General features: G+C 39.4%; 106 protein-coding genes and 3 pseudogenes (1 of these 109 only partly in view). 32 read left to right on the top strand and 77 right to left on the bottom strand.

The window, feature by feature from the left end:
* The 4 genes in view from AC503W_RS16065 to AC503W_RS16080 are tightly spaced (at most 10 nt apart) and all read left to right on the top strand, a layout consistent with a single transcriptional unit that may run on beyond the window.
* A protein-coding gene (locus AC503W_RS16065; RefSeq protein ID WP_494914905.1) for a FadR/GntR family transcriptional regulator crosses the window boundary here: on the top strand, positions 1-343 show its end. The gene continues 359 nt to the left of window position 1, outside the view; only the last 343 of its 702 coding nucleotides appear in the window; the start codon falls outside the window, past its left edge; its stop codon occupies positions 341-343.
* Positions 330-1001 carry a FadR/GntR family transcriptional regulator gene (locus AC503W_RS16070; RefSeq protein ID WP_402873557.1) on the top strand — a complete coding sequence of 224 codons (672 nt, stop codon included), beginning with the start codon at positions 330-332 and terminating at the stop codon, positions 999-1001. Before AC503W_RS16065 ends, AC503W_RS16070 begins: the two co-directional genes overlap by 14 nt.
* A 10-nt stretch (positions 1002-1011) precedes the next feature.
* Positions 1012-1896 carry an ROK family protein gene (locus AC503W_RS16075; RefSeq protein WP_494914907.1) on the top strand — a complete coding sequence of 295 codons (885 nt, stop codon included), beginning with the start codon at positions 1012-1014 and terminating at the stop codon, positions 1894-1896.
* Positions 1890-2570 (top strand): N-acetylmannosamine-6-phosphate 2-epimerase, encoded by a 681-nt coding sequence (locus AC503W_RS16080; RefSeq protein ID WP_494914909.1) that lies wholly within the window; start codon positions 1890-1892, stop codon positions 2568-2570. The genes AC503W_RS16075 and AC503W_RS16080 overlap by 7 nt, the downstream gene beginning before the upstream one ends.
* Before the next feature lie 110 nt (positions 2571-2680).
* Here the strand turns inward: AC503W_RS16080 and AC503W_RS16085 are convergent, their stop codons facing one another.
* The 8 genes from AC503W_RS16085 to AC503W_RS16120 all read right to left on the bottom strand — a co-directional run bounded on the left by AC503W_RS16085 (position 2681) and on the right by AC503W_RS16120 (position 9748).
* Positions 2681-3508, bottom strand: coding sequence for a DUF1835 domain-containing protein (locus AC503W_RS16085; RefSeq protein WP_494914911.1), 828 nt, complete (start codon positions 3506-3508; stop codon positions 2681-2683).
* A gap of 15 nt (positions 3509-3523) precedes the next feature.
* Positions 3524-4348, bottom strand: coding sequence for a class I SAM-dependent DNA methyltransferase (locus AC503W_RS16090; RefSeq protein ID WP_494914913.1), 825 nt, complete (start codon positions 4346-4348; stop codon positions 3524-3526).
* A 71-nt stretch (positions 4349-4419) separates the two neighbouring features.
* Positions 4420-4665: a hypothetical protein gene (locus AC503W_RS16095; RefSeq protein ID WP_494917378.1), complete on the bottom strand. Its 246-nt coding sequence runs from the start codon at positions 4663-4665 to the stop codon at positions 4420-4422.
* Positions 4666-4814: 149 nt separating this feature from the next.
* Positions 4815-4994, bottom strand: coding sequence for a DUF4083 family protein (locus AC503W_RS16100; RefSeq protein WP_494914914.1), 180 nt, complete (start codon positions 4992-4994; stop codon positions 4815-4817).
* Positions 4995-5160: 166 nt separating this feature from the next.
* The gene (locus tag AC503W_RS16105; RefSeq protein ID WP_494914916.1) at positions 5161-6021 is read right to left on the bottom strand and encodes an HAD family hydrolase; all 861 of its coding nucleotides are present in this window, start codon (positions 6019-6021) and stop codon (positions 5161-5163) included.
* 100 nt (positions 6022-6121) lie between these two features.
* The gene (ulaA, locus tag AC503W_RS16110) at positions 6122-7390 is read right to left on the bottom strand and encodes a PTS ascorbate transporter subunit IIC (RefSeq protein ID WP_427687436.1); all 1269 of its coding nucleotides are present in this window, start codon (positions 7388-7390) and stop codon (positions 6122-6124) included.
* Between the two features lie 28 nt (positions 7391-7418).
* On the bottom strand, positions 7419-7685 hold the full coding sequence (locus AC503W_RS16115; RefSeq protein ID WP_402957611.1) for a PTS sugar transporter subunit IIB: 267 nt from the start codon (positions 7683-7685) through the stop codon (positions 7419-7421).
* Positions 7682-9748 carry a BglG family transcription antiterminator gene (locus tag AC503W_RS16120; protein ID WP_427687438.1) on the bottom strand — a complete coding sequence of 689 codons (2067 nt, stop codon included), beginning with the start codon at positions 9746-9748 and terminating at the stop codon, positions 7682-7684. The genes AC503W_RS16115 and AC503W_RS16120 overlap by 4 nt, the downstream gene beginning before the upstream one ends.
* A 309-nt stretch (positions 9749-10057) precedes the next feature.
* Between AC503W_RS16120 and AC503W_RS16125 the strand changes: the two genes are divergently transcribed.
* From AC503W_RS16125 to AC503W_RS16135, 3 genes are all read left to right on the top strand, one after another.
* Positions 10058-10372 carry an ArsR/SmtB family transcription factor gene (locus AC503W_RS16125; protein WP_427687440.1) on the top strand — a complete coding sequence of 105 codons (315 nt, stop codon included), beginning with the start codon at positions 10058-10060 and terminating at the stop codon, positions 10370-10372.
* Between the two features lie 78 nt (positions 10373-10450).
* Positions 10451-10879 carry a DMT family transporter gene (locus tag AC503W_RS16130; RefSeq protein WP_427687442.1) on the top strand — a complete coding sequence of 143 codons (429 nt, stop codon included), beginning with the start codon at positions 10451-10453 and terminating at the stop codon, positions 10877-10879.
* Positions 10880-10892: 13 nt separating this feature from the next.
* A complete protein-coding gene (locus AC503W_RS16135; RefSeq protein WP_427687444.1) occupies positions 10893-11363 on the top strand; it encodes a DMT family transporter in 471 nt (156 codons plus the stop codon).
* A gap of 178 nt (positions 11364-11541) precedes the next feature.
* Here the strand turns inward: AC503W_RS16135 and AC503W_RS16140 are convergent, their stop codons facing one another.
* The 13 genes from AC503W_RS16140 to AC503W_RS16200 form a co-directional block, all read right to left on the bottom strand.
* A complete protein-coding gene (locus AC503W_RS16140; RefSeq protein WP_427687847.1) occupies positions 11542-11907 on the bottom strand; it encodes a DUF4181 domain-containing protein in 366 nt (121 codons plus the stop codon).
* Between the two features lie 108 nt (positions 11908-12015).
* Complete coding sequence (locus tag AC503W_RS16145) at positions 12016-12513, bottom strand: GNAT family N-acetyltransferase (RefSeq protein ID WP_427687446.1); 498 nt, start codon at positions 12511-12513, stop codon at positions 12016-12018.
* 446 nt (positions 12514-12959) lie between these two features.
* Positions 12960-13124, bottom strand: a complete 165-nt coding sequence (locus AC503W_RS16150; RefSeq protein WP_427687447.1) for a hypothetical protein — start codon at positions 13122-13124, stop codon at positions 12960-12962.
* 227 nt (positions 13125-13351) lie between these two features.
* A complete protein-coding gene (locus tag AC503W_RS16155) occupies positions 13352-14326 on the bottom strand; it encodes a C39 family peptidase (protein WP_494914919.1) in 975 nt (324 codons plus the stop codon).
* A gap of 153 nt (positions 14327-14479) precedes the next feature.
* Positions 14480-16912, bottom strand: a complete 2433-nt coding sequence (locus AC503W_RS16160) for a heavy metal translocating P-type ATPase (RefSeq protein WP_494914921.1) — start codon at positions 16910-16912, stop codon at positions 14480-14482.
* A gap of 97 nt (positions 16913-17009) precedes the next feature.
* A complete protein-coding gene (gene copZ, locus AC503W_RS16165) occupies positions 17010-17216 on the bottom strand; it encodes a copper chaperone CopZ (RefSeq protein WP_494914922.1) in 207 nt (68 codons plus the stop codon).
* A 12-nt stretch (positions 17217-17228) separates the two neighbouring features.
* Complete coding sequence (locus AC503W_RS16170; RefSeq protein ID WP_402873505.1) at positions 17229-17561, bottom strand: metal-sensitive transcriptional regulator; 333 nt, start codon at positions 17559-17561, stop codon at positions 17229-17231.
* 139 nt (positions 17562-17700) lie between these two features.
* Entirely contained in the window at positions 17701-18930 is a 1230-nt protein-coding gene (locus AC503W_RS16175) for an MFS transporter (RefSeq protein ID WP_494914924.1), read from the bottom strand.
* A 248-nt stretch (positions 18931-19178) separates the two neighbouring features.
* Entirely contained in the window at positions 19179-19604 is a 426-nt protein-coding gene (locus AC503W_RS16180; RefSeq protein ID WP_494914926.1) for a GNAT family N-acetyltransferase, read from the bottom strand.
* Between the two features lie 198 nt (positions 19605-19802).
* Positions 19803-21614, bottom strand: coding sequence for a group II intron reverse transcriptase/maturase (ltrA, locus tag AC503W_RS16185; protein ID WP_427687459.1), 1812 nt, complete (start codon positions 21612-21614; stop codon positions 19803-19805).
* Positions 21615-22437: 823 nt separating this feature from the next.
* Complete coding sequence (locus AC503W_RS16190; protein WP_494914928.1) at positions 22438-22941, bottom strand: hypothetical protein; 504 nt, start codon at positions 22939-22941, stop codon at positions 22438-22440.
* A 62-nt stretch (positions 22942-23003) separates the two neighbouring features.
* On the bottom strand, positions 23004-23183 hold the full coding sequence (locus AC503W_RS16195) for a hypothetical protein (RefSeq protein WP_494914930.1): 180 nt from the start codon (positions 23181-23183) through the stop codon (positions 23004-23006).
* A 191-nt stretch (positions 23184-23374) separates the two neighbouring features.
* Positions 23375-24616: an MFS transporter gene (locus tag AC503W_RS16200; RefSeq protein WP_494914931.1), complete on the bottom strand. Its 1242-nt coding sequence runs from the start codon at positions 24614-24616 to the stop codon at positions 23375-23377.
* Between the two features lie 411 nt (positions 24617-25027).
* On the opposite strand from AC503W_RS16200, the gene AC503W_RS16205 reads away from it, so the two are divergent.
* From AC503W_RS16205 to nagE, 3 genes are read left to right on the top strand one after another with little or no spacing between them, the layout of a single operon-like run.
* Complete coding sequence (locus AC503W_RS16205) at positions 25028-25525, top strand: PTS sugar transporter subunit IIA (RefSeq protein WP_494914933.1); 498 nt, start codon at positions 25028-25030, stop codon at positions 25523-25525.
* A gap of 38 nt (positions 25526-25563) precedes the next feature.
* Positions 25564-26403, top strand: coding sequence for a PRD domain-containing protein (locus AC503W_RS16210; protein WP_494914935.1), 840 nt, complete (start codon positions 25564-25566; stop codon positions 26401-26403).
* A gap of 55 nt (positions 26404-26458) precedes the next feature.
* Positions 26459-27907, top strand: a complete 1449-nt coding sequence (nagE, locus tag AC503W_RS16215; protein ID WP_494914937.1) for an N-acetylglucosamine-specific PTS transporter subunit IIBC — start codon at positions 26459-26461, stop codon at positions 27905-27907.
* 82 nt (positions 27908-27989) lie between these two features.
* Here nagE and AC503W_RS16220 read toward each other — a convergent pair.
* Positions 27990-28560 (bottom strand): annotated as a pseudogene (locus AC503W_RS16220) (cysteine hydrolase family protein).
* A gap of 229 nt (positions 28561-28789) precedes the next feature.
* Here AC503W_RS16220 and AC503W_RS16225 point away from each other — a divergent pair.
* Entirely contained in the window at positions 28790-30181 is a 1392-nt protein-coding gene (locus tag AC503W_RS16225; RefSeq protein ID WP_494914938.1) for a M28 family peptidase, read from the top strand.
* A gap of 373 nt (positions 30182-30554) precedes the next feature.
* On the opposite strand, the gene AC503W_RS16230 is transcribed toward AC503W_RS16225, so the two are convergent.
* From AC503W_RS16230 to AC503W_RS16250, 5 genes are all read right to left on the bottom strand, one after another.
* Positions 30555-31631, bottom strand: a complete 1077-nt coding sequence (locus AC503W_RS16230) for an alcohol dehydrogenase catalytic domain-containing protein (protein ID WP_402986947.1) — start codon at positions 31629-31631, stop codon at positions 30555-30557.
* 81 nt (positions 31632-31712) lie between these two features.
* Positions 31713-32699 (bottom strand): ABC transporter permease, encoded by a 987-nt coding sequence (locus AC503W_RS16235; RefSeq protein WP_427687472.1) that lies wholly within the window; start codon positions 32697-32699, stop codon positions 31713-31715.
* Entirely contained in the window at positions 32696-34192 is a 1497-nt protein-coding gene (locus AC503W_RS16240) for a sugar ABC transporter ATP-binding protein (RefSeq protein ID WP_402986950.1), read from the bottom strand. The genes AC503W_RS16235 and AC503W_RS16240 overlap by 4 nt, the downstream gene beginning before the upstream one ends.
* A 74-nt stretch (positions 34193-34266) precedes the next feature.
* On the bottom strand, positions 34267-35211 hold the full coding sequence (locus tag AC503W_RS16245) for an ABC transporter substrate-binding protein (protein WP_494914944.1): 945 nt from the start codon (positions 35209-35211) through the stop codon (positions 34267-34269).
* Positions 35212-35610: 399 nt separating this feature from the next.
* Positions 35611-36201, bottom strand: coding sequence for an ANTAR domain-containing response regulator (locus AC503W_RS16250; RefSeq protein WP_402986954.1), 591 nt, complete (start codon positions 36199-36201; stop codon positions 35611-35613).
* Positions 36202-36539: 338 nt separating this feature from the next.
* Between AC503W_RS16250 and AC503W_RS16255 the strand changes: the two genes are divergently transcribed.
* Entirely contained in the window at positions 36540-38390 is a 1851-nt protein-coding gene (locus tag AC503W_RS16255) for a histidine kinase dimerization/phosphoacceptor domain -containing protein (RefSeq protein WP_427687476.1), read from the top strand.
* A 322-nt stretch (positions 38391-38712) separates the two neighbouring features.
* On the opposite strand, the gene AC503W_RS16260 is transcribed toward AC503W_RS16255, so the two are convergent.
* From AC503W_RS16260 to AC503W_RS16280, 5 genes are all read right to left on the bottom strand, one after another.
* On the bottom strand, positions 38713-38964 hold the full coding sequence (locus AC503W_RS16260) for a hypothetical protein (protein WP_402957540.1): 252 nt from the start codon (positions 38962-38964) through the stop codon (positions 38713-38715).
* Between the two features lie 159 nt (positions 38965-39123).
* On the bottom strand, positions 39124-39630 hold the full coding sequence (locus tag AC503W_RS16265) for an SMI1/KNR4 family protein (protein ID WP_494914947.1): 507 nt from the start codon (positions 39628-39630) through the stop codon (positions 39124-39126).
* Between the two features lie 113 nt (positions 39631-39743).
* Complete coding sequence (locus AC503W_RS16270) at positions 39744-40583, bottom strand: tyrosine-type recombinase/integrase (RefSeq protein WP_494914948.1); 840 nt, start codon at positions 40581-40583, stop codon at positions 39744-39746.
* 102 nt (positions 40584-40685) lie between these two features.
* A complete protein-coding gene (locus AC503W_RS16275; protein WP_494914950.1) occupies positions 40686-41291 on the bottom strand; it encodes a hypothetical protein in 606 nt (201 codons plus the stop codon).
* A gap of 562 nt (positions 41292-41853) precedes the next feature.
* Positions 41854-42795 carry an aldo/keto reductase gene (locus AC503W_RS16280; protein WP_494917380.1) on the bottom strand — a complete coding sequence of 314 codons (942 nt, stop codon included), beginning with the start codon at positions 42793-42795 and terminating at the stop codon, positions 41854-41856.
* Positions 42796-42986: 191 nt separating this feature from the next.
* On the opposite strand from AC503W_RS16280, the gene AC503W_RS16285 reads away from it, so the two are divergent.
* The 4 genes and pseudogenes from AC503W_RS16285 to AC503W_RS16300 form a co-directional block, all read left to right on the top strand.
* Complete coding sequence (locus AC503W_RS16285; protein ID WP_494914952.1) at positions 42987-43205, top strand: TetR/AcrR family transcriptional regulator; 219 nt, start codon at positions 42987-42989, stop codon at positions 43203-43205.
* A 375-nt stretch (positions 43206-43580) separates the two neighbouring features.
* Positions 43581-44591, top strand: a complete 1011-nt coding sequence (locus AC503W_RS16290) for an AraC family transcriptional regulator (RefSeq protein ID WP_494914954.1) — start codon at positions 43581-43583, stop codon at positions 44589-44591.
* Between the two features lie 51 nt (positions 44592-44642).
* Positions 44643-45437 (top strand): SDR family NAD(P)-dependent oxidoreductase, encoded by a 795-nt coding sequence (locus AC503W_RS16295; protein WP_494917382.1) that lies wholly within the window; start codon positions 44643-44645, stop codon positions 45435-45437.
* A gap of 101 nt (positions 45438-45538) precedes the next feature.
* Positions 45539-45780: pseudogene (locus AC503W_RS16300) on the top strand (transposase-like zinc-binding domain-containing protein); the annotation flags it as partial.
* Positions 45781-45901: 121 nt separating this feature from the next.
* On the opposite strand, the gene AC503W_RS16305 reads toward AC503W_RS16300, so the two are convergent.
* The 6 genes from AC503W_RS16305 to AC503W_RS16330 form a co-directional block, all read right to left on the bottom strand.
* Positions 45902-46552, bottom strand: coding sequence for a class I SAM-dependent methyltransferase (locus AC503W_RS16305; protein ID WP_494917384.1), 651 nt, complete (start codon positions 46550-46552; stop codon positions 45902-45904).
* Positions 46553-46793: 241 nt separating this feature from the next.
* Positions 46794-47285, bottom strand: a complete 492-nt coding sequence (locus AC503W_RS16310; RefSeq protein ID WP_494914956.1) for a DUF2975 domain-containing protein — start codon at positions 47283-47285, stop codon at positions 46794-46796.
* 161 nt (positions 47286-47446) lie between these two features.
* The gene (locus tag AC503W_RS16315) at positions 47447-47905 is read right to left on the bottom strand and encodes a GNAT family N-acetyltransferase (protein ID WP_494914958.1); all 459 of its coding nucleotides are present in this window, start codon (positions 47903-47905) and stop codon (positions 47447-47449) included.
* 271 nt (positions 47906-48176) lie between these two features.
* The gene (gucD, locus tag AC503W_RS16320; RefSeq protein WP_494914960.1) at positions 48177-49643 is read right to left on the bottom strand and encodes an alpha-ketoglutaric semialdehyde dehydrogenase GucD; all 1467 of its coding nucleotides are present in this window, start codon (positions 49641-49643) and stop codon (positions 48177-48179) included.
* Between the two features lie 116 nt (positions 49644-49759).
* Entirely contained in the window at positions 49760-50653 is an 894-nt protein-coding gene (locus AC503W_RS16325; protein WP_494914962.1) for a fumarylacetoacetate hydrolase family protein, read from the bottom strand.
* A gap of 73 nt (positions 50654-50726) precedes the next feature.
* Positions 50727-51494 (bottom strand): IclR family transcriptional regulator, encoded by a 768-nt coding sequence (locus AC503W_RS16330; protein ID WP_402986983.1) that lies wholly within the window; start codon positions 51492-51494, stop codon positions 50727-50729.
* 479 nt (positions 51495-51973) lie between these two features.
* On the opposite strand from AC503W_RS16330, the gene AC503W_RS16335 reads away from it, so the two are divergent.
* Positions 51974-53962, top strand: coding sequence for a YjhG/YagF family D-xylonate dehydratase (locus tag AC503W_RS16335; RefSeq protein WP_494914964.1), 1989 nt, complete (start codon positions 51974-51976; stop codon positions 53960-53962).
* 188 nt (positions 53963-54150) lie between these two features.
* Positions 54151-55593, top strand: a complete 1443-nt coding sequence (locus tag AC503W_RS16340) for a GntP family permease (protein ID WP_494914966.1) — start codon at positions 54151-54153, stop codon at positions 55591-55593.
* 97 nt (positions 55594-55690) lie between these two features.
* Here the strand turns inward: AC503W_RS16340 and AC503W_RS16345 are convergent, their stop codons facing one another.
* The 6 genes from AC503W_RS16345 to AC503W_RS16370 all read right to left on the bottom strand — a co-directional run bounded on the left by AC503W_RS16345 (position 55691) and on the right by AC503W_RS16370 (position 64323).
* A complete protein-coding gene (locus AC503W_RS16345) occupies positions 55691-56206 on the bottom strand; it encodes a cupin domain-containing protein (RefSeq protein WP_494914967.1) in 516 nt (171 codons plus the stop codon).
* Between the two features lie 85 nt (positions 56207-56291).
* Complete coding sequence (locus AC503W_RS16350; RefSeq protein ID WP_494914969.1) at positions 56292-57149, bottom strand: DUF6843 domain-containing protein; 858 nt, start codon at positions 57147-57149, stop codon at positions 56292-56294.
* Positions 57150-57286: 137 nt separating this feature from the next.
* Positions 57287-59740 carry a DUF2357 domain-containing protein gene (locus tag AC503W_RS16355; protein WP_494914971.1) on the bottom strand — a complete coding sequence of 818 codons (2454 nt, stop codon included), beginning with the start codon at positions 59738-59740 and terminating at the stop codon, positions 57287-57289.
* Positions 59712-61436 (bottom strand): McrB family protein, encoded by a 1725-nt coding sequence (locus AC503W_RS16360; protein WP_427590805.1) that lies wholly within the window; start codon positions 61434-61436, stop codon positions 59712-59714. Before AC503W_RS16360 ends, AC503W_RS16355 begins: the two co-directional genes overlap by 29 nt.
* A gap of 150 nt (positions 61437-61586) precedes the next feature.
* A complete protein-coding gene (locus tag AC503W_RS16365; RefSeq protein WP_494914973.1) occupies positions 61587-64004 on the bottom strand; it encodes a DEAD/DEAH box helicase family protein in 2418 nt (805 codons plus the stop codon).
* The gene (locus AC503W_RS16370; RefSeq protein ID WP_494914977.1) at positions 63997-64323 is read right to left on the bottom strand and encodes a pyrophosphohydrolase domain-containing protein; all 327 of its coding nucleotides are present in this window, start codon (positions 64321-64323) and stop codon (positions 63997-63999) included. The genes AC503W_RS16365 and AC503W_RS16370 overlap by 8 nt, the downstream gene beginning before the upstream one ends.
* 125 nt (positions 64324-64448) lie before the next feature.
* Here AC503W_RS16370 and AC503W_RS16375 point away from each other — a divergent pair, with 125 nt between their 5' ends.
* On the top strand, positions 64449-64862 hold the full coding sequence (locus AC503W_RS16375) for a (deoxy)nucleoside triphosphate pyrophosphohydrolase (RefSeq protein ID WP_494914980.1): 414 nt from the start codon (positions 64449-64451) through the stop codon (positions 64860-64862).
* A gap of 117 nt (positions 64863-64979) precedes the next feature.
* Here the strand turns inward: AC503W_RS16375 and AC503W_RS16380 are convergent, their stop codons facing one another.
* From AC503W_RS16380 to AC503W_RS16400, 5 genes are all read right to left on the bottom strand, one after another.
* Entirely contained in the window at positions 64980-66338 is a 1359-nt protein-coding gene (locus AC503W_RS16380) for an IS1182 family transposase (protein WP_494914984.1), read from the bottom strand.
* A gap of 133 nt (positions 66339-66471) precedes the next feature.
* Positions 66472-69780, bottom strand: coding sequence for a helicase-related protein (locus tag AC503W_RS16385; protein WP_494914986.1), 3309 nt, complete (start codon positions 69778-69780; stop codon positions 66472-66474).
* On the bottom strand, positions 69777-71555 hold the full coding sequence (locus AC503W_RS16390; RefSeq protein WP_494914990.1) for a phospholipase D family protein: 1779 nt from the start codon (positions 71553-71555) through the stop codon (positions 69777-69779). The genes AC503W_RS16385 and AC503W_RS16390 overlap by 4 nt, the downstream gene beginning before the upstream one ends.
* Positions 71548-72747, bottom strand: coding sequence for a DUF6361 family protein (locus tag AC503W_RS16395; protein ID WP_494914993.1), 1200 nt, complete (start codon positions 72745-72747; stop codon positions 71548-71550). Before AC503W_RS16395 ends, AC503W_RS16390 begins: the two co-directional genes overlap by 8 nt.
* 289 nt (positions 72748-73036) lie before the next feature.
* Positions 73037-75847 carry a DEAD/DEAH box helicase gene (locus tag AC503W_RS16400; protein ID WP_494914995.1) on the bottom strand — a complete coding sequence of 937 codons (2811 nt, stop codon included), beginning with the start codon at positions 75845-75847 and terminating at the stop codon, positions 73037-73039.
* Positions 75848-76166: 319 nt separating this feature from the next.
* Between AC503W_RS16400 and AC503W_RS16405 the strand changes: the two genes are divergently transcribed.
* Positions 76167-77006, top strand: coding sequence for a ComEC/Rec2 family competence protein (locus AC503W_RS16405; protein ID WP_494914997.1), 840 nt, complete (start codon positions 76167-76169; stop codon positions 77004-77006).
* Positions 77007-77225, top strand: coding sequence for a DUF3006 domain-containing protein (locus AC503W_RS16410; protein WP_494914999.1), 219 nt, complete (start codon positions 77007-77009; stop codon positions 77223-77225).
* A gap of 123 nt (positions 77226-77348) precedes the next feature.
* Here the strand turns inward: AC503W_RS16410 and AC503W_RS16415 are convergent, their stop codons facing one another.
* The 3 genes from AC503W_RS16415 to AC503W_RS16425 form a co-directional block, all read right to left on the bottom strand.
* Complete coding sequence (locus AC503W_RS16415) at positions 77349-77618, bottom strand: excalibur calcium-binding domain-containing protein (protein WP_494915000.1); 270 nt, start codon at positions 77616-77618, stop codon at positions 77349-77351.
* 133 nt (positions 77619-77751) lie between these two features.
* Positions 77752-78417 (bottom strand): hypothetical protein, encoded by a 666-nt coding sequence (locus AC503W_RS16420; protein WP_494915001.1) that lies wholly within the window; start codon positions 78415-78417, stop codon positions 77752-77754.
* 279 nt (positions 78418-78696) lie between these two features.
* The gene (locus tag AC503W_RS16425; RefSeq protein WP_494915003.1) at positions 78697-79254 is read right to left on the bottom strand and encodes a competence protein ComK; all 558 of its coding nucleotides are present in this window, start codon (positions 79252-79254) and stop codon (positions 78697-78699) included.
* A gap of 383 nt (positions 79255-79637) precedes the next feature.
* Between AC503W_RS16425 and AC503W_RS16430 the strand changes: the two genes are divergently transcribed.
* Genes AC503W_RS16430 through AC503W_RS16440 form a run of 3 tightly spaced genes read left to right on the top strand, consistent with a single transcriptional unit; the run spans position 79638 to position 81659 of the window.
* Positions 79638-80012 (top strand): GntR family transcriptional regulator, encoded by a 375-nt coding sequence (locus tag AC503W_RS16430; RefSeq protein WP_494915005.1) that lies wholly within the window; start codon positions 79638-79640, stop codon positions 80010-80012.
* On the top strand, positions 80009-80887 hold the full coding sequence (locus AC503W_RS16435) for an ATP-binding cassette domain-containing protein (protein ID WP_494915007.1): 879 nt from the start codon (positions 80009-80011) through the stop codon (positions 80885-80887). Before AC503W_RS16430 ends, AC503W_RS16435 begins: the two co-directional genes overlap by 4 nt.
* A gap of 1 nt (position 80888) precedes the next feature.
* Complete coding sequence (locus tag AC503W_RS16440; protein ID WP_494915008.1) at positions 80889-81659, top strand: hypothetical protein; 771 nt, start codon at positions 80889-80891, stop codon at positions 81657-81659.
* A gap of 93 nt (positions 81660-81752) precedes the next feature.
* On the opposite strand, the gene AC503W_RS16445 is transcribed toward AC503W_RS16440, so the two are convergent.
* The 5 genes from AC503W_RS16445 to AC503W_RS16465 form a co-directional block, all read right to left on the bottom strand.
* Entirely contained in the window at positions 81753-82226 is a 474-nt protein-coding gene (locus AC503W_RS16445) for an SMI1/KNR4 family protein (RefSeq protein WP_494917385.1), read from the bottom strand.
* A 304-nt stretch (positions 82227-82530) separates the two neighbouring features.
* On the bottom strand, positions 82531-85272 hold the full coding sequence (locus AC503W_RS16450; protein WP_494915010.1) for an AbiH family protein: 2742 nt from the start codon (positions 85270-85272) through the stop codon (positions 82531-82533).
* Positions 85273-88446, bottom strand: coding sequence for a type I restriction endonuclease subunit R (locus AC503W_RS16455; RefSeq protein WP_494915011.1), 3174 nt, complete (start codon positions 88444-88446; stop codon positions 85273-85275).
* 14 nt (positions 88447-88460) lie between these two features.
* Positions 88461-89663 (bottom strand): restriction endonuclease subunit S, encoded by a 1203-nt coding sequence (locus AC503W_RS16460; protein ID WP_494915013.1) that lies wholly within the window; start codon positions 89661-89663, stop codon positions 88461-88463.
* On the bottom strand, positions 89653-91245 hold the full coding sequence (locus AC503W_RS16465) for a type I restriction-modification system subunit M (RefSeq protein WP_494915014.1): 1593 nt from the start codon (positions 91243-91245) through the stop codon (positions 89653-89655). Before AC503W_RS16465 ends, AC503W_RS16460 begins: the two co-directional genes overlap by 11 nt.
* A gap of 300 nt (positions 91246-91545) precedes the next feature.
* Between AC503W_RS16465 and AC503W_RS16470 the strand changes: the two genes are divergently transcribed.
* The 4 genes from AC503W_RS16470 to AC503W_RS16485 all read left to right on the top strand — a co-directional run bounded on the left by AC503W_RS16470 (position 91546) and on the right by AC503W_RS16485 (position 93852).
* The gene (locus AC503W_RS16470; RefSeq protein ID WP_494917387.1) at positions 91546-91632 is read left to right on the top strand and encodes a hypothetical protein; all 87 of its coding nucleotides are present in this window, start codon (positions 91546-91548) and stop codon (positions 91630-91632) included.
* A 26-nt stretch (positions 91633-91658) separates the two neighbouring features.
* A complete protein-coding gene (locus tag AC503W_RS16475; protein WP_494915015.1) occupies positions 91659-91772 on the top strand; it encodes a hypothetical protein in 114 nt (37 codons plus the stop codon).
* A gap of 511 nt (positions 91773-92283) precedes the next feature.
* Positions 92284-92829, top strand: coding sequence for a GNAT family N-acetyltransferase (locus AC503W_RS16480; protein ID WP_494915016.1), 546 nt, complete (start codon positions 92284-92286; stop codon positions 92827-92829).
* Positions 92830-93219: 390 nt separating this feature from the next.
* A complete protein-coding gene (locus AC503W_RS16485; protein WP_494915018.1) occupies positions 93220-93852 on the top strand; it encodes a type 1 glutamine amidotransferase family protein in 633 nt (210 codons plus the stop codon).
* 176 nt (positions 93853-94028) lie between these two features.
* Here the strand turns inward: AC503W_RS16485 and AC503W_RS16490 are convergent, their stop codons facing one another.
* From AC503W_RS16490 to AC503W_RS16520, 7 genes are all read right to left on the bottom strand, one after another.
* A complete protein-coding gene (locus AC503W_RS16490; RefSeq protein WP_494915020.1) occupies positions 94029-95690 on the bottom strand; it encodes an amidohydrolase in 1662 nt (553 codons plus the stop codon).
* 155 nt (positions 95691-95845) lie between these two features.
* Positions 95846-96961, bottom strand: coding sequence for a muconate cycloisomerase family protein (locus AC503W_RS16495; RefSeq protein ID WP_494915021.1), 1116 nt, complete (start codon positions 96959-96961; stop codon positions 95846-95848).
* A 21-nt stretch (positions 96962-96982) separates the two neighbouring features.
* On the bottom strand, positions 96983-97624 hold the full coding sequence (locus AC503W_RS16500) for a 3-oxoacid CoA-transferase subunit B (RefSeq protein ID WP_403080214.1): 642 nt from the start codon (positions 97622-97624) through the stop codon (positions 96983-96985).
* On the bottom strand, positions 97621-98307 hold the full coding sequence (locus AC503W_RS16505; protein ID WP_403122544.1) for a CoA transferase subunit A: 687 nt from the start codon (positions 98305-98307) through the stop codon (positions 97621-97623). The genes AC503W_RS16500 and AC503W_RS16505 overlap by 4 nt, the downstream gene beginning before the upstream one ends.
* Entirely contained in the window at positions 98304-99035 is a 732-nt protein-coding gene (locus tag AC503W_RS16510) for a carboxymuconolactone decarboxylase family protein (RefSeq protein WP_494915024.1), read from the bottom strand. The genes AC503W_RS16505 and AC503W_RS16510 overlap by 4 nt, the downstream gene beginning before the upstream one ends.
* Before the next feature lie 76 nt (positions 99036-99111).
* Entirely contained in the window at positions 99112-99975 is an 864-nt protein-coding gene (locus AC503W_RS16515; RefSeq protein WP_494915026.1) for an alpha/beta fold hydrolase, read from the bottom strand.
* 110 nt (positions 99976-100085) lie between these two features.
* A complete protein-coding gene (locus AC503W_RS16520; RefSeq protein ID WP_494915028.1) occupies positions 100086-100859 on the bottom strand; it encodes a dioxygenase family protein in 774 nt (257 codons plus the stop codon).
* Positions 100860-101041: 182 nt separating this feature from the next.
* Between AC503W_RS16520 and AC503W_RS16525 the strand changes: the two genes are divergently transcribed.
* Entirely contained in the window at positions 101042-101842 is an 801-nt protein-coding gene (locus tag AC503W_RS16525) for an IclR family transcriptional regulator domain-containing protein (RefSeq protein ID WP_407407782.1), read from the top strand.
* A gap of 147 nt (positions 101843-101989) precedes the next feature.
* On the opposite strand, the gene AC503W_RS16530 is transcribed toward AC503W_RS16525, so the two are convergent.
* Together AC503W_RS16530 and AC503W_RS16535 are read right to left on the bottom strand one after the other, a co-directional pair.
* Complete coding sequence (locus AC503W_RS16530; RefSeq protein WP_494915031.1) at positions 101990-102748, bottom strand: uracil-DNA glycosylase family protein; 759 nt, start codon at positions 102746-102748, stop codon at positions 101990-101992.
* A gap of 52 nt (positions 102749-102800) precedes the next feature.
* Positions 102801-103553, bottom strand: coding sequence for a hypothetical protein (locus AC503W_RS16535; RefSeq protein ID WP_494915032.1), 753 nt, complete (start codon positions 103551-103553; stop codon positions 102801-102803).
* Positions 103554-103830: 277 nt separating this feature from the next.
* Here AC503W_RS16535 and AC503W_RS16540 point away from each other — a divergent pair, with 277 nt between their 5' ends.
* Positions 103831-104004, top strand: a complete 174-nt coding sequence (locus AC503W_RS16540) for a hypothetical protein (protein WP_407407787.1) — start codon at positions 103831-103833, stop codon at positions 104002-104004.
* Between the two features lie 130 nt (positions 104005-104134).
* Here AC503W_RS16540 and AC503W_RS16545 read toward each other — a convergent pair whose 3' ends face one another.
* From AC503W_RS16545 to AC503W_RS16565, 5 genes are all read right to left on the bottom strand, one after another.
* Entirely contained in the window at positions 104135-105052 is a 918-nt protein-coding gene (locus AC503W_RS16545; protein WP_494915034.1) for a class I SAM-dependent methyltransferase, read from the bottom strand.
* A 170-nt stretch (positions 105053-105222) separates the two neighbouring features.
* Entirely contained in the window at positions 105223-106674 is a 1452-nt protein-coding gene (locus AC503W_RS16550; protein WP_403080207.1) for a carbon starvation CstA family protein, read from the bottom strand.
* Between the two features lie 205 nt (positions 106675-106879).
* On the bottom strand, positions 106880-107611 hold the full coding sequence (locus AC503W_RS16555; RefSeq protein WP_427687554.1) for a LytR/AlgR family response regulator transcription factor: 732 nt from the start codon (positions 107609-107611) through the stop codon (positions 106880-106882).
* A gap of 21 nt (positions 107612-107632) precedes the next feature.
* A complete protein-coding gene (locus AC503W_RS16560; protein WP_494917389.1) occupies positions 107633-109360 on the bottom strand; it encodes a LytS/YhcK type 5TM receptor domain-containing protein in 1728 nt (575 codons plus the stop codon).
* Between the two features lie 182 nt (positions 109361-109542).
* The gene (locus AC503W_RS16565; protein WP_494915037.1) at positions 109543-110040 is read right to left on the bottom strand and encodes a hypothetical protein; all 498 of its coding nucleotides are present in this window, start codon (positions 110038-110040) and stop codon (positions 109543-109545) included.
* A 626-nt stretch (positions 110041-110666) separates the two neighbouring features.
* On the opposite strand from AC503W_RS16565, the gene AC503W_RS16570 reads away from it, so the two are divergent.
* Entirely contained in the window at positions 110667-110966 is a 300-nt protein-coding gene (locus AC503W_RS16570) for a hypothetical protein (RefSeq protein ID WP_483878327.1), read from the top strand.
* 169 nt (positions 110967-111135) lie between these two features.
* Positions 111136-111330, top strand: a pseudogene (gsiB, locus tag AC503W_RS16575) (glucose starvation-inducible protein GsiB); the annotation flags it as partial.
* Between the two features lie 163 nt (positions 111331-111493).
* Here gsiB and AC503W_RS16580 read toward each other — a convergent pair.
* The 6 genes from AC503W_RS16580 to AC503W_RS16605 all read right to left on the bottom strand — a co-directional run bounded on the left by AC503W_RS16580 (position 111494) and on the right by AC503W_RS16605 (position 114507).
* Positions 111494-111826 carry a DUF5658 family protein gene (locus AC503W_RS16580; RefSeq protein WP_494915039.1) on the bottom strand — a complete coding sequence of 111 codons (333 nt, stop codon included), beginning with the start codon at positions 111824-111826 and terminating at the stop codon, positions 111494-111496.
* A 133-nt stretch (positions 111827-111959) separates the two neighbouring features.
* Positions 111960-112301: an immunity protein CdiI family protein gene (locus AC503W_RS16585; protein ID WP_494915041.1), complete on the bottom strand. Its 342-nt coding sequence runs from the start codon at positions 112299-112301 to the stop codon at positions 111960-111962.
* A gap of 410 nt (positions 112302-112711) precedes the next feature.
* Positions 112712-113131 (bottom strand): hypothetical protein, encoded by a 420-nt coding sequence (locus AC503W_RS16590; protein WP_494915043.1) that lies wholly within the window; start codon positions 113129-113131, stop codon positions 112712-112714.
* A gap of 124 nt (positions 113132-113255) precedes the next feature.
* A complete protein-coding gene (locus tag AC503W_RS16595) occupies positions 113256-113984 on the bottom strand; it encodes an MOSC domain-containing protein (RefSeq protein ID WP_494915045.1) in 729 nt (242 codons plus the stop codon).
* A 211-nt stretch (positions 113985-114195) separates the two neighbouring features.
* A complete protein-coding gene (locus AC503W_RS16600; protein ID WP_494915047.1) occupies positions 114196-114348 on the bottom strand; it encodes an FbpB family small basic protein in 153 nt (50 codons plus the stop codon).
* 3 nt (positions 114349-114351) lie between these two features.
* The gene (locus tag AC503W_RS16605) at positions 114352-114507 is read right to left on the bottom strand and encodes a Fur-regulated basic protein FbpA (protein WP_402873264.1); all 156 of its coding nucleotides are present in this window, start codon (positions 114505-114507) and stop codon (positions 114352-114354) included.
* Positions 114508-115343: the final 836 nt, after the last annotated feature.

Consider the following 115343-nt stretch of genomic DNA (forward strand, 5'->3'; position numbering starts at 1 on the left):
TATTGATCACCTCATCAGCATAAATGAATCGTATTATCAGACGATCATCCAAAAACAAGACACGAAACAATTCGACCGTTTATTTCATCAAGCCTTAATTAAATCAACGGAAAATGAGACCTATTTCAAGTTCAGTGAAGTGATCAGTGAGTACTTTTCCCTGGTTAGAATGGATTTCATCGAGAAAGAGGACACACTGATTGATTCATACAAACAGCATGCAGACATCATCGATGCGATCAAGAATAAAGATTTGCCTGTGGCTCAAAAAGTCCTAAAGGAACATTTCCAACCCATTTTTCGTTTTATTACTACTTTGGAGGAAGCAAATGGAACCCATTAAAATGGAAGAAAAAAAGCCACTTAAGAAAACGGTCATTCAAGAAATTAAAAACTATATCATTTCGCAAAACTTAAAAGCGGGCGATCAACTCCCAACGGAGCGCAAGTTCACGGAAATGTTTGGCGTAAGCAGGTCCGTAGTGAGGGAAGCGTTGAGCTACCTTGAAAATACGGATGTCATACGCATCAGACAGGGCCAGGGCGCTTTTCTCAATGAATCCAATATAGAAAACCTTTTGGATAACTTCTTCTTTTTATGGCAAATAAACAGCGGAAATATCCGGGATATATTGGGTTTGAGAATTCTATTTGAATCAAGTGCCATTGATGAAATTGTAAAAAATCAGAGTATGGATGATTTGGACATGTTGAAGGAAGTGGTCGAAGAAAGCGAAAAGGCAACGACCCAAGAAGAATTCAAAGAAGCGGATACCCTATTTCATAAGCAGCTTCTGCAAGCCACCAATAATGATTTATTTATACAAATGACGAACATGATCACCAGTTATTTTTTCCAAGTGCAACATATCCATCTCTCGCTTGAAGAATTCAAAGGCCTCATCCAGGAACACAGGAATATTGTCGAAGCGCTACTGATGGGGAATGCCGATGAGGCAAAAACACTTCTCATTCAACACATTAAACAAACGAAAGTGTAGGAGGATATCCATGGCTGATTATTTATCGATTGATATCGGCGGTACGTTTATTAAATATGCCCTCTTGGACGATCAGAAACATTTGCATGGGCATCAACAAGTGAAAACAAAAGAAAATATCGACCAGGCTATACTGAAACAGGTGGAGTCCATCATTTCCGCTGTTTCCAATGAGACGGCCATTAACGGCGTGGGCATCAGCACTGCCGGAATCGTCGACCGGGAAAAAGGGGAAATCATCTTTGCGGGGCCCACTATCCGGGACTATAAAGGTACTGCATTCAAAGCCCATTTATCCCGTCTATTTCCTTACCCCATTTCTGTAGAAAATGATGTGAATGCCGCTTTGATCGGCGAGCTTTGGCAAGGCGCTGCCCAAGGGGAAAACGATGTGTTTTGCATTACCTTAGGTACGGGGATCGGCGGGGCCTATTATCATGACGGAATCATGGATGGAACCCATCATCAGGCAAACTCCGTCGGCTATCTATTATACGATCCAGAAACAAAAACGAATTATGAAATGAGAGCATCCACAACCGCTTTAAATAGAATGATTGAAAAAGAGTTTGGTAAAGGTGTCTCCGCGAAGGAAGTCTTTGAGAAAGCAAGACTCGGTGAAGAGCCATACATAGCCTTGATTGAGGCATGGAGTAAGGAAGTGGCTAGGGGATTGGCGCAAATTATCCTGGTAGTCGATCCGAAGTGTATCCTGATAGGAGGCGGCATTTCCCGCCAAGGCGACTTTTTACTGAACCATATCCAAAAGCAGCTCACCACTTATCTTCCTACTGATTTTTTGAAGACAGAAATAAAAATTGCTCAATTATATAATGATGCCTCCCTATTCGGGGCGGTCCATCCATTTTTCAAAGGGGGAAATATAGAATGTTAAACGAAGTTAAAGGTGGATTAATCGTATCTTGTCAAGCCCTACCAAATGAGCCTCTACATAGCTCATTCATCATGTCGAAAATGGCGTTGGCCGCTAAACAAGGCGGTGCAAAAGGAATCCGGGCAAACTCCGAAGTGGATATCATCGCGATAAAAAAAGAAGTGGACCTGCCCGTCATCGGCATCGTCAAACGCGACTATGAGGATAGCTCCGTATTCATTACCGCCACTTTCAAGGAAATCGATGAGCTACTGGATAGTAGCTGCGAGATGATTGCCATGGATGCCACCCATCGGACAAGACCGGAGAATCTTCTTTTAAGCGATCTGGTCCACTATGTAAGAGAAAAGAATCCTAGCATTCAACTCATGGCGGATATCGCTACTTTAGAGGATGCCATACAATCGGAAAAACTCGGATTCGATTGTATTTCCACTACATTACATGGCTACACGGAAGAAACAAGTGGAGAGAAACTCTATCATGATGACTTTGCATTCTTGAAACAGGTTCTCCAGCATGTGAACATCCCCGTTATTGCGGAAGGAAATGTCATGACACCCGACATGTATAAAAGGTGCATGGAATTGGGCGCCCATGCAAGTGTCGTCGGAGGGGCCATCACACGTCCAAAAGACATCACACAGCTTTTTGTTAATCAAGTTCAAGGATGATTGACTTTACCTGTTTGAAGTGGACATCGCACATTCAACCCATTGGTGCATAAAGGGTTGGGTGTGCGATGATCACTATTCAGCATCTTCTATTACGAAAGACATATCATTTATCTTGCCCTAGTGTTCAATCGAACTTGATAGGAACGCATCTCACTTAGGTGACCGATAGATTCAAAAATGCCTTTCTTTATCAACATACGTAAACGGTAATCAATCCATGTATCGTTGATGTCATGCTCACTCCATCCTAAAACATGTCCAATCAAGCGAGCAGCGTTGTAAAAATTATCGATACCGTATTCGGATTGCATGTCACTAGCATACCGGATAATTTCTTGATCATCCCTGGATTCGTCATCCTCGATAATCCTTCCTCTAATCCATGTACGAACAATGGATTGTCCCTCCATTAATTGAAGCGCTTCTGCCTGTAAAAGAGCGAGCTGATCTTCAGGAAGTGGATCCAGTAAATTCAGCTTTAGCATTCGCTTCATCTGCGAAGGGCTAACCTCACCAGAATGGCGAATATCATATTGTGTATGTTCATCTTCATGGAAATAAAGCATGGGAAAGTATGTATTGCACACGGAAATCGAACATCTTTTGCCTGACAATAGATGGCTTACCAAGCGTAACCCAAATTGTTCCGCCGCATTTTCACACGTCCAAACAATCACTTGCTCGCCTTCTTTAACCTGTCGAACACATGCAAGTGCATCATGAAACAAAGCCACATACTGTTCGCTCATCTTCTTATCAAACCGATAGGCTTCCTGTAGCCATTTTATCCTATCTGAAAAACCTTTCTCCGTTAATAAACGATGGATGGGACCTTCACCAAAGAAATTCGGAAACGTGATGATCTCAACATTTTCTCTTTTTAATGCATGGCTCAAAGCACCGAATGCTGCTTGATTAAATAAGATATGCTTCACTGCAATCCCCCTCCGTTATCCTACACTTCCGTTCGAAACACCCACGCATAAAGAAGTCTTTATGTCCCTTGTTTTCTTACAAACATAGACCATCCCATAACTATCATTCGTCACAGGTGTTTCATTCCAATCCTCGAAGATATGGACGATCTCCAGTCCGTTACTCGCTAGAATGCGTTCCATTTCTTTTGGAAACACGTATCGCAACCGGATGTTCGTTCTTTGTTCATCTACTATTTCCCCACTTTGATCTACAAACTTTCTGATCGTCGTGTAATGTTGGACCTGACTGAGTGAGTCATAGGTGCTTATCGTATACACATCGATCCTCTTTTGCGTATCCTCATCTTCTATGGTTCTCCAATATTCTTCTGTGTCAGGTTGGAGCAATTCTTCCGTGCTTGGAAACCTCGTGTCAAAGATGAATAGCCCATCAAGCTCTAAATGGTTATTTACAGATGATAAGAATCCGTCCTGATCTTCGTTTGTAAGAAAATGCTGAAAGGAATTCCCGACTGAAAAGATCAACCGGCTTCTTACTTTCAAGGTAAGCATTCTAGCATCCTGTTCGATCCATTCAATATGTACATTCAGGTCCGACGACTTCCTTTTTGCTTCTCCTAGCATTCCTTTATGGACATCCACACCGATAAGTTTATATCCTTTCCTCGCTAAAGGAATGGTCGCCCTCCCTGTCCCACAAGCTAAATCAATGATGGGGCCTTCGGTTTTCGAAGCCCATTTCAATAGATAAGGAAGGTCTTGCCTATATGATTCATTTTCCTTATCATATAAAATCGGATCATCGTACTCTTCTGAATTGCCATTTATATTCTCCACACATGCCCTCCTTTTACGAAATAGTAGAAATGGATAGAGATAGTTTCGGGAACTATCTCTTTTATATAGGTTCATGGCCCAAATTCAATCTGACCTGTGAACAGCATGATTATAATAATAACCCAATAAATAAAAAAAGATGATGACAGAATTAACCCGATAATCGGGAGCGTATTTTTTTCCCGTTTCTTTACGATCCCTACAATAGAAATGATCATACCTACACCAGTAAGGAAAAATGTTAGATAATCACCAATCAAACTACCAATATTCGCTATTCTTGTGGGCGTGATAAAAACTATAAAAAAACAAATCATTCCTAAAACAACTGAAGTTATACTAATGGCCCCATGCTTCTTTTGATAAGTCACTTCTTTTAGTTCCAAGTAAACCAGCTCCTTTATTAGATACTTATTTATAAAGAGCGCCACAATTCAATCCATGGTATTCACGGTTGGTTCACACCTTACTCTCTTTTTTCCTTTTCAAGCAGCTCGATGACTTTATCAAGTTTTTGTTCTATGGCTTTAGAATTGCGAGATTTTCTAACGAGGTTCCGGACAAAAAAGTAAATGGCAAAAATCATGCCAAACAGTACGATAAGCATCATGAGTTGAAATAGTATATCACCGGCATTAATATTCAAAATAAATCCATCCTTTCCTTTTTTATCAATCATATCATATGCTGGATGGCAGTTGTCTTAGGATTGATGGGGCATTTCATTGATGTATGTAAAATATTTTCGCATGAACGCGTTCCTTCTATATAATAAAGGGCGCACGGATTATCCGTACGCCCTTTTTTATTATTCACTTTGGTTGAGCTATCGGAAATGTTTTTTTCAAAAAGTGATACAGGCCATCTTCTCGATAGGAATACTCGGTCACTTCATCCGCCTGTTCCTTTACCGATTCGAGCGCATTTTTCATGGCGACACAGTGGCCGGAGAGCTTGAATAGAGGAAGGTCATTTTCTCCGTCTCCTACGGCCAGAATATCGTCCGGAGAGAGACTAAAGTGATCAAGCAAGACTTGAACTGCTGTTGCTTTGGAGACACCGTCCACGGTCACTTCCACATTGTGATGTGTGGAGGAAGCCGTTGTAAAGGCCGTTATCTTCTTGAACTGTTCGAGTTCTGTGATCCAGTCTTTGATTGCCTTCATTTCTTTACTGAAAAAATAAATCTTGGCGACACTTAATTCCTCGAGTTGATCGACCCAGTTGATTTTGCTCTCGACGGCGACTTTTCTGGACAACCATTCGTTTTCATCCACCGTCTCCGGCTTTGTCCCCGTCATATGTTCGACCGTATAGTCTTTATCTTTTTGTAAGGCCATTCTGACGCCATCATTTGGATGGACTTCGTAAAATATCTTTCTCTCTGCTGCTTTATTAATCATGTCATCCACAAGTTCGGAAGGCAGTGCATGTTCAAAAATCTTCTCCGTTCCAATAAAGGCGGACATACCATTGGCCGTTACCATCCCATCGACGATCAAATCCTCTGGCAGAACATCTCTTAATTCTTTTACCGTTCTTCCCGTTGCAATGAACACCTTCATTCCACTATTCCTAAGTTCGATTAAGTAGTTTTTCAGCGTATCGTTCACCGTATTCACTTCATTCAATGTCGTGCCATCCATATCGAGCACGATTGCTTTGTATCCCATGTTTCCACCCCGTCCATGCGAATTTCGTAACAAAAATGCCAACAGCCCATGATCTGTGAGATTGTAGGCTGTTGGCGAATCTATCTATTTTTCTAGTAGATTAAGAAAATCCTAACAGTTTCAAAATACTTAGTATTAATAGACCTACCACACCGAAATCTGAGTCACCGAATGTCGTGCCTTCAAATCCTATGTCACCTAATAATACCAGTAAAATGGCTGGTAAGAAACTAATGATGAGTCCATTTGCAAAAGATCCCAGCATAGCCCCGCGACGACCACCCGTCGCATTTCCAAAGACACCAGCAGCTGCTCCGGTGAAGAAATGTGGCACAAGTCCCGGAACAATAACCTTCAAGCCTAATATCGGCAACAGGAACATCGATAAGATTCCCGCGATGAAACTAAATAAAAAGCCGATAATTACTGCGTTTGGAGCAAAAGGAAAAATCGTAGGGCAATCTAGTGCAGGCTTCGTATTGGGCGCAATTTTATCTGCAATCCCTTTGAAGGCTGGCACGATCTCAGCAATCAACATCCGCACCCCAGCTAGAATGATATATACACCAGCTGCAAATGTAATGGCTTGAATAAACGAAAATACAAGGAAGTTGGAACCACCAGAAAGCGTCGATTCAATATAATCTTGTCCAGCAAACAGGGCGACAATCAAAAAGAAAATCGTCATTGTCAGCGATACAGCAACGGATGTATCTCGTAAAAACCCTAAAGATTTAGGGACCTTAATTTGTTCCGTTGTCTTTTCCTTGTTTCCGAACCATTTCCCAATCGTAGCGGAAACGAAATATCCGATTGTCCCAAAGTGACCGATCGCAAAATCATCACTTCCGGTAATCTTTCTTACATAAGGCTGCAGAATGGCAGGAAACACGACCATACATAGCCCTAATAAAATGGAGCCGGTAAGGATAAGCGGGAATCCGTTCATGCCGCCAACCGACAAAGCGACAGCTAGTAGACAGGCCATGAACAGCGTATGGTGACCCGTTAAAAAGATATATTTTAATGGAGTAAAGCGAGCTAATAAAATATTCACAATCATACCGAACACCATAATCAGGGCCGTCGATGTCCCAAAATCACTTTGTGCAGCCGCTACAATGGCTTCGTTATTCGGAATGACACCCTCTACATGAAACGCCTGGTCGAACATTTGACTAAATATGTTAAGGGCACCTGTAAGGACGGCTGCTCCTGCTCCAATGATAATGAACCCCATAACCGTTTTCAGCGTACCTGACACGACATCGGCACTGGACTTTCTCTGTAACAGTAAGCCAATCAGAGCGAATAACCCCACGAGTATGGAAGGTGTGCCTAAAATATCGTTCATAATGATATCCAACATAGTCTATTCCCCTTTTACCGAGCTTTAGTTAGACAAGTGATTCCAATTTGGATGTAATTTCAGGAATGCTCATCATATTTTCCAATGTAACAATCGTACGGGTTCCATCATCCAGTTGGCCGACAATATCTGCTGCCCCTAGGAATATATCCGCTTGGACCGATTTAGCGGATGTGAGATCCGTATGGTCTACCTCAGCCGTTTTCCCCATTTGTGTTAAAGCCTTTTTCACATTCATCTCCATAATGAAACTACTGCCCAATCCATTTCCGCAAACTACCATGATTTTCTTCATTCTGTTTCCTCCTTAGAATATGTATGTACGTAATCCATAAGTATGGATGGATCCGTTGTCTCTAAAATCGCTTCAATATTAGCTCGTTCATTCAGTAATTGAGTCAGCTGAATTAATGCCCGTAAATGTGAATCGTTATCTACCGCAGCCAAAACAATGATCAACCTAACGGGTTTATCGGGTGCAAATTCCACCGGTTCATCCAATTTCAATAGACTCATAGATAATGAGCGAACACCTTGCTCAGGACGTGCATGAGGGATGGCCACGTCAGGCGTGATCACCACATAGGGACCATTCGTTTCGATTCCTTCAATCATTGCATCCACATATCTCTCTTCGACTGTTCCTAAATCAACAAGAGGCTGGGCTGCAACTCGAATCGCTTCTCTCCACTCTGTAACACGCGGCAGGATTTGAATCGTTTGTAGGTTGAGTAGTTCATCTAACACTGGTTTCTCCGCCTCCTTTAAGGAATATTTATTGACCTTGGGTGCATCTATGTACATCAGGGATTCAAGGGCCTTTTCAAGTTGATCAGGTTCATGGATGGTTGCATATTTTGAAATGACTTTTAACAGAGCGGAACCATCAACATTTTGTGTCGTATACCCATACAATTCCTGCATGACTTGCAGGCGCAGCTTATGTTTGTCCTGCCTTTCCAAAATGGGCGGTACGACAAATAACGGAACTTTGGTTCTCATATGTACCGTTGAAAAAACGAGATCGTACGCTAATGGATACTCGGACGCATTCCGAACAGATAATACATCCAAAAACAATATATCCGGAAATAATTCCTTCAATGTGTAGATGAGAATATTGCTGATGCCAATCCCATTCGGACAAACAACGATGGCTCTTTTGCGGTCATCCAAAGTAGTCCCTTGTCTACGCAACCAGCCTCCAAAATAAATCGTAAAGTATGCCACTTCCTCTTCAGGTACCGGACGCCCAATCTCTTTCTCTAGTATCCCTAAAGATTTATTGGTCAGGTGATGCAGTTCAGGATAGACCTTTTGGACCTTTTCCGTCATCGGATTCATGGATGAAAGCCCGTATCTTAGACGATGATAAGCCGGTTTAAAATGAACGTACAATTGCTGGCATAGCTGGTCTTTATCATGTAAATGAACAAAGGCCAATTTTTCGAACTCTTTTACAATCTCCTGCAAAAGCGTTTCGATCACTTCATCCTCCTTGAGCGGGGATATATCCTTTGTCCGGTTCATGCTTAGCAGATGGAGGGTTACATATAAATTTTCCGTTTCGCTCCAAACCGATTGGAACGCATCGGTTTTCGTCATTTGCTCAACCGCTTTAAATTCATCTGTTGTCACAAAAGGTAACCAACTCTGATTGACTTGCAATTCTTCCCCTTTTCCAATGAGCTGATCTGTACATAGAAATAAATAGGTCAATTCATGCAGCCGCTCATCCGTAAAGGTGATCCCCAATTCACGTTCAATCTGCTCCAGCTGATACCGGATGGATTGAATGTTTGGTTGTTGATCTCCCCAAATACACTCAATAATCAGATTATTATCCGGGCGATTAAGGACATCATGTACCAGTTGTTCAATCATGTATCGCTTGACTCTGCTTTCTCCCTTAATCACATAACCATCTTGCTTGGAGTAGTGAATCTTAAGGTTCACTTCTTGCGCTTTCTCCTTGAGCTGCTTCAGGTCCTTTAATACGGTATTACGTGATAGCCCCGTGATTGATTGAAAATGATAGACAGATAACGCTTCAGGACTAAGCAAAATCATGAGATAGAACAATTTCTCTCTATCTGTCTCAGAAAATACATAATTGCGTTTGGTTAGTTTTACGTTCAATTCTTCCTCTTGAACTTTGTCAGGAAGGGAATATCCTAATTCTTTTTGATAGAGAATGGCTGGATACCCGTGATAGTGAAGCCAATCATTCACTTTGCCAAAAGCATATTGAATTTGTCTTCTCGTCAGACCAGTTTGCTCTTCAATATCTTTCATTTTTGAAATGGGTGAATGCTGTAATATTTTTATTAGGTTTGCGCTTCTTTCATCTAAAAACATTGGCTCTCCCTCTCCCTAATTCCACGATACCTTACTTTTCATTTGATATATATGGTTTCTCAGTCCGATTATTGTCCACACACCTGCACAAAAATATATTGTACAAATGATGTGCACCTTGGTTTTTGAATCAGTGTACCATATCTCATTCCTTTTTTAGGAACAAAAATAAAACCTCGATCCTGAGGGAGGCTCGTTTCCTATTTTCGCTATATCACTTGTTCGTTAATGAAGGTATGCTTCATTACCTGTACTCTCTTTATTTCCTCAAGTTGACATATCGAGAAATCTAGATATATAATTACGTCCATGAATCCTATTGATGTATTCAAGGCGTTATCTAACGAAACAAGGCTTCACATCCTTAAGTGGTTAAAGGAACCAGAGAAGCACTTTCCAAAACAAGGCGCTCACCTACCAAAGGAGGTAAGTTATAAAGGTGGAGTATGTGTTGGGGATATTCAAGAAAAAGCCAAAGTTTCTCAATCTACGGTTTCTAGCTACTTAAACATGATGCAAAAAGCTGGGCTACTTGAATCGATTCGTCATGGACAATGGACTTACTATAGGCGCAATGAAAAATTCATTCAACAATTAGCTAAGTATTTTAGAACAGAGATCTAATTTATCTTGATTTCTGTTTTCCACTATTTATATCTATTTTTCTAGATATATAAATATATGAAAAAGGAGAAACTCTCTATGCGCTTTATATCTTATATACTAGCTCTGTTGGCTGGAGCAGCACTTAGCTTTGAAGGAGCTATCTATGCTGAATTGGGAAAAACAATTGGACAAATAGAAACAAGTTTTTATAACTTCTTCATGGGCTCCATTATCATGGGGCTATTGTGGCTGTTTTTTGGAAAAGGAAGGATTTCCTATACAATTGAAGCACCTAAATGGTCATTACTTGGTGGTGTCCTGGGTGTTGTTTATTTAACCTCCATTGTTATAAGTGTCCCATACGTCGGTGTTGGCATTACAATGGTTGCTGTCATCATCGGACAATTAGTGATGAGTATGGTCATTGAACATTTTGGGTGGCTAGGCAGTACAAAAACTAGAATTAATAAAGAAAAGATTCTGGCAGTTATTTCAATGATTATTGCACTTATATTAATCAACTAGGAGGTACACAATTATGGGGTTATTCATGATTTTATTTACATTTTTAGGCGGCATCACATTAAGCGCTCAATCATCTATAAATGGCACATTTAGTCGAAAAGCCGGAACCATTGAAACAACATTTTTGACCTTTCTCACTGGAACCATGTTTCTTACGATTTTCATCATGTTTTTTGGCAGGGGAAATGTGCTTGGCCTTCTAGAAGCACCGAAATGGCAGTTGAGTGCAGCATTTTTAGGCACCATGTATTTACTTCTGACTGTCATGGCCGTTCCTAGAATTGGGGTTATCGCAACCAATATTGCCGGAATAACCGGTCAACTTGTAATTGGCGTAATCATTGATCATTTTGGATGGTTCAATAGCTTAGTCATACAATTAGATATGAAACGTGTCTTCGCATTACTATTTATGATCATTTCCCTTTATTTTATCTATAAAGGGAATAAACGCTCGAGAGAAGAGGCAAAAACAGCCTATTGATAGTCATACAGCAATGCAATGATAGCAGCCAAATTGTTTATAGGCATGGTGTTAGGTGCTGCAATAGGTCTCATAAAAAAGTTTTTAACTTGTACTATAAAGAAGATCACTTGTTTTTTATTAAGAAAACAAATGATCTTCTTCATTTTTATTCTTGTTTAAAGTAATATCTAGATGGTTAAATGAATTTATCTATTCCATATATGATAACTAAAGCAAATACTAAGTAAGTAAGAGTAATTACATATTGTTTGGAAGGTTTTAGGTACTTCCACTCCAGAAATGATTGAAAACCAATTAATACGTTCAAGAAAAGAATCCAATACCACTGAAGGATATTTTCGTACTCTAGTACCATGGGAAGTGCACATATAAAAATGAATAGGATGATACCTCTTCCCCATCGTTCAAGATTCTTACCCGGAGTTTCCGATATGCTTTCTTTCTTTTCTACACCAAGCCATTTCGTTAGATATTTATTTATAAAGTAGGCACCAATAAAAACAAGGAAGAAAACTGCTAAAAATGAAACGAAGAATCTCATAAACACAACCCAATCCACTTAATCTATATATAATAGCTTCAAAATATGCAATCATTTTATTGATCTATGTACCGCCATTATCACCATTGCCCCCACACTACAAGCAGGCTATAAAAGTTTTGCCATATAGTACTCATTATAAGATTTCCCTTCTATGACAAGTGAGTTTCTTTTTGTTCCTTCTATATCAAATCCAAACTTCTTGTATAGAGCAATACCAGCCTCATTTTGAATGACTGTTGTTAATTCCAATCGCGAAATATCGTGATGTGAAGCCCACTTAATCACATTTTGGAACAAACTTTTACCTACTCCTTTTCCTCTATACTCCTTTAAGATGCCGATAACAAGATAAGCGGAGTGATTTGTTCTCTTCACGCTACCGCCCATGGCCATCAAATAACCAATCAATTTCCCTTGGTCTTCTCCCACAAAAATGGTTGAATTTTGTTGTTGCTTAATCACTTCTAATTGCTTTCGTAGTTGTTCAGGTGTCGCTTTTCTTTCTCCTGGTTCCATTAGCATAAATTCAGATGTATGTTCAACATCTTTTACTAGATTGATAAAGTCCCCGGCATCATCGACCCTTATTTCCCTTATTACCATACTAATCTCCTTTCATTTCCTCATACCTGTTAGTTGTAGAAAAAACACATCATTTTCTAGCTCAATTAAGACAACCCTCATTTTACCATTTTTCACGAATTATATATCCTTCGAAGGCAAAGATGTTCATTCAATCGTACATAACAAAAAAACCATAAAAATTTATGGTTTCTGTATCTTTGCATCAACATATTTGGCTTGTAAGATACAAAAATAGCTGTCGATCTGTTGTCGACAGCCTGTTCATCTTAAAAAAGGAATCCAAAAACTTCTTTAATCATTACAATTAAAACGTACGTTAAACCAATGAGAGTCAAAATGGACCACACGATACTACCCAAAAGTTTTATAAGTCTAAAAATTGATTGTTTAAGTTCTACTTTCAACTCATTTTCCATTGTCATTCATTCAAAATGCTGCCTAATAATCCAAAAGATAGGGTAGAGTTAGAATAACCAACGCACTATTAAAATCAAACCTAATATGGCACCGGTAAAGTACATTACTTTTTCCTCAACTTCGTTTATTGATTTTAAGAGTATTACAACCTTTTCAAAAAAACTTTGCATATCTCTTACCCAACTATTACAGGCTTTTATCTTTTGATGCATTTTATCCCCTTTTTTCTTATTTTATATAAAAGAATTATACTACGATAGTAAGGATTTTTATAGAGAAAATACCAAAATACTACTCATATAGCAATTGAAAATTTAAAAAATCACTATAACGAACCTTATAAAACTTTTCCAAAAAAATATATAGTCGTAAAATTTATACTTTCATCAAAAAAAATCGGCAACATCCATCAGTGGATGTTGCCGATTACCATATCTATTTATTTCTTATCAACAACAAGATAAGGTTGCAATTGGAATGGTTTTGGTGCGATGTTGCGGTCATTCCATTGGCCAAACCAACGCTCTAATGGATAGAAGTAATAGCCATCTTGCGAGTGATCGGATGTATCATATGGGTCAGCGAAGATCAGTGTATCATCGCCAATGCCCGGTGTGCCGTTATTGTCATATCCGATAATCGATTGCCAATGGCCATCCCAGTCGCCCCATTCCACCATGATTGGACGATCGTTCTTCAAATGATTCGTCAGCCATTTCACGAAATAGCTATCTTTTGCATCTTCTACAAACGCTTCTGTTGTTTCACTGTTTTCGGAAGCGTACAGGCTGTTCCACGTGAAGGTTGCTGGCAGGTTGCCCACGTTATTCTCCGTGACCTCTTTACTTGATTGAATCAAGTCTGCGTCCTTGTATTCTTCGCGATAGCTTGATTCGACCACTTCAAATCCTTTTAAGTTCTTGAAAAAGTCATAGAGTTGGGAAACATTCGAACCATATTCCGGGAAGTTATTCGCGGTTCCTGGCAACGCGTCTTTAACATCCAAGTCCGTCATCGACTTCATTTGCTTCGCGATATCCATCTCTGTTAGATCCGTGTACCCAAAATGATTCGCGACCATTAAAGCCGTGGCAGGTCCACAAGACCATTCTGTCGTTTGTTGCATCGTTTGATAGTTTTCAATCAGAATTAACCGATCATCTGACTTCATATTATAGAAGTCAGGTGCTTTATAGTAACGAGAATCCGCATGGTCTCCCTTAGAAGCATAGGCATCCGCTCCACCCGTTTCATCGTAGTCTTTCCCTTTGATGGTCGCTGCAACATCCGTTTCAGCTGACACTTTTGTATCTACTTCCTTCGTAACTTCTGTTTCCTTTGAGTCCGTGTCATCTGAGCACGCCGATAATAATAGCATGGAGGATGCTAAAGCTGCCGTTAGAATTCTTTTCATGTGTCCCCATCCTTTTCCTGTTTTTTTCACAAGATTTGATTATAGTGGATGGAATTGTTATCGTCAAGGAGTTTACTAGTTAACTAAATTCTCGCACAATCAAGAGCCTTGCTACACGTTATGGTAGCAAGGCTCTTTTTTCATTTAATTAGCTTACTTTTCTAGTTTGACCCTTTGGAGACGCAATGCATTCAAGACTACCGATACTGAACTGAATGCCATGGCAGCGCCTGCTACCCATGGTGCCAGAAGCCCCATGGCTGCAATTGGAATCCCAATCACGTTGTAGGCGAATGCCCAGAACAGATTCTGTTTAATATTGCGCATCGTTTTGCGACTCATGAGTATGGCATCCGCTATACTGTTCAAGTCCCCCCGAATCAATGTAATGTCGGCGGCTTCCATGGCAACGTCCGTACCGGTTCCTATTGCCATGCCAATATCCGCTATGGCAAGGGCGGGTGCGTCATTGATACCATCCCCGACCATGGCAACCTTCTTCCCTTGTTGTTGCAACTTCTTCACTTCTTCCGCTTTCCCTTCAGGGAGCACTTCGGCAATGACGGCGTCAACGCCTACCTCTTTACCAATCGCCTGTGCGGTGCGCTCGTTATCGCCTGTCATCATCATGACTGTGATACCCATGCCTTGTAAGCGTGATATAGCTTCTTTGGAAGTTTCTTTAATGGTATCGGCCACGGCCACTAGGCCTGCATACTGTCCATTGATGGCCGCTAACATCGCTGTTTTTCCATCAGCCTCCAGTTTCTCCATCGTTGGAAGGATCGGTTGAATATCGATACCGTATTGTTTCATTAGTTTCCGCGTACCAACGAGGACACCTTGGCCTGAAACCGTTGCCTGTACCCCATGACCCGGAATCGCTTCAAAGAATTGGACATCGCCGAGTTCGATTCCTTTTTCCTGAATGCCTTGCACGATTGCTTCTGCCAAGGGATGTTCGGATTGCTTTTCGGCAGCGCCAATCCAGGATAGGAACTGCTCCTCATCCTGACCCGTTGCCGCATGAACATCCGTTAATACAGGTTTACCATGTGTGACGGTCCCTGTTTTATCCACAACCACCGTATCGATGCCTTGGGTTTGTTCTAAATGCTCGCCACCTTTGAATAAAATGCCGAATTCAGCTGCACGACCTGAACCTGCCATGATGGAAGTTGGCGTGGCTAATCCTAGAGCACATGGACAGGCAATCACAAGGACGGCAATCAACACTTCAAGTGCAGCCGTGAAATTCCCTGGATCCACCAGGACCAACCATGCCAAGAACGTAAGAATGGCAATCCCGATGACAATCGGTACGAACACGCCTGAAATCTTATCTGCCAATCGTTGGATCGGCGCTTTTGTCCCTTGCGCATCTTCTACTACCTTAATGATTTGGGCTAATGCCGTATCCCGGCCAATTTTTGTCGTTTTCATTTTAATGAAGCCATTTTTGTTGAGGGTGGAGCCATAAAGCAGGTCACCACTAGCCTTATCCACCGGCAGGCTTTCACCTGTTAGCATGGATTCGTCGACAGCCGTCGTTCCTTCGATTACCTCTCCATCAACCGGGATCTTCTCACCCGGTTTCACCAGGATGGTATCACCGATCATCACTTCTTCTAGCGGGATTTCTTTTTCCTCACCTTCTCGAATGACCATGGCTGTTTTCGCTTGAAGCCCCATCAATTTCTTGATGGCCTCGGATGAACGGCCTTTTGCTTTTGCCTCGAATAATTTACCTAACAGGATAAGGGTAATTAACACGGCACTTGTTTCAAAATATAGATGCGGACCATGATGCGCACCCAGTGTAACGATGGCTTGGTATACACTGTAAAAATAAGCCGCTGACGTACCCATCACCACGAGCACATCCATATTGGCACTACCGTTACGAAGTGATTTATAAGCACCTACATAAAACTGTTTACCGATGATAAATTGGACAGGCGTTGCGAAGATCATTTGAACCCAGGGATTCATTAAAAAATCCGGTACATATAGAAAGGATGTAAAAGAAAAGTGCCCGAACATTGTCCATAGTAAAGGCAAGGAAAGAATGGCAGAAATGATGAATTTCAGTTTCTGCTCTTTAATGGCCTTTTCACGGTAATCCACTTGTTCTTTTCCGTCTTGCTTTTGATGGGCACCATACCCAAGCTTTTCTACCTTTGCAATGATGTCCGCAGCCGTCACTTCAGATGGATTGAATTCCACCGTCGTTTTTTCAAGCGCTAAGTTGACGTTGGCAAATGATACACCATCCATTTTGTTTAGGCCCTTTTCAATCCGCGTCGCACACGCTGCACACGTCATGCCCGTGATGGCAAATTCCTTTTTTTGCTTCACGACACCATACCCAAGCGCTTCAATCTTCTTTTCAAAGTCTTCTTCACTCAGTTTGGAAGGATCGTATGTTATCGTGGATTTTTCAAGGGCTAAATTGACGGAGACTTGTTCGACTCCGTCCATTTTATTCAACACTTTTTCAATCCGGTTCGCACACGCTGCACACGTCATCCCTGAAATTTGAAGATTGGATTCTTTCGCTGCTTTATCATTAGATGCGGTTGCCATCAATTTCACCTCCATTATACCCAATAGGGGTATATTCTTTTGAAAGAATTAGAGTACCAGGAAGGCACTCTTCATCTTTTCATTATAGTACCCAAAATCATTCTACTTCGTAGCCTTGATCATCAATGGTTTCTTTGATTGTATCTAGGGTTACTTTTTCCTTATCATACGATACAGTAACTTGACCAGCTTCTAGCTGAACTTTTACTTGATCGACACCTTCCAATTTTCCTACACTACCTTCCACTGCTTTTACACAATGTCCGCAAGACATCCCGCTTACTTGTAAGATTACATTTTCCATAGTATCTACTCCTTATTTTTTCATTAGTCTTTGGATTGTCACGAGGACTTCATCGAGTACTTCCAAGTCCCCTTCTTGAATACGATCCACCACACATTCTTTCATATGCGTTTCAAGAAGCATCTTGGCCACACCATTTAAGGCGGATTGCGCAGCAGCTATCTGAGTAATCACGTCGTCACAGTATGTGTCTTTTTCGATTAACCCTTTTATGCCGCGAATTTGACCTTCCACCCGATTCAGTCTTGTAACAAGATTTTTCTTTGTTGACTCGGAATGATGGCTTTTCCGCTCAGTTGTACTCGAACAACAAGTATCTGTTTCTTTATTCAGGTCGAATTCCATTTGTCGCCCCCTCACTCATATACCCCTATACCCTATATCAAAACCATATCATACCCCTCCACCCTATGTAAAGTTGGATGACATTTTACGAAAAAAAGCCAACGGAACTAAGTTGGCTTCATCAATCAATCTTTCATCATTATTCTTCAAAGCTAGGTCCATCTATAGGGAGCGTTACTTGCTTTCTACAGGTCAAAAGATAAACGAACGAAAGACATAAGGAAACCGAAGCGACCATAAATACCACGACGATGCTGTATCGCTGGCCCAGCATGCCCATCACGAGAGTGGATATCGCGAAAGTTAGCATGATGAGAGAACTTTGGACGGCATATACTTTAGCCAAAAGCCTTTCCCTGACTACACGTTGGATGATCGTATGAATGGAAATCATCCGCAGTTCTTCAAATAGACTATAAGTGCCAATGAACATAAGGGCAAGGAAGGGATTCACATTCACTCCAAATAAAAGGGTCAGCAGAAAGACCATGAACCCTCCACCCAACAGCACCTTCTGGATATTCTTATGAATGAAGGCGGACCGTCTATATGCAAGTATGCCCGCCAGAAATAATCCTAGTAATAAAGAGGCGTTGATATAGCCCCACCACTCCGTTCCTACTCCCAGGCGTTTATCTATAAACGGATAAAGGATCGAGGATACCCAGACTGGGCTAGCTATTGAACCAAAAAACAGGGTGAAGTGTAGGGCACGCAATCTCTTATCTCCTGCGATCAACCTCCACCCTTCAAACAGGGAATCCCGTTTGCTTTCCTTCCCTTCACGTTCAGATTGTTGCTGTTCTTTGACTCTAACGAATGCCAGCAAGAAGGTGGATAGCCCATACAAACAGCACGTTAACAGGAACAGTCCGTGAGCCTGCAAAAGTGCCGCCAAAATGCCACCTGCAGCCCATCCTCCCATCTGAATGAATGTCTGGATAGAAGACATGAGGCTATTTGCTTTTAATAAGGACTCTTCCGGAACAAGCTGAGGAATCAAGGCACTACTCGCTGGATTAGCGAACCCATCCAAAAACATGATGAAGAAAATAAGGATATATACCGCTTCCATTGAGTCTTTTGAGAAAAGCGATGATACATATAGGGTTAGCACAAGTAAGAGACATGTTTTAACGAACTGGGAATGAAATAAAATCTTTTTCAACGGATATCGATCGATGAGCAGTGGTGCTACTAAACCACCTACAAATCCACCAAGCATATTTATGACAGGAACCAACGAAACATAAAATAACGAATGGGTGACAGCGTAAACACTTGTTATCAGCGCAACAATATAAAAAACATCCCCAGCATTCGCTAACGATTGTCCTGTCACCAACACAGTAAATGATTTATTCTTCAATGCAAACAACCCCTCTTTATTCATTTTTCTAAGAGAATAAAGAGGTATTTACATGCGTTTCACTCCTTTGCAACCGGTTAGATACACTTCATTTCACTTTGGATTTATATCAATATCGAATACTAAGAAATCTAATAAGGAAGAGAGGGGTGTTTGCATTATTTGTAGTGGAAATATATGTATGAATATAACATGAAAATGTCTTGTTTAGAAGATGAAAATCCTAGGTTCTACAAGAAAAAAAAGAATTACTTGATCATCTTAATAAAGTATTTTGGTGATTCAGAATAGCCTTGGCGGGAATAAAATCGATGTGCATCGATTCTTCTTGAATGACAATGAACCTCAAGTCTGTCACAGTTTCGCTTCTTAGCTAACTCAGTACAAAACTCTTCAATCTCTTGTCCAATTCCCTTACCCCTATTTGTTGAATCTACTGCAAAATAACTAATTCTAGCAAAATCACCCATTAACGCTATTTGGGGTATGTAATGCATGGAAATAAAAGCAATGACTCTTTCATTATCCTCATACACCAATAATTCCTCATCAGGATGTATGATAAGCCTTTCTATTTTATCTTTAATGAAGGTCTCGGTATCTAAATAATCCAACTGGCCCAGCAAATCCGATATTGCCTTCCAATCTTTTATATTTGCTCTTCTGATCCCCACTTACCTTCACTCCCTAAGAAAAATGTATATAGTATATTCATCATCGTTATTGATACAGATAGGTAAGGGTTTGAAGTTATCGCTCCCTTTTCCCCCTGTTCACACCGTACGCGAAGCTTTCACTTCATACGGCGTTCCAACTAATCCAATTCATTCAATTCTATGTATTGTTAGATTTGACTTTGCTTTCTTCCGAAATCAAATTGCTTGATTATGACATTGTAACCGAAGTTCATTAAGTTTTTCCATTTGCTTTTTAGATAGCTTTAAGACCTTTATTATTGCTTTTATCTTGTCATCATCTTTCAAGTGTACAAGTCTATGGACTTTTTCATGAAGAACCACAAGGTTTAAATATGAATCATCTTTTGAAAGGTGATACGGATTTTTATGATGGCAGTGCCAATCATTTTTACCAAGTTCCATTCCAGAGATGGCACACTTACCGTATTGAGCGATGAATTTACTTATTCGATTGTCATTGTATTCAATTGATCGATTTGGAATAAAACTTTTCATGATAGATGATAAGAAGGTTTTATTTATAGCTTTTAGACTTTTGTGTATCTTGTTTCTACCTTCGGCAGTATAGTTACACGTATCCTGAGAAAAGCATAAATTTGTTTTATGTCTTTGGGCATGAATCGGTACAAATACCATGTTTTGTACCTTGTACAATTTGCACTTATAAACTTTATACCTCTTTTGTAAAGTTTTGGTCATATCATGAAAATTTGCGTCTGTTCTTAGGCATTTTAAGCGATTATACATCACTTTGCGCAAATAAGAGTTTAACTCATTAAGATTTATTGTAATTCTAGTGGCTGCTGAATAGTAATTTTGTATCCCCATAACTACGGTATTGAAATTCCAAACGGTTTCATTACTAGGACTTTTTTGAATGGCTTTGATAGCTTCTTTAATTTTGTTAGAGGCATTTACTTTTGCCTTCTTAGACATATTGGATTTCGCTACATAACCGAACCTTGTCTTTCCTTTTCTTACTGCTTTGGTAGAAAAGCCAAGAAACTCGGAAGAGTTATTCTTTAGGTTAATTACCTTTGATTTCTCTTCACTCGTATCAAGGTGTAGTCTGGTTTTCAAGAAATCTTTGATGGCATAGTTCATTCTAATTGCTTGTGAGCGCGTACGGCATAAGACCTTGAAGTCGTCCGCATAACGGACGATAAAGCATTCCTTTAATCTGGACTTTTTAAGTGCTTGATATTTAATTCCGTTGGTCTTATATTTAAAATCGCTTTCAAACGTTTCCCACTGATTACTTACCCACCAATCAAGTTCATTTAAAACAATATTTGATAATAACGGAGATAAAATGCCACCTTGCGGTGTCCCCATGGTTGGTATACCTTCACCATGTATTTCAGCTCTTAAAAGTTTGGAAATAATGGCTATCAATGATTTATCTTTAATTCCAAAAGACCAAATTTGTTTTAAAAGTTTACTATGGTTAACGTTGTCAAAGAAGCCCTTAATATCGACATCAATACAGTGATGTAGACCAGATTGATTTATCAGAAACTCAAACCTTGCTTTCGCATGGTGAGTATTTCTATTGGGTCGGAATCCATAACTGTGTCTATGAAATTTCGCTTCACAAATAGGCTCTAATACTTGTAAGATACACTGCTGAAAGATTCTATCCCAGATAGTTGGAATTCCTAGTGGTCTTAGTTTTCCATTTGACTTTTCAATAAAGACACGTTTTACTGCTTGTGGTTCATACCAATTAAACATATCTTGAACCTTAACTATTACATCTTCCACTGATAAATGAGCTATATCTTTAATTGTTAATTTATCTGTTCCTGCCGTTTTACTACCCGTATTTCTTTTTATATTTCGGTAGGCAAGACGTATGTTTTCTTTAGAACTCATCAATTCTATTAATCCATAAAACTTATCACCATCGACACTTCGAGCATAAAGAGAATCGAAAAACTCTTGTAGATTATAATACTCGTTGTGTCTCAGTTTCTTCCGTTTCAATAAGTCGGTACTCCTTTCGGAGTTAAACCTCTTTTAGTCTCACGAGAACCTTATTAATCGATAAAGATCTGCCTTACATGGTTGAATGATTCTTCATTAGTCTAGTGGCTATCCCTCCATGTGGATTAGACATTTCATTGGTACTGTGCCACCACTTTCACTGATACAAAACAAAGTTATACAATAACTATTGTCATTATTGCTTTCCCTTCACCGTTTCATCGGGAGTAAGCCCTCCACGTTATCAGCTTACAACGTTGAATTATATCTATTATAGAATGAACTTAGGTGCTTCCTCTAAGCCTGTTAACTCTCATACGCCTGTGACGTATCATGGATTTTCATATTAGTTAGTCTTACTCATCCACAGTTAACCTCACAATTTGGTGATATACACATTTCTATGTATTGCAGGTCTAGACCCGTACATTCAGAAGTTTGTCAGCTTAACCTTTTTGTTATAGGTTTATTCGCATACTCACCATATTCATTCAACTCAAGCATCATGATTTACACCACCCCATCGGGTAGGCTTTCGTCAGCTAAATTACACTGTTACGGTAAATTCTTACGCCTTTTCACCGAGCTTTTAACACTGTCATTCTTACTAAATCAAATGCTAATCGACTAAGAGAGAACCCTTCCGAGCGTTACCTCTTCATTTGATTCTTCGATATAATCCTTCAGTTCCGAAAGGAACTGTCTAGCCTTTACCTGAGTAATGTGACCATCCTCAATTTAAGCTAAAAACATTTCGCACAACTATCCTGCCCCATTAGCTCCATAAAGAAAAAGAGCTGCCAAAGCAACTCCCTTTATGGTTTCAATCTTCCCACTCATACTCTGAATTAAATTCTTCCGGCTCTATATCTGCTTTTTTATATGTATCGGGTTTTTCATTCGGCAACGTGACGGTCATTTCAGTATGATCTTTATTCAATTCTAGTGTCAGAAAAGAAGTCTTATTTGATTTCTTGTTGAAAATGATGCCGGTTAGTTTTGATCCGGTAGATTCCGCTAACTGGAAATGCTTTATCGTCTTATTTTTCCCCGCTTTAGTGAATTTTTCTACTATGAATTTGGATCTACCCTTGCCATCGTCACCATCACTTTTGATCAGTATATAAGATTCATCGTTCATCCAGCCACCATATATCTGATACTTGGGTGCTTCGTACGAGGGTACATCCTCTTTTTGTGTAGAATCTTGTACCTCTGTTTTCTCCCCTATTTCTACCTTTTCATTTTTCATGTCTTGTTCGTTATCACATGCAGCAAGACTCCCTATAACCAGAAGGCCTACGGAGATTTTTTTGAAAGTAAGCAAAAGCCTGACCTCCTAAAAGATGAACGTATTCTTCATAATAAATCCACCCGTTAAAGTTTAAATCAACTTATTTCCTTATGACTTCTTTCATCATTTTGAAGATAAATCTTTTTAAGCGTTGTGTTAATATTATTCAAAGCAATAAGAATAATCCCCAACATAACAAAGGTTACTATTTCCCCTGTGAACCAAGATACTATACCTAAAATTCCAGCATAAAGAATGTATAACCAATTACTCATATTCCATATCCTCCTACCTCTATATAAATGAACCTAACTAATTTTACCATATATATTTGGGTGAATTTCTTTATTAGTTAATAAAAGGGATTAGTAGTATTCTTAGGCAATCTCCTTAGCGATCTACTGAACTACCACGAATCGACACATAGTAAAAAGCAATGAGGGACTTCCCACATTGCTCCGTTTCTTTACCCTAATGTTTGTTTTGTCATCATGACTTCTTGGCTTATTACTTTCTTTTGCTTGTTGATTCGATACCAGCCCATCACAACGGCTATGATCGATACAGAGCAAGAAATAGCAAGAACATAACTTCCATTGAGGTTTAAGAGAAATACACCAGCAATGAAGACCCCTATGGGTTGGGCCAATGTCGCTCCAGCTGTCAGAAAACCCATGGCACTGCCCATGATGCTTTGGGGAATGGCCTGCTGCAATTCAGTTTGGAAGATGATGGTGACGGGAGCCGCTAAAAGTCCGAATACGCCAAACAACACAATACTCATGATCGTGGAATCCACTACAAAACCGGCAATCGTGCCCACGACTCCAGATAAAACATACAATACGATCGACATTTCAAAATTCATTCGTTTGATTTTATACGTAATGGTTGCTCCCAGGAGAGTCCCGATCCCAATGGCTGTAAAGCAGATTCCCAAAGCCGCTGAACCATTCACCTTAATTTCCGAGTATAAAGTGGGGAGTAAGACATCCATGATCATAACGAATGCCATATTCGTAAACACCGCTGCCGTAATGGCCGAAAAGATCCACTTCTGTCTTTTTAAAATCGAGAATGTTACCTTAATTGGTGTTTGTACACGATTGGGATCTTGATTATTGGCATCTTTCAGTACCGCCCTATACCTTAGAATCACATAGCAAACAACAGATAGAAGAATCAGGATGATGGACGTTAGCATCGCCACTGTAAATCCCCCTATTACCAATAGACCACCAGCAAGTGCCGTACCTAATAAGTTTGCGATTTGGGTAACGGCCGTTATGACACTATTGACCGATTTTAATTCTTCTGGCGGCGTTAATAATGGGATTAACGTTCTCTCAAGCGGTGTTAATACGGCGGAGGCCACACCCATGAAAAGAAGAACGAGGCAATAAATCCAGTAGCCGAATCCACTTGGTACTACTTCCATTAATCCGATTGCGAATAGTGCACATAACGTGAATAAATGCCAAACGCTAGCCCATAACCCTAAGGAGATTTTATTGAATCGATCTATGAGTATGCCGCTTACCGCTGCCAATAATATCCCGGGTATATAACGAAATGCCATTAATGAACTAAACACCAAGGGCGAATGAGTGATGTTAATAAAGAACCAAGCTAACGTGAGGAAGACAATGCTGGATTGTAAAGATTGTATGCCAAGAGCCACAATAATGAGGTGTATGTTTCGCTTCACTCTTTTTCTCCTTATGATTTGTCGTTGGGTCATTTGGATTTTCAATTTAATGATTGGTAACAGTATGTTTTCCTTTGACTAACATATCTTCTATAAGTTTCCAACCGAGCCATTGTGTAAGGTCATTATAAACTAACTCTTGCCCTTATTGGAATAGGTTAATAAAGGCCCTAAATTCCCTATTTTGAATATTCAAATATACTTTCTTTGCTTATTGTGTTATTTAATAAAAAATGGTATTTTATAAGTAATATTCCATATTGATCACATGTTACTGATTCGTTCAGGCAGGGTGGTACGGTTAAGAGAATTTCCGATTCTTTTAATTGGTTACTTCCGTGCCTTTTTTGCGTTCATTTAAAGTGAAATATTAGAAAATCATCAAAAAATTAGGCATAAGGAGATTCTAAAATGTTTTCAAAATTATTTAAGAAAACCCCAAAAACACCGCAGCTTATTTATGCACCTATAAGTGGAGAAATTCTTTCCATAGAAGAAGTACCCGATCCCGTTTTCAGTCAAAAAATGATGGGGGAAGGAATAGCGATTGTTCCGATTGATGGAAATGTGTCATCACCAGTGGCTGGAAAGGTTGTACAGATAGCTCCTACAAAGCATGCGATTGGCATAGTAGCTGATGATGGAACGGAACTATTGATTCATGTTGGTCTTGAAACAGTTGCTCTAAAAGGCGAGGGATTTGATGTAAAGGTAAACGTGGGAGATTCCATAACGGTCGGGCAATTATTACTGACCTATCATTTACAGCATATTAAAGAACATGCAAAAAGCGACATGTTGATTATGGTTATTACAAACAGTCAAACGAATACACATAAATATGAAATGTCTTTGGATAAAATTGCAAGAATGGGTGAAACGGTCGTGATTAAGGTGACGAATACGTAAACGTTTCCTATGCCACATGTTTGAGGAGGAATGTTCAAGTGAAAATTAAAAAAATCTTGAATAATAACGCGGTAGTGGTTGAAGACGGGCAAACCGAGAAAATAGCCATCGGTACAGGCATCGCCTTTAACAAGCGAAGAAATGATCTTGTCAAAACACAAGAAGTTGAAAAGCTTTTTGTTATAGAGGAAACGGATAAGTTCCAGCAGCTTATAATGAGAATCCCTGAAAAACATTTCGAAATATCAGAAGAAATCATTTCCTATGCAGAAGAAAAGTTAGGTGTGAAATTAAGTGACCATATCCATATTGTCCTAACAGACCATTTGTCCTTTGCGATTGAAAGAGAACAAGAAGGAATTCATTTACAGAACAAGCTCCTTCAAGAAATTAAAGTACTTTACAAACCTGAATTTGAAATTGGTATGTGGGCAATTCAGCACATTGCAAAGAGGTTTCACATTGAAATGCCCATAGATGAAGCTGGCTATATTGCCCTTCATATCCATACAGCTAAACCACAAAATGGAGATATGAAGGAAACCGTAAGACAGACAGCCATTATCAGTGATTTGATCCAAACAATCACGGAATACTTGGATATTACGATACATCATGATGATATTTCTTACCAACGATTAATCACACATCTTCGTCATTCCATCTCTAGAGTAAAGCATTTTGAACTTCATACCATGGATGAGGAAATGCTAGAGATGATAAAAAAGAAGTTTCCGATTTCCTATCAATGCTCTAAGGAAGTATTTCAAGTATTAATGAGCACTTATGAAATGGAACTTCCGGAATGTGAACTTGGCTACATCACTCTCCATATAGAGAGATTAAAGCAGCGTTGGAGTATACCAGAGAAAATATAAAGAATCATAGAGTGTTATTTTATTCATTTGAAAAAATTGATAGGGGGTTTTTTACATGATGAAATATCTACAGAAAATTGGTCGCTCATTGATGTTACCAGTAGCAGTATTGCCAGCTGCAGCCATTTTGATGGGGATCGGTTATTGGATAGATCCTGCCGGTTGGGGAGCTGATAATCCGATAGCTGCGTTCTTCATTAAAGCTGGGTCTTCCATTATTGACAACATGTCCATCTTATTTGCAGTCGGAGTAGCTCTAGGTATGTCTAAACACAAAGACGGATCAGCCGCATTGAGCGGGTTAGTCGCCTACCTTGTCGTTACCACTTTGCTTTCGATAGATTCAGTGGCTATGCTACAAGGCATTGATGCAGATAATGTAAACCCAGCCTTTGAGAAAATAGAAAATCAATTTGTTGGGATTCTCTCCGGAATCGTAGCTTCGATCATGTACAATCGGTTTAGTCACGTACAATTGCCAGCTGCCTTATCCTTCTTTAGTGGAAAACGTTTGGTGCCAATCATGACAGCGGTTTCAATGTTGCTGGTTTCCGTGATATTATTCTTTGCATGGCCAGTCATCTTTACAGGATTGGTATCTTTCGGTACAGCGATTAGTAAGTTAGATTTTGTGGGTGCAGGATTATATGGATTCTTCAATAGACTTTTAATTCCAACAGGACTGCATCATGCATTAAACTCCGTGTTTTGGTTTGATGTAGCTGGAATTAATGATATCGGAAATTTCTGGGCAGGAACGGGAACAAAGGGAACTACAGGGATGTATCAAGCAGGGTTCTTCCCAATCATGATGTTCGGTTTACCGGCTGCAGCTTTAGCCATGTATCATACGGCAAAAACGAAAAGAAAAAAACAAGCGGCATCGTTAATGTTAGCAGCAGGATTTGCTTCATTCTTTACAGGGGTTACAGAACCACTTGAATTTTCATTTATGTTTTTAGCTCCGGCTCTTTATGTAGTTCATGCAGCCTTAACAGGTATTTCATTAGCCATTGCAGCATTTTTCCATTGGACAGCAGGATTTGGTTTTAGTGCAGGATTAGTCGACTTCGTTTTAAGTTCAAGACTACCATTGGCTAATCAGCCATATATGTTACTACTTCAAGGTCTTTTCTTTGCCGTTATTTATTATGTATTATTCCGTTTCTTGATTACGAAGTTCAACTTAGCAACTCCTGGTAGGGAAGCAGATACGGATGACGATATTGAAGTAGATGCAAACAATACACCAGTAGGAAATAAATTCGCTGTCATGGCAGCCATAATTTATGATGGTCTAGGCGGGGACGCTAATGTGACGTCTATTGATAATTGTGTAACACGCTTAAGAATTGAAGTTAAAAACATGGATGCCGTTGACCAAGATAAGATTAAATCAACAGGAGTACCAGGAATCAATATTGTCGGGCCACAAAGCATTCAAGTGATTGTTGGAACGCAAGTACAATTTGTAGCGGATGAAATGGAAAAAATCCGAAAATGAAGGAATGAAAGATAAAGAGCTGTGGATCTATTATAGGTCCACAGCTCTTTGGTTGTTTCTTTTCGCCATTTCCTTATCCGTTTTAATTGGATGATCGGTATTCATTATGGCTAGGGTTAAATAAATCTTCAGTAGATTGTCTAACAAGGGAAAAGTTATCTACATTATAGTGACCATGGAGGGTCTCGTTGTGATGGAGGATGATTTGTTTGGCCGACCGATAGGATTTTCGAGTCAGTCGTGGAGTGTCCATCCCCCACTAACGTGACATCATACTGATTGATCGTTGCTGTTCGTACGGCCGTATCAATACAATGCTCGGTCTTGCATCCCATTATCACAAGGTGCTCCACATGATTTTCCCGTAAATGTTCGTTCAACGGTGTACCATAAAATGAATTAGTGGCCGCTTTGTCCAAGATGGTAGCCGTTGATGGAACGTTAATATCTCTATGTATCTGAAATCCAGGTCCTTCACCACCTGCCACATCTAGATCCCTTATGAAAACAACGGGAATCCCTTCATGTATCGCTTTTTCAATGACGCTATTGATGGTTTGGATGATTCTATCTTTCTCAAAAACCCCTTGTTCCTCTGAGTTCCCTTCCATTAAATCCTGTTGTGTATCAATGATCAATAAGGTTTGTTTCAATCCTTTCCCTCCTAAATCTATTACCTACTAAAAAGCATTTCCTCTAGTCCCTTATCTTTTCGGCAAAAGATAGATGGATACCTTTTTCCCTACCCGGATTTACCTAGCTATCAGGATAAAAGTAGGGGTCGGATACCGACTGATTGTTGGATTTTACAGACTAACGACTCATTTACAAACTATTCAGTAAATTACATAATTAGGGATAATATGACGAAGGTGGGATTTTATGTATAGAAAATCATTAACAGTTCTATTAGCTACGGGGATGGTTCTATCATCTGGTACAGCATTGGCACAACCAAACGGAAACGGGGCACCTAATGCCCAGTCCAGCACAGCTTTTGATAACAAAGTGATTAAAAAAATCAGTGCGGACAACATGTATAACACGATTGCCTATCTATCAGAGGAACCGAGGGCAGCTGGTACAGAAGGCGAGATCCGTGCAGTCAAATACATAGAAAATCAGTTTAAGAGTCTAGGTTTTGAAACAAAGATTCAGCCTTTTCCCATCTATGATACGGTGCAAACTGTAAAGGTGAAACTTGGTGACAGCGATTTAGGAGGAACACCGCGTGCCTTTAGCGGCAGTATCAGCGGGAAGGTCACCGCCGAACTTGTTTATGTTGGGAAAGCAAAACCAGAGGAGATTGGTGATGTATCCGGGAAAATTGCCCTAATCGAACGTGGAGACATTAACTTTGTTGATAAGGTTCAGAATGTCCTAAATAAGGGAGCGGTTGGCGTCTTGATGTACAATAACTCCCCTTCAGGAAATAACTTTGGACAAGTATCAGCCGGGCAAAATATTCCTGCTGTAGCCATTACCCAAGCCCAAGGATTAGAACTGGTCGAACAGCTTAAAACTAAACCGATCACGACCACTCTGGAAGTGGGCAAAGTGGAAAGAATCGAAAAGACATCCTACAATGTCATCGCTTCCCTAAAGCCAAAACCTAATAAGGATAATGGTCAAATCATCACGGTTGGCGCCCACCATGATTCTGTCCCAGGCGGCCCTGGTGCAAACGACGATGCTTCGGGTGTATCGGCTGTGCTGGAATTGGCAAGGATCCTGGCCAAAACGCCAATTGACACGGAAATTCGCTTCATGACGTTTGGAGCGGAGGAAAGAGGGCTCGTTGGATCATCCTTCTATGCGAATTCCCTTCCCAAATCGGATGTAGACCGCATGGTGGCTCACTTCCAAATGGATATGATAGGTGGACGTGATGCAGGCGCGGATAATCCAGCAGGCGGTTTGATCATGTATACCATCGATGGAAAGAAAAACCTGGTAACGGACCTGGGTTCCTCAGCAGGAGCAAGGACAATGGATGTAGCGATTCCGTTTGGACAGCTTGGCAGAAGTGACCACCAACCATTCCATGAGCTTGGCATTCCATCCGCCCTGTTCATCCATTCCCCTGTAGAGCCTTGGTATCACCAGCCTACAGATACACTGGATAAGATATCGAAAGAAAAATTACAGCAAGCCACTGAAATTATCGGCGCCAGCGTGTATCAAATTGCCCGTCCGGAAACGCCGGCATTAAAAAATGCACGGGTGGCTCCTGTCACGGTGGACTATGACTTTGAAAACCGTCCTGTAGACTGAGTATTGCATTGTACAGAAATGCTAGATTAATAAATTCATTAATTGATGGGGTACTGCTTACACACTCTTTTTCTTTTTTACATCAACTAAGGGATTTAGAAATGGTGAAAGAATGAATCATGAGGTGCTGGGCCCATAAAAAAAGAGAGCAGCTGTAAATTTCACAGCTGCTCTCTTGATTATCAAGCCCCATATTTAATAGAAATAAATTGAATGCTACATGCAAAAATTGTTTTGGTTTATGTTGTGTCGCTTTATCATTTGCTACCTCTTCCCAGTTGGATCAATTAATTCTGTCATTGTCCCCTAGGTTCCAATATCCAGTAATCCACCTTATCACCTTTCATCGATATTCGGACGATTATTCTATTAATTAAGGCTTCAACAATACTTTAATCGCTTCTGGATGATGAGCCATTTCCATGGCTTCTGCAAAGTCCTCAACTTTAAAACTATGGGTGACGATTCCTTCAGAAGTAAGTAGGTTTCGTTCAAATAAATCAATGGCAACGGGGTACGTGTATGGACCTAAGTGGGAGCCTCTAATATCGAGTTCCTTTTTGTCACCAATCACACTCCAATCCGTTGTTACCTCACTTCCAAATACACTAAATTCTATAAATCGGCCAAGTTTTCTAATCATTTCTAAGCCTTGTGTGGCACCAGTTGGATGTCCTGTTGCTTCGATATAAACATCACAACCATAACCCTCTGTTAAATCCTTGACGATTTTGATCGCATTTTCCTTTAATGGGTTAATCACCATATCTGCCCCAAGCTGTTTCGCTACGGATAATCTTTTCTCATTTGTATCTAAAACGATTAATTTCTTAGGGGTCTTTAAAGCAATGAGCTGGACCATACATAATCCTAACGTTCCTGCACCAGCTAGAACGACCACATCTTCAAATTCAATTGTTGCTCGTTGAACGGTATGGACCGCACATGCCATTGGTTCGACTAAGGCAGCTTCTTCCGCTGTGACACCATCACTAATTTTATAGATTCTGGCCGTATTGCTAAACTTCATATATTCTGCCCAAGCGCCTTCAGCCACGCCTTTTTGGAATCCATAAATATTATGAATCTCACACATCCAGTACTTTCCGGTTTGACAGAACCTACATTTTCCACATGGGTTAATCTGATCAGTTGTGACCCGGTCCCCAACCTGCAAGTCATATTTCTCAGCAGCACCTTCTCCTAATTCAGCCACAATTCCATAGAATTCATGGCCTGGAATAACTGGTGTTTTCATCCAAGGGTTTTCTCCGCCCCAATACATTTGTGAACCATGGTATGCCTTTAAATCACTGCCACATATTCCACAGGCTTCCACTTTAATCACTACTTCATCTTTACCTGCTTTGGGTACAGCTACTTCCTCCACACGGTAATCTTCTGGACCATATGCTACAACAGCTTTCATCGTTTCTGATAATATTGACATTAACAACATCTCCCTATAAATTTAGTTTTTTAATCAATTAATTCCTATAAATTAACGTTGATCTCCCTTTTCAATAGACTGTTAATCTTTCTGACGAAAACTACTATAATAGATGGCTCCAACGATAATGGCTCCTTTTAGAACTCTTTGAACGTATGGTGATACGCCCATTAAGTTAAGTCCATTACTTAACACACCCAACAGCAAGGCCCCAAGTATGGTTCCAAATATATGCCCACGACCACCAGCAATACTTGTCCCACCTAATACGACTGCAGCGATGGCGTCTAATTCATACCCTTCTCCGGCCATTGGCTGTCCTGAAGCAAGCCTTGAGGTCATAATTAAACCACTGATGGAAGCCGTGATCCCACTGATTAAATAAACAAAGGTTTTAATTCTTTTTACTTTCACACCAGATAATCTAACTGCTTCTTCATTACCGCCAATGGCATAAATATATCTGCCAATTGGTAAATGATTCAATATGATATAAGCAACAATAAATACTAGAATCATAATCACTGCAGGCATTGGAATCACGCCAAACAGATAACCTCTTCCGATAAAAGTAAATGATTTAGATACTCCAGATAATGGGTACCCTCCTGTATATAAAAGAGCTAATCCCCTTGCTACCTCCATCATAGCTAACGTTACGATAATAGCTGGAATTCTAGCACGGGAAATAAATAAACCATTAATATAACCAAGCAGGGCACCTAGAATAATCCCAATTAATACGGCTGCGATGGCTGGCATTCCATTGTTAATCATCAAACCAACCATGATCGTACCAGTAAAGGCCATTACCGAACCTACCGACAAATCGATACCACCTGTTAAGATGACAAAGGTCATTCCAACAGCTAAAATTCCATTAATTGAGACTTGTCTAATAATATTCGAGACGTTTTCAGACGATAAAAACTCTCCACTCGCAAAACTAAAAAATGTACATAATACAAAAAATCCTATTAAGGTTAACATCTCTGGGTTCTTAAACATTTCTTTTATGCTAAATGCTTTTCGTTGGTAATCTACTTTTTTGAGATTTAATTCACTCATTGATCAACACCACCCGTTGCATAGTACATTACTTTTTCAGACGTAGCTTCTGATCCATCAATTTCTGCCTTTATTCTTCCTTTGTGCATCACGAGAACTCGATCACTCATTCCTAAAATCTCAGGTAATTCAGAAGAAATCATGATAATCGAGAGTCCTTGGTCTGCTAAGTTTCTCATCAATTTGTAAATCTCTTCCTTAGCCCCAATATCAATTCCACGCGTAGGCTCATCAAATATTAATATTTTACAATCTGTATTTAACCATTTTGCTAAGACGACCTTTTGTTGATTACCACCACTTAAATTTTTCACCATTTGCCTGCTGCTTGGTGTTTTGATTAATAATTCTTTAATCGATTGATCAATAATGGCATCTTCTTTTTTCATACTAATAAATCCGAAAGAATTCCTAAGTTCTTTTAAAATAGGTAAACTAATATTATTTTTTATCGTCATATTAAGTACGAGACCTTGAGTCTTCCTACTTTCCGGAATGAGGGCGATACCTCGTGCTAATGCATCTGTTGGATTTTTAATATCCACCTTTTGCTGATTGATATAGACTTCTCTCTCTTTTACAGGGTCAGCACCAATTAGGGCTCTTACTATTTCAGTTCTACCAGATCCAACTAGACCAGCAATCCCAATAATTTCACCCTTCTTCAAGGAAAACTGAATATCGGTAATATGTTTATTACTTAATCGTTTCACCTCTAAGAGCATTTCCTTGCGATTACTGGATGGTTTTTCAGGAAAGGCATTGACGATTTCGCGACCAACCATCATTTTCACAATATCTTGCTTTGTAATGTCCTTTACTGTCCTTGTATTGACCCATTCCCCATCCCGTAAGCAGGTCATTCGATCACACATGTGTAAGATTTCATCCAAATGATGTGAAATATATATAATGGTTACACCATCAGCTTTCAATTTCTCAATTAACTCAAATAACTTATCAATTTCTTTTCCAGTTAGGCTCGCTGTTGGTTCGTCAAAAATTAACACCTTCGTATCAATGGCTATTGCTTTAGCAATTTCAATAAATTGTTGGTTGGCAACACTTAAATAAGCTACGGGTTTGTTCAAATCAATATCTGCATTTAACCTTTGCAATATTTCTTTTGCTTCTTTTCTCATTTTTTTTCTGTCTAATAGTCCATTTACCTGCTTGATCTCACGACCTAAGAATATGTTATCAACACCACTCAAATATGGGATTAAACTGAACTCTTGATGAATAATGCTTACTCCTAATAGTTGTGCTTGCTTAGGATCCTTGAATGTTACTTCTCTGCCGTCTAAACGAATTTTACCGGTAGTAGGGGTATAAACTCCTGAAAGGATTTTCATTAATGTGGACTTTCCCGCCCCATTTTCCCCAACCAAGGCATGAACCTCACCACGTTCAATATCAATACTGACGCCCTTAAGTGCCTTAACCCCTGGAAACTCTTTCGTTATATTCTCAATTTCTAATACCTTATCCACTGCAATCACCTTCCTCTATTGATTGACTTAGCAGGGCGCTTTTCACATAAGTTTTAAGCGCCCGCTTGGATGAATTACCAGCTAAAGTCTTTTGCGTTTTCTTTTGTTTGTAATTCCACATCAATCGGAACTTCTGTAGGTACTACTTCAGCTCCCCATAGTTTTGCTAACGCCATACCAAGTGCGATTCTTACTTGATCCCTTGGAAATTGTGCGGTAGTGGCTTTAAATACACCGCCTTTTACAATGGCTTCAATTGCTTCTGGGTGACCATCAACACTATAAATCCATACATCTTTGCCAGATGCTTCGATTGCACCTAATGAACCTAGCGCACCTTCATCATTAACACTGAATAGTGCATTTAAATCTGGATTCGCTTGTAACATATTTTCTGTCACTTTCATCGCTTCAGCTCTGTCTTGTTTCCCGTTTTGAGTGTTAACAATTTCAATTCCCGGATTCTTAGCAATGGCTGCTTTAAATCCTTTTACACGTTCAAGGATTGGTACAACTGGAATACCATCTAAGATGGCCACTTTTCCTTTACCACCTAAATCTTTCGCCATCTTTTCACCTGCTAGATAACCTGCATCATAGTTTTTAGAACCAACAAATGAGTCAAGCGGACCTTCAGCTTGTGCATCAACTGCCACTACGATCACACCCGCTTTTTTTGCGGCCTCAACAGCTGCTTCTGCACCTTTACTATCAGTAGGATTAATTAAGAGAATGTCAATTTTCTTTTGGATCATATCGTCAATATCATTAATTTGTTTGGATACATCGTGTTGAGCATCCGCAATCACTACTTTTGCACCAATAGCTTTTGCAGCATCTTCAAACGCTTCTTTCATGGAAATAAAGTAAGGGTTGTTCATTTCTTGGAAAGACATTCCGATTTTTATCGTTTTTGCTTTTTTGTCTCCGTCCGCATTGCTTTTGTCGGAGCATCCAGTAGCAAATAACATGATAGTTGCTAGTAAAAATACCAATAATTTCTTGGACAACTTTTTCATTTTTCTTATTCCCCCTTGAATTTTTAAATTAAAAGAATTCGTCATTTTAAGAAATATAATCCAATAAAAGCGATTTATAAAAAACGTACCACCCCCCTTTCATAATAGTAAACGAGTCCTTGTACACGCTTTCATTTATCCAAGAAAACAAAAAGGTGCCTTATATACGCAAGTCATTATGTTAAAAAAACATAATAAATTACGTAAATAAGGCACCCGTAGCCATCAAAAATTTTATACCAGCCGTAAGTATAAAACTTAAAATATTAATTTTAAATACTAGTAGTTGTATGTTCTATACCTATCGTAAGTATAGAATCTTTTTTTGAATTTTCTTTCTATTCTAATTATATTACATACTATAACACATATTACAAGAGGTTAGTATAAAATTTTAAATTATTCAAAATGAAGTAGATTATCTGCTTCAATAAGTTCTTTCGCTACGACGATTAATTTTTTATTTTTATCTCTACTCAACTTTTGCAATCGTTTCATTGCTTCTGCTTCTTTTAAGTTCATTCTGTCCATTAATATTCCTTTGGCTTTTTCAATATGTTTACGCGCTTCTAACGCATTCTTTGTACTGTTTAGCTCGTCCTGTAATTTCTTAAATTCTTCCAGCTTAGATAAACTAATATTAATCGCTATTTTTAAATCCCCAATATCGATTGGCTTTAGCAAATAATAGAGTACACCTACCTCTGTGGCTCTTTTGATTAGTTTTTCATCATGATAACCACTAATAATAATACATGGGATAAATAAGGTTTCATTTATCTTTTTAATCGCATCTATACCATCAAGATTAGGCATATTAATATCCATTAAAATGAGATCTGGCTTATTCTCTAGCGCTAATTCCACTGCTTTTACCCCGTCTGTAGCCACTCCTACCACTTGATGGCCCAGCTTTTCAACGTATGACTTAATCCCCATTAGAACTAAAAATTCATCTTCGGCAAGCAAAATTCGCAATGATTTTGTCACTATTCCTCACCCCATTTGATATTTGTACACACACGCCGAAATGAAAACGCTATCTATTATTGCCACATGTCCTGTACTTTCTAAGCTTATACTACTTTATAGTAACTTCTCCCTATATACTGTTTTATAGTAACATCATTTCTAAAAAAATCCATAAGCATTCGTCGAATTTATACAGAAATTACTCCCTGAAGAAAAGATAAGACGATCTTCCTGAGTATGTTGCTGTTCAGTAGATGATTTATTATCATTAAAGAATACCAAATAATTAGAATATTAAAATGCAGAAAATTTGAATATATTTTCTTTGAGAAAGTCAAAAAGGTGGGGGTGGAATTTTGTCTAAGTTAATTTTTGAGTGTAAGAACGTAACAAATCGCAGTTCTGACGGATATATAAATAATATTAATATAACTTTGGGTTATTCAGAGATCCATGCATTAATTGTCAAAAATAGCTCCGAGCAAAAAGTATTCATCGAAGCCCTAATGAATCTACTAGACTCTTCAAATGCTCAAGGAGAATTATGGTTTAATGATCAATTTCTTAAAAATAGAAAACTTTCTAGAAAGAAGATTGCCATTGTACATCAAAAACCATTATTGGTTAGCAACTTTTCGGTGGCCGAAAATCTAAATTTAACCAATATACCGACACGAAGATTTCTTCCGTTTATCAATTGGGGCAAAATTAAGAGTAAGGCAAAAAGGAATTTGGAGAAACTAGATTTCCAAATAGACTACCGAACCAAGGTACGAAATTTATCTGAGGAAGACAAAAGACTTACCTATATGACGAGTGTATTTTTACAAAACCCAGAAGTCATGATTATGCACGAACCTATGGAAGGGCTCTCAGTTGAAAATGCAACGAAATTATATAATATTATTAAACAGTTTAAAGAAGAAGGCAAAAGCATTATCTATATTACAAAACAATGGGAAGATGCATTAAAGCTAGCGGACCGAATATCTATTCTTTCAAAGGGAACCATTACGGATGAAATGTCAGCTGACATAGCGAAAAGCGACCCACAAAGGTTGTTAAGGAAAATTGAGGATTACAACTTTAAAGAAAACGATAGCTATGATAATGATGTAAAAAGTGTGCTTGATGCCGTTTTCCAAGCTGCAGAATTCCTTACATCTGAATATGAGCTCAAAGATGTATTATTATTACTGGCAAAGGAAGTCACTCGTGTAATGAAAGCTGATGTTTGTTCCATTAAGCTAATTGACGAGTTTACATGGAGTATTATTGATGATTTTGAAATCAAAAATAATAAGGATGTAAAAGCTCAATTAACAAAAGAAGCAATTTTAAAAATTGCTAAAGGGAATGACATCTACTATGCCAATCAAAATGATAGAGAATTCTGCTCACTGTTTGAAAAGAATCATCATGTTAAAACAATTATTTGTGTTCCAGTTTCGATTCGATCTCAAGTAACAGGTATCATTCAATTATCTTATGAAAACCTTTATGTGTATTCGAAAGAGGAATCAAAATATTTATCAGCATTAGCCCTTCATGCAGCTATCGCTATTGAAGACACAAGATTATTGGGAAGATCTGCCTTATTACAAGAAAGTCATCATCGCATAAAAAATAATCTTCAATCGATTGTTGGACTTATATCATTACAAAAAATGTTTATAAATAATACCCCTGATATATCCATCGATGATTTACTAGATAGTATGATTAATCGAATAAAGAGTATTGCTTCTGTCCATAACCTTCTTTCTAAAGACAAATTAGGGAGAAGTATTATTAATGTGAAGCAAATCATGGAAGCGATTATCAACTTAATTAATGACAATCCGAAAATTGCAATACATTTAGATTTAGATGATATATTCATCCCGTATAACAAGGCAACATCAATTGCTCTGATTATTAATGAGTTAGTCATGAACTGCTTTAAACATGCTTTTATAGGAATGGAATCAGGTATGATTACAATTCAATGTAAACGGATAGATGATTATATTTTCTTATCAGTTCAGGATAACGGGCGCGGATTGCCCGAGGATTTTGATATAGCAAAAGCAGATAGCCTTGGACTAACTATTTTACAAGGAATTGTGGCCAGTGATTTTCAAGGGGAAATGAATTTTAGGGGTGAAAAAGAAAATACCATCGTCGAAATCAAATTACCGACCGAGCGTATTTTTCTGCATTGGTAAACATAACAGGTAAAACCGAATGGGGCTGTTTCTTAAGTCCCTTTTAGAACGCTAACGCACCCGTTAACAAAAAAGAACCTTTCTTCAATATGAAGAAACGGTTTTATTCTTTCCTTTTCAATTTTCCGAATAAACCTATTGCAATAGCTGTTAGCGAAACTCAATTCAATCCCTCCTTTTAGACTTAAATGGTTCCATATCGTATTTTTACGAACTAGATACTAAAGTTTCACTAACCTGCCCCTTTTCTACAATAAGAAGTTCAACAGAAAAGGGCATTAATCCTTCTAAGATCAATGCCCTATTAGCACAATAAGAAAAATCATTTTGCTTCATTTAGGATTTTTTCAATTCGGTCAAGTTGTTTTTTAATCTCCTGTATATCTGTTTCTTCCCTTTTGAATTTTTGTTCAGCTATTTTGCCATTAGCTAGATAACGATTAGCAATCTTTACGACATATACAATGAAGACAATGAGTACAACTAGTACCGCTAAAAGAACAAATGGTAGAACAGCTGTAAAAACCTCTACAAACGCTGATGTCTCCACCTCTGGCTCGATGGTTTTCTCCACTTAGTTATCACTCCTTTAAATAGTATAGTTCTGCATTGTTTTGAGCTAACCTGCCCCTTTAGTTCCATAAGAAAAAGCTACCTTAAAGACAGCTCCGATCTTCAGCTAACACCCCTGTATGTTTAAGTACATTTGTTCACAAAGAGATTACCACTCTTGTTACAACTCTTTACTTGCCCATTCCCAATACTTTTCTCCATTTACTCTTATCATCCGATCCAGCCAAGTTGGAAAATCGCATTGCAAATTGTATACAGGTATTCCCATTAAAATCAAATAATTCTTATCTGACGAAAGATCGATGTAAAGTCCACCTACATCTTGAACGTGCCCAATTGGGAACCAATCGTCTTTATTTTCCATTGGCACATATTCACCTGTTTTTACTTTTTCTAATATTGATAACGATTCTTCTAAAGAATGTATGCCAAACAAAGTTCCGTAATCAAAAGAGAAAAATACTGCTCCATTGTGTAGGCGAAGAAAGCTTTTATAGTCTTCAGGTAAATTCTCATATGAGTTTATGATGTCTTCATCAATTGGGGCATTAAATTTAAAACTCATATCGAAAATATGCCCGTCACTTGATTGAATAGTTAGCAAGTTTGTATCGCTCAACCTAGTTTTTAAACCACTCAGTACATTTGCAATACTCGGCTTTGACAAATATTTCTCCTCCATTTTTATGTTGTTATTTGAGTTAACCTGCCCCATTTCTACAATAAGGAGTTCAACACAAAAGGGCATTAATCCTTCTTGGATTAATGCCTCTGTTCATATCAGAAAAACTTTTTATATAGCTCTCGTCGGAGTGTCCCACTTAAATAAGCATAAATTTTAGTCGTTTCACTCTTTTCGTGGCCCATCAAATTTTGAATGACTTCTAAAGGTGCCCCATTATTCAACAAAGTAGTGGCATAACTATGTCTCAACTGATGGGGGTGAATACTTTTATTGATTCCAGATCTATTAGATATCCGTTTAATGACATATCTCATTTGTGAAACACTCATCCTATGAGGAGCACGAACTGTCACAAATAAAGCCGCCTGATCATCTTCTCTTTCGTTTAAATACCTCTTTAGCCAAATATCACACCTAGTATTGAAATAGACTTCTCTCTCTTTATTGCCCTTACCTAATACTATGACGGATTGATTAGAAAAGTTGATGGATTGACGATTTAAATTAACTGCCTCACCAATTCTGCAGCCAGTTGAATACATAAATTCGAATAAGGCATTTTCTAACGGAGTGTAACAGGCTTCTCTTAAATGCTCAATTTCTTCTTCAGATAAAAACTTTGGTATTCTGATATCTAACTTTGGCTCCTTAATTTTAGACGCTGGATTACCATTCAAAACATTTTCATCTTGTGCCCACCGAAACAATGATTTGATAAAACGTATCCTATGACCTAAGCTGGCAGCCTTTAATTGATCAGCAACTTTCCCTAGATATAGCTTTAAAGAATCAGTAGTTATTTCATCAAGTGAAATATCACCGAAATGCCTGATCAACAAGTTTAATTGAACATTATATGCTTTTAAGGTCTGGGGTGAATACCCTTGAATCTGTTTGTCAGCTTTATATAAGTTCCAGGCTTCAGATAGTATCATCCTATTACTCTCCTCATCTATTTTTATCAGTATAGACAAATAGAAGGGAAGTAATACGCCAATTTATTAAACGAATGCACCCATTAATTGAAGAAGAATTTTCTATTCTTCGTATTCATAGATAATAAAATCAGTATTAGGTGGGAGTTTTTCTGAGATTTTTGTAATTGTTGAAAATTGCCTATCATTCGATATTGCAAAAAGATTATCACCATCAAAACCAACCCAAAACACACAGTCATTCTCAAGGAGAGTAACTACTGGAATATCAATCTTTTCTATGCCAAAAATGGTTTTTATACTCATTTTCTCTAATCTAAAAACATCCCTTTTTATCGACCATAAAGCTACATCATTCATACCTCCACAAGCATATACATATGGGAATATAACACTAAACTGTCTGTAATTTTCGATAATCGCCTTATAGAATCCAAATTTAGCTCTTATAAACTCGATATTATATGTTTGGCAATCTTGTTCAAATTCCTCTTGATTGAAGTCATGTACTTCAACAAATATGTATATGGGAAAATGATTGATTTCATTCATCCAGTTTGAAACAAATTCACCTACATTATCATTACTATTAAATGTAAAATCAACTATATTCTCTGATTCCCCTTCAATCGCAAAAGGGAAATAACCACAAGCATCAGGAATATCAGAAATCCATTTATGAGGAATAAATCCAATTTCTAATTTCAATAATAATCCTCCTTTACAAAATACTTCTTATCGTATGATATTCTTTCAGAACTGATTATTCCACTAACCTGCCCCGTTAGTTGAAGTGTAACATTTCACAAGCAAAACAATCTTACGAAAAATCAACCCTTACCTTTAACATAGCTTTTTTATTAAAGGATATTGCGATGTTGCAACGGATCCTTCATCATTCCCACCCATCTGTGACCCTGCATTATATCGGCATTACCGAAGAAGAAACGAATAACGTATTGAAATCATTTAGTGTCTTTCGCTAAGATTTAATATGTTCAACAAACGCACTTATTTGTCGAGAGTTAAAAAAACTGTGAAGTATCACGTAAAGCAAATAACCTGTAAATAAAATAATGTTATTACGATAGTTGGAATAATGACGATAATTAAAGGAGTTTCTTTTTCACGATGATCCTATTATCAATACTTCGGAGCTGCCTCTACAGTAATTGGGACTCATCTTGAACTTGATTGTAAAAATCAAAAAAACTCCTATATAGGAGTTTTTTTGATACTCATTGTTAGCATGTGAATGGCTACTGTAAATTTAGAAACGCCCACCGGCAGCGAGGCCTTTTGGAGAGATACGTTCAATTTCTTCGAAATCCCCTGGTGTAAGTTGAACCTGTAGAGCGCCAAGATTCTCCTTCACCCGGTCTATTCGCGTTGTACCAGGGATTGGCGCAATGAAGTCTCCTTGGGCGAGCAGCCACGCCAATGCAAGTTGAGCAGATGTACACATTTTTTTTGAAGCCATCTCTTCAATCAGCCCTGCGACTTCCACATTTTTAATGAAATTATCGCCTTGGAACCGCTCATAATTTCGCCTATAATCATCCTCAGCCAAATCCTCAAACTTTTTAATTTGTCCTGTCAGGAACCCCCGTCCCAGTGGGCTATAAGGTACAAAACCAATTCCTAATTCTTTGAGAACCGGAAGTACTTCATCTTCTACTTCTCTACTCCATAAAGAATACTCCGTTTCTACTGCCGTAATGGGATGAACGGTGTGCGCACGACGGATGATATCAGCAGGTGCTTCAGAAAGACCGATAAAGCGAATTTTCCCCTCCTTAACCAAGTCGGCCATCGTTCCAATCGTTTCTTCAATAGGGGTATTCGGATCGTAGCGATGTTGATAATAAAGGTCAATGTAATCCAATCCGAGATGGTATAAGCTAGCATCCACGGATTTTTTAATATACGCCCGATCACCTTTGGGTCCCTGGGTATGTGTTATACCAAATTTCGTGGCGATCACCGCTTTATCCCTTCTATCCTTAAGCGCCCGACCTACCAACTTCTCGTTTTCTCCGAATCGCTGCTGTGCAAATTCACCATAAATATCAGCTGTGTCAAACATGGTGACACCGCTATCCAGCGCTTCCTGAATCACGCGAACCGATTCCTCATTATTCGGCATCATCATGGTTCCAAGACCTAAAGCTGAAACCTCTAACCCCTCACGTCCAAGCTTCCTTTTTTGTATAGCTTCCGACCTCATCCATTCTACCTCCTAGAAATAATATTGATGGCACTCATTTTTTGGGATTCCACTTGCCCAACCTCTTATTTAGACTTATCCGAAGCTGGTATTGAAGCCGCAGTCTTAGATGAAGCAGGTCGCGTCAATCAAATTGTATGATTGAATAGAATATTTATTCCTTAGCGAGGTGCATAATGAGTAAACGTGAAGACATTTTGTCTGCAACCCTTGATTTAATTACAGAAGAGGGCTTGCAGTCCTTTACCTTTTCGAAAATTTTCAAGAGGGCAAATGTGGGTTCTAGCACCTTTTATAATTATTATAAAAGCAAAGAGGAACTGGTTAGTGAGCTCTTTGAGAATGCTCGTACTCATATGGGAGAATCAGTTATGATAGGGTATGATCCCAGTTAGACTGTTTATGAAAGATTAAAAGGTATTTTAAAAAGCACGGCGGATTATGCGCTCAACTATCCCAAAGAACTTTCATTTATTGAGAACTATTTCCAGTCACCCTATATCTCCGAAGAATTGAGGAACAGGCTAGATCCCTCAGCCATCGAAATTTTCTCAATCATTGAACAGGGTCAAAAACAACCTGTTTCGATAGTTGGCTTGCATGGAACCACGCATCGCCATTTGGCGCAATCGGCAAGTAACTTGTCTCACTTTACTAGTTACAGAGAGACATGGGACAGGTAATATATAACTGTCCCACCAATAAGATAGATTATAAGCACAATTAATCTAGTGAATGTTTACATAGATAAAAGAAAGAAGGCTCATAGTATGACATCTCATACTCGAATTAAGATCCCGGCAGGATTTTGGGAAGGATTACGCCAACTAGGAATAACCGCCAACGACGTAGTTCAACAAGCACAACTGCCCCTCACCATTCTTACTGCACCAGTTGTCCCCACCGCCCAATACTTAGCAATCTGGCAGGCTTATTCCGATATCATGGATGACACTGCCAAGGGGATCATCAAGCTTGCGACCGTCTTCGAACCTGCTCAATATCCACCGTCCGTCTTAGCGACGTATCACGCCCGTGACTACCGCGACGCTCTCAAACGAATGGCCCGATACAAACAACTTTGCCCCCCCGAAATTTTGCGCATAAACGAGGAAGGTGAGCACTGCACAATTGAACTGGATTGGTTGAATACCGAGCAATCCGGCCCGCCCTTGCTAGTTGGGATCACGCTGGCATTTCTTCTGGAGCTAGGGCGTCGGGGAACAGGCCAACCCTTGATGGCAAGTTCTGTAGAATTCTCGCAACCGATGGGCGATGTACAGGCACTTGAAGCTTACTTCGGTTGCCCGATACAGATCGGTGCAAATGGTAATCGGCTGACTCTACATCGAAGAGATCTGGACCGTCCCTTTGTCTCGTACAACGCAGATTTGTTAGAAATCCTGACACCCGTTCTGGACCGATCGTTGGGTGAGCATCAACGTATCACCCCCATTACAGAGATAGTGAAGTGGATCATTAAGCGGAGTCTAACAGGAGGGCGCCCCGACATACAGACGATCGCGAAGGAGATGGGGATGAGCGATCGTACTCTACAGCGCCGGCTTACTGATGAGGGCAGGAGCTTCAAGCACCTCTTGGCAGAAGTCCGTCAAGAGCAGGCACGAGTGTATTTAACAGACATCTCGCTCGATATTAAAGAAGTGGCCTTCCTGATGGGATATGAGGACCAAAACTCGTTCTACCGCGCCTTCCGCCAATGGGAAGGTGTTACTCCCTCTCATTGGCGCGCTGAACATTTAGGTACACAGACTCGATAAATGGATGGTCCTTAATAGTGAGTTTTTTCATATAAAAAGGGGAAATGTATGATGGATATGGGATTAAACAACAAAACAGCTCTAGTTACAGGATCAACAAAGGGCATAGGTAAAGCAATTGCCATAGAACTGGCCAGAGAAGGCGTGAATGTACTAATCAATGGAAGAAATTTTGAAGATGTAGAACGTACGGTTAATGAAATCAAGTCGGATTTCCCAAATACCTTTCCTCGAAATGCTACAGCAGATATTATGGATATTCAACAAAGAGAAGCTTTATTCAAGGAATATCCCACTATTGATATTTTGGTTAACAGTATGGGTATTTATGAAGTGATGGACTATGAGGACGTGGACGATGAAGTATGGGAAAAATACTTTCGCACCAACGTTCTTGCTGCAAATGGGTTGTCTAAATTCTATTTACCAAAGATGTTGAAAAATAATGACGGCCGCATTATCTTTATTGCGAGTGAAGAAGCCATTATGCCTTCGGGACAAATGCCACAGTATTGCATGACAAAATCAATGCTATTGTCCTTGTCAAAAAGCTTATCGAAATTAACAATTGGAACAGAAGTTACAGTAAATACAATTTTACCGGGGCCCACACTCTCTGAAAATGTGCAGCAAATCATTGACGGTATCTACCCTAATGAAGATATGATGTTTTCAGAAAAGGAGAAAGAATTCATGACTACAAACCTACCACAATCTGAAATACAGCGATTTATCAAGCCAAGTGAAATAGGCCGACTAACTGCATTTGTATGTAGTCCTTATGCATCCTCCTTTAAAGGTTCTCCAATCCGTATGGATGGGGGAATGATACCGACCATTTTTTAACGCTTCCTTTCAATTTAGATGGGGGGATGCGGGGCAGAAGCATTCCAAAAGGTCTCCGGGCTGGCAGTCTAGACAGTTCTGTCATGCTCATTTTCCTTTAAATGGTGATGGCTTGGCACGATGTTTATAAAGACTTTAATTCCCTTACAAGAAAGAGCAGCTGGAGCTATTTAGAGCACTTCAACAAGACTTGTTCCCTGAACCGAAATCCGATATATCAAAAATGGTAGAAGAAGTTCGGGAAACACGGTTTTCAAAGGGATTAGCTTGTCTTCACTGCGGAAGTATGTCCGTTAAACGTAATGGTAAATATCACTCTCGCCAACGCTATCTCTTTAAAGAAAAATATGCTGATTAGCTCCTGGTAATGAATTAAGGATACTTTTTTACATTCTAAATGCCATCAAATGATGCCATTTTTCAGGAACTACACAGTTATTAGTGTTAGAAGAATGATAACTTTTTCAAGACTTTTGTGACATTATTTCTAATGTACTATGGAAATGAGGATGACCGTGCGAAATGTCCATAGAGTAGGACTGAGACAAGCTTATCGTTTTATAATCGGTAAAAAAGCTTTCTAACTCACTTCTTGTAAAATAATGAAGAAACATATTTGAACTTGTTTTATAAAACGTATGCTCTGCTAATTGCTCATACTTCTCTAGAGCTTTTTTTCTACCTGGTTCTTTATCATCAAAGGCATTAATATATACCAACCCATTTTTAATTAGCCCATTTTTCACCTTTTCGATAATAATTTTAATATCCTTATCAGGAAAAAAATTAAGTACATTAGAAAGTATAATTAAAGAATATTTATTTGGTTCAATCTCAAAAGAAGTAATATCTTGAACTTTAGCGTTAATATTCAGATTTTGCTCTTTCGAAAGTTCCAAACATCGTTCTACTGCTGTTTCAGAAATATCGATACCCTCAACAGCAAATCCCTTTTTAGCGAAAAAAAGGGCATTCCGTCCTTCTCCAATACCTAAGTCTAAAACCTCTCCGTTTTCAGGAAGCATTTCAACATATTGAGATAAGATACTATTAGGATTGAATCCCCATAAAATATCGACATTTTTATATTCTTTCTCCCATATATTTTGTTCCATTTTTGACACCCTGCATTTAACCTCCCAAGTAATCCCAAAATATTATTACCTTTATGATACCATAAATTCCATATTACGCCTTTCAACTATCCTACCTTGTTAGTTAAAAGTATAACGTCTCACAAACAATATTACCTTTACGAAAAACAACCTTTATCTTTAACACCGCCTTTTATTAAAAAGGCCTTATTCAATAGCAACAATCTTTTAGAAAAGAGCCTATTTATTATTGCCACATCACTCACCTCAGTAAGTCGTTCTCTGATTTTATCTCGACGGCCTCTTGTAGAAGTCTTTGAAGAAGAGCCGCAAAGACAGCAATCACCATCGGCGCAAAAATCATCACCATTCCAACTAGGATAAGACCCGGTGCATCATCATTCTCCGCTAAGATAAAGACAAATGGTAAGCCGATTACATAAAGACCACTGATTATGAGGGCACAGTTTTTGATTTTCTTTAGAGCTCTTACAGATAACTCCGAGAAAGCTTGGTTCTTGTCAATATAACGCAAAAGGGTAAACGATTGATAAAGAGCGAAGTAGAATGGAATGACTGACAGATACATCACTACTAGAATTCCATATACCACATAGGCCAAGTCCCATCCTCGATTTGCTGCTTCATTGGCTTCATTCGCAATCTGAGGCAACACAAATAGGCACAAAACAAGAACCGGAATGCCAATGAAAATCACAGCCACCTTCAAAAAGAGTGTCGAACTTCGTTTCATAGAAAAGCACCTCATTTGTTTTAAAGTCCATTGAACCTAACACGATTTTTGTAAAACAAAAGCAGAAACGTTGATTCAACAACATTTCCGCCTCTTTATTTCTGCAAAATTCACTGGATAAGGACTTATTATACAGCCCCTCTATTACCCTTAAAAAAACGTTAAAGTTGTACAAGCATTTTAAAATCTTTGTGTTTTCTTCCGCCCACTTCATATTCTATTACTTCTTTTCTTTCAAAACCAAATTGTTCATATAAAGCAATGGCAATTTGATTATCGACAGAAGCACTTGTATAAAGTGGTACATGACCATATTTGTTGGTAAAAAACTCTATAAACTTTTGTATGACCCTTTTCCCTATTCCTTTGTTTTGATCGTTCACATCAATCATAAATCTGCTCATTGACCATCCGTTAAGTTCATAATCAAAATCATATAAAATAAAACCAACCATTTTATTATCACAATAAACCCCTAATGGGTATAGATCAGGTTCATATGCACTTTGTACTAAAGAAAAAATATTAGAGGCGACAAAGTTTTCCTGTTCTTTATGTAAGCGAAGTTTTATGCACTCGTTATAATTTGATTGTTCAATTACCTTAAACTCAATATTCATTTGGACCTCCCAGAAATCTTTTATATTAATAAGTATTTTAAGTCATCTCTTGGTTGTTTTCTTAACTGATTATGTCTTTGACTAACCTGCTTGAGTTTAAGTGTAACATTTTACAAACAATACCACTTCATAAAAATTTAACCGTTACCTTTAACATAGACTAACGAAAAAAAAGGTAAGCCCCAAAGTCTTTGTCTGACTTTTGGGGCTTACCCTTAAAGATCAATATGTCTTTGGGATCCATGTTCATTTAATCAGACCCTATTTTCATTCATGCCTTTACAAATACGGTCTTAATGGACGTGTAAAACTCTTTTGCCGCTTCCCCCTGCTCACGGGAGTGGGAGCTGGATTGCTTCATCCCCCCGAATGGGGCTTGTAGTTCAACTCCAGCCGATTCAGCGTTAATTCGTACGAGACCAGCATCCATTTCATTAATGAAGGAAAGCATGTGACCGATATTTTTGGTGAAAATAGAAGCACTTAGCCCAAACTTCACGTCGTTTGCAATGTGTACGGCTTCTTCCAACGTCTCCACTTTAATCAGGGCAAGTACGGGTCCGAAGATTTCCTCTTGAGCGATCGTCATGCTGTTACTAACGTTTTCAAAGACTGCGGGTTCCATAAAGAATCCATCGGCTAATTCCCCATCCTCTATCCGTTTACCGCCATAAATCAATGTTGCGCCTTCTTCGATTCCTTTCTTAACGTATGATAGTGCTGTATTAAGCTGATTCTCACTTGCACATGGACCCATCCATACATCCTCATTCAGGCCATTACCAATTTTTATTTCCTTTATCTTCTCAATCAGTTTATTTTTAAACTCCTCATACACTTCACTTTGGACGATTACCCGGCTTGTAGCCGTACATTTCTGACCTGTGGAACGGAGACCTCCGCTAATCGTTGCTTCTACGGCCTGTGTTAAATCGGCATCATTGGCCACGATGACCGGGTTCTTCCCGCCCATTTCCAACTGATATTTAGCACCACGCTTGAAAGCCCCCAGTCCAATCGTTTTACCGACAGAATCAGACCCCGTGAATGTAACCGCATTGATATCCGGGTGATCGGTAATCGCCTGACCAATGACAGACCCCGGTCCTGTTACCATATTAATCGTCCCCACCGGAAGCCCTGCCTCATCAAAACATTCCATTACTTTGGCGGCGGTTACTGCCGCTTCTTGAGCCGGTTTCAGAATAACAGCATTTCCATAGATGAGTGCCGGCGCCATTTTCCAGATAGGTATGGCTACGGGGAAATTCCAAGGCGTGATCACACCTACAACTCCTAGGGGAACACGAGTCGTGAACATCAGGGCTTCGGAATCCGATGGAGGAATCACATCACCTATCTTCCTCATTCCCTCTCCTGCATAATAACGTAGGATTGCGACACCTCTAGCTGTTTCCCCTTTCGCTTCGGGGAACGTTTTTCCCATTTCACGCGTCATCGTTTCCGCAATTTCATCGATACGTCGCTCGATTGCATTCGCGGCCTTATACAAAAACTCTCCACGGGCAGCACCGGATAGTTTCCTCCAATACACTTGTGCTTTCTTCGCGGCAAGCACCGCATCATCCAGATCTTCTTTCCCAGACTGCTGTACATACCCGACGACTTCATGACGATTGGCTGGATTGATACTCGTATCAACCTTTTGAATAGAAGCCGATACCCATTTACCATTGATATAGTTTAAATACGTTTTTTCATCCGTTTTTACGTTCATCTTATATACCCCCATATTCCTTGTAATGGTTTAATCGTGAAATGAATTGAATGAATAGTTAGATTATTATGGTTGCACAAGGGTTTTCTACAAAATCAGTACACCATCTGCTTCACTCAGACTAAAATGTTCTTCGGCAGCTTTACATTATTTTTCAAGACACCGATGCCAGAGACTTCAATCTCAATCCGATCTCCATCTAATAAAGTAAAGTCATTTTCCGGAATGATGCACGTTCCCGTCAACAATACAGTGCCGTCAAAAATTTGATTGTCGCGAATGAGGAACGAGACTAACTCATGGTATTTTCTTTTTAACTGGCTGGTATTCGCTTGCCCCTCTACTTTAAGCTCGTCGTTCCGGTAGATTCTACAGGTGATGTCGAAATCATAAGGATCTTTCACGGACTCGGCAAGGAGGATGGCTGGCCCAATGGAACAGGAGTTTTTCCACATTTTCGCTTGTGGGAGATAAAGAGGGTTCTCTCCTTCAATGTCACGACAGCTCATGTCATTCCCAATCGTATATCCAAGAATGCCACCTTCCCGGTCGATGACAAGGCCCAATTCAGGCTCGGGGATCTGCCAATTGGAGTCACTGCGTAAATATACGTCCTTCCCTGGGCCGACTGTACGCGCGGCCGTGGACTTAAAGAAAATTTCCGGACGTTCCGCCTCATAGATCTTGTCATAGAAAGTAGTGACATCAAGCCTTCCATCTGTCGCTTCATAGTTACGGGCATCGCGGCTACGCTCATATGTAACGCCAGACGCCCATACTTCTTCCGCTACAATGGGAACGAGTAATGATAAATCTTCTAATGGTTGTTGAATAGGCATTGATGTAGAAAGGAAATTTTCTATGAAAGAGAGTGGGGATACTTGTTGTTCATTTGCCTGTTGGATTAGTTCAATCAAGCCTTCTTGAGGAAGGGGATATACTTCTCCCCCAATAGTAACTGCTGCTAGCGTTGCATTTGAGTGCTCATTGATATATCGGATAATCCGCATTAAATAGCCTCCTTTTGTTTTATAATATAAAACACAGTTTTTATATATAGACAAAAGAGAAGGGAACCACCTTCTATGAAATTGGTATCCCATTCCCCATTTGCTCTGATAATTCTAAGGCCGCCTGTTTCAGTTGTTCGATGAAAATGTCTAACTGAGAATCATTTATGCGACCTACGAGTGTAGAAAGACTAATCGCTGCAATAACCTTATTCTCATGATTTCGAATAGGCGCTGCAATGCAACGAACGCCAGGCTCATTTTCCTGGTTATCGATGGCGTACCCTTGAGATCGAACTTGTTCAAGCTCACGCATGAATTTAGATTCATCCGTAATGGTAAGCTCCGTTTGTTTTAAATAGACATATTCATGTAGAATTTTTTTAATTTCTTCCGGATCTTTAAAGGCGATTAACGCTTTACCGACAGCGGAGCAGTGAAGGGGAATTCGTTTTCCTATTTTTGAATAGAGAATAACGGCCATTGGGCCTTCCACTTTATCAATATATACCCCTTCTTTTCCGTCCAATATAACCAAGTGGGTTGTCTGTCCGGTTTTGGCGGATAAATCCATTAAGTATTTTTTTGATAAATCCCTGACGTCCAAGGACTGTATGACATAGTTCCCTCTTTCAAAAAGCTTCATTCCCAATCCATACTTCCCATTCTCAGGATTCTGGCTGATATAGCCATGATTTAAAAGCGTTTTCAATAAAGAATGGATTGTACTCTTGTGAAGTCCCATTTGATTACTGATATCTGTTATCTTCAATTCTGTTGTATGTTCGTCAAACAAATCGAGAATGCGAAGAGCGCGATCTACTGATTGAATAACAGGCATGATTGTCACCTACTTGTTTTAAATTATGAAACTCGGTTTTATAATGACAAAATTTTCTCATAATTCAATATAATACTAGATTTTTTGAAAAGTCAAGAAGCAATATTACTTACATGGAATTTTTTTCGTCCCATAAATAATTGGATTGAATCCATTTATGTACCTACATAAATTATGATTATCCGGATTATTCTTCAGATGACCCCTCCTGGATTACGTCATTATTATCTAGGTAAAACTTCTTATAAATATACGGTTTTTTCCTACGAAAAAATTAATTGACTTTTCAGAAAATATATGATTACTTTAGATTACACCATAAGTTTTTTATAGATAAACATTGTTTTATATTATAAAACAAAAGGAGGTTTCTTAGAGAACTTCAAAGATCAATATAGATTTGTAGGGAATGAACGAACGGAATGTTACGTGATTGACTTACAGTGAAAGCGAAAATCTAATGGCGGAGGTTTATAGATATGTCATTTCAATCAATATTTGGCGAAGAGGATGTCTCTCTTTACAAAATTCAAACGCATGCAAAAGGGGCAGATGGTTCCCTCCCCCTTACTTCCGAAATGTTGTTAGAATCACCAAGTGGTGACCTTTTTGGATTATCCCAAAATGTTGGAATGGGCTGGTCCGCTTCAAACCTCCTTGGAAAACAAATCCTCATCCTCGGTACACAAGGGGGCATTAGGGATCATGATGGTACGCCTATTGCATTAGGCTATCATACCGGCCATTGGGAAATAGGCCTATTAATGAAGGCGGCAGCCGAAGAGATCAGTAAACAAGGCGGCGTTCCCTTTGCAGGATTCGTAAGTGACCCATGCGATGGCCGCACGCAAGGAACGACCGGGATGTTCGATTCCCTTCCGTATCGAAACGATGCAGCCATCGTTTATCGAAGATTAATCCGATCATTGCCTACGGGTCGGGCAGTCATTGGGGTGGCAACATGTGATAAAGGTCTTCCAGCCATGATGGTCGCTTTAGCATCCATGCACGACTTGCCAACTGTCATCGTCCCTGGAGGTGTGACACTTCCACCTATCAATGGCGAAGATGCAGGAAAGATCCAAACCATCGGGGCACGATACGCAAACAACGAAATCACATTGCAAGAAGCTGCAGACCTCGGTTGCCGTGCGTGTGCAACACCAGGCGGAGGCTGTCAATTCCTTGGAACAGCCGGAACCTCCCAAGTCGTGGCAGAAGCCCTTGGCATGGCACTACCTCACTCAGCACTTGCCCCTTCAGGTCAACCAGTATGGGTGGAGATGGCAAAGCAATCAGCACGTGCAGCCTTAGAATTGGAGAAGAAGAAAATATCCACCAAGGATATTATTACGGATAAAGCAATAGAAAACGCGATGGTGATTCATGCAGCTTTCGGAGGTTCCACGAACTTATTACTTCATATCCCAGCCATTGCCCATGCAGCTAAATGCAAGTTACCAACTGTTGAAGATTGGACCAGGATCAACAAGAAAGTCCCCCGCTTAGTCGATGTACTGCCAAATGGTCCGACTGGCCATACGACGGTCAAGGTATTCCTGGCAGGCGGAGTCCCGGAAGTTATGCTTCATTTAAGAAAACTAGGTGTCTTGCATGAAGATGTACTAACCGTTACCGGCGAAACCCTTGGTGCAAACCTCGATTGGTGGGAACAATCAGAACGACGGGTTATGATGAAGAAACAATTGTTGGAAAATGATGGGATCAACCCTGATGACGTGATCATGGACCCAGCCATAGCAAAAGAAAAAGGGCTTACGTCCACCGTGACCTTCCCGAAAGGAAATATTGCTCCTGAAGGATCCGTCATTAAATCCACGTCCATCGATCCATCCGTGGTGGGAGAAGATGGAGTATATCGCCATACAGGAAAAGCCAAAGTGTTCACTTCAGAAAAGTCCGCTATAAAAGCGATTAAAACAGGAGGCATACAAGCAGGAGATGTAATGGTCGTTATGGGCGGCGGTCCTTCAGGAACGGGGATGGAGGAAACCTATCAACTAACATCGGCCTTAAAACATCTGTCTTACGGAAAACATGTCTCCTTGATTACGGATGCGCGTTTTTCTGGTGTCTCGACTGGCGCATGTATTGGACACATTGGACCTGAGGCCTTGGCTGGCGGGGCAATCGGAAAATTACGTGATGGAGATATCATTGAAATCATCGTCGATCGCAATCAATTAGCGGGTTCCGTCAATTTCGTCGGCACGGAGAATGATAGACTTTCTTTAGAAGAGGCCACTACAGTCTTGGAAGGACGTGACCTTCATCCGGACCTTAGACCGGATCCTAAACTTCCAGATGATACTCGTTTATGGGCTGCACTTCAATCAGTGAGTGGAGGAACTTGGCGTGGAAATATCTATGATACAGATCGAATTATCGAAGTTCTAAAAGCCGGAGTAAAAGCATTGGGTGAAGAAAAAACGCTCGTTCAGAATTGATGAATGAAAGTGGGTAGAATATGGCGACCACTTTCAGAATGAAAATGTAAGCGTTTTCTATATAATTTTTAAACTACCCACTTTTTATAACTAGTAAACAAAATAGCATAAGCCATCCTAGAGTTACGAACGATTGTAGTAAGTTTGAGCAAACCGAAATATTTTCATTATTTTATGGGAGGTTTATTATGCCATTACTTATAGTAGCGTTTGGGATTATCCTGTTGCTCATTTTGATTACTGGATTCAAGTTAAATACATTCGTTTCATTGATCGTTGTATCTTTTGTTGTCTCTTTAGCACTAGGGACGCCGTTAAAGGATATCGTGACAACCATTGAAGGTGGATTAGGCGGTACACTTGGTCATATCGCTTTAATCTTTGGACTTGGAGCCATGCTCGGTAGGCTTATTGCTGATGCAGGAGGAGCCCAGCGGATTGCCATGACCTTGATTAACAAATTTGGCGAAGATAAAATTCAATGGGCTGTTGTGGTTGCCTCTTTTATCGTTGGGATCGCCCTATTCTTTGAAGTGGGTTTAGTGTTATTGATTCCGATTGTATTCACGATGGCCAAAGAACTGAAAGTTTCAATTCTACACCTAGGTATCCCCATGGCTGCAGCCTTATTAGCCACACATAGTTTCCTACCCCCGCATCCAGGTCCAACCGTCATTGCTGGTGAATATGGTGCAGATATTGGATTGGTGTTACTTTACGGAATCATCGTCGCCATACCAACCGTCATCCTTGCAGGTCCCCTCTATACGAAGTTTGCTAAAAAAATAGTCCCGGATGCATTCAAGAAAACGGGTAATATCGCTTCTTTGGGCGAACAAAAAACATTCAAGCTGGAAGAAACGCCTGGTTTCGGAATAAGTGTTTTGACTGCCATGTTCCCTGTTTTATTAATGGCCATAGCCACCATCCTTGATATGGTTCAAAAATCAGTAGGATTTGAGGATAATACATTAATAGAAATCGTTCGTCTGGTAGGAAACGCTTCGACTGCCATGTTGTTATCTTTATTCCTTGCCTTCTATACAATGGGAATCGCAAGAAAGACTCCAATCAGAGAGGTCATGGCTTCCTGTACCTCATCCATTGCCGCAATCGGGATGATGCTCTTGATCATTGGAGGAGGCGGTGCCTTCAAGCAAGTACTCATCACTGGAGGTGTAGGAGATTACGTAGCGGAATTATTCACAGGCAGTGCCATGTCACCAATCATCCTTGCCTGGTTAGTCGCTGCCATATTAAGGGTTTCCTTAGGATCAGCCACAGTTGCCGCCATTTCCACTGCAGGATTAGTCATCCCCATCCTGGCTCAATACGATGTGAATCTAGCCTTGGTAACGCTCGCAACGGGAGCAGGAAGTTCCATTTGCTCACATGTGAATGACGCAGGATTTTGGATGATTAAAGAATACTTTGGGCTAAGCATGAAAGAAACATTCTCAACATGGACCGTACTATCCACTATCACTTCTTTATCAGGATTAGGATTCATTTTATTATTAAACTCATCCCTGATTATCGCAGGAATCATCATCGTTCTCATTATAATAGGAGCCGTGTATTTCAGTATGACGGACCGGCCTAAAGATAAAGGAAACACAGTCGGAATATAAAGACGTAAAGAGTCTATATAGTGAAAAAAAGAAGTGGATATCCTACTAGTCTGTAGAGTATCCACTTCTCTTTTTTATCGTGTGTAAGACAGGTCAATTATTTAGGGATTTCTTCGTAAGCCAGCTTCGTGATTACATCCCTATGTTGCGGATATTTTGACAATAGCTCTTCTTGAGTAAACAGCTCGAAGTCCTGGAACTCAAAACCAGGCGAGACCATGCACCCAACTAATGAGAACGTATCTTCATCTCTGACGGAAGAACCGAAGATGGAATGTTTCGGGACCAACACTTGCGGGATTTCCCCTTCGTCCAGGTTAATCCCCAGTTTACTTTCTTTGTAATCTCCCTTTTCATCAATCACATGAATCGTTAAAGGGCTTCCCGCATGGTAATACCATAATTCATCGGATTTCAAACGATGTAGATGGGAAATGTCATTCGAGCCCAATAGAAAGAAGATGCTTGTATAAAGCTTTCTCTTTCCTTCAAACTCTACCGATAACTCTTGATCTGAAATCCGCTCCTCGGATTCGAATGTCCGTTTATAAAACCCACCCTCTGGATGTGGTTCCATCCCGAGCTTGGTCACATAATAGTTCGCATCGTTCATAGTAAATACCTCCCCAAAAATGCCCGCTCAATCGTAAGGACGGCACGTGATTTGATCATATATCAAACCGTACCTACATTTCAATCTAGTATGCAAGCTTATTCAATCCTTCTTCATCGATAATTTGATCTAATGAAATGCCACGGGGCATATCGGGTGGAACTCCATTTTCACCAAACGTATCACCACATTGTGTCTGTGTAACAAAAAAGTAGGAAGTGAAGTACTCGTAGTCTTCGTTCCCGACTCTATCCGTGCCTCCACTATGGATGCATGCCTCGTCAATCTTTTCTTTATTCCCTTCTGAATCTATATAATAATATTGATCATTAATTATGCCTTCGCTTACAGGAAGGGAGCTGAGTGTGTAGCCTTTATCATTGATTCGGTACACATCAAAACCTTCACTTTTCTCAGGTGGCGGTGCATCCTCGATATTGTACACCACCCTCACTTCCCCCTCATACCCTTTTGGAATGAGATACGATCGATTGGTATACTCTTCGAACATCGTATCCGGAAGTGCCATTAACCCGAATACAGCCAAAGAGAAGAAGAGAACAGTGAATAGCCCGTTCATGAAGAGCATCTTGTTCGCAGGCTTTTGCCCCCTACCGTTTCCTCTCGCTCTCTGCCACTCTTCTGAAAGAAAGAAAAGCAAAGAGCAGACAACGGCAAAGACTCCTAGATCTCGTAAAACGATGAAGGATAAAAACCCAAACACCGAATAGATCAAAGAAGCCAAAACAAAACGATACGGTCCAGCCTTTTTCGTGACAAAATCCGATAAAAACGAAACCGGTAGACCGTAGACTGCACATCCGATGAATGCATAGATCAATACGGGTATAACCATCCAAGGTTCCAACAGAAGAAAGAACCCACCGAGGATAACACTGACAACTATGACGGATTTAATTTTTCTACTGATGATGTGCTGCATTTCATTTCTCCTTTGGTTTACATTTGTTTCTCGAGACTTAATTACCCATAACTTTCTATTTCACTATAAATCCACCATACACTATATTCCAAATAAAAAAAATCCACTTTACATAGTAAAATGGATTTGCATCTTAATTAAAGCAAACTAAGTACTTCCCTAAATACCTTCGATGGCTGGTGAATCAATAATTCTGTACTTAATACCTGTGTCTCGCTATTCTTACTTATCGATAAGGTTTGTTCTTCCTGGTTCAATCGAATTTCGATATCTTTAAATGAAAACGTTCCAATCTTGGAGGCCTGATCGACGACCTGATTATCAAGGCTGATTTGGATCTGATCCGATATCCTTCTAAGCATCCTCCAAAGAGTCGTTTCCTGTTTGTTCTTCATGTATAACTCTGGCAGCTCTTTCGCGTCATTTAGTTGGGTTAATGTGGTCATCATATAGGTGGCGATTCCGTATTTAACCGGACGGATCGCCTGCTTCGTATTCTTCCAGACTTCCATAAAGAACGTCACGAAATGCTCATCCGTTGATAACCTCTTGATTTCACCATACTCCGTAATTCCGTTCTCTTCGATGCCCGAGGTCTTATAAAGGGCTACATATTTCGCTTCCTGCCACCCTTTTCTCAAACTAGTAACCGGGATTTGATAGGATCCTTGTTGGATAAAATCTCGGTATGCAGCTTCAGACGAAACCGTTCCGACAAGTACTTTTTCCTCTAACGTGGATGTCCATTCTTCTTTCGTTCCCCTAGGTAAGATCCCTTCCGCTTGGATTTCCTCAGGACTTTTTTCAATGAGATGTTCGATGAATTGTTCGACCATATCCGTGGCCTGGGGCAAAAATGGCAAGCCGCCAATATTGACCGAGTCGATACTCGTATAAAAGTGGTGGTCTTTATAGCTTTGTTCATCAGACCAGGGAAATAACACATAAGCCCCGAAGGCCGTCCGTTCGTATGGACCGTCATTCATCGAGACAATCGAATCTCGGTAACGGTGCATCGTATTGATGTCCTCTTCCATGGGTCCAGGTGTGTGATAACGACTTTGATAATAGCTGTCCGGCTGGGCATAATCAATCCGGTACTTCGCATCGAATACATAGTTATAGCTATGGCTCTTGCCTTTTTTCGCAATCGTCAACATCGTATCCGGCTTTTGCGATACCGTCGGCAATTTCCCTACATACTTTTGATACGTGAGTTCGATTCTTTCCTTTGTCACTGGGTGCTGGAAGACTCGCCTTGCCGTACGATTGGCTTCCAAGTTTACGAAGAGCCCCTCTCTGTTCACACTGACAATATCTTGACTCATCAGCGTATACTTCCTGTTTAAAATCTGGCCAAGCTTCAAAAAGGTCCAGTACTCATATAAGGTGGCAACGTCCTTCACCGACATTTGATAAAGCTTTCCTTGCAGCATGATTCCTTTTGAAACCGTTAAGAAAATTTGAAACGCATCTCGATAACCAGGTGCCATTTGGAGGACCAAACTCATCACCGAACGATCAAGCCGGCCGATCCTTCGCCAAAATCCATTCCTCTTTATTGATTCGAGTTGCCGTTTCATCTCATGCAAACGCAGTAACAGTTCGGGATCCGGCTTTTCCTTGAACCGTTTGTTCTGGTTCATCAACGCCCCCAGCAAATCATCGAACTTATGAATCAACCGTTCCATCATCCATTTCACATACCGATTTTCATTTGTATCGTAACGCAGCTCTTTTTTGGGCTTCATGCCATCGCGTGGCATCATCATTTTCCCATGAATGTGGATTCCTTTTTCCACTTCAACGAACGACTGACTGCGCTTTTGCAGATACTTCCGGGTATAGGAATCAGCCTTGCTCATTTGATCGCCACGTGCTTTTACATATGTCGTTTCTAACTTGTGGTGTGGCTGCCGCTCCACTCGATTGACTGCCTGGATGAATTGCTTGAAGTGCTTCGTCATCAATCGGTAAAATTCCGCCCGGCTTGGTTTGCCATCTAGCTTAATGCTGGCTCCTAAATAGGTCTTCCGGATAAAGTGAAAGGCCAAGTTATAAATCTCATCATTCACTTCATCCAGCAACTGGCGGTAATCCTTCTGATAATCCAATTTGACCGGAAAGATCTCAAGCGTTACTTCCACTAGCACGCGGTCTTTGGAACGAATTTCAAAGGTCGTATACCCGACCTCATTTTGAAACTGAAGATTCCCCATCAACATCGGAATTTCCGCTAGGTCCACTCGTGTAACCGCCTGGCGCAAGATAGGATGCTCATGATAGAATTCCAATTCTTGATTTTGTTTGGAAACCACAATCACTTGATACATCCCATTCTCGAAGAAGATCGGGCGGACGTCCTGTGACTCGGTTAACCTCCCTGATTCAATATCATAGACTTCGACACGTTGTATCTTCTCACCCTGTACGGAAAATTGCATCACATCATGAAAATCCATCTTGCGGTACTGCTTTAATCCCTCATACCGGTAATGAAATGGCTTTCCCTTGATCGCAAGGGACAGACTATCTGTCTCGATTTTGACCAACGTGACATCATCAGGAGATCCAGAAGGAAGTGAAGCCATCTTCTTCTAACCTCCCTAACATCTCGACTACCTTAGCCGCACACTTTGGATACCTCGCCGTACTACTTTCATTCCATGCCGGATCATCGCTATATTCTTTGTTCGTAAATAATTGATATAACCCTCTTAACAGCCGATCTACACGGCTGTCACTTCCAGAAATGCGTGGCAGGATCTTCTGTAAAATGCAGTGATCGAACGCTGTATGAAAATCCATCAAATCGCTTTCTTCATTATATGCAAGATAAAAGCAAATCTCGTCGCGAACCCGGTACCCGATATGGGCATTTGTTAAGATCAACGATTTATTGATTTCTTCTAATTCCGCCGTGACCTTCTGAACCAAATCCTGATTTCCGAGATATAGATCTTTCAGGTGCAAGTATTTCGACCTGAACATATGGTCCTGAACCAGCTTTGATTCCACTTCTTCTTGGTCTTCCAAAAAGGAAAGATTCGATAACGCCACCCGGTTAAATTCAATCGTATTCGCCCGGTCGAGCACCTTTTTACTAAAGGGATGGGTCGTTTCATCCATATTGACCGTCCCGATGACATACAGATTCACAGGCAGCCTGATATCCCGCTGTGCCATCTCCGCTGATAGAAGGGTCGACGTAACCATCTCCCCGGCTTCCCACTTCCGGCTCTCCATCACACTCAGCACATCACTGAAATAATGCTCCACCCGTGCCAGATTCATCTCATCCAGCAGCACAAAATAAGGATTATCCGGATTCTGCTCCGCCTTTTCAATCACCCTCGTAAACGGACCCTGCTTGAAGTCGCCCTTAATATCCACATACCCAAGCAAATCCGACCCATCATTCCAATCCGGACGAATCGGAATCAACGTAAACTGCCCATTCTCCTCCGTCGCCCCCACGCTCTCCGCAAACCACTGAACAATCTTCGTCTTCCCCGTACCGGAAATCCCGGAAAGAATGACGAATGGTTTTGTTTTAAGAGATAAAAATAGATTAGTGACTTCTTCCCTGGTGTAGAAGAAACCTTTGGCAGTTATGTAGGAATGGATGTGGGTGATAAGGTCTTTGTTCGTCGCTAGCCATTTTTCTTTTTCGTATGTAATTTCACTACCCATAGGTGGTGCATATAAAGGATCGATCTGAGGATCTTTCTTAAATTCAACATACTCTTCATAATAGCCAACCATCATTTCAAGGTCCTGTATAAGCTCAGATTCCGACGGTAGGTCGTCCAGGTTATATTCAATATAAGCAGCTGTAGAATTTACATATTGTTTCGCTCTGCTACTCTCCCCTAAAAATAGGTAATCATCTTGTTTCACTGAAGAATCCATAGAAATATGTCCACGAATATCTCTCTTGATCCGCTCCATATCTTCTTTCGATGTTTCCGTAACACCCTGACTGAAAGACAAATACAGTCTCTTCATATCTTCACTGAATAAATAAACCAGATAATAGCCTCTTTGCGTAGAATTAGTGACTGCATTATTTAGAATCGATATCCAAGGTACCGTTGCCCAGTTTCCTTTACCCGCAGAAGCAGCAACAGAGTAATTTACTTCATTAAGAAAAGGTAATTTGTTAATCTCACTCGGTACATCATGTCTTATAAATCTTGCCAAAGCATGCCCACCAAAATTACCACTTCTTGCTGCTAGATATTCATTTGATATTTTCAAAAAACACTCTCGAAGTTTACTGTCCACTTTTTGCAACCCCTTATTGAATGATGCTCTTTATAGGAAATTTTCCATTTGAACTAAACATGATTTTCGACATTTTCCATTTATCAAATTAACTTTTATAACAAGTAGCATATAAGTACTTAAACGATTTTAAAATAAATTTTTTTATATCTACTTAACCTTCCGCTCAAAATGATAATGCAGCCGATATTCACAAATATCCTTAGTCATATCAAATAAAAGCTGCTGATCCTCTGGTGCAATATCGAAATTTAGCTTAAACGTATCCTCTTCATACGAAATGAGCCCTTTAGAACTTCCACTCCACTTTGTCATCGGCATCGTTGATATCAACTTACTAACTCCGGCTTCATCATACTCCCATAGCTTCTTAGAAGATTTATCTTCAAAATCTTTTTGTTTCCGATACTCCGTTTCAGTTAAGTATCTATGGAAGAAAGGAGCCGCTTGTCTAGAGGTAAATGGTTTGAACCACTCATTCTGACCTCGCTCCAACATCGCCAGCAGAACAACCATCTTATAACTCTTGTTCATACCGGTCTTTTCTACTTCAAAAACTAACCACTGTTTATATCTTTGAAAAACGACTGATTCACTTTCTGAAAGTTCCCCCGCCCATTCTAAAAATCCATAATATGAGGAGAATTCCTGACGATATTGCGGGGAATCAGAGGCGCCTTTTAGATGTAACTCCAAGTACGTTGGTCTTCTTCCTAATTCCTGCTTTAAAACTTGATAATCACCCAGTAGTTTTTCCCGTCTAGGTTGCTTCTTCCTCGCCATTTCTTCTAAGAGATTAATAACCTGAACATCCAATTCCAGATCACATAATTCAGGAACAACTGGCTCAATGACCTTGCTTTTCTTTTTGCTGAAATCTTTATCAAACAAACTCAACTTAACATCTGCATTACGGTAGTTGCCTATCAAATCGATGATCACGCAATGATCCTTGGTATCATGGAGCCGTAGCCCCCTTCCAATTTGTTGCGTAAAGACCGTTAAAGATTCAGTCGGTCTTACAAATAAAAGCGTATCTACAGCCGGAATATCGACTCCCTCATTGAAGAGATTGACCGTAAAAATAATATCCAACGTGCCATCTGCAAGCTGACTTATAGCATCATCTCGGTTAAGGCCCACTTGCTTGGAATGAAGGCTAACCGTTCGATATCCCTTCCTATTAAAATAGCTAGAAAGAAAATCAGCCTGCTTAATTGATGAACAAAAGCCTATTGTTCGCGTTTGCTTTTTATCTGTCCAAGCCTTCAGTACCTTCTCCGCCATTTCATCCCGTAATTGAAGCTGAAGTAATTCGGTTTCATCATACCGATTCCCGAGCCATGTAATCTGACTATAATCTGTCTCATCATATACCCCATAATACTTAAATGGAGATAGCCAGTTCCGCTCAATCGCCTCCAAGAAATCGAGTCGGAATGCGACATTCCCACCGCAAATCGCATACACATCCTTGTTATCGTTTCGATCCGGTGTGGCTGTTATCCCCAGCATGAATTTCGGCTGAAAGTACTCCAGCACCCGTTGATAAGAATCCGCTGCCGCATGATGAAATTCATCGACCACAATCAAATCAAACTCTTCAGGATCAAACACTTGGAGATGCCGCTGCATGCTTAATGTATAAATGGATGCAAAAGTGGTGTGTCCGTTCGTTTCCTTCACCTTGCCGTTATAAATAGAAAACTCTTGATCAGGCATGACCGTCTGGAATGACTTCTTTGCCTGATGCAGGATTTCTTCAAGATGAGCAATAAACAGGACCCGTTTAAAATTACGAGCAAAGAAACCAGCAAGATAGGTCTTTCCTAATCCAGTCGCCATCACGACCAATGCCTTATCATAATCTTCTTCCAGTGTTTTATTCAGTTCTTCGAGCGCTTCGATTTGTGCAAATCGTGGATAGATGTCTCCATACGGAGCAGGTGGGTCATGAATGACTTCCGTTGTTGGAATGGGTTCTGTCTCATTTGGAAGCATTAAATCCATTTCTTCTGTCTCTGTCCATTTTTGTGCAAGATTTGGCGTATGGATATGAAACTTCTCATAACGATCTTCGTATTCCTTCAGCGTTTCTTGATTCAACGGAATCGTTTGACCGGCATAAAACGTTTCTAAAAACAGATGCAAGCCTTCGGAAAAGACATCCTCATCATTACTAACTGAAAGACTCCACTCCACCCCATGACTTAAAGCCGACCTTGATAGATTGGAAGAACCAACAAACAAGCAATCCTGATTCTCCGTTTGGAAAAGGTAGGCTTTGGGATGAAAGGACACACCATTACTCTTCCACAGTCTGACCTCAATCCTAGGATCAATCTCTAAAAACATTCGCAATGCTTCTGGCTGCGTCACAAATAAATAATCGCCTGTACACACCTTAATCTCTGCCCCACGTTCAGCTGCCACTTTCAAGGCCTCTCTCAGATACTGAACACCAGACTTCATGACAAAGGAAGTCAAAATACATATCGAAGAAGCAGACTGAATCTGTTCCAATAAGTGCGTTCCAAGTTGATGGGTGATTAACTGAACCTTACTCATCTTCAACCTCAATCAGATAAATCTTCTCCTTAAAGCCACCACGTTTAGCAGCCTTACTTCTCCGCACTTCTTCCACTTCTTCAATAGAAGATCCATGATACTCAGCTAGTGCATGCATAATTTCCAACACATCTGCCAATTCTTCAATCGCATCTTCTTTATTATCCGTCTCTACATATTCCTGTAACTCTTCAAAGCTTTTCTTTTTCAATTCATCTATGTATTCTTTATCATTTAACACTCTGGTTGTATATTTCTTACCTGTGGCTTCGATTATTTGTGGGATACGATCCCGGACTAGTTTGTTGTGGACTGGCATATAACAGCGGCCTCCTTTAAGGTTTATATCATGATTATATCAAAAGACCCTCTTTATTTTGTCATTTCCACATAGGCTCTCAATCATGATATTATTTAAACATAGCAAAACCATAGGAGGATACCATGAAGAAGCTAGTTAAAGTAGTTGCAGCCATTATCGAAAACGAAAAAAATGAAATACTATGTGCGTTACGTTCTCCAGACATGAGCATCCCAAATATGTGGGAGTTTCCCGGTGGAAAAATAGAAAAAGGTGAAGATGCTTTTTCAGCTTTAAGAAGAGAGATTGATGAAGAATTGCAGTGTAAAGTTGAAACCGAAGGGGAAGTATTTAATGATAACACCCATGAATACGACACCTTCATCATTAACTTATTATCAATAAAATGTAAAATCATTGAAGGTACACCAACAGCAAGTGAGCATTCCAAGTTTATTTGGTTAAAACCAGAAAATTTAAGCTCTCTAAAATGGGCACCTGCTGACATCCCAGCAGTCAAGCAATTGATGAACGAAAAAAATAGTCTTCTCAAATGAGAAGACTACAGTTTGTAGACAAAAGGGGTTCGGAATGGTTTCATTCCGAACCCCTTTTGATATTTTCTTGGAATTTTGCTCAAGATTAAGAGCGTGGGTCTCTACGAGCCCACTATATTAGGCCATTTTTGAATCTTGCCATGTCCAATTGGCCATCTTCTTTAAATTCATGGCAGCGAAAGTAAGCATCGCCTGCATCGACAATTTTTTAAGTCCCCTTAAAGTAGTCCAACGCATACCATGCTTTTCTTTTGCATCTGCGAATACACGCTCAATCGTTTCCTTGCGTTTCGCATAGATAGGTTTTACATCTTGATGATGACGCAGGTGATCTGCTTCTTCCATATTTTCTTGCCAGATATGACGCGTCACCACTTTTTGATGGTCTTTGCTTTCTGTACACTGTGATAAAAATGAGCATGTCTTACAAATGTGTTTGGGAGATTTATACTCGCGATATCCCTCTTTATTTGTTGTTGAGTACTTTAAAACCTCGCCCGATGGGCAAAGGTAACAGTCAAAATGTTCATCATAAACATACTCATGTTTGCGGAAGAATCCTTCTTTTGTCCGTGGTCGTGTATAGGGTAAAGCCGGCGTGATTTCTTTGCCAAAAAGATAGCTTGTAATGGCTGGTGTTTTATAAGCTGCATCTGCGGCGACGGCTTCAGGTTTTCCAACTTTCTCAATCACTTGTTCAACCAGTGGCTCTAACATATGGCTATCATGCGTATTTCCAGGTGTTACAATTGTCCCTAACACAAAACCGTTGCGGTCTGCAGCCGTGTGAAATGAATAGGCAAACTGTTTTGTACGTTCATCTTTCACGTAGTAACCACTCTCAGGATCTGTTGTACTTTCTTTAATCTCTTTGGTTTCTTCCTTATCAAATTTATCTGGTGGAAAAGGTTTCTTTCCGTGATCTTCACGATCCTGATTTATTTCTTCTTGAAGGCGTTCTTGATATGCTCGTGTTTCCTTACGAACGACTTTCTTTGCAAACTTTCGTTTATTTGCACTGGCTTTCACATGAGTGGAATCAACGAATACATGCTCTGCACTTATTAACTTTCTTTGGGCAGCTGTCATTAAGATCCGATAGAAAATCTGTTCAAACAAGTCAGTATCTTTAAAGCGTCGCTCATAATTTTTCCCGAACGTTGAGAAGTGAGGTACTTTATCGTGGAAACCGTAACCTAAGAACCAACGGTAAGCCATATTTGTTTCAACTTCTTCAATTGTTTTACGCATAGAACGAATACCGAAGGTATATTGAATGAATGCAAGTTTAACCAAAATAACTGGATCGATACTTGGGCGGCCTACCTCAGAATACATATCTTTCACCAAATCATAAATGAAAGAGAAATCAATGGCCGCCTCAATTTTACGAACCAAATGGTTCGCTGGCACCAGTTGATCCAATGTAATCATTTCAAGTTGATCTCGTTGAATAGAATTATGTTTCGAAAGCATCCTCATCACTCCAAGTTTTAATACTTCTATTTTAAAACAAAAAAAACTGTAGGCAAAGTCGATTTTCATCGAGTTTGTCTACAGTCTGTAGTCTTCTCAAATGAGAAGACTATTTTTTATTGCTAGCTCGTTTCTATATATCAGCTTCTATCGTTCCATCTTTTTCTTTCCTCTTATAAAAAGGACTCAAGTTTATAAATAGTTTTTTCAACTGTTCTTCTTCAATATTATCCTTAAATATATATTCAATCAGTTCTTCTTGGCGCGCTTGTCCTAAACTCAGTCGGTAGAGAGCAAGGATTTTCATAAGCCGGTCATATTTTACCCCGTCTCTGCTAAGTGGATAGAGTGGAACGATCCTCTCAATTTTAATGTCCTGGTTTCCTGGGAGACTCCAAAACGGCACTAATTCCGATGTTTGATCATCTCTTTCCACGAAGTTCGCGGTATGAAACATCTCCTGCCATATGTTTTTCTCGAATTTTATATCACCGTATTTATTGGCGATGTTCTGCCGTATAGCTAGGGATTTATACCGGTTGATTCTACCCTCTCGCTGCTCCAGATCAATCGGGTTTGAAGTGAGGTTCCAATGGATGATTTTCCGGCAATAATAGTGAAAATCTAGTCCCTCCTGTCCGATTGAAGTTGTGGCTAACACAAATGGACGAAATGGCGAATTGAACGATAGCCGGATGTTTTCCTTTCGGTTAAGTGTTTTATCCTCATTTCTCGTATCATAAAAGCCAACGGCATAATTGGTTCTCATTTTGATGTAGGGGTCTTCTCCCTCTTTGTTCTTTTTGCCATTAGACATGATGCGATTTTTAAAAGTTTGATACGTATCAACATTGTAGCTTGCCGTGTGTGTTTTTAGAGAATTGGCCATCACTTTAATCAGCTGTTTATTTCGCTGCTGTTTTTCTGCTTTATTCAGCCCGCCTTCTTCAAGAAGCATATGGGCATATTCATCGAGCATGGCTTGGATATTTCCATCAACACAGTATTTGAGCACGTTTTGCCAATAAGCGTCCTTACTTTCCGTTCCATATTCCAGTTCGACAATAGAGATGGCTTCCTGTGTATTAAAACGGTCAACAATGACCTTAGCCAGATGAATGGCTCCTGTCAGAGATTCACTGTCCAAATCCTCAAGCATCCTGGCTACGGCAACGGCGGGAGATCCTAAAACCATATGAACGAGAACATCAAGTAAATTATCTGGCTGTCTCCCTAGCACGGGAAGCTTTTCATTGACAAAGATTGACCGAAGCTCTTCTACATGCTTCTTTAATACACCTTTATCCGCTCCGTTCTCTTCTTTTTCATCAGCCTCCAATGAAGGTAAAACATCCGATTTCTCAAACCACTCCTGGATCGCCTTTTCACCTAAATCGAATAACAATGGAGCCAGGTAATACCATCTTTCATCCTGACGTGACTGATCTTCCTTCCGTTCATATGGTAGTTGATTGAGCCTTTTTTGAATTTCAGCCTGTATCTCTCCTTTTACTTCGGCAATGGTAAGCTTCCTATTCAACACATCTACCGGGTTGAAGAGCTTAGCCAAGGTGATGGAAGGATATAAAAGAGTAAGATGATTCATATTGGCTGGCGCCTGATCTTTCATGGCGAACGTTAATCTTGGTGAAGGGAACCGTCGTTCAGCAAAGTAGTTTCGTGTTTTATCCTTTTTCTTCTTTGGTGTTTTCTTAATCAATTCTCCTACTGTTCGACGCTCGGCTTCATAGGAAATAAGAGTCGCAATAGCACGCGGGACCATTTCCCATGCAGAGAACGCTAGCACTTTAGAAAAACGGCTTTGCCCGGTGAAAGGACCCCCAAACTCATAGTAGGGAATGGACGGTGGGATCCACATTAGTCTCTCCGCTTTTTTTGGAAGGGAAGTTTCTTGCAATTTCGTTAGCTTGGCATTCATGGCCGGCAGTTTCTCATAGTTTGCGATTGTCTTTTGATTCACCCAAAGCACAGGTTTTCTAGCCAATGTGATTTTGTCACGGTTCTCCCTAAAATAATGGGTGATCTTTTGCTTCAGCTTATAATGCTCCATGAAGGACATCAGAAAAGGTGCAGATTTCACATATTCTGCCGGTACCTTGTCCTTTAAATCTGCATCCTCCAAAAGTCGGTCCATTTCGATATAGGACAGCACATCATTTTCGGTAATCCTCAGAGGGCTCCCAACGGAAGAATCAATCAGTTCGCTTGCACCTTCCACAAGCATACGTTCAGTACGTGCTATTCCTTTATATAGGCTATCTTCTGCTTTCTGTTTCTTGATTGTAACCATCGCAAAATCTTGAAATTCTAATTGGCTTAAAGCGAATGAGTAATCATGCCACACTTTCTTGAAATTCTGTTGATGCTCCGGATGTTTTTCAAACAAAAAATCCGTGACCTGCATAAATTCCTTATAGTGATCATCACTTCCCGTTTCACTCATTTCTTCCATTGTGGAATATAACTTGTAGGGAGTGGCAGACAATAAAAGAATGTTCACCTTTTCTTCATTTTCCTTGGAGCTGTTAAAAAACTTACTGGCTAGTAGGGCCGTTTCACTCTCTCCGTCAGAATCAATCAGCTCGGGGAAGCGCTGAAATTCATCCATAATCACAAGATCAGCATCCATTAGATCGACACTGATTTCTGCCATCATTTTTCGCAGCTTATGGATCAGTTTACTGGCACCATCTACTCGTTTACCCGGAGTTCCTTCCCTGCGTATGATGTGACAAACCTCTGCTAAAATCTCCACCAAGTCCGCTTCCTGGTTGAAGAAACCATCGACCTTCCCAAGGAGGACTGTGCAATATTCGTTATTGCTCTGCGCGTCACAAGCCTCGACTCTCTCTTCATAAACGTGTTTCCACCAATCCCAGCTTTTTGTGGCGGTATCCATCATCAAGGTTTCTAACTCAACTAGATAAGGCTGCAAAAGGTGATATCTTTTTAAAATAGCGAACATCAAAGCTCTTTCTAAAACACTTCCACAGCCTCCAGTCATATCGAAGGAGGTTGATGGGGTTAACGGAATGAGCTGTATATAATGATCCTTCATTTCCGGATTGAATTTATTTTCAAATATTTTCAGATGCTGCATAGATAACCTTGTATCCGATAGGCCGTCCAACAAAACCTGTTGATCGATTTTCAGCTTCGCCAGGTTTTGGCCTGCAATGCTTTGATTGGAACAAACATATACGACCTTAAATAAATCATCATTCAATGCATGCCGGTGATAGCGGGCCATTTTGGCTATGACCCCTCTCGCTATCATTGTTTTACCAAGCCCGACTTCATCCGCTACTAGGACACGTGCATAATCATGGGTAAAAAGGTGATAGACCCTCTCCACGGTTGCTTGCTGAAAGTCTTTTAACCCAGAAAGGATTTCCTGTTCCTTTTGAATGAGGTTCATCATCTTCTCACCTTCTTAGCTGCTTTGATGAATGTTTGATATAAGGCATGGAACTCTTTTGGGATGATGTCTTCGTCATGGGTGATGATATCCATAATCGCTTCCACTTCTTTCAGCTTCTCTGGTGAACGGGAAGCTGCTTTCAGCATATTCTCATAGAGAACAGGGTAATCGCCTGTGGTCATATCCCAAGTCCCTGCTCCAAACTTCTTATTCTGTGACTCCTCAAGGGCAGACATTAGTAAATCATCTGATAATAAAAAAGCCACATATTTCAGAAAGGTGTATGGGTCATTAATAATGGAACGGAAGATTTCTGATTCTCTTTCTTTTGGAATCCCTTCCGTCTCAATCTTGATAATTCTCTCCACCTTTTCGCCGTCTTTTTCTGCCCGGATATTATAAAATTCACCCAGCTCTAACATGCTCAAATTTTGAATGAATGTCTCCTGTTTGAGTGGCTGCATGTTTTTACTTAACAATGGCCCAATTAAAAACTCGGTATCTTCAGGAAGTGAATCAAAAGTAATTCGCATAGTAAAGTGATTTTCTTCAGTAAGAATCATGGCTTTCGATGGTATTCGGCATAACTCTTTGATTCGCTTCTGTAGTTCATCGGTTACGTCTGATTCAAACTCGTCAGTGAATGGTGGAAGGGTTTCTATTTTTTCGAAGGGATTTTGGTCTTCATTCTCCCCGAATAAATCGTCCAATAGATCCATAATCTTGAACCCATATTTTTGATAGTGTAATTTCAGCAAGAACTCTATGTTCCCGTTAAATGCATTGGATGAGCTATTGGCGGAACCAATATAAATATGATGCTGATTATATTTGGTTCTGGCATAGAGTTTTGCATGAATATCCTGAAATTGAGGCATGACATGTTCAGCATTTTCTTCACTAATGGAAGCTTCGCCTTCAACCACACTATCTTTCAACACATATACATCGAAGTCCTGGAATACATGTTCCTTAAGCTTAGATAATTCCGTTTTCCTTGTAATCAACACTTTAGTCGCATCTTTCAATGATTTATTATTTAGTTCTTTTATGATCGTTTCACTAAGGAATGGCGAAATGATAATCAGTTTATGATAGGTTTCAAATAGTTTCGTCTCTGCTTTTCCATATCCCTCAATGCCAATTGGACAGAACTCAACCTCCGGAATCGATGGATCAACCGTATCAAATTGGACGAATTCCAGCTCTGCTATTAATTTTTTGATTTGCTTTTTCTTTTGCTTATTTTTTGTATAGGGGATAAGGAACGACAAGAAATCGGATAATGGCTGATTTCGAGGATTCTTTCCTTTTACCTTCTTCCCTTCCAGCGCAATCGCCATATCCCAGCTTCTATCGAAGGTCAGATTACGGGACAACACAAGCACCCGATATAATTCATTCCGATTTTTATCACGATATTTTATGACCCAAACTTTTGGGTGAAAAGAATAATTGTTTTCTAAAGCCACTTCAAACACTGAATTCTCCATTAATGCGAATAGGTTGTTTCCGTTTTTCGGCGCTTTAATTTGTCCTGCTTCACAATATATCGCAAATGCATCCACGCTTCTTCTTAATCCCTCAAGAACATAAATGGGATCATCTTGAAGTGTATGGTCCATTTCTTCTGAAAGACTCAGAGCCAAGGGAACACCAACAAGTGCCTCCAAGTCCAATGAGTAAGTCGTTCCAATGGCAAACTCCACATCATACCCTGGCGGGGGCATAAGCAAATCGCTATAATTGAGTCGATTCTCTGCTGGTTTAAGCATGGGGTTCCTCCAATCCTTTCATGGTATCTGTGAGTAGTACTTTTGCATTTGCAAAACGGTATTGAAGCTTTTCGGTCCCAACCCAATCCCCTTCTTTATAATGGTACACCTTCGTATTGTGAAGCTTTGCGCGGTCTTTTGTTTTCAGTTCAATTTCACGGTTTATAATAAGCTGATTCATGACCGACTCGTCCCCTGATATGACCGCTTTTTGCCACCCCTCAAGAAACCTGTTCAATCGAATGTTATGGATGCCAAGGCGATGGGTAAGCTCTCTGAATGGAAAGGATGAGAATTCTTGTTGGACAAAGGAACTCTCCTTCCACTTTTCCCACTTCTGCAGGGCTTCTTCATTCTCTCCATTAGAAAGGATTACATTGTACCGGATATTCGCACCAGAGACGAACTCGCTAAACCGCTTTGCCATCATGTAATCTTCTTTTAAATGGTCCGGAAGACGGAAAGCATCACCAATGGCTTCGAAATCATGAATTTTCTCTACTTCCTCAAAATCTCTTTTAAGCAAAAAGGCAAATAAACTCTCTTTAACTCTTTCAGATTTGACGATTTTCCCTTTTAAGAATTCCGCCTCATTATAACTAAGTTCCATAGTGAGACCTTCCCTCCAATCCGCTTCTGGAAGAAGGCAACTCCAAAACATACCATTATATTCATCTATACTTGTATTCACATCATCATTTTCTTCATTGCCTAAGAATCGTGCCGAGTTTTTATTCTTCTTCATACTGATAACTGCCTTTGCATAGTTTGCCAATGAAAGGGAGTTATGCTTAAAGATTTCAAACGTTCGCAGTCCACTCCAATAGATACTGGAAGGTTTCCTTTTAAGCTTATGACCTGCACGAGCTCCAATAACGCCATCAACCTCTTGTTTATTCAAAATGTCAATTAACGCGATTTCTTCTATATCTAACTTTTCGATAAGTTCCTTCGAAGATTTATAATTCTCTTTCTCTATTTCCATCAATAAATAGGGGACAATAAAAAAATACTTCGCTCTCGTCTGGATGGTCGATGTACCAGGAAAAAGAATATCAGCCAAGCCATCCCGAATGGAGCCAATTCCGAGTTCATCCAATGCTCCTGGGGAAGATAGGGCATCAAGGACTGCCATCACCTTATTTCGATGTTCCCCCGAATAATCAATCCAACCAATTTTTAAAGAATTCAATGTAGGGCTCCTCTTTATTTAGTAGAATGAATATAGATAACTTTATATTTATATGCACATATTGAAAAAAAACAAACCCATTTATATACAAAAACGCGGACTTAGTTTCAGTCCTACTTACACAATCGTATCAGTAATTCGCTTTTGAAAAATAAATGGTTTATTGGTAATTATTTACTTATTATTAGTTGAATCCTGCAAATTTAAGCTCTCTAAAATGGGCACCTGCTGACATCCCAGCAGTTGAGCAATTGATGAACGAAAAAAATAGTCTTCCCAAATGAGAAGACTACACTCTTTTCGTGAATTCTGTATATAAGCTTGCAGGAATTTCATTCTCCAATTTCATTTTAACGGTTATTGGCTTTTCTCCTTCATACTCCACGGTATTACCCTTGCCTATATAAATATAAGGTTCTATCTTGCCATCTATTTCTTTATACTTTCTCACAAATAGGTGTAGATGAACTCCTCTTTCCTGGTTAAATACGATATTTTTTCCTCTATCAGAGCTTGGAGCTGTACTATTTGGTGTCTGCCATTGGAAATATCGCTCATTTATAAATTCATCATGATAGTTGATACTCTCTTTAATGTCATCTTCCTTATGCAAATCAATAAATAAGAAATACTCATTCCCATTCGCAAGCAACCCTGATCCCCTAAAGGCACTATGACTTTTACGATAATTTGAAAGAAGTGCCACGTCACCCATTTGGTATTGTTCATATAATTTCAGATGTGGCACACCATAGTATTCTTCCTTAAATTCTTTCTCATATCTAATAATCCCATAAATAATGAGATCTTCGATATATTTTCTATACTCTTCATTCTGTAGAACTGTTTCATATACTGATGTCTTCGATAATAATCCATCTTCAAGTGTAAATAATTTAAGATTTCTTTTCCTCTGACCAGGGTCATAGAAATTCTGATTTAGACATTCAAGAGCGTGCAGCACACTATCTTCATCCACCTCTTTAACCCACTTCAATATCTCATGTTTTGCGGTTTCTAAAGAGATCACATCATGATCTAATAAGTATTTAGAGATCACAAATTCGTATACCCTCTTAAGTGGTAACTTACTTGATAATTCTTTTAATGCTCCTTCAAAAGCTTCCTCTAGTAACAAACTTTTTAAGTGATCATTTTTCTCTACTTTTGCTACGAACTGCAAATACGTTTTATCACGGTTAATAAATTTAATAGGATCAGGAGCTCCGTCAAATTTCATATAGTCCATTAAAAACAATGGAATTTTCCCTTGATTCATTTTCTTAAATTCAAAATACTCTTCCTTCAAATATTTCAAAGAGTTAAAGTTCTCTTTATCAATTTGAGCAAGGATTCGTTCTTCAGAGATTTTATCCATTTGAATATGCGTACAACCTGGTATATTGGCAAAACCAGTTGCGATGGCCACCTTCAAACTTTCTTTATCATAATAACGAGTCCCATTTAAAGCGATAGCAATCAAGAACGTTTTACTATGATTTCCGATAAAATCAAGAACGGTTAGGAAACTTTTATCTTTGTGCTTACGAAGACCACGGCCCAGCTGCTGGATAAAAACAATCGGTGAATTAGTAGGCCTAAGCATCAACACCGTGTTAACAGAGGGAATATCTACACCTTCATTAAAGATATCGACCGTAAAGATAAATTCTAACTCATCCGCATCATCTTCTAGCTTATTCATATAATAAGCTCTCCGCTCGACTGAATCCTCTCCAGATAAACAGATACTATGATAGCCCCTATTATTAAACTCTTGGGCCATATATTGAGCGTGTTCGATTGTTACACAAAAGCCAAGTCCTTTTCTTTTATCGCCATCATGTCCATAGAAGTTCATATTCTTAATAATAAAGTCCACTCGCTCGTTAACCTTTAATCTCTTAGTAATCTCCGCTACATCGTCTATATCAACATCACTTAAATCGATACCCTCAATGTCGGTAATACCAAAGTAATGAAAAGGAATAACAAGCTCGTCTTCTAAGGCTTCATGTAATCGAACTTCTAACGCCACGTTATTATCAAATAAATCAAAAACATTTTGCTGATCACTTCGCTCAGGTGTGGCTGTCATTCCTAAAGTAAATTGCGGTTTAAAGTAGTCCAACACAGCTTGATAACTAGGGCTTGTAGCATGATGCGCTTCATCATAAATTATATAATCAAATGCATCTCGTTCGAATTCCTGGAAGTATTTAGACATGGTTTGTATGGTTGAGAAAATATAATCCTTATCTTTTTGCTTATGGTTCCCAGTCAGTAATCCAAAGGTTAGTTTTTCATTAGGAAGAAGCCTTTCAAAAGTCTCTTTTGCCTTTTTTAATATTTCTTCTCTATGTACAATAAATAATAACCTTTTAGGTTTAACAGCCTTTACATCAAAAGCCGACATATATGTTTTACCTGTACCTGTTGCGGCGATTACCAGCGCTTTATTTTCCCCAATTGACCTAATTCGTTCAAGGTTTTCTACTGCTTGCCTCTGCATCTTATTCGGGACAATATATTCTGAGCTTTCATAAATAAATGGCTGTGTATTTGTAAACCCACTTAATTTACTCAAGAACTCTTCATATTTACTAATAAACGCGTCGTCCGTAACCACACTACTATTCCATAGACTATCATATTCTCTTAATACATCTTTAAGGAACTGTGCGTCCTCTTTCGTAATGATCTCAACATTCCATTCAATGTTACTCTTGAGAGCACTCTGTGTAATATTCGAAGAACCAATAATCACTTTATACGAGTCCTTAAACTCAAAAATATAAGCTTTTGTATGAAATCCAATCGCCTTATCTGTTTCAAAAACTTTCAAATCGATATGACTAAATTCATTTATTTTCTTAAGTGCCTTAGCTTCGGTGAAATTCAGATAAGTAGAAGTAATAATCTTCCCCTCTACTCCTCTTTTGCCTGCTTCCTTAAAAGTATCCAATAAAAGCTGCAGCCCACTATAATTAATAAAGGCAACGCTAAAATAAAATTTTTCACATTCGTTTATAGAAGAAATGAGTTCATTTAATAGATTGGTTTTTGCCGAGTTAACAATTAACTTTTTCTCGGTGGTCATAATTCGGGCTCCTATTCGTTTTATAATCTGGAACATATATACATATTCTCCTGACGATGATATCATATTTAATAAAAGACAGAGAACAAAAGTCCTTTTTAATATCTAAACTAACTTTTAAAAATAAGAAGTTATTCAACTAAAGACAAAATTGGATTAGACACTTATATTATACGCGTAAAACTATCTTCAGCTCTGTTTGTAAGTGAAGAATAGTAAAATTACAAATATGATAATCTAGTAATACTATTTACTATAAGATTAAATTAATCTATATAATTATAAATTTGGATTTATAAAATATTCTTGGAGGAAAAATATGAAAAAATTAAACATACTCTTAATTATCGCTATTCTATTATCATTAATAACTGGAATCAAGACCACTGAAGCTGCTTCAAACGTCAAAGTGCACTACATTAACATTGGTCAAGGGGATGCTATATTAATTCAGACACCAAATGAAAATATCCTTATTGATGGTGGCGGAAAAGGTAAAGGTGATGAGGTTGTTGCCTACCTCAAAAAACAGAAGGTAAAAACTCTTAATGCTGTAGTATCCACTCATCCTGATGCGGATCATGTCGGTGGATTAGCTTATGTTATACAATCACTTAATGTAAAGTCTGTTTATGCACCGAAAGTGTCCCATACCACGCAAGCATACAAAGACTTTTTAAAGGCAGTAAAAAAGAAAAAGCTTACAATTAAGTCAGCTAAAACAGGAGTGGAAATATCAACCAAGGCAAAGAACACTTCATTAAAATTCATTGCTCCTGTTAAAACCTATTCCAATTCTGACTTAAATAACTGGAGTGCTGTACTGTTGCTTAAGCACAATAAAAAAACATTTTTGTTTACTGGAGACGCCGAAGAAAAATCAGAAAAAGATATGTTGGCTAAAAATCTAGTACCAAGTATAGATGTACTAAAAGTTGGCCATCATGGAGCAAAAACCTCATCAAGTTCAGCTTTCATTAATAAATCTAAACCAAAGTATGCTGTAATTAGTGTTGGAAAAAATGGCTATGGTCACCCCACATCTACCGTTGTAAAACGATTGAATTCTGTTAAAGCTAAAACATATCGTACAGACAAATCAGGAAACATTATTTTTACTTCTACGGGTACGAAAATTACTGTGAAGACGGTGAAGTAAATGTTACTGGGAATTATTGATCGATTTGAAGGAGAAATTGCAGTTGTAGAAATGGAAGGCACAGAAATGAAGGATTTTCCGAAAAGCGCACTCCCAAGAGATGCTAAAATTGGAGATGTTCTATTCATTAATGGAGACGAAATAACAATTTCTAATGAAAAGACTAAAAGGTTAAGAAAAGAAATTGATGATTTAATGGATGAACTTTTCGAGGATTGATAGAATAGTGTACAGCCCTCTCACTTGAGCAAGGGCTTTTTTTCTTTTTAAGCATTACTTAAAAAGGCCTCTCTTAAGAAAGACCTTCTCAAAGTAATATTTTGTACTTATTTATATGGAACTTTACTTTTCACAAGCGATTAGGTCTTTATCACGATCCTTACTTTTGTTAGCATCATAGAGTGCCTTTGAAACATAAGGATTGTATTTCGTTTTACCGCCCTTGTTTTTAACTGAAGAAGAACGCGCTACGCCTCCTTTATATTTCTTGTTCAGCTCAGTACAATTTTTATATGTTTTGACTTTAGCTTTTGCTTCAACAATCTCATTAGAACTTATTGAAAATCCCAATACTAGGGTTAAAGAGAGAAAAGGAACCAGTATTTTTTTCATGAATAGTCTCCTTTTTATTTACTATTATTTATATAATTAATATTAATTCGCTGTGATGTAATTTACAATATATATTATTAGACCTTTTTTCTTTTTTATATAGGCTATGTTAAAGCTATTGGTGTTGTCATTTCTAAATGGCTGTCGTTGTTTTTTTTAGGAAACCTAATTTATCGTTTAGTTCATTTAAGAACGTATTATTGTTGTTTTCAAGAATTAAGAAACGATGCCAATCAAATTTTTGATGAACTAATTCAATTGCTCTTTTGTGGCTGATGGTTGGTTTTGAAAACGCTACCGTTAAGGATTTAAAATTTCTATTTTGCCCGTATCTGATGTTATCAATTCTAAATATATCTTGAATCGAATTTGTACAAGCACCATTTTTCTTGATTAATTCTTGTACCAAAGCGCTCTCCTTTTCATTACTAGTCGGTGCTACATTACTGTGTAAATTTTTTATTGAAAGTAAAAAATTAATAACTCCGTCTTGTTCGATAACAATATCTGGTTCTTGGTATTTCCCGTTCTTTCCTACATACCGATTACCTATTTTTAGGCTAATGTTTCCATTTTGTACTGATTTATTTTGAACCTGCCCTGTCATCTCCAATGCATGGAACATAAATCTAAAAACTAATAGCTCCGTTATACCTGTAAAGTTAGCCGTACTCCCACATTGTAATTCCACTATGTTATAAAAGTCTTTTTTAATCTCAAATATTTCATTGCAAGTAATCGAATGTAAGTTTTTTTGTATGTAATCATCCATCTCTTGGAATGCGTTTGAAAACTTCATAAAAACCCTCCTTTTTTCAAGATAAGAACCATTTCTATTTTCCTAATTAACTATCCTGCCCCGTTAGTTGCAAAAGAAAGAGATTGCCTCAGCAATCTCCCTTATTAAAGTAAAGCCACTCATTAACCATTATGATTAATTTAACATAAATAACCAGTTTGGTAAAACTAATCTAATTAGATGTAGGGTAGTTGTCATCATGCCATTTTACACTAAATCAACCTTTACCTTTAACATAGCCTTTATATATTAGGATAGTCAGGAAGCATTGAATAAATATTAATCTACTTTTTCTTTATCATTCACAAAATTAATTTCTCCTTTCCTTTTGTAAAGTTTGATACCACTTCCTTTTTCATATAGAAAAAGCATTTTCTTTGTGGAACGTTCAACTAGCTTAGTTTGAAGAAGAGCTGCCCTTCCCATCCTGTCTTCAATTTGTTTTTTTCTCATAGATATATTTAAACTATGTCCATGACTCATATGTACTATGGTTTCAATAGAATTTAGTTTTTCTAAATTTTCAATGTGAGAATGTGCTAACCAAATGCTTTCCTTTGGTCTACAGGAGTTACATGGAAACCAAGTGATTCCTTGTTTTGCAGAAATGGAAATAGGCACTCTATATATATTTCCCAGTATGGACTTCGAACCTATAATTGCCCCTTCTAAACTTGATCCTAGGTAGTTAAGAGTATCATTGATTATTTTCTCTGGAGATTTATTTACTAAGAACATATTCTTTCCCTCTATTGCTCTAGTATTCTCCTTACCGAAATTATCAAACTCCGATATTAAACTAATTGTTTCTTTGTTAATTATGTATTCTCTTTTCATATTAATCACCCCTGCGACTATTATCCTATTTTATGTATTTTTTGTAAAATCAACCTAATTATTTAGACCTATAAAAACTTGTTCTTTTTGATTCATATTCCTGTTAAATGAACTTACTTTTTACAAAACAGACCTACAAAGGCATAGTTTTTCATTTTCCCAATGAATATTCATTCATTTTTACTGATTTTCTTGTCATTTTGTGAAGTTTAATAGAACTTTTAGGTCCGGTCTCTTTGAAAATGACAATTTCATGAAATGTACAGACATGGAGCTCCCTTCACTTAATTATTGACAAATATTGATTAACCCTTTATGGTTATACACATAAGTATATAACCATATAAGTTTTATTATGGTGATTCTGAAAAGTGGTGAGGGAAATGAAACCGTTCCATCAGGATAAACCGATTTATTTACAGATACGCGAGAAAATCGAGGATCAGATTGTGAATGATCAGTTAAAGGAAGGCGACCAGGCTCCTTCCACGAACCAACTCGTCAGCTTTTATAAGATCAATCATGCTACGGTGTCCAAAGGGGTTAATCAGTTGGTGGAAGAAGGGATTCTTTTTAAAAAAAGGGGGATTGGCATGTTTGTAGCGGAAGGTGCTAAAAGCAAGCTTGTTCAAAAACGGAAAGAGGCGTTCGTCGATCAGTATGTCATCGGATTGGTTCAGGAAGCAGATAATCTAGGCATCAGTGAACGTGAAATAATGGAGTTCATTAAACAGGTGAAAGGACGTGGGTTGCATTGACGGTAGAGGTTGTTGTGAATAATCTTGGTTTACGCTACGGGGAGCACCATGCCCTGCAGCATATTGATTTCAAGCTGTCTGGACCGAAGATTTACGGTCTTCTCGGCAGAAATGGGGCTGGAAAAACGTCCATATTGTCCATTATCTCCTCATTCCGCTTTCAAACGGAGGGTATGCTTACAATCAATGGTGAAGAGCCTTTTGAGAATGCAAAGGTCATGTCATTGGTTAATTTCATTTACAGTAAGGATTATAAGGAAGAATCCGAAAACGCCAAAAACCTTCTCCGGGATGTCGAAAGGTATCGAGCGAATTTTGATCGTGACTATGCAGACACCCTCCTCAAGAAGTTCAATTTACCGGTCAATAAACCTTTGAAGAAATTCTCAAAAGGGATGCAATCTGCCTTTGATGTGGTTGCCGGCTTGGCTAGTAGGGCACCGATCACCATTTTCGATGAAGCCTATCAAGGGATGGATGCGCCGACACGTGAAAATTTTTACCGGGAAGTGTTAGAGGATCAAGCTCACCATCCGAGGATTATCATCCTTTCCACTCATTTAGTTTCGGAAATGGACTATTTATTTGATGAAGTATTGATTCTGCATGAAGGAAAGCTGTTACTTCAGGAAGAGTATGAATCGTTCATCACGAAGGGCGCTTCGATCACCGGAGAAACTGATGAGGTAGATGATTTTGTGCGTGGCCTTGAACTGAAGCAGTTAAGTGTACAGCAATTGGGCGGCACCAAGTCTATAATGGTTTTCGGGGAACTAAGTGAAGCCAAACGAAAAGAGGCGCAGCAACGTGGACTCGAAGTGGGACCCGTTTCGCTTCAAGATTTATTCATTCACTTGACTGGAGAGGATGTCTGAAATGAATCAAAAGCCTTACTTACTAGTAACGAGGGATATGTTTTGGATGCAGTTTGTTTGGACACTCAGCTTCTTTGGCGTCATGTTGCTTATCCATGTAATTAAAATAACCACTTCTCAGTTTAGCGAGGATGAAGTAAGTACATTTTTCGCCTCGTCTTCCATTACTTCCAATATATTCATGCTTGTCATCGGGATTATCTCTTCATCTAGTTTCATCAAACACTATGTAGGCCATGGAATCACAAGAAGAGATTTCTTTTATGGTGCCACTATCGCTTCCGTCACCTTGTCGATCATCATTCCCTTAATGTCGGCACTCATTACTCAGGTGATTTCGTTTATCATCAAGCTTGCTGATTTACCGATCGTTTTTCAAGGATATAAGTCGGAGCATATAGATGATGGCGGAAACCTCATTAGTGATATGATCCAATCCGTTATTTTAACACCGATTGTAGAACTTCACAGTGACCCGCTATTAGCCCTATTGATCTTCTCATTAAATATCCTCACCTATTATATAGTAGGATGGCTCATCGGGGCGGCCTTCTACCGGTTTGGAACCATTGCCGGCCTTGGCAGTATTGCATTGGGGGGCTTAGTTCTTTATATAGAAGACGTTCTCATTCATGCCGGACTCGCAATTGGGATGTATAACTACACCTTCACGATGCCTTTGTATGTATCCGTCTTCGTGGTGTTTGTGATAATAGGAATTATCCTTTGGATCATACGTCAGTTTACTAAAAGGGTGGCCATTAAGGTTTAATAGGTATGAGGATGATGTTAATAATTATAAACGTAAAGCCTCACTACATGTCGCATGTAGTGAGGCTTTGTTTTGAAGTTCAGCTGGTGGCTGTCACTCATCTTCATCCTCTTCGTCTTCCCACACGGTTAATCCGTTTAAAAATGTTTCAAAGTCAGGAGCTAATTCAATGATTCTCTCTTCTTCTACATCAACGAATATAACAGGTGGGTTATCTTTCGTCTTTCTGTAATCGAGGGCCGTCCATGTATGTCCATCGCCGGAGATAAGGACAAGGTTTTTCGGCAAGTCCCATTCTTCGATTAAATATTCGCTATCCAAGATGCCGTCTTCTTCGGCAATTCCGCTGATATAGTCCACGTTCACATGGTCATCCGCCCATGATGTCGGAACATCAGTTGGATAGGCGTTGCATTCAATATAGCCACCGTTCTGTTCTTTAAGGAGCGTTATATAAGCTTGCGGCAATGTTACTTTCAGCTGTTTTTCTGCTATTTTGACCATTTCATCTGTTAATGGTGCTAACTTCTCTATTTCTACATCTTCTAACCAGATGCTTTTCCCCATTGTTTGCACTTCCCATACGTTCATATTTGCTTTCATGACACATGATACATGGTTCATTATTACTTGCATAGGATTTTTATCCTTTTTTCGCCATGAAAAGGATATACCCTGGGGACAGAAGTATCTTCCACGTTCATGCTCTTTGCAAATGGATTGGGCACTGCCGATTGTGTACAATTGAAGGGGCTCGAAACGGCGGGAGTCGAACCTGCTTTTTTCATATTGCTATAATCTTAATCTTTATAGATTTTGTAGTTATTAGGAAACAATTCTGACTACGTATTTGACTACCTTAATGGTAAATCTACTTCAATTCTTCATTCAAATACACTATCTCTTCATTCAATACCTTCTGCCAAGCTTGTTTTATTGCTTGAGCATACTTAAATGGAGTGGTTCCAGAATGTTTGACTTTATAGTCTTTATAATTTCTGCTGTCAATAACATTCCCAATGTTAGGGATATCTTCAACTCCATCAACATACTGTATAGCCGATAAAATTAGTTCTTCATATTCAACAAACCACTCTTTTGAAAAATCCATAATAATCTTATCTCGTACTTGTATGAAGAAATCATTTTTGAATTTTAATATATCTTCTTCGGAATCCAATGTTGTACGCGCAATCTCAGTCAACAATTCACGGTAAGCACTTATTACAATCTTATCCCTATTCTGATTTTCTAAAGTCTTAATAAGTTCTATAGATGCTGACTTATTCCCAGTTGCATGAGCATATAATAAATCATCAATTAGAGTCCATGTTTTATTAGCAGTGCTTTTTTGCGAATCATCTTGAGTCTTTTCATCAACAGTATTTTCATTTCCGACTTCAGTCCTAATTTGATTGATACTTTGAATTTCTTCATTTAGTTTTTTATTTATTTCTTCAAAAAACTCATCTAAAACTGAATACTTTTTTAATCTTGATAGTTCTAAAGACAAATTTTCAAATTCACGTAAAATACTATTATCAACTGATTCTTCGAATTTATTAAAAATTTTAATATGCTGCTCGTTCTGTTCCAAATAATATTCTTTAATCCATTTTATATCTTTATCTACAATGAATTTTGTATTATTTGAAAACACATCTAAAATAACATCAATGATAATATCCTGACATGAATTCATTTGATCTGGAATTTTCAAATGAAATAGCTTAAGATTAGGAAAACCGACAGATGTATTATTATTCTTAAAAAAAGATGATAGCTTAACATATTCACCTGGATAACCTAATAAATTCACTTCCCTAATATTATTTCCTACTGTTAAAGAAGGTACTTTTCCAGAAGTATAATCCATTTGTAAAATCTCTAAGTTTTTCAAATGAACAACTTCCGAATAGACACTTTCCTCATTTGTTATTGAAATATTAAGCTCTATTAAATTATTTGATTTTTCAAAAACATCACGTTCGAGTACAATATTGCTATTTTTTAATATAATTAATTTTTCTATATTGTTTGGTTTACTGGATGTAATATAGAACACACTTTGTCGTTTATTTCTTATATCAGATGTAAAAGAGCAATCAATTATTTCTAATCTTTTCAATGATTCGCATTCAGATATATCTGCCTTATTGTCCCCATTTACTAATGTACATTGTTCCATACTAATATAAGCTAGTTTACTTCCGCTTTCTAAAAGCTGTATAAAAAAATCACTGTCTATTTCCGTATTATAAAAACTGATTTTTTCCACTGATTTTAATACCATTAGAAAATCCTCTGACTTGCTAAGCTTATAAAATTCTTCAATACCAAGTAATTCTTCAAAATAAATTCGAGAGATTCCTTGAATATTTTTATTAATTACTAAACCCTGCACAATCTGAATGATCTTATCGACATTATCAGATGTTATTCTTAGCTCGTTCATATGACGGAAGCTAAAATGGTCTATAGTTAATGCTAGTTTGGATAATATATCTTCTTTTGGAAATTTACTAAAAAAACACGAAGCTACTCTTTGATATTCTTCATAATTAGATATGATCAATTTGTTTTTTTGTAATAGTACTTCTAAAAAAGGAATTAATACGATTTTTTCAGCTATATCGGAACCAAGTTTTCTTAAAATTTCTTCCATTTTAAATATATAATCGTCTTCGTAATAAAAAATATATACTTTATTTACGGCTTTTATTAGTTTCGATAAGAATAAAAAATCACTACCTTGGAGAGAATGTCCTATAATAAACAAATTATTTTTAGAATGTTTACTACCTGAGTTAACAATAGACATTATTTGTTTTCTTGTAGTATTTAATAATTCATTTTCTTTAATTCTAAATAATTTGTCATTTATCAAAGACTGTGAATAATGAAGTTTATTAATATCTTCACTATCTGTAAAACCGCCTCCAAATAAAATATTTTCTTCTTTCAAGCTTCCATGTATATGAAAAATTCTATCCTGTGCTTTTTTCAGTTTTTCACTAGACTTTTTTACCGACTCTAAATCATAGAGTATACTTTCACACAGATTTTCCAACGTATTTGTATAATTAAAATTGATGAAATATGTATTTTCATCCCTAATTAGTTTTTCTATAAAAGGATTTATATCTTCTGTAAATTTATTGAATCCAGAGTTTCCAAGTGGGGTAGTCCTCTGCTCAATCCACTTGGGATATTCTTCTAAAAGGTATTCGGTAAAATCCTCTTCTAGTCTTTTAATAGCATTATTTATAGACGTAATATCCAAAATATCTTGCGCTTCTTCACTTTTTTGAGATCTATTATTTATTTTTTTTACATTTTCCTCATATAAACTTTCAAAGTCAGACCAATTCAATTGGAAATTTTCAAATTTCCTTAGAAAAAGTCGATTATAATTATACAAATCATAATCTTTATCGAATTTTTTTTTATGTTTAATGTATTCAATAAAATTTTGGTATGAACTCTTGAGCCCCAAGCTCATATCAAAACCATTTCCAATAACTACTATATTTTTTGAATTACTATTTACTTCTTTATCTATAATAAATTCTTCGCTCACAATAAATTCTTCAATTTGATTTAAAGTATCCATTTAACGCAACTCCTCATCCAACGGTACAACGAATTCATCAAGTGTTGTTCTCCATTGGCGTTTCATTTCAGGCCCGTATTTTAGAGGTTTTGCATCTAGGTGTGCAATTTTATACAGATCAAAGCGTTTACTGTCTATGATTCCTCCGATGTTAGGGATAGGATCAGCACCTATTACATATTGCATTGCAGATGTATGAAGTGCTCCCTCATCTACAAACCAAGTATTTGCAAATTCAGTTATCACATGGTTCCGTGCTGTAGTAAAGAAGCTACGTTTTACTACAAAAATATCATCATCTGAATCAACTTCTTTATTATCAATAGCGCTCAAAATATTACGATATATCTCTTTAACAACTTCTGATTTTTTTAATTTTTGAAGCGCATTTTCAATTTCATCACGAATCCCCTGATTGTTTGCTGAGTATGTTCCTAATAATTGATCGATATATGCTGAATCAATATCATAAATATTACCTATATTTTCTCCGTAAAACTCAATACTTGAAAAATCCGGCGGCATTTCACCTGTCATTTTTTCTTCTACTAATGAGCCTTTAATGGTATTATATACGCCAATATATCCTTCTAAATCTCCTACTTGCTTATACAGTGCCTTAGAATTCTCTATATCATCATTATAATCATCATATGTCACTAAAGCTTCAAATGAATTGCTTAATTCTTGGAAAGCTTTCACAAAGTCCACTTTTGTTTCAAGAGAAGAATGTTCATCAATTTCAGTTCGATCTGAAACTACCTTCGTTAATTCTTTATGTGCTTTTTTAAAACGTTTTTTCGATTCATCATATGTCGGATACACTAGATTGGTTTCTTCTTGTTCATGAGAATACAATTTTGTCGCATCTGCCACATTTTGTTCCATTAAGAATGGCTTTCTAAATGTAACAATCAAACCTTTTGTTTTTCCTGGATACGTACGATTCGTTCTTGAGAAAGCTTGAATCAAATTTGCGTAACTTAAATTACGATCGACAAATAATGTTTGGATCGTCGGCGCATCGAAACCTGTTAATAGGCGGTCGACTACTATAACCAAATCTACTTGCTTACCAAACTCTTTGAACTCGGCTTTTTTACGAGCTAAACGATTGTTAATATCGCCATTGTATCGTTCAATATCTTCAATTGACCAGGCAGTATGATAATAATCATTGTAATTCTTAATAATTTCTTTCATTTCACTTTGGTTTTTTTTTGAATATTCTTCATTTTCTTGTAGTGAGTACGTAATCGCGATTCGAGGGAAATCTGGATCTGTAATTGTTCGTCCATTTCGAATTGGTTGACCTGCAAATTCATTTGTTAACCACTCTGGATCTTTTGTCATTTCCTTAATCGCATGATAATAACGTTTCGCCATACTAATTGAACTTGTTGTTAATATCGCTGCCTTCTGTGGTCGACCATTTTTAAAATCAAATTTTACATACGCATTATCAGGACGGAAAATTTTATGCAATACTTTTTGAATATGCTCATCGGATTCAAAAATAGATGTTTCCAAATACTCTTCTTTTACTAATCCGTCCATTTGATCGATTTGATCGTTCGTTTCATTACGCAAATCAATATAGCTATTCGCATCCATTTCATCATCTTTTGGACATAGTTGGTTAAAAATATAATTATCTAGCGAAGTGGGTTCAATCGTATTTTCATGTTCCACTTGAAAACCTAATACCGCTCCATCATCCAAAGCATTTTTAATTGTATAGGTGTGTAATACTTCACCATATTGGTCATGTGTAGTACGAGCTAATCTTCCTTTAGCTTGTTTTTTATTTTCTTCAAATATTGGTGTTCCTGTAAACCCAAACCAAGTGGAATTAGGGAAGAATTCTTTAATAGCCTCCATACCTTCTGCACTTAATGCACGGTGGCATTCATCTACAACGAATACAATATGTTGCCCCATTAACTTTTGGTAACGATTTGTTCCTTGTTGTTCTTCTTGCTTCTTAGCATACCGTAACGCTGCTTCTAATTTTTGACGTGTTGTAACAATGACTGTATTGGAATTGGCATCAGCTAATAATGTCTTACTTAATTCTCTTGAACTACCTGTACCGACAATCAAGCTATTTGATTTTGCATTACCAGAAGAAATACCTGTATTAAATTCAGAGGCGAATTTCGTGAATTCACTGGTCGTTTGATTATCTAAATCTTTCCGGTCAATCAGCATAATGGTCCGGTCTACACCTGGTTTACGTGCTAACAATTTCGTCGAAACAAAACTTGTCAACGTTTTCCCTGAACCTGTCGCATGCCATACATAGCCTGATTGATGTTTAATAGCGGATGTAAATAATGCTTCAATCGCATGAATTTGATAAGGATGCAATACCATTAACACTTTATTATCTTGATCTTCACTAACAATTGTATAATTGGCGATTAAGCGATGTGCATCTGGAATATTTAATACTTGTTTAACAAATTCATAGAGATTATCTACTTTTCGATTATTCGTTGTACGCCAGCTAAAGATGAACTTTTTATGCATATCTTTCGGCATCGCATTTGCAAAGTAGCGTGTTGTTTTTTCATTTGAAATGACAAAGAGCTGAAGGGTAGAAAAGATATTGTTTCTAAACATCCCTTCTTCTGCGTATTTCTTCACCTGATTGAATGCTTGATAAACACCATCTTTAGCAGTCGCTTGTTTCAATTCAATTTGAACAATTGGTAATCCATTAATTAATAGTGTCACATCAAATCTACGATCACGATCTTCTAACGTTGTTTTTTGTTTTGCAATTTGGTGCACGACTTCATAAGTGGAAATCCCTCCACCAATATCTTGATTCGAATACAAAACTAATGATAAAGAATTAAGCGAACTATCTTCACGCTCGATTGTAATACGTGAAATACCATTCTCCCCTTTGAGCCACTTTGCGGCATCAAAAGGTGTTTGTGTTCTTAATAATAACTCTGTTTTTATCTTATCGAATTCATTATCTGTAATGGGGTACTCTCCAATTTCGGATAAATTATTTTGCGATATCTTTTGACGTAAGTTATTCCATAATGCTTTTTCTGATTTTAAGTCAGGGCGATAATTCCATTGATTATGCCCTTCTCCCAAAACTTCAATCAAACGACGTTCTACTTCCTCTTCATCGTTATGTTTGATTTTAATCACCCTTTCTCATTAAGTTAAATAAACATCTTTTGTAAGAATGCTTTTTTTGTTTCTTTTAAAGCATTCAGTTCACGTTCATGAAGTGTGATTGTATTGTCGAATTGTTTAAAGAATTTACTTATTTTATTTTGCTCTTCAATATTCACTGGTAATGAAATCACAATATCACTCATAACGTTGTTCATCAGTTTAGGGTTGCCGACTCTCGAAACATATTTCCAAGCAACAAGATTTAAAGCTTCTGCAACCGCTTTATTAACATAACCCTTATCTGAAAGTAAAACACCATTGACGTTTGTACTATAAAACTTTCCGGAACGATAATTTACGGTTCCTGCATTTGCTCCATCAGTTGTCCATGTAATTGCCGTTTCAAATAGATAGTCTTTAAAATATCCCATTAATCCGTTATTTTTAGTTTGTGATGAATAAACTGGATATGGCATTGCATTCGTTTTGATTTCGCTTGTTTCAGTTGCAGCAAGCACTTGACCACGTGTAACTTTAAAAATATCTCCAACCTTATAATTTCCCCACTCCCCACTAAACTCTGGGAAACGAACTTCCGGTACAGACTCTCCTTCTTTCGGAAACATTTTTTGCAAGAATCCTTGTTTTGTTTGTTTAAGAGTGTTGAGTTCTTGCTGATGAAGATCTATCGTGTCGTCTAGACATTTGAAAAATTTTCCAATTTGGGTTTGTTCTTGTAATTGAGGGAACATACTTTCGAATTTTAGAAGGTTCGTAACGCTAATTCCAAACACCTTCATTCCTGTACCTATCTTGTAACCATACTTCCTAAAAATAGGTGAATTAATCAAGTAGTAAAGAAATAAAGAATCTACATATTTGGGTCTCAAAGCTATTGTATGGAGCCCAGAAACTAGCTTGTATGGTACATCTATTGTGATTACTGCAGGAGTAGCAATACCTTGATAATCTTCTGAAGCATCAGCTAATACTAAATCTCCCTTGTTTAGCAGATCGTAATCCCCAGCTTTTATATTTGGTAAATTACTAGAATCATCTATTTTATCTGCAACTTTTGTATGAATATCACCATAATGAATATATTTGTATCCAGTATTTTCAAATGTCTCCACTTCACGAGATAAGGAATAGGATCTTACTCTATCCACTATTGTATCCAATTTAATACGCTTCCATTCTCCTACATTCCTTGGGAAGCGTACTTCCGGTGTCTGCTTATTCTCCATGCTTAAACACCTCTAATGCACCTTTAATCCACTCTTCATTTTCTTTTTCATATTGAAATGAAGAAATCATATCGAATAAGCTAGATTGTATTTCTGCTTTTTCTTTTCGAATGTTTTGGATTGTTGATCCAATTGCAGCCATATCCACAGGCACTTCTTCTTCAAAAGTGTCTACATATCTAGGAATATTTAAGTTGAATTCATTTTCTTTAATTTCATCAAATGTAGCAACATGGGCGTATTTTTCAACATCTTCTCTTACTTTATACGTTTCGACAATCTTATCGATGTTTTCTTTTGTTAATTCATTTTGGTTTTTTCCTTTTTTGAATTCATTACTTGCATCAATTAATAAAACATCACGCGTCGTACGGTTTTTCTTTAAGATAATGACTGTTGTTGGAATGGATGTACCAAAGAATAAGTTTGCGGGCATACCGATAATCGCATCAATACTACCATCTTCTAATAATTTCTTACGTATTACACCCTCCGCTGCACCGCGGAATAGTACACCATGGGGTAAAACAATGGCCATCGTACCAGAATCTTTTAAATGATAGAAACCATGTAAAAGAAAAGCAAAGTCTGCTTTTGATTTTGGCGCTAATTTTCCATAACGATTGAAACGAGAATCATCTAAAAATTTATCGTCTGAAGACCATTTTGCAGAGTACGGTGGATTCATCAATACTGAATCAAAAGTATATGGCTCACTTGTCGGCCAGTCTTTATTCAATGTATCCCCATTACGTAGACGCATATCTTCTTTATCTACACCATGTAAAATCAAGTTCATTTTCGCTAAATTGTAAGTTGTCGTATTGAGTTCTTGTCCATGATATTTTACGCTATCAGGGTGATTAATATAGTTTCGAATATTCAGCATTAAAGAACCTGACCCCATTGTTGGATCAAATACACTAAACAATTTTTTATCTTCTTGTCCAATTACAGCTATACGCGCCATCATGTCAGATACTGCATGAGGTGTATAAAATTCTCCTGCTTTTTTTCCTGCTTCAGAGGCAAATTGGCTAATTAAGAATTCATAGGCATCCCCAATGACATCGCCATTATGTGCAAGTACATCAACATCATTTAATTTTTTCAATACTTCTGTAATTGTAATGTTTCGTTGTTGATCATCTGACCCTAATTTTTTTGATTGTAAATCTACATCATCAAATAGCCCATTGAATTGATCATATTTTGTCGATAAGTCAATAAAAGCTTTATTCAAATCATTCAATTGAAATATATTTTGCTTAGCTTGATTTGTTAGTACATTGAATAAAAAGTCTGGTTGAATATCATATCCTAATGTATCAATTAACGTTTCAATTAAGTCATTTCTTATATCTTCATCTGCTAATAAATCTCTATACAATTGAACCTGTTTATCTTGTGTATCGTATTCTTCTAAAGATTCATCCGCTACTTCCACTACTTTTACTAGCAACTTATCAGATAAATACTTGTAAAAAATCAATCCCAATAAATAGTTTTTATATTCTGATGCATCCATCTTACTTCGTAAATTGTCTGCAGCACTAAATAGCTTTGAGTTTAAGTTATCCATGTTACTTCCCCACTTTTTAAATTAAATTAATTTCATATTTTCAAATATAGAATTAGCATTATAATACAGGTTATTTTTTACTAAAAGCCAATACTTCTTTCTATTTTATTAGTATATCATTATTTATAAATTGGTCTCTATTCCATAGCGAATTAATAAGAAGCTATATTCTAGATTTCATAAGAATATAGCCTATCATTACCATTTTAATGAAATATAAACATCCTATTTTTGGAAATATCTATTATTGATTAAAACTGTATTCAAACTTTCCACATCGGAAGTTTAAATGCTTGTATCATTCATCCACGTGAAGTATTGAAACCTGAAATGCTTAGTAATGCTACTCCAATTATAGTTGCTCTCATAATCACCATTCTGGAGTAACTCAGCCAAGCACTGATGATATTAAAGTGACAAATCTTTTAGTAAAAGCTTGTAATATTCTAAGCATTACTTTATTAGGTCATATGATTGCTTTTCCCGCAGGTTATTGCTCACGTTCATGCTCTTTGTTGATGGCCTAGCTACTGCCGATCATATACAGTTGAATGGCTTAGAAACAGGATAGGTTTGTTCGGGTATGTAGCCATCATGCTCGGCGCATAGTTTCTTCCTTTCAATGCTACATAAATTGGCACCACCATTATCGTGCTCGAAAAAAGGGTAGCTTATACTGATTCAATTATTTGCTCAATCACACGCACCACGTGGTGAGTAGGAATGAGATCCTGCATATCAAAAAACACAGTTGTTTGTTAGTTATCATAGGGGATACAAGTGGGTGTGGGATTTCGTTTTTGAGGGACGGTAGCTTCCTCCTTAATGGTGTGTGGTAACTTCATTTACTAAAAAGGGCGTTTTTTTTATTCTTTTTCGTAAAGATTGTTGCTTTTAATTTCAACAAGGAATCATTTACTTTTTATGGTATTTTATAAAGAGAGGTTATTCAGCTAACGGGCCGTGATGTTGAATAAGATAGGGTTTAATGATCCTTAAATAAAATATTTTCAAAAACCATAAAAGGAAGTGTTTGATATGGGTAGTGAAGATAAACTCATTATTTCTCCATTAAATAATGACTTAATAAAGGATATCAATCTGACAAATGATTATTTTACGTTATTTGGTAGGGTTGTCCCCCGTTTACAATCAGGAAAGTGGTCTTATGAAGAGGCTCTTTTTGATAAACCTAGAGAAACACGTTTTCCAGATGACGAACTGGATTGGAGCCACTATATAGACCAAGAGGATAAAGCTTTGTTTTTAGCTTATCTGAATGATACGTGCATAGGGCAAATTAGAATCATTCAGGATTGGAATCACTTCTGTTATATTGAAAACATTGCGACTAAGAAAGAGTATAGAGGCAGTGGCGTCGGAACGTTGCTCTTACATCAGGCTGAAGAGTGGGCCAAACAAAGAAACCTGATAGGCATGTCCTTGGAAACCCAAGATGATAATCTTGGTGCCTGCAGATTTTATGTGAAACAAGGATTCATGCTAGGTGGAGTTGACACACTCAAGCAGTCCTATAACCCTGATATTGAAACCACTTTATACTGGTATAAGTTATTCAAGTAACGGGGATTTAGCGGAATCAGTCATACAGTCGTTCCAATATAGGAATGGCTATTTTTTATACCTCACGTAAGAATTTGATTGAGTTTGTCAAAATCAATAACTTAGATTATCTAAGTGTATTGTATAAAGGTTATTCCTACTAACGGGGCAGGCTAGTTCAAGAAGAAATTAGGCTTAACTAATTTTATGTGTGATAGTATCGGCCTCAAATAAGTAAATAATCATCTGGACTATTGGTTAATTATGGTATATATTTTTATTATCAGGAACATACGTTCTTTATTTTGAGGAGGTAGCTTTTGATATGAAAAGAATAGAATGTCATGAAATTTATACTGAAGACCTTGAAACTGCTAATAACTATGTAAATTGTGATTGGAGTGTTATTGGATGAAAATAAAAAAGGTTTATCTTTATGTATTTAATACAATGTCAGACTGGGAATATGGATATTTAATTGCTGAACTAAACTCAGGAAAATATTTCAAAAAGGATTTAGCACCTTTAAAAGTAATTACAGTAGGAGCTAATAAAGAAATTATTACTACGATGGGAGGACTGAGTATAAAACCAGATATTTCCCTTGATGAATGTACTCTAGACAGTAAAGATCTTGTAGTTCTACCTGGAGGGAATACTTGGGGAGAAGCTATTCATCAACCTATCTTGAAAAAAATTGGCGAGGCTTTAAAGCTTGGCACTACTGTTGCTGCAATTTGTGGTGCAACTGAGGGACTAGCGAATATGGGATATCTAGATTCTAGAAAGCATACAAGCAATAGCTTAGATTATATTAAAATGGTCTGTCCTAATTATAAAGGAGAAAATTTTCATGAGATGGAGTCTGTGGTAGCTAGTGAAAATTTGGTTACTGCATCAGGAGTAGCTCCTTTGGAATTTGCGATGGAAGTACTGAAAAAATTAGATGTATTTGCACCAGATACATTACATTCATGGTATAACCTAAATAAGACTCACAAACCTGAATACTTCTTCCAGTTAATGAACTCAATAAATAAATGAGTTTAAAAAATTCAGGGAAGTTAATAGAGTTTGTGAATAATTACACCAAACAGACAGGGGCGTTAGTTCAATAAGACAATCAAACCAACACCTGATTTTACCAGATTCTATTATAAAAATCGCTCGTAATCTTGTAAAAAGGAGATGCTCCATAACCGAAGCATCTCCCTCTTGTCTCATTTTCCTCTTTCGAATACGACCCTTCCCGCCACGACCGTTTTCAACGCTTTGGCTGTCAGCATCTCGTCTGTCGTGCCATCGAATAGGTCCCGGTCGAATATCGTGAAGTCCGCGACGTAGCCTGGTTTGATGTAGCCACGCTCATGCTCTTTGTTGATGGCCTGGCTACTTCCGATCGTGTACAGTTGAATGGCTTCGAAACGGGATAGTTTTTGTTCCGGTATATAGCCTTCATGCTTGGCGCCTGGTTTTTTCCGTTCGACTGCTGCATAGATGGTTACGAGCGGATCGATGTCCTCTACTGGTGCATCCGTTCCCGCTGCACACATGATGCCCCGGTCCATCAATGTTTTCCATGGATAGGCTAAGGAAAGACGTTCTTCCCCGAGGCGATCGATGACCCACGGGAAGTCGGATGGGACGAATGCCGGTTGGATGTCCACGACAAGCGGTAGGTTGGCCATTCTTTCGACTAGGTCCTCTCGCAAGATACAGCAGTGGATGAAGCGGTCCCGCTTGCCACTTGGTGCCGGGTATTTTTCAATAACCCGAAGAACTTGTTCCGTCGCCGCGTCCCCAATCATATGGACGGCCACGACTTCGTTATGCTTGCGTGCCAATTTCACCAACGTCTCCAACTCTTCATCGGTTTGGATGAAGAGCCCTTTGTTGTCCGGTTGATCGGCATATTGTTCGGATAGGGCCGCCGTCGAACCGCCAAGGGCCCCGTCGGCAAAGATCTTCATCGCGCCCGGTTCTACATAGGGCTCGTCGAACTCTGCGTTGGCTTCGATCATTTTTTCGAATACGGCGTTATGTCGTAATATATTCACGCGGAAATGCTTCTTCTTGCCGACGACGCGGTGAAACGCCGTGAGTGGGTTTCGGAAGTCACCGAAATAGTTCATTTCCTCTGTATGCCCACCCGTCAGGCCATAAGAAAGCATGTTATCCACAGTAAGGTTCAGTGTTTTCGTCAATGAATCGATGTACGCTTCCCCTTCTTTTGGCACAGCTTCTGTAACAGGGTTCATCGCTTGGTCGAACAACAGGCCATTCAACCTGCCATCCGCATCTCTCCCGATTTCTCCGCCTGCTGGAGGTTGGCTGTCTGATGTGATGCCGCCTGCTGCAAGGGCCGCTGAGTTGCCCAACACGACGTGATGGCAAACCCGCGTCAACAGGATCGGTTCTTTTCGAATCGCATCCAGTTCCCCGATCGTTGGAATGCGCTGGTCAGCGAAGTTATTTTCGTTCCAGCCTTCCCCATACAACCAGCTATCAATTGGGGCTGTCTTCGCTGCCTCGCTCACCATCTCCAGCATCTCGGTTGCAGATCGGGCTTTTGTTAAATCAAGACGAATTAACTTTTCGCCTTGGAAGAGCATATGAAGATGGCTGTCAACGAACCCCGGATACATGGTAGCCCCTTTCAAGTCCATTCGCTCATCTGCCTGGACGCTCAGTTCATCGAATGGTCCCGTAGCGAGTATGCTGTCACCCTCGACAAGGACGGCTTCTACCGTTTCATGTTCTTTCTCCATTGTGTAAATTGTGCCGCCATACCAAAGTTTCTTCATAGGAAGGATCCCTTTCTCTGCGAGTTTTCGTTTACCGTAACGCGTCGACATCGATACGTCCTGTTTTACTTTCTCCATGGTTGCCAGTTTTCCCTTTATTCAAAAGCAATAGCCCCTCTAAAAATATGACCATCCATCTATACATCCGCATTTTCCTACAACTATGAATCGTTTAGTCAAAAATAAGGCCCCCCTTCATCAAGGTGGGCCTCAGTCAAAGTCACATTTATCTATCAAATTTCTCTCGAATAGTGCTGTACTTTCTCTTTATCGATTTCCACCCCGAATCCAACTCCATCTGGAATGATGATTTCAAAGTTTTCATAATGGATGTCATTCACCGTGATCGTATCTTTGAACAATAATGGGCCAAATAATTCCGTGCCGAATTTCATTTCCGGTATCGTTGAATATAATTGTGCACAGATGGCCGTCCCTAAGCTGGATTCGATCATCGTCCCCCCGTATAAGCCGATTCCAGCCGCTTCGGCAATGGCTGCCACTTTTTTCGTTTGAGTCATTCCGCCCGCTTTGCACACTTTCAGGGCGATGGAATTACCTGCTCTGTGTTTCGCGATTTGGAAGCAATCTTGTATGGAGTTCGCCGATTCATCCGCCATGATTGGCACCTTGAATCTGCTCGTTAGGCGTGCCATTCCTTCGTTGTTCCATGTTGGGAGTGGCTGTTCAATCATGGAGACGCCACCGTCTTCTAAGCGTGCAATGCAGGCATTCGCCGTATCTTCATCCCACGCCTGATTCACATCTACAGTAAGGCGCGCTTCGTCCCCAACAGCTTTTTTAATCTCCAATACATGTTCAACGTTTTTACTCGGATCGCCTTTACCGATTTTCAATTTGAAGATATTATGACGTTTCTGGTGTAAGAGTTCCTTCGCTTCTTCAATATCTCTATCCGTATCACCGCTCGCCAAAGTCCAGGCGACTGGAAGCGATTTATGAATCTGGCCGCCAAATAACTCAAAGGCAGGCACCTCTTTACTTCTAGCCGTTAAATCGACCATCGCCGTCTCTATCAAGGATTTGGCAAAGTAGTTGCCTCTTACGTGTTTCGAGATGTCATACATGATTTTGTCAAAGTGTACGGGTTCCTTACCGATGATCAAAGGGGATATATATCGGTCAATATTGACCTTTATGGCTTCCGGAGTGGATTCCCCGTATGAAGCACCGCCTATCGTCGCGACTTCCGACCATCCTTCATTTCCCGCTTCGTCCGTTAGGCAGGCCACAACAAGGGTCTGTTCAACAATGGTATGCATCGCCAATTGATGCGGACGGATCGTCGGTAAATCTAGTATATATATATCTACTGAACGTATTTTCATAGTTACCTCACTCTCACCTTTTTACACAATAAAATCGGCTTCTGTTTTTTCCTTCACTTCTGCAAGCGTCACACCTGGCATCAGTTCAACCAGCTTCAATTGTTGATCGACCACTTCGAATACCGCCAACTCTGTCACGATCATATCCACGCTTCTGGTCGATGTTATCGGGTAGGTGCATGCTTTCAGAATTTTGCTTTGGCCGTCTTTCGAAGTGTGGCTCATCGTTATAATGACTTTTTTCGCACCGACCAATAGATCCATGGCACCGCCTACCCCCAAGATATTCTTACCTGGAACTGCCCAATTCGCAATGATTCCTGATTGTGCAACCTGTAAGGCACCAAGTATCGCCACATCGACATGACCGCCGCGGATCATCGCGAATGAATCGGAACTATCGAAGAAGGAGGTCCCCACCGCTTCACCGACTGGTAGTTTGCCTGCATTGACAAGGTTCGGATCGATATCTTCCTCTTCAACATCCGTTACACCCAACATGCCATTCTCGGTGTGCAGGAATACGTTCTCATCCTCGAGATATTCGGCTACTAGTGTGGGGATGCCGATTCCTAAATTGACGGTACAAGGACCGTGCAATTCCTTGGCCACACGCTTCGCAATCAGATGCTGCACCTCATGTTTGCTCATTTGTTTATTCATTTGCTCACTACCCCTACCTTTGTCAAGATTTGCTGTGCTTGGATAATGGTATCGATATAAAGATGGGGTGTGACGATTTCCTCTGGATCCAATTCACCAGATTCGACGATCTCATCCACTTCTACGATGACCCTTTTCGCAGCGGTTGCCATCAATGGGTTGAAATTACGAGCCGTTTTGTAGTAAACGAGATTCCCTAGGGTATCGGCTTTATGCGCCCTGATAATGGCAACATCCGCGCGGATCGCTTTTTCCAGAATATAATTCACGCCATCAATATTGCGCTCTTCTTTTCCGATTGCAAGCTCGGTGCCGACGCCTGTGGTGGTGTAATACCCGCCGAGGCCCGCCCCACCCGCACGCAAGGATTCTGCCAATGTCCCTTGCGGCAGAATTTCCAGTTCAATTTCCCCTCTTTGATATTTGGCACCCACATCACGGTTGCTTGTAAAATAAGAGCCAATCCCCTTTTTGATTTTGTTTTGGTTGAGCAGGATTCCCAAACCCTTACCTGCTTCCCCGAGATTATTACTGACAATCGTCAAATCCTTCACGTCTTTTTTAGTCAATCCTTCAATTAGCGTAAGTGGTGCACCCACTAATCCAAAGCCGCCCACCAAAATCGTTTGACCACTTTTCACGCATGATAAGGCTTCTTGCAGATCTTGTGTCACTTTCGTCATGCCTGTCCCTCCCTTGCCCGTTTCAGGGAATCGCTGATTTCAAACCAGGCTGGAATGCCGGCCGTCAGAATGCATATGTATCCCACATCAGCTAGATCCGCCTCTGAAGCTCCGGCCTGTCTCGCTCTTTCTATCCAGGCAATGGCCTCCTCACCCCTCAATTCGGTAATGTAATTGCCCACCATGTTCAGGTATTTCAATCTAGAAGACACGGTTCCCTCACTAAGGATTTTCTCCTCGATCCTCTCGGCTTCATTCGTTTGAATGACGTTCCATGTATCTACTAAAAAACGTGTATCCAGCTCTCCCATCCAGGCAATCATCGTAGAAATCACGTCTTCAATCGTTTCAGGATCATTTGCTGGCTGTTCAACTGGTGTACCCGATAATTCCAGGGCATATGCAAAAGACTCAAGCGACACTTTAAGTGACGGAAGCCCCTTATATAAATAGGAAACTAGTAAGTATTCGACTAGTTCCGGAATCGTTGAACCATAATCCATGGCGCCCTTGGTGTGATACACCATGCTACGTGGATATAGTCTTGCTGCGTTCATGCTGGCCACGAGTACATCCTTCTCTTTACGTGATAACGCGCCATCCTGCATAATTTCACCGCGCAACCCCGTATAGTGGTCCAAGACAACTGGACTGTAATCATGCATCTTTTGCACCCAGCCCGGCACTACATCATAAACTTCCTTAAAATAATCCAACCCTTTACTCATTCATCATTCTCCCTTCTTATGTAGATTGCCATTTTTATAGTTTGATGGTTTTCAGGATGTAGGTCTCCTCACTTCTTTACTGCTTCAAAAATGTAAAAGGTGTTTGTTCGACCCTCTTCAAAAAGGATTGAATATCTTGATTGATGTCATCACGTTTTTCAAAGACCATGGTGTAGTGATTGCAGTCCGAAACGACCGTTTCGATTCGTTCCGTATACTTCTGCGTTTCCTCATAGTCGGACAGGAGGAATAACGGGGGCATGGACCCGATGTCGCCCTCAGCATACACAAGCAATACGGGGCATTGAATCTGTGAGCAAATCTCTTTTGGACTAAAGGTATAAAAGCTTTCAAAGTCAGCGAGGATTCTTGATTCGGTTGATTTATTCTCCCAATGGTCAGCTACAGGAGCCACTTCATACTCGACGGCATCCTCCAGTGTTTCTGTCCACGTGATTCCTAGGTTTCCGTAAATCCTTTTGATTTCTTCGACATAATGTTCTTGAGATTCGTATTCTTTACTCAATCGTCCCAAAGAAGGCTGAACGATCCTTCTCTGGTGTTCGGACATTGTAGCAGCGCCATCCAGCAAAATGACCGCTTTTACTGTATTTAATTTACTGGCCACAGTGGCCGATATAAAGGCTCCCATGGAGTGACCCAAGAGGATAGGGTTTTCGATATTCATTTCTTCTATTAATGCCAAGATGTCTTCGGCATGACGAAAGATGGAAGGCTCGGGATCTGTATCCGCACTATTTCCCCGTCCCCGCAGGTCGACCGAAATGAATCTGTATTCCCCTTTATAGGCATCCGCGTAATGGTACATGTTTTTATGTGTACCTGTTAGTCCATGAATCGCGATAATCGGACCTTTTTCCCCCGGGTAATCCACCACTTGGATCTCGTTCCCGTTGATCATTTTTTTATAAGAGTTCATGTATTGGCACCTCACCTTTATCCGTTATACGTATGGAAGAAATCTTTAGTGTTATGAAATAAAGGCTGCCGAAATGCTCTCGACAGCCTAGGAATTCGATTCATCAAGTATTAGAGGGTTCTCAATACAAAATTCAAGGATGCCTCTTTATGGTCCCCCACTTGTTCAAGTTTCGTTAACAAGGAAGTTCGAACGCCTTTGGCTACATCCGTTTCTAACCACTCATCCCCTTCAAAAAAGACTTGAGTGATCAGTGTTTCATGGCCTTCATGCTCGAGTTTCATATGGATGTGGGCAGGACGGTATGCATGGTACCCAGCCGCTCTTACAAATTCACCTGTTGGACCACTCGTAGGGATTTGGTAAGGAATAGGAACTCTCGCATGCACCTCGAAGTCTCCGTTCTCGTCCGTAAAGAAATGACCTCTTAAGTTAAAGTCAGGTGCTTTTGAATCAAAGTTCGAGTATAGGCCGTCGCTGTCATCCTGCCACCACTCCACTTTTGTATTGGCCAATGGTTGACCGTTAACGGAACTTGCATTTCCATAAAACACTAACTTATCTCCGGCTTCATCCGGTCTTTCCGGTATAATGAACGGTTGCTTTTCAAGTAACGGAGACCCTTCCACAAAGTAAGGTCCAAGAAGGGAAGGCTCTGTACCAGGCAACCCCTTATATTTAGCTTCCAATACATAGGTCTCGATGAAGACATCCAGGAATAGCGGGATTTCTCCACTTTTCCCCAGACGATCTGCCCAATTCACGAAATTCGTATACTCTTCATGATTAAATTGTTGTTCATCTAAAAAATTCTTCAAATGCTTAGCAAAGCTTTCATACGCTTCTAATACACGCTTATTTTGTACAATTGTTTCTGACATCATTGTTTCCCCCTCAGATTTTAAATGGCCAACTATATTTACACTTTGTAACCGCATACATTTGCAAGTGAATCGTATAGGTAATCTTTTCTTGGAGGACTTGCAAAATGAATGAACAAATTGTACGATAACCGTACATAAATTTTCTATTCGTACAACTTTATTTTACACAGGGGGTATCATTTATGTCAACTGAATATTCAGAAAATATAAAAAGTGGCGACTATATCCAATCCCTAGAACGTGGGCTGCTTGTTATTCAGGCATTTTCACAGGAAACTCCGACACTGACCATAAGTGAAGCGGCGAAAATAACCGGTTTAAGCAGACCGACTGTACGCAGAATCTTACTTACTTTGGTTCACCTAGGGTTTGCAGAATCGAAAAATGGATCCTTTTCATTAACCGCCCGAACCCTGACATTAGGCTATGCCTATATTTCTTCGAAGAACATTTGGAATATGGCCTATCCCATCATGCGGGAATTTGTTGCCCAAATAGGTGAGTCCAGTTCCATTTCTGTCTTGGACGGCACGGAAATCATCTATGTTGCCCGTGTTCCTACGAAAAGAATCATGTCGATTAATCTGGATGTCGGATCCCGCCTCCCTGCTTATGCGACGTCCATGGGACACGTGCTTCTAGCTAATCTTCAGAAAGATGAACTAGAGAAACGGTTGGATCAAATTACGCTTCAGTCGTTTACAGAAAAAACGATTGCGGACAAGCAGCAATTACTGAGCACCTTGGATCAGGTCCGTGAAATGGGTTGGGGAGGGGTTGATCAGCAATTCGAAGAAGGACTCCGATCCATCGCTGTTCCCATAAAAAACTCTGAAGGACAGGTCATTGCCGCCATCAATTGTTCCGCACATGCTGGAAGAATCAGTGAAGAAGTTCTCCAAGAAGAATTTCTTCCATTACTATTGGACACGGCAGCCAAAATTAGTAGGGCCATCGCAACATCGAACTCCTCACATTTTTAATGTATCTGTGTAAAATGCAAACCAATAAAAGCCGCCTGTTTGAAGGGACTCCCTCCTCAGGTGGCTTTTATCGTGATTCTACAAATTCTCTGGCTGCCCTTGAATCTCTCATTCCATTGATCACGGAACAATCACAAACTTACAGCTTCACTGGATTGGATGATTCGAGAAGTAATCCCGGATCATCTCTTTCATCTGTTCTTTGTTATCCGCGAATTGCCTATGCCTATGTCCATTGCCCCCGGAAGGATGCGGGAATCCTAGTAGCAGATTGCTAGCATCGAGGTGATTCTGTTCCGCCAAGTAGGTGAGGACCTTTGAGACGTTGATGCCTAGCGGAATGATGAGTGGCTGGTCCATGTTGCTGATTTCGGTCGCAAACCCTTCCATGATATGTTTCCTTAGGAGCTCCGTCTTTAAGATGTCCGGCGTCGTCCCGCTGTAGTTTTTTCCCTTATAAAACACCGGATAGTTCAGGACGGATCCTGTATGGACCAAGGAATTGGCCTCGGCGAAAAGCTCGATCGTGGAGGATAGCCCCAAGTATTCATGTAAACCCAGCTCATCCAGCATCTTGACGAGGTTTTTTCGCATCGGCCCTTCAAAGCTGGATTGTTTCTTTACTACGTGGAGGATTTCTTCCTCACTTTCTATGTAATCCTTGACTTCAATGACGGTTGAAAAGGATTTCTTCATCTGGTGTAATCCTGGTGTGATTCCGGCGATCACGACCTTGGCACGTTCATTCACATATTCAAAAGGAGCATAATAGATTTCGAGGTTTTTCTTCTCATCCCGATCCAGCAGAAATTGCTCGTTTCTGATCATATCCACTGTATACGAGGCCGGCAAGCTATACAGCAGATCCTTGTATTGCTCGAATTTCGAAAACTGTACGATACTCATGACTGTTGATCCCTTCTTTTATAAGCTTGGTGTCGTGTAAGAAAATGCTTGATCAAAGAATAGCACCAAATTCATTGCAACTGAATTCAATCGTGAAGGCTTTCTTTGTGGCTATACGATGTAAAGTATACACCCCTTCAATCAAAAGGCTATATGTACGGCCATTATCCACAAGTTTGGCCTCCGAGAAGGTTTGCTTCCATTCTCCATTAGAAGAACTGGCTATATGTGATGTAATCTGATCTACCTTTGAAAACATTTGGCCTTCCCGATTTTCATTATATTGTGTCTCAAACATACCTGAAACCTCTACTGAAAAAATCTTATCGCTAACATAAAGATGGGCTATTTTCTTCCATTCTCCATTCAAACCCATGACGGCTTCAGTAGTTTGTGAAGGTAGATTACTTAATGCCTCCCGTTCACTTGCCAAGAAGGAATCTATATGTTCTTGGACCCTTTGTTTATAGTCTTCTGACTCCGCCCAATCTTGGGGTTCAAACTCTTCAATCGAAGGTACGCCTAGATTGAGCCCTATTTTGGTCTCATTCGCCTGATGGACAATTTCCTCATACTGCTTGTGGTAGTCTTCCTTTTGTTCCTGCGTCAATTGAAGGGGACCCGTTGTTTCCACAACATCAATTGGAGGATTGGATAAAGGTGCACCCTCTATAGTCTGTTCATCCGCTAATACTTTAGGCGCCTCTTCACTCTTTGTCTGATTCGTTTCCTCATTTGCACTACATCCCATTAAAAGCACCGTTCCTAGTATTGCCCCTATGTAGAAAACTTGTTTCATCATCATTCCCCCATCCCCATTCACTTGCCATTCATCGTTATAACGATTGTAAACTTTATCCAAATGAAAATGAATAGTTTTTAATTCGCTAAACAATTTTTAAGGCTAGGTTCAAAGAAAAGATTGATTTAAATAGGCTTAGTAACAAATGGATATTTATGTTAAATTAAAAGACATACACGTTAATTGGAATTTTAGTCACCAAATAGTTGGGTCACACTGTGAAATGAATTTTAGACTAAAGATAAACATACGTATGAACAGTCTTTAGGAGGTGAGTGTTTTGTCCATCGGAATTCTTGCCCTTGTCACTATGGCGTTATGGATTGTACAAATTCATGAATTCATTAAACCTGAAGAAAAGCAAAACAATAGAAAAATCATAGTCTTAACTTCCTTCGGGTGCTTGTTTACCACGATTTTGACCATCCATCAAATTCAAAACTTCCTTGGGTAAAAGTAAATACCATCAGGAACCGCAGAAGATTATGACATTCAAAAAAAGGAATGTTCAAAGGAATATCAGATATAAATGCTTAGAACCCCCCATCATAGAGAGATTGGGAGGTTCTAGTTCTTGCGACATATTATTTTTTCACAGCATGGATGTAATGAATGGTTTCGAATGCAGACAAATAATCTGTTCGACCACCAAAGAATTTATTTTGAATGGCAACAGGTGATAAATGTTCATAAATGAGTAAACCTGAGTTTTCTAACATTTTCTCCATTTCTTCATAAGTAAAACATGATTTCATGGGCTCGCCACTAGCTGATGCCATTTGAACCATATTTTGCACTCGATTGGACAGCCCTTTTTCTTCAAAAAGGTTGTCATCTGCATAATCAAATACGATCGAACTCCCTGAAGGTAGATTGGCAAACCATTCATTAATCAAATTGGCATGTTCTTCTTTTGTTAAATAATATGAAACACCTAAAAGACTAAGAAAGGTTTTTTTGTTAGGCATGAAACCTTTTCCAATAAGATCTTGAATGGCAAATGGTCGGGTGAAATCCATTGGAACAAAATGAAGGGTATCCGGGATTGGATAATTTGCATTTTCTAGCCTGATCTTTTTAAAGTCTTGTGTAGCTGGATAATCCACTTCAAATATATCGATGCTTTCGTTTAATTCCGGGTGTCGGAAACAAAAGGTATCTAATCCCGCTCCTAAGATGACATACTGTTGAACGCCCAGCACGATTTCATGGAGTACTACATTTTCGCAATAGGCAGCACGTGCTAAAGGAGTTGGAGAAAGTTGAACTTGTGTAATCCATTTTAAAATTTCATCTGGATCATCTTGAAATTTCTTCGCTATGCTATCATTAAAGAATGGAATGCCTTTAATCATGTTCTCTTGAATATCCGCAAATTCTTTTTGGCTAATTAAATCTTTTACAATAAAATCATCAAAAATTTTGGGTGTGTCGTATTGACTATGGTAAGCCCGACCAAAGGCTGATATTAAGGAAGTCATACTTGATTCGTTCTTCTTCATACATTCATCCCCCGTATAACAAAAATAAGATTCCCCTGGCCAGGAGAACCTCATTATACACACAAAAATTTTAACTGTAAATTATAGCATAAATAAATATTTTTGTCAATCTATTCTATCTCGAAAATCCTACCTGAATATAAAAAAAACGCCAAAGTGGCGTTTTTTCTTTAAGCAGTTTTCTTATAATACGAAAGATCTTCTTCGAGCGGGATGTTGGCTGCTCGTTGTTTTTTCGCTGCGACGAAGAAGGTGATGACCAAAATGACGCTGACGATGGCTCCGATGATGTAGGAGGTATCCATCGATAATCGGAATCCGATTTGGGCGTTCAGGATATAGACCAACACCGTATATAGCATGAAGGTTCCTGGCAGTAAGGACACCCAGTAATTCTTCTTCGCGATGTACAGGTACATGGCTCCTACGAATAGGGCGATGACGGCTGTTGCTTGGTTGGCCCATGAGAAGTAGCGCCATAGGATGTTGAAGTCGATTTGCGTTAAGGCAATGGAAATGACGAACAGCGGAACCGCGATGACTAAGCGGCTGCTCATTTTCAATTGCGGAAACTTCACATAATCGGCAATGATCATCCGTGCACTTCGGAAAGCCGTATCTCCCGACGTGATTGGCAAGACGATGACTCCAAGTACGGCGATGGTGCCGAATAACGCTCCAAGTGTTACTTTTGCCGCTTCACTTACGATTAATCCCGTTCCACCTGTTGCAAGTAGTTCGTTCAATCCGACTGGTCCATCGAATAAGCTCATGGCAGCCGCGGCCCAGATCATGGCGATGATTCCTTCTGCAATCATCATTCCATAGAAGATTTTCCGGCCTTGTTTTTCATTTTGAGTCGTACGTGAAATGATCGGTGATTGTGTGGCATGGAAGCCTGATAGTGCCCCACATGAAATCGTTAGGAACAATAACGGGAAAATCGGCAGGTTATCCGGATGTAGATTGGATAACGTTAGTTCCGGTATCGGCGCTTGTTGGATGATCAAGGCTCCACCCACCCCGACGGAACTGATTAATAATAAAGCCCCGAATATCGGATAAAACCGTCCGATGATTTTATCGATGGGCAGAAGTGTCGCCAGAATATAATATAGGAAAATGGCTACCGTGATGAGCGTCAGGCTCACCGTGCCATTCATCAAGTTATGAAGCAAGGATGCTGGGGACGTGACAAATACCGTACCCACCAAAATTAATAACAGGATGGCGAATGCATTGACAACATGCTTCATCACTCTGCCCAGGAATTTACCTGCAAGTTCCGGTAAATGGGCTCCACGGTTCCGAATTGAAATCATGCCAGTTAGGTAATCATGAACCGCCCCTGCAAAGATACAGCCAAGTACGATCCAGATAAACGCAACAGGTCCATATAAAGCTCCCATAATCGGACCGAAAATGGGTCCGACCCCTGCGATGTTCAATAATTGGATCAAAGAATTCTTACTCGTGCTCATCGGCAAGTAATCGACGCCGTCCTGATTCGCATATGCCGGTGTCGGTCGGTCCGCTTTGACACCAAACATTCTCTCTATGAATTTACCATATGTAAAATATCCGATTAGTAATAGAATGACTCCACCTAAAAATGTATACATCTGTTTATGCCCTCCTTGGAATCGCTTACATATAGTATAAACGATGAATTGACAGAAAAGAGTGAATTCTTATTATCATGTCGAATTCGGAGGGTAAGAGGTTCATATGTCGAATTAACATGTAAAATGTTCAAAAATTTGTCACATGTATACCAGAAAGAATCTGAGAGTCACTTTCATTCACATCAGATTCTTTCAACTCCTATCATAACTCCAAGGCCGCTCGAAAAGCTTTGGCATACGTCCGGCTGACGGACAGCATTTCATCCCGTCCTTTCAGTTCAAGCTGGTACGCTCCATTGAACCAAGGGGTGAGACGCAATACATAATTCAAATGCACCAGATAACTTTTATGAATTCTGAAAAACGGGAATTCATGTAACCGTTCTTCTAATTCCTTCATCGTCGTTTTCACTTCATATTCATGGTCGACCGTGACGATCTTCGATACCTTTTCTTCCCGTGAAATGTACAGGATGTCATGGGGATGAATATAGAGGATTTCCCCCTCCACTTCGACAGCCAGTCTTCCGGCGCTTTTGACCGGCCTATTCTCCTCTTTCTGTAAGAATAGTTTTTCAAGGCGGCTGATTGTCTCTGCCAATTGATCGTCATCATACGGTTTCAATAGATAATCCACTGCATCCACACGAAAGGCTTCCACACCGAACTGCGGATAGGCGGTCGCAAAGACGATTCTCGGGACGTTCTTCAATTCCTGGAGGGCCTTCGCTGCCTCCATCCCATTCATGAGCGGCATCTCCACATCGAGAAAAATCACATCAGGCTGTAGCTGCATTGCCAAGACGATGGCCTGTTCCCCAGATTCACCCTCGCCGATTATATCGATGGAGGGATACTGCTTCAACAGATGAATCAATTCCTCGCGGCTATAGCGCTCATCATCTATGACAAGTGTCCGAATGACCGTTTTCATGTTCTTCCCCACTTTCTTCATTTACTTTGGAATTCGAAAGGATATCTCCGTGCCTTTTCCTGGTTCACTCCGGATCTTCAGGGCCGATTGCTGCCCCATCATCATCGTGAGCCGTTTGTTCACATTATAAAGGGCAAGGCCTGTCCCGCTTTTGGATTCAACGATTTCTTGGCCAAGCTTTTGTAACTGACCTGGCTCGATACCAGCCCCATTATCCCTTATGACGATTCTAATCGAGGCTTCCGTTTCTTTTTCAAGAAGAATATGTATCGAACAGTTTTCCGTTTTGTTTTTAAACCCATGATGGATGCTGTTCTCGATTAATGGCTGGAGGATGAGCGGCGGGATCTTCGCATGGAGAACATCTTCACCCACTTTATAATGAATGTGCAGCTTATCGACAAACCGCATTTTTTCGATATGCGCATACGCTTGAAGATGTGAAAGTTCCTCCGATAAGGTCGTCCACTCCACCGTCGTATTGGCTAGGTTCTTTCTGAAATACTGGGATAAGTGAAGCAGCATTTTCCTTGCCTTGTTAGGATCAATCCTTATTAACGAGTTGATCGTATTTAAAGCATTGAAAAGGAAATGCGGATTGATTTGGGCCTGAAGGGCTCTAATCTCAGCTTCTTGCGCCAATTTCTGTGCATCATCGAGCTGTGACACTTCCAGTTGATAGCTGAGGAGCATACTCAACCCTGACATCAACTCGACATCCACATTGTTGATTTCTTTTTCATGGCGAAAATATAACTTTAACGTCCCGACTGTCTGATTTCCCTTCTTTAAAGGACCAATGATGACCGCGCCTAACGGACAATCGGAAACCTGGCAATGAATATCCCGTTTTCCCACTACGATCAGTTCCCCACCTTCGATCACCTGGCGTGTGATTTCTGTCTGGAGCGGGCGTCCCGGCGAGTGATGGTCATCCCCCAAACCGATATGGGCGAGGATCTTCGTTTCATTGGTAATCGCGATGGCACTTGCCTTCACTTCATCAAACAAAATCCGGCATACCGCGGCAGCCGACTTTTCGTTCATACCCTGGCGCATGTACCCGAGGGTTTGCCTTGCAATCCTCAATGACTTCTGTGCCTGCAAAGCAGCAGCCTTCTCCTCTTCATTCAGAACACTTCGGATGATTAATAGAAACAAGGCACTGCCTAGGCCATTGGCGATAATCATCGGAATACCAATATGCCCGACAAGGGAAAAGGCCTGTTCGGTCGGTTTCGACAGAAGAAGAATGATGAACATCTGCATCGCTTCGGCGAACGCCCCGATCATTAAAGCCTTGGAAAGTTTAACATGTTTGTTTTTCTTATAAAAAAGACCCGCAAGCAGCCCGGCAAGTATCGTGGCGACCCCACAGGAAAGCGCCGTGAATCCTCCCAATGCAAAACGATGAATCCCCGCGACGATCCCAGCACCAAGTCCGATGCGCCATCCCCCGAATAAACCGGCAAGTACAACGCCGATCACGCGGGAGTTGGCAATGGCCTCATCTTCCCCGACAGACCCGACCCACCGGTTGAACTCAAGCGATTCGGGACTCAATGTCAGTCCGGTATAGGTGCCAATGATGCCGAACACCCCAAAGAACAAAATGGCTTTGACCTGTTGCTTCCGGTTAAAATGATCCTCATTCAACATTTGTCGAAAGAAACGAAAACGGGTCACGATAAAGGCAATCGTCACGATGATCCCGAGCCGTTCCGTCATGGTAATCAACAATTCCATGATGATCTGCCTCCCCCAATCCCTCTTGCAATCCCTGTATGGATAGCTTGTACTCTACACAATACCTTCTATTATTATACGCTCGATGGATGGGTTCTCCATACCTTTTCTAAAGACCCAATCAAAAAAGCCGACTGATTTTATAATAAAATCAATCGGCTTATATGAGTGGTACTGTATGGGATTTAAGCATTTACGGTTTTACGTGCTTGACTTTCATGCAATTTCTTCATGGCAAACCTGGCTACTGGTTGAGCGATCAACGTTTCAACCCAGAATGCGATAAAGAAGTTACGTGGCCAGTCATAAAAGAACGTATGAATCGGCTTCCAGCTAATTTCCCCCATGCCAACCCAAGAACCGATAACTGTCAGTAAAACGGACAAGATGCTCACGCTAAATAATATTGTGAACAACACCCGTGCATTAAAGCCGTCCGTAGGTCCAGCAAACTTTTGTACAAGCTTAGTAACAAGTGGATTTACCACAAATGGTACCAATATAATGACACAAACCCAAACAAACGGAATCACTTTTAACGTATCAACATACACGTCCTTCGTGAATCCAAATTTAAATGCCATAATAAGTGGTGCGATAATGTTGACAGAAAGAATGGAAATGATGGCTAAAAACAATATAAATTCTTTTCCGCCTCTTGGTAATCTTGTTTCCCCGTGCATATCGATCCATCTCCCATATAAAAAAATATTTCAGATGGCAGACGTATCATGAGACATATATTTTTGGCCCCCCAAAAAGAAAGACCAATATCTCTACACACTGATATAGCTAGTTTATCATTTTTCCCAAATTAATTCCAAGTCCTTTTTTCCATGAAAAACACATGCTACATGCATCAAAGTACTAGTCATGGAGTGATGACCAACAGAAAATATATTTTTTATTGTTAACCTAGCGGATGGGGTGTTTATCTTCCAATATAAAAGGAGTATAATGGAAAATGAGTCAGGTATTTACCTGCTCACGATTCCTTAGGTGACCGCCTTTTTAGGCCCCCTCTCCTAAGGTTTTTTGTTTTTTTAAATTGAACAAGGTTGCCGTATGGTCCCTTTATTTTTTTGATTGGGAGGTTTACATCATACTTCGTCCCTTCCCCCGTGCTAAAATAGGAGAGTGGTCCGCTACATTCCACTTTTAAGAAAGACGCCGGGAAGTTTATTATTTTGAAACGGAGATGAGGGAGATTAAACAGCAGCGGTTAGTAGTTAAACGCAAAAGAACGCTAATAGAAATGATATTAGATATCATTTCGCTCTTATTTCTTATTTCAAGTGTTGTATACATAATGACGGAATGGTCTTCTCTACCAAGTCAAATACCCTTTCAATTTAATTCGTTCGGGAAAGTGAGTATTTTGGGTTCAAAGGAAAGCGTACTTGCCCTTCCGCTATTTGGTCTGATCATCTGGATTGGCTTGACGGTCCTTGAAAGATTCCCACATCGCATTACCTTGCCTTTTTTTCTTCAAGAGAATAAGGAAATGGAGTTCAGGAATAATCGGATTCTGATCAACATGACCAAGAATGTACTGGTCATCTTTTTCACTTATACCAACTGGACTAGCATACAATTAGTTTTAATCTGACAAATGACAATGGCGCTCAAATGAGCGCCATTTAACGTTTCTATTTAAAAAATCGACTTTCATTTCAATATAATATGTATTTTTTTCAAAATACTAGTTTACTAGAGTGTGGATTAGGATATATATGATACTGTAAGCAACACAAAAAACTTTTATAGGAGTGATTAACATGGCTGACAATAACAAAATGAGTCGGGAAGAAGCAGGTCGCAAAGGTGGAGAAGCAACTTCAAAAAATCACGATAAAGAGTTTTATCAAGAGATCGGTGAAAAAGGCGGAGAAGCGACCTCCAAAAATCATGACAAAGAGTTTTACCAAGAAATCGGTGAAAAGGGCGGAAAAGCTCGCAGCGATAACAATAACAATTAAACCATTCCATAAAACGAGTAATTGTCTTAACGGGCAATTATTCGTTTTTTTTGTTTGTTTTGTTTTTATCGATCGATTCTTGGTATTTATCGGTCAATTCATTACTTTTATCGGTCAATTCACATGATTTATCGGTCAATCCCGACTTTTTATCGGTCTAACTGCCTTTCAGCGCCAGTAACATCCAGAAGAAATGGTACACCGTGACGGCGGCATACGCTACCAAACAAAGCAAGATTCCGCCATTCACCACTTTTCTACGTTTTAACTGCGGATAGATCCACAAGAGAAGTAAAGGAAGGAACAGTTTGCATCCGTAGAAGAAGGAGCGATTCCAATGATACACTTCTTTCATGAGGGGGTTCAGTTCTCTTATGTATCCCGCCTGGATGCCAAAATCGGTTACCACCGCATCGAACAGACATAGCACGAAAATCCATACGAGCATATTCTTCATCTTCTCTTTCGAAATCCTTGCTTCATCCACCATGATCTCCTCCTACCACTATCTTTTCAAAAGTACGAATGGAACATACCTTATCAAGAAGGAACAGTAAAGATGCCAGACAAATTGTTCTTAGTAAAGAACGGTCAATCCATACTCCCTTAAAGGAGCATGTTGATCAGGGAGTATCCATACAGGTCGTTTTGGATGGAAAAAATACAATTCTATAGTTTCCATCCAGCTCTTCTTTGATTTTTTCCGTTAATCGTAATCCCTTTTCATTATGTTCTTTTTCAAGAGTCATTCCGTCTGGAAGCATGGTATCCGTTTCCCAATCTATCCAGTCTCCATACTCTCTCACCCAATCTGATAGCTCCTTTTTCAGTTCATCTGAAATGGGGACTTCATCTAAATCCAGGTTACAGCCACAGAGATGGCACCATATCGGATCTGCACCGATATCTGCTTCCAATTTCAAGATGGACGGTTTCCGTCGTGCACATAAGCAATCCAGCTTCACTTATCCCCCTTTGGTTCTAAATTGGACGGGTTATCCACATAAGAACCAAGGATGAACCCGCAATTCGAGCAATAGTAAGAGGTGATCTTGGACGGCTTATTCTTTAAATGATCATAGGAGAACATTTGAACAAATTTGAACCCTGTCCCAAGTATCCCTTTCTTAATCGAGTATGAGTTACATTTCGGGCATTGATCCTCACTCAACTTTTTTCACTCTCCCTTCATCTATTTCTTCCACATTTTCTTCGGTTCCGTCTTCTTTAACCGCTTTTACTTTTACGTCCTTAATATCGCTAATGGCATAGCCTTCTCCCATTCGATGATTGCTTGGGCGCTATTTCATGCACTACACGTAATCAATCTATTTATTCGACCACGCCACGCACCCAAGCATCCTTCATCAAACTTTCAACCACGCTTCACTCCGAACAGGCTGGTGAATAGTGTCAAACCAGCTACGACCGGTATGATCCTGAAGCTATCTCTTGAAAGCAGCCAATATGGGTCGGGAAAATAGGCTGCGTTTGGAAAAAAGGTATACACGATTGGTACGTATAAGGATAGAATCAGACATGGAAGGGTGACGCAGATAAAAAGAGGCATTTGGAGCTTGAATGTCCATCCCTTCACGAAAAGCAGGGACACGTATAGACCAAATACAATGGGTACCACGCTATCGAACCAGAATAAGGGCTCGATGATAAATGTGGCTTCGACTTTCTTCTGAATGGTCAATCCAAGGGTATAACTGACAACAAGCAGGACAAATAACCCCGCCAACCAAAGTACTTTCACCACATAACTAAACCAAGTAGGATAAGGACGCATCTCAACAACTCCCCCTCTATACAACCACCTTTATTTTACCATTTTTACCAATATTATATTTGAGTGATTTGAGATAATAACAAATAACACTGCCTTTTATCATTAATAGGCAGTGTTCCTATTTTCAATCTAGCAGGAATACTTCATCTCCGACCCCTATTTCCCCTGTTCGAGTGACAGAGGCATACACGCCAAAATGGTTAGCACAGTTCTTTTGGACCGCTTTTTGCAAAGTGGGGTCCCGCTCGGCATCGTCCGGATTCACCGTGATGATCATGCACCTTTCACAGGGCCTTCTTAATTCGATTTCCACATCCCGGCCTATTTTCATCCGTTTTCCGAACCAGGTTTGTTCAATGAATGGGATTCTATCGGTTAACGAGATGACGAAGTTGGGCCGAAACCGTCGGTGGTCGAGATGGTCTTTCCCCCATATCGTTTGTAATTCGTTCAGGGACGCATCCGTCACCAGTTGAATAGGCTCCGCTTCTATCGCTCCTAATGGTACATGGGTAGGCGAATATTCAATGAAAGAAACCTTCCGTTTCGATTCATTTTCCATGGCCCTGAGTAAATCCTCATCCCCCCAAGTGATGACCTTTCCTTCCGGTGAGGTAATTTCCACTGTGGGATAAGCAACCATCGACTCTTCCCCGACAAACCGCGCTTGATATTGAACCATTTTCTGATGTTGAGTGATGGTCAAAAATTTACCTGGCCTCGTTTCATCCAAGAACGCATGACTGCGATCTCCATATACCCCGTACTGCATGACATTCGTTTTTTGGACGCTCTCCCCACGAAATGATTTAACAGGATGCCGCACGATTTCCTTCATATGACCGACTAACATGCTATCCCTCCTACGTACTGTCCATTGATATTCTGCCATAATACCTGGATGTGATGGGAGCACGTGACAAAAAAGAACGGACTCTACACATGAGTAGAACCCGTTCCTTTTTTATATGCTTCCATTATTCTTTTTAGAACCATAGATAGGAAAATTACTGCGTCTTTTCCATGAACAATGAAAGACATTGATGACGGTATGTGAGCAAATATCATGATGATTGTACTTGTCGATCGGTTTTAACCTCACCCGTTGCCTTTTGATCGATTTTGATAAAGATTCGCTCCAATTCACGTTTGTCTTGAAGCAAAGTATTTCGGTTTTCTTTAAGCAGTTGATTAAATGACTTTGTTCTTCTAGGCATTCTTCATTCACCTCTTAGCTGATTGAATTCTTTTTGAAGTACAATAACTGGTAACTCATATAATTGTTTATCGTTTTTCTTGAAAATGCCGAATTTCAATAGTTCTTGGATAAGCTGATCTTTGATAGCTTCTCCCTTTTTATCTATTTGGGTTCTCATGAAAACCCTCCTTCATAAATAAACAGACTTTTCGTTGTTTGGAATACGTAATATTCGATTGAACGGAAAAATCCCTACTTTCTCTTTTGTCTTCCTCATATAAGAGCATGATCTGCAAAATCTTCGCATTTCTTTACTTGATTATATGTAGTAGGTTCATGATGGACTTTAAGAATCCAATCACAATTTATGACCACAGCATTCTTTCATTTTTTCTAAAAAAATCTGAATCGCTACACAAGGATTTCTATAACCCAAATCGCCTGAACTCAAACATGCAATCTTCATTCCGCGCAAGATTCACTTGTTCAATTTCCTCATGAAATTCCATTGCTTCATAAGGTCATTCCTCTTTATTCCATGTATATAAACCGATAAAGGTCAAATCAAACCACTTTAAAGTGTCTACTTCTCAGGTATCCAATCTTTCCATATATACTTTCAGCCTACAGTTGTGAGGCTACTCTTCATAATTACGGCCATTTTCTCGGTAGTACCGGATAAAAAACGATAAGTACCTTCTTCCTCTCACCTGCCTAATTGAGAACTTTTTTCACTATACCCTCACTATAAATGAAAATGATTCTCAGTGTCAATTATATATATTCGACTGATTCGATAGAGGGGGAAGTTTACTTCATAAGTCATTTGGTGAAATCCTCTGGTGACCACCAGGTACCCAACACCACCATGGTTTGTATTTTAACCGTATTGGCAATAGTCATCATCTTCTTATTCCTCTATTGTTCGATTCCCTTATTGATTCATTCTTGATTAACTTGGCTGCCCCTGCAACCTCGGTGATGCAATCAACAGGCTGATTTGGCGCTGTTCAT

It is taken from the genome of Peribacillus suis, assembly GCF_059384845.1.

Bases quoted from the DNA above. Each gene is read 5' to 3' on its own strand.
- AC503W_RS16070 (WP_402873557.1), top strand. From the start codon at position 330: ATGGAACCCATTAAAATGGAAGAAAAAAAGCCACTTAAGAAAACGGTC.
- AC503W_RS16075 (WP_494914907.1), top strand. From the start codon at position 1,012: ATGGCTGATTATTTATCGATTGATATCGGCGGTACGTTTATTAAATAT.
- AC503W_RS16080 (WP_494914909.1), top strand. From the start codon at position 1,890: ATGTTAAACGAAGTTAAAGGTGGATTAATCGTATCTTGTCAAGCCCTA.
- AC503W_RS16095 (WP_494917378.1), bottom strand. From the start codon at position 4,665: ATGATTTGTTTTTTTATAGTTTTTATCACGCCCACAAGAATAGCGAAT.
- AC503W_RS16105 (WP_494914916.1), bottom strand. From the start codon at position 6,021: ATGGGATACAAAGCAATCGTGCTCGATATGGATGGCACGACATTGAAT.
- ulaA (WP_427687436.1), bottom strand. From the start codon at position 7,390: ATGTTGGATATCATTATGAACGATATTTTAGGCACACCTTCCATACTC.
- AC503W_RS16115 (WP_402957611.1), bottom strand. From the start codon at position 7,685: ATGAAGAAAATCATGGTAGTTTGCGGAAATGGATTGGGCAGTAGTTTC.
- AC503W_RS16120 (WP_427687438.1), bottom strand. From the start codon at position 9,748: ATGTTTTTAGATGAAAGAAGCGCAAACCTAATAAAAATATTACAGCAT.
- AC503W_RS16125 (WP_427687440.1), top strand. From the start codon at position 10,058: ATGAATCCTATTGATGTATTCAAGGCGTTATCTAACGAAACAAGGCTT.
- AC503W_RS16130 (WP_427687442.1), top strand. From the start codon at position 10,451: ATGCGCTTTATATCTTATATACTAGCTCTGTTGGCTGGAGCAGCACTT.
- AC503W_RS16135 (WP_427687444.1), top strand. From the start codon at position 10,893: ATGGGGTTATTCATGATTTTATTTACATTTTTAGGCGGCATCACATTA.
- AC503W_RS16140 (WP_427687847.1), bottom strand. From the start codon at position 11,907: ATGAGATTCTTCGTTTCATTTTTAGCAGTTTTCTTCCTTGTTTTTATT.
- AC503W_RS16145 (WP_427687446.1), bottom strand. From the start codon at position 12,513: ATGGTAATAAGGGAAATAAGGGTCGATGATGCCGGGGACTTTATCAAT.
- AC503W_RS16150 (WP_427687447.1), bottom strand. From the start codon at position 13,124: ATGCATCAAAAGATAAAAGCCTGTAATAGTTGGGTAAGAGATATGCAA.
- AC503W_RS16155 (WP_494914919.1), bottom strand. From the start codon at position 14,326: ATGAAAAGAATTCTAACGGCAGCTTTAGCATCCTCCATGCTATTATTA.
- AC503W_RS16160 (WP_494914921.1), bottom strand. From the start codon at position 16,912: ATGGCAACCGCATCTAATGATAAAGCAGCGAAAGAATCCAATCTTCAA.
- copZ (WP_494914922.1), bottom strand. From the start codon at position 17,216: ATGGAAAATGTAATCTTACAAGTAAGCGGGATGTCTTGCGGACATTGT.
- AC503W_RS16170 (WP_402873505.1), bottom strand. From the start codon at position 17,561: ATGGAATTCGACCTGAATAAAGAAACAGATACTTGTTGTTCGAGTACA.
- AC503W_RS16195 (WP_494914930.1), bottom strand. From the start codon at position 23,183: ATGAGTAATTGGTTATACATTCTTTATGCTGGAATTTTAGGTATAGTA.
- AC503W_RS16205 (WP_494914933.1), top strand. From the start codon at position 25,028: ATGTTTTCAAAATTATTTAAGAAAACCCCAAAAACACCGCAGCTTATT.
- nagE (WP_494914937.1), top strand. From the start codon at position 26,459: ATGATGAAATATCTACAGAAAATTGGTCGCTCATTGATGTTACCAGTA.
- AC503W_RS16225 (WP_494914938.1), top strand. From the start codon at position 28,790: ATGTATAGAAAATCATTAACAGTTCTATTAGCTACGGGGATGGTTCTA.
- AC503W_RS16230 (WP_402986947.1), bottom strand. From the start codon at position 31,631: ATGTCAATATTATCAGAAACGATGAAAGCTGTTGTAGCATATGGTCCA.
- AC503W_RS16235 (WP_427687472.1), bottom strand. From the start codon at position 32,699: ATGAGTGAATTAAATCTCAAAAAAGTAGATTACCAACGAAAAGCATTT.
- AC503W_RS16245 (WP_494914944.1), bottom strand. From the start codon at position 35,211: ATGAAAAAGTTGTCCAAGAAATTATTGGTATTTTTACTAGCAACTATC.
- AC503W_RS16270 (WP_494914948.1), bottom strand. From the start codon at position 40,583: ATGATACTATCTGAAGCCTGGAACTTATATAAAGCTGACAAACAGATT.
- AC503W_RS16285 (WP_494914952.1), top strand. From the start codon at position 42,987: ATGAGTAAACGTGAAGACATTTTGTCTGCAACCCTTGATTTAATTACA.
- AC503W_RS16290 (WP_494914954.1), top strand. From the start codon at position 43,581: ATGACATCTCATACTCGAATTAAGATCCCGGCAGGATTTTGGGAAGGA.
- AC503W_RS16295 (WP_494917382.1), top strand. From the start codon at position 44,643: ATGGATATGGGATTAAACAACAAAACAGCTCTAGTTACAGGATCAACA.
- AC503W_RS16305 (WP_494917384.1), bottom strand. From the start codon at position 46,552: ATGGAACAAAATATATGGGAGAAAGAATATAAAAATGTCGATATTTTA.
- AC503W_RS16310 (WP_494914956.1), bottom strand. From the start codon at position 47,285: ATGAAACGAAGTTCGACACTCTTTTTGAAGGTGGCTGTGATTTTCATT.
- AC503W_RS16315 (WP_494914958.1), bottom strand. From the start codon at position 47,905: ATGAATATTGAGTTTAAGGTAATTGAACAATCAAATTATAACGAGTGC.
- gucD (WP_494914960.1), bottom strand. From the start codon at position 49,643: ATGAACGTAAAAACGGATGAAAAAACGTATTTAAACTATATCAATGGT.
- AC503W_RS16325 (WP_494914962.1), bottom strand. From the start codon at position 50,653: ATGCGGATTATCCGATATATCAATGAGCACTCAAATGCAACGCTAGCA.
- AC503W_RS16330 (WP_402986983.1), bottom strand. From the start codon at position 51,494: ATGCCTGTTATTCAATCAGTAGATCGCGCTCTTCGCATTCTCGATTTG.
- AC503W_RS16335 (WP_494914964.1), top strand. From the start codon at position 51,974: ATGTCATTTCAATCAATATTTGGCGAAGAGGATGTCTCTCTTTACAAA.
- AC503W_RS16340 (WP_494914966.1), top strand. From the start codon at position 54,151: ATGCCATTACTTATAGTAGCGTTTGGGATTATCCTGTTGCTCATTTTG.
- AC503W_RS16345 (WP_494914967.1), bottom strand. From the start codon at position 56,206: ATGAACGATGCGAACTATTATGTGACCAAGCTCGGGATGGAACCACAT.
- AC503W_RS16350 (WP_494914969.1), bottom strand. From the start codon at position 57,149: ATGCAGCACATCATCAGTAGAAAAATTAAATCCGTCATAGTTGTCAGT.
- AC503W_RS16355 (WP_494914971.1), bottom strand. From the start codon at position 59,740: ATGGCTTCACTTCCTTCTGGATCTCCTGATGATGTCACGTTGGTCAAA.
- AC503W_RS16365 (WP_494914973.1), bottom strand. From the start codon at position 64,004: ATGAGTAAGGTTCAGTTAATCACCCATCAACTTGGAACGCACTTATTG.
- AC503W_RS16370 (WP_494914977.1), bottom strand. From the start codon at position 64,323: ATGCCAGTCCACAACAAACTAGTCCGGGATCGTATCCCACAAATAATC.
- AC503W_RS16375 (WP_494914980.1), top strand. From the start codon at position 64,449: ATGAAGAAGCTAGTTAAAGTAGTTGCAGCCATTATCGAAAACGAAAAA.
- AC503W_RS16380 (WP_494914984.1), bottom strand. From the start codon at position 66,338: ATGCTTTCGAAACATAATTCTATTCAACGAGATCAACTTGAAATGATT.
- AC503W_RS16385 (WP_494914986.1), bottom strand. From the start codon at position 69,780: ATGATGAACCTCATTCAAAAGGAACAGGAAATCCTTTCTGGGTTAAAA.
- AC503W_RS16390 (WP_494914990.1), bottom strand. From the start codon at position 71,555: ATGCTTAAACCAGCAGAGAATCGACTCAATTATAGCGATTTGCTTATG.
- AC503W_RS16400 (WP_494914995.1), bottom strand. From the start codon at position 75,847: ATGACCACCGAGAAAAAGTTAATTGTTAACTCGGCAAAAACCAATCTA.
- AC503W_RS16405 (WP_494914997.1), top strand. From the start codon at position 76,167: ATGAAAAAATTAAACATACTCTTAATTATCGCTATTCTATTATCATTA.
- AC503W_RS16410 (WP_494914999.1), top strand. From the start codon at position 77,007: ATGTTACTGGGAATTATTGATCGATTTGAAGGAGAAATTGCAGTTGTA.
- AC503W_RS16415 (WP_494915000.1), bottom strand. From the start codon at position 77,618: ATGAAAAAAATACTGGTTCCTTTTCTCTCTTTAACCCTAGTATTGGGA.
- AC503W_RS16420 (WP_494915001.1), bottom strand. From the start codon at position 78,417: ATGAAGTTTTCAAACGCATTCCAAGAGATGGATGATTACATACAAAAA.
- AC503W_RS16425 (WP_494915003.1), bottom strand. From the start codon at position 79,254: ATGAAAAGAGAATACATAATTAACAAAGAAACAATTAGTTTAATATCG.
- AC503W_RS16430 (WP_494915005.1), top strand. From the start codon at position 79,638: ATGAAACCGTTCCATCAGGATAAACCGATTTATTTACAGATACGCGAG.
- AC503W_RS16440 (WP_494915008.1), top strand. From the start codon at position 80,889: ATGAATCAAAAGCCTTACTTACTAGTAACGAGGGATATGTTTTGGATG.
- AC503W_RS16445 (WP_494917385.1), bottom strand. From the start codon at position 82,226: ATGGGGAAAAGCATCTGGTTAGAAGATGTAGAAATAGAGAAGTTAGCA.
- AC503W_RS16450 (WP_494915010.1), bottom strand. From the start codon at position 85,272: ATGGATACTTTAAATCAAATTGAAGAATTTATTGTGAGCGAAGAATTT.
- AC503W_RS16460 (WP_494915013.1), bottom strand. From the start codon at position 89,663: ATGGAGAATAAGCAGACACCGGAAGTACGCTTCCCAAGGAATGTAGGA.
- AC503W_RS16465 (WP_494915014.1), bottom strand. From the start codon at position 91,245: ATGGATAACTTAAACTCAAAGCTATTTAGTGCTGCAGACAATTTACGA.
- AC503W_RS16480 (WP_494915016.1), top strand. From the start codon at position 92,284: ATGGGTAGTGAAGATAAACTCATTATTTCTCCATTAAATAATGACTTA.
- AC503W_RS16485 (WP_494915018.1), top strand. From the start codon at position 93,220: ATGAAAATAAAAAAGGTTTATCTTTATGTATTTAATACAATGTCAGAC.
- AC503W_RS16490 (WP_494915020.1), bottom strand. From the start codon at position 95,690: ATGGAGAAAGTAAAACAGGACGTATCGATGTCGACGCGTTACGGTAAA.
- AC503W_RS16495 (WP_494915021.1), bottom strand. From the start codon at position 96,961: ATGAAAATACGTTCAGTAGATATATATATACTAGATTTACCGACGATC.
- AC503W_RS16500 (WP_403080214.1), bottom strand. From the start codon at position 97,624: ATGAATAAACAAATGAGCAAACATGAGGTGCAGCATCTGATTGCGAAG.
- AC503W_RS16505 (WP_403122544.1), bottom strand. From the start codon at position 98,307: ATGACGAAAGTGACACAAGATCTGCAAGAAGCCTTATCATGCGTGAAA.
- AC503W_RS16510 (WP_494915024.1), bottom strand. From the start codon at position 99,035: ATGAGTAAAGGGTTGGATTATTTTAAGGAAGTTTATGATGTAGTGCCG.
- AC503W_RS16515 (WP_494915026.1), bottom strand. From the start codon at position 99,975: ATGAACTCTTATAAAAAAATGATCAACGGGAACGAGATCCAAGTGGTG.
- AC503W_RS16520 (WP_494915028.1), bottom strand. From the start codon at position 100,859: ATGATGTCAGAAACAATTGTACAAAATAAGCGTGTATTAGAAGCGTAT.
- AC503W_RS16525 (WP_407407782.1), top strand. From the start codon at position 101,042: ATGTCAACTGAATATTCAGAAAATATAAAAAGTGGCGACTATATCCAA.
- AC503W_RS16530 (WP_494915031.1), bottom strand. From the start codon at position 102,748: ATGAGTATCGTACAGTTTTCGAAATTCGAGCAATACAAGGATCTGCTG.
- AC503W_RS16535 (WP_494915032.1), bottom strand. From the start codon at position 103,553: ATGATGATGAAACAAGTTTTCTACATAGGGGCAATACTAGGAACGGTG.
- AC503W_RS16545 (WP_494915034.1), bottom strand. From the start codon at position 105,052: ATGAAGAAGAACGAATCAAGTATGACTTCCTTAATATCAGCCTTTGGT.
- AC503W_RS16550 (WP_403080207.1), bottom strand. From the start codon at position 106,674: ATGTATACATTTTTAGGTGGAGTCATTCTATTACTAATCGGATATTTT.
- AC503W_RS16555 (WP_427687554.1), bottom strand. From the start codon at position 107,611: ATGAAAACGGTCATTCGGACACTTGTCATAGATGATGAGCGCTATAGC.
- AC503W_RS16565 (WP_494915037.1), bottom strand. From the start codon at position 110,040: ATGCACGGGGAAACAAGATTACCAAGAGGCGGAAAAGAATTTATATTG.
- AC503W_RS16570 (WP_483878327.1), top strand. From the start codon at position 110,667: ATGACGGAATGGTCTTCTCTACCAAGTCAAATACCCTTTCAATTTAAT.
- AC503W_RS16580 (WP_494915039.1), bottom strand. From the start codon at position 111,826: ATGGTGGATGAAGCAAGGATTTCGAAAGAGAAGATGAAGAATATGCTC.
- AC503W_RS16590 (WP_494915043.1), bottom strand. From the start codon at position 113,131: ATGCGTCCTTATCCTACTTGGTTTAGTTATGTGGTGAAAGTACTTTGG.
- AC503W_RS16595 (WP_494915045.1), bottom strand. From the start codon at position 113,984: ATGTTAGTCGGTCATATGAAGGAAATCGTGCGGCATCCTGTTAAATCA.
- AC503W_RS16600 (WP_494915047.1), bottom strand. From the start codon at position 114,348: ATGCCTAGAAGAACAAAGTCATTTAATCAACTGCTTAAAGAAAACCGA.
- AC503W_RS16605 (WP_402873264.1), bottom strand. From the start codon at position 114,507: ATGAGAACCCAAATAGATAAAAAGGGAGAAGCTATCAAAGATCAGCTT.